A 115343-nucleotide genomic window follows, 5' to 3' on the forward strand; every position below is an offset into this window, starting at 1 on the left:
GCGGCCAACGCCCTGACCTGCCCGCGCTACCAGGTGTCCAGCCGCACAGCCGACGAGAAGCTCGTGCCCTCGATCAATTCCTGGCAGGGCGCAGAGGAGGCGCTGATGTACGGCGATACCTCTGCCCTGTCCAGCCATGTGGCACAACGGTTCCCCAGCGCAGGTAGCGGCGAACGCGCCACGCTCGTCAACGCGATCGTCACACGCGATCAGTTCGCCTACACGGCCACCGCGCTGCAGGTGATCCGCGAGTCCACCACGGTGGAGAAGTTCGCAATCGACAACATCAAGATCGTCGGTGACAGTGCCACCGGGGATATCACGGCGACGTACAGCCTGGGCGGTGCCGCCACCCAGACCCAGACCAAGCCGAACCAGTTCCGGAAGGAGGGCGGCACGTGGGCGTGGTGCCAGCAGCCGCCACCGGGCCTGTTCACCCAGTGGACGACGCCCTCGGCGGCACAGTCGTACGCGTAGCGGTTCACCGGTAGCGTCGACCGACCACGAACCGGGTGGCCTCTAGAGTCGGAGCCATGACCCAAGACGACGGGCAGACCGCCAATCCCTTTGACCCGACTCGCTGGCAGCCGGTGGCGGGATTCGAGGACCTGACCGACATCACCTATCACCGGCACGTCAGCCAGGGAACCGTGCGAATTGCTTTCGACCGGCCCGAGGTACGCAACGCCTTTCGGCCACACACCGTCGACGAGCTCTACCGAACGCTGGATCATGCCCGGATGACCTCCGACGTGGGGGCGGTACTGCTCACCGGGAATGGCCCCAGCCCCAAGGACGGCGGCTGGGCATTCTGCTCCGGCGGCGATCAACGCATCAGGGGCCGCACCGGTTATCAGTACGCGGGAGGCGAGACGGCCGAGACCGTGGACCCGGGCCGCGCGGGCCGTCTGCACATCCTGGAGGTGCAGCGTCTCATCCGCTTCATGCCAAAGGTGGTGATCGCCTTGGTGAATGGGTGGGCTGCCGGCGGTGGACACAGTCTGCACGTGGTGTGCGACCTGACATTGGCCAGCCGCGAACATGCTCGCTTCAAGCAGACCGATGCCGATGTGGGCAGTTTCGATGGCGGCTACGGCAGCGCATACCTGGCCAAGATGGTTGGCCAGAAGTTCGCTCGTGAGATCTTCTTCCTGGGCCGGCCGTACACCGCCGAACAGATGCATCACATGGGCGCCGTGAACGAGGTCGTCGACCACGAACATCTGGAGACGGTCGCGCTGGAGTGGGCCGCCGCCATCAACGAGAAGTCGCCGCAGGCACAACGAATGCTGAAGTACGCCTTCAACCTCGCCGATGATGGACTCGTCGGACAACAGTTGTTCGCCGGGGAGGCAACACGATTGGCTTACATGACCGATGAGGCCGTCGAAGGCCGCGACTCGTTCCTGGAGAAGCGCAAGCCGGACTGGTCGCCCTACCCCTGGCATTACTAAGACCTGGGCCCCGCTCAGCACGGGTTGGGCCTGCAGCGACCACCGACTACTCGTTTTTCTGTGCGGTTACCGCGCCGCGCGCTGCATCCAGAAGTCGAGCTCGAGGTCCTCTTCGGCGCATTGGCGATACTTCGAGAAGTCGGTGACACCGGCCTCGGTGAGCACCTCGTCGTCGACGAAGCTGTTTCCGGTGACCTCCCGGCTGGGCTTGATCAGGATCTCGTACGCGGCGTCGGCCATGATCTCCGCCGAGCGACAGCGGGCAACGAGCTCCGCGCCGAGGATATTGCGGATGGCGGCGGTGTCGATGGTCGTGCGCGGCCACAGCGAGTTCGACGCGATGCCGTACTTGCGTAGTTCGGCGGCCAGCCCGATGGCCACCAGGCTCATGGAGAACTTCGAGATGGTGTACGCGGTAGTGGTCTGATCGAACCACGTGGGTTCCAGCGTGATGGGCGGCGACAGGGTCAGGATGTGCGGATTCTCCGCCTCCTTGAGCGCGCCGATCGCCGACGTCGAGAGCGAGAAGGCGCCCCGCGCGTTGATGTCCTGCATCAGGTCGTAGGCCTTCATCGAAATCGATTCCGAGGGAGCGAGATTCAACGCGCTCGCATTGTTGACCACGACGTCGATCCCGCCGAACCTCTCGACCGTCTGGGCCACGGCCGAGGCCACGCCCTCGTCGTCACGGACATCGCCGAGAATGGGGAGCGCATGACCACCGGCGGCCTCGATCTCCTCGGCGGCGGTGTAGATGGTGCCGGGAAGCTTCGGGTGCGGCTCTGCCGTCTTCGCCATGATCGCGATATTCGCGCCGTCCCGCGCGGCCCGAAGTGCGATCGCCAGCCCGATGCCGCGGCTGCCTCCCGACATGATGATGGTCTTACCTGCCAGCGATCCCATAGCCACGTCCTTGTCGTCATAGGGGTTGAGTGAGGTCAGCGTAGGACACCGCCAGTAAGGCGAACCTTGCGAGACCTAAGTCACCCAGGCCCGACATTTCGCACTCATCGCGGTGGGCATACAGTTCTTACTCGTGAGTAAGAACTCGTTGAGCAAGCGGCTCAACACCGCCTTTGCGCGCGCCCTGATGCAGCCTTTCCCCAGCCCATCGCTCCTTCGCGCGAAACTCGACGCAAACTACGGCGTCTCGGTCAAGGACAAGCGCGTCCTCATCACCGGCGCGTCCTCGGGTATCGGCGAGGAGGCCGCATACCAATTCGGCAAGCTTGGCGCCAAGGTCATCGTGGTGGCACGGCGTGAAGACCTGCTGAACGAGGTCGCCGCACGTATCACCGCCGCCGGCGGCACCGCGGATGCCATCGCATGCGACCTGTCCGACCTCGATGCCATCGACAAGCTGGTGGAGACCGTGAACGAACGCCATGGCGGTCTCGACATCCTGGTCAACAACGCCGGTCGCTCCATCCGACGCAAGACCTACGAGTCTCTGGATCGCTGGCATGACGCCGAGCGGACCATGCAGCTCAACTACTTCTCGCCGTTGCGGCTGATCCGCGGGTTCGCCCCCGGCATGGTCGAACGTCGCAGCGGCCACATCATCAACGTGGCCACCTGGGGAGTGCTCACGGACGTCGTGCCGCAGTTCGCGGTGTACAACGCCTCCAAGGCCGCGTTGTCGACGGTCAGCCGAATCGTGGATGCCGAATACGGCAAGTACAACGTGCACACCACCACCCTGTACTTCCCGTTGGTGCGCACCCCGATGATCGCGCCCACCGAGGCATACACCAACGCGGCGGCGCTGACCTCCGCAGAGGCCGCCGAGTGGATGGTGCTGGCGGCCCGTACCAGGCCGGTGCGCATCGCCCCGAGGATCTCGGTAATGTCAGCCGCCACCAATGCCGTGGCACCCAGCCTGGTGACACGGGTGGCAATGTCGGGGCGCGAAACCCTCTGATGAGGCTCCATCCCCGTGGTAGACACGGGTATGGAGATATTGTCCAGCCGAATACTGTTGCGGCCTAAGGATTATGACGCGACGCTCGCGTTCTATCGCGACACGCTGGGCCTTGCCGTCGCGCGCGACTACGGAGCGGGCATGGTGTTTTTCGCCGGACAGTCCCTCATCGAGATCGCCGGACACGGCAGCGCGGATGGACCCCCGACGGCATTTCCCGGTGCGCTCTGGCTCCAGGTACGCGACGTCTACGCGGCCCAGGCCGACCTCGAAAGCCGCGGCGCTTCGATAAGCCGTGCCGCGCAGCAGGAGCCGTGGGGCCTGCACGAGATGCATGTCGCGGCCCCCGACGGCGTCACGCTGATCTTCGTGCAGATCCCCCCGGACCACCCACTACGCAAAGACACCCGGCGGTAGCTTCCGCCGGGTGTCTGTGGAGTTGGTCGCGGTACTACTTGACGAACGGGAAGAAGTCGATGCCCGTGTGGTGGATGATCGTCGTCCGGGTAATCCACAGCAGCGCGAGGACGACAACCGCTCCGACCAGAGTGAAGAGCGCCAGTCCCAGGAACTTCACGGCCGGGTTCGGTGCGGCGACGGTGCCGTCGTCATTGGCACCGCCAACACCCGACGAGTAGGCGACCAGGCCCGCCGCGAACACCGCCGGCAGACCCGCACCGAGGACCAACCCAACAACGAGCACCTTGCCGATGGCTTCCACGTAGTTCATTGAGGCTTCCTTACTGTTCTTTGGGTCTACTGCGCTGGACTGGGTTAGACCGAGGCCGTGTCGTTGGCGGAGTCCTGCTTCGAGGCATCCTTGCTCTCGGCGGACACTTCGGTCTTGACCTCGCGGGCATCGGCGGGAACCACCGAGTTGGTGGAGTCATCCCAGTCGGCGTTGACGTTGCTGGAGTCGACCTTCTCCTGCTGAGCACGCCACCACATGTAACCGGAGAGTACGACGAGCAGGCCGAAGATGATGAGGTCACCGACCATCGGAGTGGTGAGATCGCCGATGGCCTTGGACAGCCAGTAGGACAGCGCGCCGACGATACCGGCGGCAGGCAAGGTGACCAGCCAGGCCAGCACCATGCGTCCGGCCACGGCCCAGCGCACCTCGGCACCGGGCTTGCCGACGCCACTGCCCAGAATGGAACCGGTGGCCACGTGCGTGGTGGACAGGGCCATACCAGCGGCACTGGAGCTCAGGATGATCGCGGCCGAGGACGCTTCGGCGGCAAGACCCTGCGGGGACTCGATCTCGACGAGGCCCTTACCCAGGGTGCGGATGACTCGCCACCCACCGAGGTAGGTGCCGAGGCCGATCGCGAGCGCGCAGCTGGCGATGATCCAGAACGGCAGGCCGGTCTCCTTGACGTTTCCGGACAGATGGCCGGTGGTGATGAGCGCCAGGGCGATGACACCCATGGTCTTCTGCGCGTCATTGGTTCCGTGGGACAGCGCAACCAGGGACGCGGTGGCGATCTGGCCCCAGCGGAAGCCCTCCTCGCGACGCTTCTTCACCACGTTCCGGGTGAGGCGGTAGACCAGCCAGGTGCCGGCAGCGGCGACCAGGCCCGCGATTAGGGGCGCGGCCAACGCGGGGATGATGACCTTCTGCAGGATGCCGTCCCACTTCACGCCCGACAAACCGATGGCGGCGAGGGCGGCGCCGATAAGGCCACCGAAGAGCGCGTGTGACGAGCTGGACGGAATACCGAAGAGCCACGTCAGCAGGTTCCACAGAATGCCGCCGATGAGGCCCGCGAAGATGATCGTCAGACCCATGGACGGGGTGATGTTGGGCAGCAGGTGGCCGGTCTTGCTGTCCTGCACCTTGATGACCGAGGTGGTCACGGTGACGGCGACCTCGACGGAGAGGAAGGCACCGACGAGGTTCAGGACGCCGGCGAGCAGAACCGCGGTCTTGGGCTTGAGCGCACCCGTTGCGATGGACGTCGCCATGGCGTTACCGGTGTCATGAAACCCGTTGGTGAAGTCGAAGGCCAGTGCCGTTGCAATCAACAGCACCAGAATGATCATGGTTGCGTCCATGGCGCTAATTCTGGGGTAAAGGCCTTGACTTTGACCAGCTGATGGACGAGCAAGTTTGGGCGCTGACCGGCCAGTTTGATATTTCCCGCAAGGAGTTCACATTCCGTTAACCTTCCGGGTGCTGACTGTTCGGACTGGACGCGGGCTTCCTGGCCGATTGCGGCTAGTTTTGCCTGGCGACAACACCCGCCAACAGCACTACGATCCCTAGCAGTCGATACGAAGAGGACGGCCGCCCGTCCGTACAGGAGTTTGAGGCCGTGAACGCATTTCTGAGCAAGATCGTCACCTGGCTTCGGGCGGGGTACCCCGAAGGCGTCCCGCCACCTGACTATGTCCCGCTGCTGGCGCTGCTGGGGCGCAGGTTGAGTAATGACGAAGTCAAAACCGTGGCGCGCGAACTGATGGCCCGGGGCGACTTCGACAACATCGACATCGCCGTGCTCATCACCCAGGTAACCGATGAGCTGCCGACCGGAGAAGACATCGAGCGCGTCCGCGAGCGACTGGCGAAAAAGGGTTGGCCCCTTGATGATCCGCGTGAGCCCGCAGATCATCCTGACGAACCGGGCTCCGGTCAGGCCTCCGACCACCCGGCGTGACCCGGCTACTGCGCGCCTTGCCCGTACCCGGCGGGCAGACCATGCTCGGCCTCCTGCCCCGCCTGGCGGAGCTGCTGGACGGCCGCGGCGACGCGGTCTTGCCCGTGCCTGCCGACGACGCCGGTCAGGCCCATTTCCTCGCCTCTGAACTCGCCGCCGATGAACCGATCGCCGAGGATGTCGCGGTGGTGGTCTCAACGTCAGGCACCACGGGAAAACCCAAGGGCGCCATGCTCAGCCGCGATGCCCTCGTGGCCAGCGGCTCGGCCACGCACGCCCGCCTGGGCGGTAGCGGCCAATGGCTACTGGCACTGCCACCCCATCACATCGCCGGAATGCAGGTGCTGCTGCGCAGCATCCAGGCCGGAACCGAACCCGTCGTCATTGACGTGTCGGCCGGTTTCTCCCTACCCGACTTCGTGCGGGCGGCCACCGAGATGACAGGAAGTCGTCGGTACATCTCCCTGGTGGCAACACAGTTGGTGAAGGTGCTGGATGATCCCGCAGCATCGGAGGCGCTCGCCTCCTTTGACGCCGTGCTCCTGGGTGGTGGTCCGCTCCCCGCCTCCGTCGCTATCAGGGCGGCGCAGGCCCGTATCCCGGTGGTCCGAACCTACGGGATGAGTGAGACCTGCGGCGGGTGCGTGTATGACGGCGTGGCCCTCGCCGGCGTCCAGGTGCGCATCGGGCCGGAGGGGCGGATCGGCCTGGGTGGCGCCACCGTGGCATCGGGGTATCGAAATATGCCGGAAAACAAGGCATTTGCGGAGTCCGGATGGTTCCATACCGATGACTTCGGGGAGCTTGACGAGGGCCGCTTGCGGGTGTTGGGACGATTGGACGAGGCCATCGGCACCGGGGGGCTTACCGTGGTTCCGCAGGTGGTGGAGGCCGTTCTTGCCACTCATCCGCTGGTCGCCGAATGCGCTGTGTTCGGCGTGCCCGACGACCGGCTCGGCCAGCGCGTCGCCGTCGCGGTGGTGCCCTCCCCGGACGGCACCCCGACGCTGGAGGATCTGCGGGCGCATATCACCACGGCACTCGAAGACACCGCCGCCCCGCGTGAACTACACCTTCTCGATGAACTACCCCGGCGCGGGATCGGGAAACTGGACCGCCGCGCCCTCGTCAAACGCTTCTCTTGACCTCAAGCTGACTTGAGGTCATAGCGTTTGACGCCATGACACGTGAAGAGTGTGTGCCGGGTGCCGCGCCTCTGGTTCGAGACGGTGACCGCGAGATGGTCAGCACCGCGGCCGGGAACGAGACCGGATTGGTGATGGACTCCGACGCGACAGGTGGGGCGGTCAGCGTCCTGAGTGTCTACCTGCCCAAGGGCGCGAATGGCGCGGCCCCACATTTCCACACGCGATCCACCGAGCTGTTCTACCTGGTGTCGGGTCGGCTGGAAATCCTGGCGGGAGATCGCATCGAGATTCTGGAACAGGGTGACACACTGTTGGTTCCCCAGCTGATGCCGCACGCGTTCGGCGCCACCGGCGACAGCGATGCCAACATCTTCACGGTGCTCTCCCCCGGCGTTCAGCGCTTCGACTACTTCCGGCTGCTGGACCGAATCGTCCACGGCCACGCCGATATCAGCGAACTGCGGGCCGCGCAGGAAACCTATGACAACCACTTCGTCGAGAGCCCGGTGTGGTCCGCGGGGCGTGGACTGTCGGCGCTCGATGCCCCCTGATCGGCCGGCCTCGGCGACCGAGTCAGGCAGCCTCGGCGACCGCTTTGATCCTGTTGAGGGTCTCACGCATGCCGTTACGGTTGGTGCGTCCGCGTGCCCAGCCCAGTAGCGCCCAGTAGATGCGCAGCGACAACGTCGGTGTCAGCTCGAAGGATTCGGTGACATCGGTACCGTCGCCGGCAGGCTCGAACCGATAACGCCAGGTGTTCACCGTCTTACCGTTGGGCCAGAGCACCGCGAAACCGAAGGACCGACCGCGGTCGCAGTCGACGATTCGGCACACCGTCCAGTAGACGGGCCCCTTCTGATTGCGCTTCACATGACCACGGAAGCGCACACCCACCGCGGGGCCGGTGGCGCCGTCGAGCCATTCGGCCTCGAACGTCTCCGGACTGAACTTCCCGGTGTTGGTGATATCGCTGACCAGTTCCCAGATCTTGTCGGCAGGAGCGGCGATGTGCACGGTGACCGAATCACGCATGGCGTTACGGTACCCGCGATGAATCTCGGTGACGGGCCGGGTCTGTATCACCATGCCCCTTACCTCCCATTTCGATCAGCGATTCAGCGAACCCGGCGCCGCCGCGCCCGCATGGCACGACGTATCGGCGCTGCTGTCCGCCGCCGAGCTGTACTGGATGACCACCGTCCGCGCCGACGGCAGCCCACACACGACTCCGCTGGTCGGGCTGTGGCAGGGAGACTTCTTCGTGTTCTGCACCGGGCCCACCGAACAGAAGGCACGCAATCTCGACGCGAACGCCGCGGTGGCCGTCGCGACCGGCGTCAATACCTGGAATGACGGGCACGACGTCGTCGTCGAAGGAACGGCCGACCGCATGCTCGATCCCTCAGCCCTACAAAACCTGGCGGACGCCTACTTCGAAAAGTACGGCGAGGACTGGAAATTCACGCCGAGCGAAGGCGGCTTCGGCGAGGGCGATCAGTTCGCCGTTGTGTACAAGGTGGTGCCGTCGAAGGTGCTGTCCTTTACCAAGAATCCGCACGGACAGACGCGCTATGTCCTCTAGGGAAGCTCGATCGGCAGTGTGACGCCGTCATGTGCACGGCAGTGTCCACAGGTGTCGACGGATTCGGTCGCGGTCACCGCGGTGCGCACCAGCTCTTTGAATCCGCCGATGTTCCGCTCAAACTCGGCGAACACGTCAACCGCACGGACGCCCTGGCCGTGTTCGATTCCGGCATCCAGATCAGTGACCAAGGCGATTGCGGCATAGCAGATTTCGAGCTCGCGGGCCAGCACCGCCTCGGGGTATCCGGTCATGTTGACCAGAGTGAAACCCTGCGATGCGTACCACCGGCTTTCGGCCCGTGTCGAGAACCGCGGTCCCTGCACCACCACCATGGTGCCGCCGTCGACGGTCTCTGGTTGCAGCGATACCGCGCGCAGCCCGGGGCAGTACGGGTCGGCGAATTCCACGTGGATACCGCCACTGTCGAAAAATGTCTGCTCGCGCCCGCTGGTGCGGTCCACCAACTGATCGGGCACCACGATGGTGCCAGGGCCCAGATCGGGGGTGAGGCTGCCCACGGCACACGGCGCAAAGACCCGGCGCACACCAAGGGCACGTAGCGCCCACATGTTGGCGCGATAGGGCACGGCGTGCGGTGAGAATTCGTGGCGACTGCCATGCCGGGGCAGAAACGCCACCTCGCGCTCCCCCACCAGACCGATCGTGATGGGCGCACTGGGCTGTCCGTACGGCGTCGTCGGGGTGACGGTCCGCACCGGTTTGTCGAAGAACGAGTAGAAACCGCTACCACCGATCACCGCGAGCATGCCGATATTGTTGTTCAACGCTTCGGCTTGCTGCCAGTTGGGGTGTGCGGCCGCACCATACAGATAATTAGTCGCCCACATACAGGCAATAGTTCCCGACAAATTTCGGACGCAATTTTCTCAATTCTACGTGGCAATAGAGATCTCGTTGCCACAGCCGAATAGTGGTACGAACAGAACCGCTCCCGGCGATTGCGCGGGAGGTGCATCAATTGCTGACGGCAATTCACAAGCACCCGTCGACAATGCCGCCACCGCGCCGGTCTTGACGCGCCTGCGGTCAAGGCTACGGTGGAGAAATGAATTCGATTGGGCCTCAACTACATCGAAGACAATTCCTGATAGCCACCGCGGCATCGGCCGGCGCCCTGGCGCTCGCCTCATGTGCCGATCAGCCCGGGCAAGGAACAACCCCCACGAAGGAGACAACCGGCGTGTATGAATTACCGAATCTCGACTGGGATTACTCAGCCTTGGAGCCGCATATTTCCGGCGAGATCAACCAACTGCACCACGACAAGCACCATGCCGCATACGTCAAGGGCGCCAACGATGCCGTGGAGCAGCTCGCCGAAGCTCGGGCGAAGGGCGACAACGCCACGATCGTGCTACTGGAAAAGAACCTCGCGTTCAATCTCGGCGGCCACGTGAACCACTCGATCTGGTGGAAGAATCTCTCCCCACACGGTGGAGACAAACCGCAGGGCGACCTGGCTGCCGCTCTCGACGAGCAGTTCGGGAGCTTCGACAAGTTCCGCGGGCAGTTCTCCGCGGCGGCCAACGGTGTTCAGGGCTCGGGCTGGGCATGGCTCGGGTACGACACCCTCGGCAAGAAGCTGCTGACGTTCCAGATGTACGACCAACAATCCAACGTGCCGTTCGGGACCGTCCCGCTCCTCGGCGTGGATGTCTTCGAGCATGCGTACTACCTGCAGTACAAGAACGTGAAGGCCGACTACGTCAAGGCTTTCTGGAACGTGGTGAATTGGCCCGATGTACAGGCACGTTTTTCCGCGGCACTCTCGAAAACACCTGGCCTGATCTTCCCGTAGCGAATCTTCGGACGTGGCCATGGCAGGATCGGCCACATGGCCAGCATCGCGCAATGGATCGAAGGTTCCCGCCCCCGCACCTGGCCCAACGCCCTCGCCCCGGTCATCGCCGGCACGGGTGCCGCAGCGGCGGCCGGCAGCCCCGTCTGGTGGAAAGCGCTTCTAGCGCTGGCCGTATCGGTGAGCATGATCATCGGCGTCAATTTCGCCAACGATTACTCAGACGGAATCCGCGGGACCGATGACGACCGGGTGGGGCCGCTGCGGCTGGTCGGCTCCCGTCTGGCATCGCCGGCGGCGGTCAAGGCCGTCGCGATCGCGTTCCTGGCCCTGGCCGCGGCAGCAGGATTGGCGCTGGCCATCCACACCGCCTGGTGGCTGGTGGCCGTCGGCGCGGCATGCGTCGCTGGTGCCTGGTTCTACACCGGCGGGTCGAAACCCTACGGATACAGCGGATTTGGCGAAATCGCCGTCTTCATATTCTTCGGCCTGGTGGCGGTGCTGGGCACCGAGTATGTGCAGACCTCGGCGGTCAGTCCCATCGGCCTGGCGCTGGCGGTGGCGATCGGCAGCTTCTCCAGCGCGGTACTGGTCGCCAACAATCTGCGCGATATCCCCACCGATCGAGAATCCGGCAAGATCACGCTCGCCGTGCGGTTGGGCGACGCGCGCACCCGCATCCTGTTCCCGGTACTGTTGACGGTTCCGGCCCTGGTCAGCGTCGGACTGGGTGTCGGGCACCCGTGGCGCCTGCTCGGGCTTGTGATGTTGCCGTTAATGGTCAAGGCTGCCCGACCGGTTGTTACCAAAACGCAAGGGCCAGCATTGATCCCGACGGCTCGGGATACCGGACTCGCCATGCTCGGCTGGGCGATTCTCACCGCCTCAGCGCTCGCCTGGTTGAGCTAAATCCCCTGGGGCCGCGACGCCTTAGGAGAAGTTCTTACAGACAACACCTGTGTTTTGGCACGTAACACCGGTGTGGTCCGGCGCACTCACCCAGCCGCCCCCCTGGTTGTAGCCCGGAGGCAAATCTGTGCGATTGGGGTTACCGGTGGCATCGCAGAATATCCAGCTGTTCTGGCACGCATGTCCCTGGCCCTGCGGAAGCGTTCCCCAGCCGCTGTTGCCGTCCCTGCCGGGCTGCTGATTGGTGAATGACTGCCGCGAACCATCTCCGACGCCCGGTCCGGGTATGGGCGGCTCGATCGGGCCCGCCAGCGATTCCCCGACCGCCGGCTCGCGCAGCACGTCGACGCCCTGCATCCCCAATCCAAACAGGGGAACAGCTAACAACGCCGTACAACAAAGAACGTTTCTTGCCTTCGTGAACGCATACATAGTGACTCCGTTAAGTCCGCATATTCAGGTGCGGCCCCCGGGAAACCACTGACAACGAAAACGTTAGGCGCCGCTTGTATGTCACCTACAGTACACCTGTTGTTCACTTTTGCTCAATCTGAAGTTAAGAGGTCGATAAACCCCTACCCCGGAAGGGGTATGCGGGCCACGATGTGGTTACGACCGTCCACTACCTGGGCAAAAGATGCAGCAACGCGACAACCGCGCGGGACATTCGCCGGCATCGGCAGATTTCGGCACAGACTGCGGCCAACGGCCTATTGACGACGAGACGGCCTAGTGATAGCGCGCCGCTCGAGCATCCCTCAGGTCCACCCTCAGCCGGCGGCCGAAGCCGCTAGGCGGCCCGATCGAGCAAACCAACCACAGCCTGGCGCAGTTCGTCGGCGGGCACCTGCTCGGTGATCACGGCCAGGGCCACGGGATCGCCGCCGCGCAGAATGCCCAGCATCATGTGCTCACACCCGATCCAGTTGTCTTTGTGCGCGATGGCTTCCCGCAGCGCCAGCTCCAGGCACTTCTTGGCCGAGGAATTGAACGGGATCATCCCAAACGGACGCCAACCGCGCACTCTGCCCTGACGACGCCCCGACTTTTCGAAGGCTTTGTCAAAGGCCTGCGGCCCAAAGACTTTCGACACACTCGCACGCACCTGGGACAGATCGATGCCGATGGCCTTGAGCGCCTGCGCGTCCTCATCGTCCAGCGGCGGCTCGTGGACCCCGGTGCGCAGCCGGTCACGCACAGTGTCGGCGGTCAGCCCGTACCCCGCCAGCAGCTCCGAAAGTGGTCCGCCCGCACTGTCGAGCACACCCACCAGAACATGCTCGGCACCGATACGCGATTCGTCCATCTCGCGCGCTTCTTCCTGCGACAGCACCACGGCGACCTTGGCCGACTTCTGAAACTTCTCGAACATGGCTGCTCACTTCCTCGCGCGGTTGTATTTCTGATGCACTGCCTGACGGCTGACTTCGAGCGCCTCGGCGATGGCCTGCCAGCTCCAGCCCTGGCCGCGGGCGTTGGCGACATGGATCGCTTCCAGCCGTTCACACAGACGCCGCAGCGCCTGCACGGCCCGCAACCCCACCGCCGGATCGGTACTACTGACGGCGTCATCCAGGTCGGCCGTCGGGAGATCGCTCATGGATGTCAATCTATGTTGACATCCATGAGCTGTCAATAAAAGTTGACAGTCGGGTCTACCAGCCGACGGGCAACTCGAGCAGGCCGCCGGTGAGCAGGTCCGTCCGCATCGTCAGTTCCGAGACCTCCTTGCGCAGGTAAAGCCCGGGTAGCCGCTCGACGAGCTGTCCAAGCACCTCGGTGAGCTGCAACCGGGCCAGCGGTGCACCCACGCAATAACGCGCGCCGTACCCGAACGTGACGTGAGCCGCCGTATGCCGGGTGACATCCAGCCGGTCAGGCCCTCCGAATACCGCCTGATCGTGATTGGCCGCACCGACGTCCAGCAAGAGGAGGTCTCCGGCGGCGATACGCACCCCGTCGAGCTCGAGATCTTCGCGCGCGTATCGGGGGATCTCACCGCCACCCGTGCGCGAGGCACGCAACGTCTCTTCCACCGCGTTGGATATCAGATCTGGTTGTGCCACAAGCAAAGCCCACTGTTCGGGATTCGCCAGGAGCAGCAGGGCGGCCAGACCGAGCTGGACGACGGTGGTCTCGTGGCCCGCCAAGAAGCAATGCCATCGATTGCGAGGCGATCTCGTGGTCGGCAACACCCTCCACCGCACAGAGCCGGGAGATCACGTCATCGCCCGGATCCGCGCGCTTACGACCGACCAGTTGCATGCCGTAGACGAAAAGCTGCCCCATCCCCCACTCAGACAAGCTCCGATCGCGGGTATTCGATGCAGCCGTGGTCCATTCGCGAAACTCGGCCCTGTCCGCATACGGCACGCCGAGCAATTCGCACAACACCATCATCGGCAGCGGCTGGGCGATCGCGGTATACAAATCCGCGGGCGGCCCATGATCAATCATCGCGTCCAGCAGTTCGGAGGACAGCTCGTGCACACGGCTTTCCAACGCCCGCATCTGCTTTGGCGTGAAATGCGGTTGCATGAGACGCCGCCCCCGCGCGTGGTCGTCACGCTCGGTCTCATAGTTGCCGATCGGTCCGCCGAAAAATGCGGACTTACCGGACCGGGCAGCGGTATCGGGCGCGGGATGCGACCGGCCCACGCGATCGTCGTCGAACAACTGCCGGACTGCCGCGTGTCCGGTGACTAGCCAGGCGGGGTCCCCGACGGCAGTGATCACACGGTGCACGGTCCCGGCACGCTGCAGCTCCCGCTGCAGGGGAGCTGGCGTGAACAATCCCTCACGAGCGAAGGGCAACTGCGGCGGTTGCATGAAATTACTGACCCCCAGGATCAAAAAATAGAACCTCTAGTCAATTACACCAGGCATCATAGGCGACCCGCCGCGATCAAACCGTCGAAATTCGGAAAACCTTCGACATTTGCGTGTGGCCAGCCATTATCCTATTTTCCCAGTTAATAGCCTAGTAGATACATATTTGTATGTTGCTTACCTGCGATTGGAGCCAACCGATTCGGTCTCACCTACAGCCCGGGTATATCAGGGTTATCGATTGGCAGGACAGAAACTAGGACACGTTCTAGTGTGTGACCTTGTTCGAGAAACAGGCTTTCGATCGTTCGTCCGGTCAAGCGCCATAGGGGTGGAAATTGACACAAGCGGCCAGCGTTCCGTGCGCCCAGTCGGCCACGACCTATGTCAGCCCTCCCGGCATGCGAGTGGCCCGGGCGTTGTCCAGGCTGCCCCGGTTGGGCGACACCGTGGGGTTGATGTTGGATCCCACCTTCTACCTGTTTGACAAGTATCTGCGGCATGGCCCGGTGTTCACGGTCAAGACGCCCTATCAGACGTACACGGTGCTGGCCGGAGCCGACGCGGCCACCTTCATGAGCAGCAAAGAAGGGCGTGAGTGCCTGACGGTCGGCAGCTCATGGCGTTTCGTCGAGGAGCAGTTCGGCGGCAGAGACTCGCTGGTTGCCGTGGACGGGCCCCAGCACAAGCAGTGGCGCACGCTGCTGCAGCGAGGGTACTCGCGCGAGGCCATCGCCGGCCGTTACACGGAAGCCGTCGAGGTGATCGACGATGCCGTCGACAAGCATTGGCTGCCGGGACAGTCGGTACCGGTCCTCCCGGCCATGCAGAAGCTGTCCATCGCACAGGTCGGCACCTTCGTCGGCGGCGTCCGCCCGACAGACAGCGACATCGACGATATCGCGCTCGTAACCCGCGATATCCTGAAGATCGCTCCGGTACAACACATTCCGAAGTTCATGCTGCGGCTACCGCGCTACGTCAACGCACGGTCACGCATGGTCAGCGTGGCACAGTCGGCCGTCGCCCTGGCGCGGCGCGCACAAGCGGGCGACGGGCCCCGGCAGTCAGCGTTACTGGACGACATCCTCGAATCCTGCCGCGATGATCCCGAGGCGAACAACCAGCGCAACATGTTGTTCCATTCGGTCTTGCCCTACTTCGCAGGAGTCGAAACTACCTCGGCGACAGCAACATACGCGCTCTACCTGATCCTCAAACACCCAACGGTCTTGACGAGGATTCAGCACGAGGTGGATGCCATGTTCGCCGCGGGCGGGATTACCCACGACGGCTTGTTTCACTCAACCCCCGTACTACATGGCGCCGTGATGGAGGCGATGCGGCTACACCCCATCGCCTCCTTCATCATTCGCGTGGCAGCCCAGGATTTCGAATTCCACGGGCATCACGTTCGGCGCGGCGAAGGGGTGTTTGTCGGTACCACTGTCCCCCACTTCCTCAGTGAGTTCTACCCCGACCCCATGAAATTCGACGTCGACCGGTATGGCGACTCGGTAGGGCCCAACCGGACGCCGGGTGCGTACTCCCCTTTCGGGCGCGGGCCGCACATGTGTGTCGGCAAGGGGCTGGCCGAGTCGTTGATGCAGCTCATGCTCGCGCGCATCATCCATCGTCGCGCCCTGGAACCCAGTTCCCCGTCTTACCGGCTCTCCAACCGGGTATCGTCGAGCTCTCCGTCCCCGAAGTTCGCTGTCCGCGTTGTTAGTTCGCGATGACGATGGAGTCGCTCAACTTGAACACACGGGGTTGGCGTTGCGCCTTGCGTTCCACATCGGCGTGGTATGGGGATAGCTGCAAGATACGAGCCCAGATAACCTCGCGGTCGACCCCTCGCAGGAGCTCGGCCATGCAGACTCTCTCGCTGCCACCGATGTTCACACGGCACGCGGGCCGTTTGATCAACCATGACGACCAGAGTGGATGGTTCGGCCGCGACCAGTTGGTACCAACCACATATACCACGCCGTCGATCATCAAGTACTGCAAGGGCACAACGACTTCCTCCCCGCGGCCATTGGTGACCAACAAGGTCAACGACGGAATCCGCGAGACGGCCGTGATGGTCCACCGCCCACCCGCGAGCCGATACAGCACGCGGTCCGCGATGACGGAAGACCGCCGGATCGGCGCAGCCAGATTGTGGTGCCCCACCGACAGCACGGCCCTGCGGATCACCCCCACGAGCCCGCCCCGCTCCTGCCATGCCTCCGCCGACGTGTCGATGTCAACCTCCCCAATACAGATACCCGAACAATGCCATGACGATAGCGCTCGCCGATGGCGCGCCGAGCCGAATCTCGTCGATCAGCCCTGATGTGAAACCAGTGATCACAATCCCGAGAACCTTGTGACCGAAGCGAATTCCACTCCCCACTAAGAGGAAGAACTGAGCATGGAACAGCTGACCGGATACGACGCGAGCTTCCTCTACCTGGAGACACCCACGCACTATCACCAGGGCTACGGTGTCGTCATCCTCGACACATCCACGATGCCGGGCGGTTACAGCTTTGGAGCGGTCAGGGACTGGCTGGCCTCACGAATCGCCGAGATCCCCACCTATACCGAGAGAGCCTACGACCCCTGGTACAACCTCGGGCATCCGTTCTGGGTTGCCGACAGCTCGTTCGACCTGGATCGCCATGTGCACCGTGTCGTGCTCCCGTCGCCCGGCACCGACGCGCAGCTCGCCCAGTGCTGCTCCGAGATCGCCTCGCTCCCCCTTGATCAGCGTTATCCACTGTGGGGAATCTGGGTGTTGGAGGGTATGAGCAATGGGAACGTGGCGATTCTGATCAAGCGCCACAACGCGAGTCTCGATGGCGTTCGGGGTAATTCGCAGCTGGGTCAGTTGTGCGGCAACGAAGCCACCGAGTTGGCGGTGGTCCGCGACGCCGGGCCGATCGAGCCACTCGCCCTGGCGCTAGGGGGCTTACGCACCCTGGCTGGTAAGCCGGTCAAGATGGCCAAGATGCTGGCCGAGAACATCAGGTCACGTCGCCACGGGGAGACCCCCGAGCTTCCGCCCGGCGTCCCCGAACCTATGTCGGCGCCACGCACATCGTTCAACACCACGCTGACCTCCCACCGCAACCTGGCATGGGTGAGTCTGCCGATCGCCGATGTGCTGCAGGTGAAAAGACGGCTGGACGTGAAGCTGAACGACGTCATGCTGGCGCTGACCGCGACCGTGATGCGCAAATACCTCACCGAACGCGATGAACTCCCAGACCAACCGCTGCGCGCCTTCGTCCCGGTCTCGGTTCACGACAAACCCGGGCAGCACGGCCGCAACCGCACCACCGGTCTGCTGACCAGTCTGCAGACCCGCACCGACGACCCCGTGCAGCGAGCACGGGAGATCGCATCCATCACCGACGCCGCCAAGGTACACGCCGAGGCACTGGGCCCCGGGCGGATCCACGACTGGTTCGACTTCAGCGCACGGTACTGGGGTCTGTTGTTCCGTGCGTACTCGCGTCTGCGCATGGCCGATCGGCACAAGGTGATGCAGAACCTCGTGTTATCGAATATCGGTGGGCGCCATACAGACCTGCACTTCGCCGGAGCACGGGTAATCGGTTTCTATCCCTTCGGTGCACCATTCGACGGCGGTGCGCTGTTCGTCACGGTTGCCTCTCACGACGACCGGCTCAACGTGGGCCTGATCGCGTGCCCCGAGATCATCCCTGCGCTCGCCGATATCGCCGCAGGCTATAAAGAGGCGCTCGCCGAATTGTCGGCGGCGCTGGATACCGCCGAGGCAATGTCCACATGAGCGGCCAGGGAGGGGCGGGAGCCGCCCTGAACGCCGATAGGTACCGCGCCGCAACCCGGGACACGATCAGCACACTGATCGAGCTCAACAGGTCCAAACGGCCCAACATTCTCGTCGCGGGACTGGCGATCACGGCCGAGAGCGCACAGGTGGGATACCTGATCAACGAATTGCTCTCTACTGGTGGCGATTACGTAACCTACTTCGGCAACTCCCTGGAAGAGGCTTTGTCGGGGGCCATCCGATTGATCCGCCATACCAGCAAGGTTAAGGACGATCGAGACTCCGAGAGCTGGATTCTGGTTGCGGACCGCGACGAAAGACTGCGGCGGTATTTCGACCCGCTCGGTGAGGGCGATCGTGCTGGGATGACGCGCCACGTGAGATTCGTGTCGTCCCCCGCGGAGGCGCTGGCGGAGCTTCCGACACTGCCCTGGTCTGGGCTGGTGGTCCTCGATCCCAGCGACGACACGACCGATCTACTGTCGACGGCGCAGCAGCACGACATGATCCGAGTGATCGCGGAGAGCCGTCCCTTGAGTGTCGTCGATAGCAGCAGCTGGCCCGATGGTGACGTGCTCGTTTTCGGCGAGAACCTCACCGATTTCCAGGCTCCGTTCGGCTCCTATTCGATGTCACAACGCGCATATCGCGTCTGGAACAACCCGCTGGATGCCATGGCACAGACATCGACCTTCGCCGCGAACGCCACAGCCTTGAGGCTGGTTGTCGAAACCCTGCGCCGCCATGGTCATGTCAACGCGGTCCAGGAAAGCGTGCTCGCTGATATCCACAGCTCGCGCCGGGCGCGCAACGACCACTTCCACCGTTTCTCGAATCCGTCGGCGGCCAACCTGCTGGAGGCCTTCGGCCTCGATTTCGACCTCTCGCAGGCCGACGGGGCACGGATCCTGTTGCGAGACGGCACAACACTGCTCGACTGCGCGCTCGGTAACGGCGCTAACCTACGCGGCCACAATCCGCCGGACGTCGCGGCGCTACTCGCTGATCACGACGAGGAGGAGGACTACACCGCACGGCTGTCTGAGTTACTGTGTGAAATAAGTGGTTTCGACGAGGTACTGCCAGCGGTCAGCGGGGCCACCTGCGTGGAGGCCGCGCTGTCGCTGGCACGGCTGGCACGCCCCGACAAACCGCGGATCGTCACATTCCGAGGCAATTTCTCGGGTAAGACCATCGCCACCCTCAATGTCAGTCGCTACGGACCGCAGCGTTCGGCCAGCATCGATGGCGCATTCGAGCCGTACTACCCGGACGTGGTGTTCATCGACCCTTTCGGCGCCCAGGCGGCCCAGGAACTCACCCGGGCCCTGGAGCACCCGGATGTGGGGCTGGTGTGGTGTGAACTGATCCAAGGGATGTCATGCCGTGCGATACCTCCTGAACTACTGCGCATCGTTGCCGATGCCAAGCAACGTCGTGGATTCCTCATCGGCATCGACGAGGTGCTCACCGGCGTATGGCGCAGCGCCGAGACGTTCCTCCTGCAACAAACGTGGATGCCCGGCGCCGTGGACATCGTCACCATCGCCAAACCCTTGTCGGACATGATGTTTCCCATGGCGGCCGCGCTGGCGACCTCGACGGTGGTCGACGCTGCGCGCGGAACAAATGCCCATGCTGTGGCCGACCTGCAGAGCCGATACCGAAACAACCTCGGCGCGCACATTGCCTGGCACGCTCTGCGCAGCGTCGACACCCCGGAGTTACACGCCCGGCGCCGAGCCGAACGTGCCATCCTCATCGACGGCCTACGCCGTCTTGCGGCGCGGTCACCGCTGTACCAGTCGGTGGAAGGCTACGGCACACACATACGCCTCATCGTCAGTTCGCGGTACTTCCCATTCCAGGAGAACGGCCTGATGGGGGAATTACTGGGCCAGGCCATGGAAGACCTGATCCTGCGGCGCTGCCAGGTGATTCTGGGCCGCGGCCGATTCTTTCCCCCGTTGTTCCCCCCCACCGGGACGATGGCCGAGGCGGTCGACCGGCTGGAACGGGGATTCGACGGTGTCACCCCGATCACGGTGTACGCCACGCTGGTGCGCTGTCTCGCAGGTCTGACGACCTTCATGGTGAGAAGACAGATCCAGCGGCTCATGCCCGGCTCGATCCTGCCCCGGGGCACCACGAAGGAGCGGGCGACATGAGCGGTTCAGTCGGACTGCCGCGGGCTGGCCCCACACCACCACGATGCCGCCACATTGGCAGTGATATCGGCGATTTCGTTGGCCTCCTGAAACAGCACCCGCGCGTCGTCGACCGAACTCGCGGTGGGCCACGGCAGATAGCGATCAATCTTCGCGTAGGCGAGACCGGGCGGGGTGTCACCGCACGTGAGGAAGCCGTGCAACCAGTCGGCCGACCGTTCCGCCGTGCTGAAGCCCTCCGAATTCTCGAACTTGGCGAGTACCGCACGGAACAGCCAGCGGGACACACCATTCATATTCCTGGTGATGCCGGTGGCCGGCATGATCCCCGGGTCGTACGAGAGCACCGCGTAGTCGTCCGGGGCTCGTTCGGAGTAGGCGCGACAGAGCTCCACCGTGCCCCTCTTACTGGTCACATATGCTTGCGGCCCGTCCAGCGCACCAGGCAGGCATGCCTGTGCCAGTGGAAGACTGGAGGGCTGCGGGAGCCCGGTCCACCAGCGCTGACGATCGTGGGCTCCGGAACCCACAAACACAACACGCACCTCGGCGCCCAGAGACGGCGACAGCAGTGCCAGGAGCAGATGTGGCGCTATCAGATTGGTGACCATCGTGCTGTCGAGGCCCCCGTACGCGGATCCCGGACGACGCCCGGGATGAACCGCGGCGTTGAGCACCACCGAGCCAATCGGCCCGAGGTCGCCGACACGCACAGCGTCATTGAGCTCGGCAGCGGCCTCCCGAACACTCGCCAGGACCGCAAGATCGCACACCACGTAGCGCGCGGCATCTGGCCCGATACGACTGATCAACTCGTCTCGTCGTCTTTCATTGCGACACAACATGATCAGTCGATACTGGCCAGAGTCGGCAAGGAGCTGGGCCAGTGCTGACCCAAGCCCGGACGTGGCACCCGTCAGGACCAGCGATCGATTGCCGGTTCGGCGCATAGCTCAGGAATATACGGCCATAATCATCTCGAATCAGGCAGGGAGACCCAGGTGAGCTTCGAACACGACCAAGCTGTCGACGTCCTCGTCGTGGGTGCCGGTATCGCCGGAATCAGCGCGGCGTGGCATTTCGCGAACCACTGCCCGTCCTTGAACATCGCAGTGCTGGAAAACCGTTCGGAGATAGGTGGCACATGGAGCCTCTTCCGCTACCCGGGCGTGCGCTGCGACTCGGACATGTACACGCTCGGCTTCTCCTTCGCACCGTGGACCGGGCGAGAGGCGATCGTGGACGGTGGCACCATCCTGCGGTATCTGAAAGACGTGGTCGCCAAGGAAAATCTCGAGCGGCTCATCCGATTCAACCACGGGGTACGCGAGGCGCGGTGGTCGTCGGAGACCGCCACGTGGACGGTGCTGGTGGACACCCCAGACGGCCCCCGGACCATGACGTCGTCGTTTCTCATGGTGTGCACGGGGTACTACCGCTACGACGGTGGATATCTGCCGGAGTTCCCCGGGATCGAAAGCTTCCCCGGCCCCGTGGTGCATCCGCAGGAATGGCCCGAGCAGCTCGTCCTGAAAGATAAACGGGTCGCCCTCATCGGCAGCGGAGCGACCGCCATGACCCTCGCACCGCGACTGGCCGAGGAAGCCCGGCATGTCAGTGTGGTGCAACGTTCGCCAAGCTATGTTGTGAGCCGCCCGCAGCGCGATCGCTTCGCTAACCTGCTCTTGCGCTGGCTCCCCGACAGCCTGGCGCTGCAGATCATCCGCGCCAAAAACATCTCCCTCATGACACTTTCCCTCTACCTTGCCCGACGGGTTCCAGAGCGCATGGGCGAGGCCATCATCGACCGCGCGAAGCGCGAACTCCCGGCGGGCTATGACAGCGAGACTCATTTCCGGCCGCGGTACAAGATCTGGGACAACCGGTTGTGTCTGATCCTCGACGGCAACCTGTTCGAATCGATCGGACGCGGAGACCTCAGCATGGTGACCGGGGAGATCGAGAGGTTCACCGAGACCGGCCTCGTTCTCACCTCCGGCGAGCACGTGCCTGCCGACATCGTGGTGGCGGCCACCGGATTCCACATGCGACTATTCGGCGGCATCGAGTTCTACCGCGACGACGAGCCCATCGACTTCAGCAGCACCGTCTGCTACAAGGGCATGATGCTCGACGGCGTACCGAATTTCGCCTTCACCGTCGGATATCAGGCCGCGAGCTACACGCTCAAGGCAGACATCGTGTCCCGGTATGTCAGCAGGCTGCTCGGTTACCTCGACTCCCATCGAATTTCCTCTGTGACACCACACCTCGATGACGATTCGGTGGCCCTGGAGCCGTTCACGGGATACCGACCGGGCTATGTGGAACGCGTGCTGGCCGACCTGCCACGCCAGGGATCACGACCGCCCTGGCGACTGAGCATGAACTACTACCGCGACATGTGGATGGCGCGCGCGCAACCGGTCCAGGATGACAACCTTCGATTCTCACAAAGCGCTGCGCGATAGGACAATTAGGCCAGGTAATGATGACACCGGCATTCCGAGTCACCCGTCCGTGGCCGATCCGCATGCTCAATCACGCCGGACGACCGCTTGCCAGGATCGGCGCGGCCCCACGACTCGACCCGCAGGCCCTACGGGCCGCCGCAAGCCGCGCCGCCGGGTTGCCATGGATTCCCGACGGCTACCTCGACGCCGCGCTGGACGTTCTCGTGGCTTCGTTGCGCGACGAAGCAGAACTCAGTTTCCTGGGCCGAAAGATGGTGCAAGTACGCCTCGTCGGGATGTTGAGCACGCGTCTGCGTTTGCGGGAACTGATCAGAAAACATCCCGAGATCACGGAGCTGCAGGTGGAGCCGCCGATCGTCATCGTCGGCCTTCAGCGCACCGGAACCACCCTGCTGCATCGGCTCCTCGCCGCTGACCCGGCGGCAGGTTCGATGCGATCGTGGGAAGGCGCGCAGCCCCTGCCCCATCCACACGAATCCGCCGGCGCGGCCGATCTACGAATAGCCAAGGCCGCCAAGGATGAGACCTCGTTGCGATATCTGGCACCGCAGTTCTTCGCCATCCACTCGGTGGAAGCGGAAGCGCCCGAGGAAGATGTGCTGCTGCTGGATTTCGCGCTGCACAGTCAGATGCCTGAGGTGATGTTCCACGTCCCAACCTATGCGCGTTGGCTTGCCGCACAAGATATCCAGCCCGCATACGAGCTGCATCGACTGCTTCTTCAGGTGCTTCAGTGGCAGCGGCCGCGTGGGTGCTGGGTACTCAAAACACCTGCGCATCTTGAACATCTGGATGTGTTACTGCGGGTCTATCCGGGCGCGGTAGTGGTCTGGACACACCGGGATCCGGTACAGACCACGGCTTCGTCGTCAAGCATGCTGGCGCACTATCAGGCATTGTTCAGCGACCGCGTGGACCATCATCGGCTCTCCCGATACTGGCTTGGCAAGAACGCGGAAATCATCGACCGCGCGATCGCGGTTCGCGGCAACCATCCCGAGTCGTTCATCGACATCAATTACCCTGAGCTGCTGAATGATCCGATGGGAGCGGTGCGCAGTATCCACGAGGCCGCCGGGCGCCCACTCTCTGATGAGGCGGTCGCGGCCATGCAGACATCGTTGCGCAGGAACAGACAACACAAGCATGGCGAGCACCGATACAGTCTCGAACAATTCGGACTGACGACAGCAGAGGTGGACGACGCATACCGACGATACGTCGACTACTTCTCGATCGAACGCGAAAGTGGTGGCGTGCGTGAGCGTCAATGACCTCGACGGCGTGGTGACACGACCTTTCACCGACGCGATCGCCGAAGCCGAGCAACTCGTCACCACCGCGCCTCATATCGAATCGGAATCGGACCTCCTCGAGGGCCTCGAGTACCTCGCCGGAAGTATCGCCGCTTCTCTACATTTGGTCTTCAACTTCAGCGCAGATCATCCTGTGTTACTCAGCGGCACAGGACCGTTCACCAAGATGGGGCTGGACAACCCGGATTTTCTGTACTTCGCCACGCAGATCGACGGACGCCATGACTACGTGCTCAGCGGTACTCGCGGCAGCACCGTCGACCTCAACTTCCAGCTGCTCGACAGCGACTACACCGATACCGGAGTGCCGGGGAGCGTCACCGCCTTCGACGATCGTGACCTGATGATCGCCGCGGACGGCGGCTACCGGGTGAGCATCGGTGCGACGCCCATCGCGGACTGCCACAAACACATCCCCATCGCGGCCCGGCCCGCGCAGCTGATCGTCCGGGAGGCGTACAACGACTGGTCCGAAAAACGCGGAACGGTGGTGATTAGCCGTGTCGACACCATAGGCTCGGGGGCGTCGCCCATCACCAAAGACTTCATTGCCGGGCGATATGTTGGCGCCGGGATGCATTTGGTCAATCGGGTGAAGACGTGGCTGCAGTTCCCCCAGTGGTTTTATATGAACAATCCCGCCAACGTCTTCGAGCCACCACGCATCACTCCCGGCGGGCTCGCCACCCAATTCTCGTCGGTGGGCCACTTCGAGCTCGAACCTCACCAGGCTCTCGTCGTGACCGTGCCGAAATCCGATGCCCCGTACCAAGGTTTCCAGGTAGGCAGCATGTGGTACGTGTCGCTGGACTACGCCAACCATCAGACGTCATTGAACGCGCAGCAGTCGCATGTGGACCCCGACGGCATGATCCGGCTAGTGATCAGTAATCAGAACCCCGGCATTGCCAACTGGATCGAGACCGTGGGACATCGTCGCGGGTTCCTGAAGTTCCGTTGGCAGCGCACGGACCGCCCCGTACTCGACGAAGACGGCCCCCGCGCCGAGGTGGTGGATTTCGACCGTCTCCCCAGTACCTTGCCGTTCTACGCCGATAGCGCCATATCAGCGCAGCAGTGGCATACCCGCATCGCCGCACGGCAGAGCGCGGTGGCAGCGCGGATGTTGGGATAACGCGCCGCAGTGCATGCTGCGGCGTCGCGAGGAGGAGTCGGTGTCGGCGGACCTAGTCTTGTGGCTTTTCGCCGCGCAACCGGGCCTGTAGATCCGCACGCTCGGCCCGGCGCCGCTCGTCGACGACGGCGATGCTCGCGGTCACCCGACGGCGCAGCGGTGCGAACACCGCCATGCCCAGCGGCAGCGCGATGATCAACGCGAACAGAACCGCGACCGCTAAGGGGAAGTCCTCGTACCCGATGAGCCGCGCCACCCAGAAGATGGCGAGCGTCAGGACGACCGCCAGACCCAAGCGCGCCAGCGTGTACAACGCGATATCGATAGCGAGCCGGCTCCCCGGCGACCGTTCAGCCACGTCACCACCCTATCGCTGCGCCGAACACCAGCCTTGGCCGCGCGTATATTTGGAGTTAGTTGTTCAGGAGGCTCTTGTGTACTACGTGCTCATCGCGGTCGTGCTCGGCGCGCTGGTCTACGCCGGATGGCGAATCAGTCAGTCGGTCCCGTCCCGTCCGCAGACCCGCGTGACCGGCCCCGACGACGACCCCGAATTCCTCTGGCGCATCAGTAGGGACGATCCGTCCGAACACTGAAGGTTGCGCGGCCCGCGGCCGCACAACCACGCCTAGCCCTGGAACGTCTGCTGCTGTTGCTGGCGCTGTGTGCCGGTGAACCCCTGCGCAACGACGGCAGCCAGCTCGATGAGCGAGCGACGCGTCGCGGGACGGAGCCGGTCCAGGCTGATCTCCGCGCCCTCTTCCAGGTGCGGATCGAACGGCACCAAGCGCACCGCACGGCACCGACGCGAAAAGTGATCGACGACCTTCTGCATGTCGACCTTGCCCGAACGCGGACGCACCGCGTTGATGACCGCAACCGAGCGGCGCACCAGCTCGCGATGTCCGTGTGCATCGAGCCAGTCCAGGGTGGCGGAGGCACTGCGCGCACCGTCCACCGAGCCAGAGCTGATCACCACGAGTGTGTCGGCCTGCTCCAGCACCGAGGACATCGCCGAGTGCATGAGTCCGGTACCGCAGTCCGTGAGCACGACACTGTAGAAGCGCTCAAGAAGCTCCAGCGTGCGCGAGTAGTCCTCGGCGCTGAACGCCTCGGACACCGCGGGATCGCTTTCCGACGCGAGCACCTCCAGCCGGCTCGGCCCTTGTGAGGTGTAGCTCCGCACATCGCTATAGCGCTGGATCGAGTTGGCGTCCCGCAGCAGGTGACGCACCGTTGCCGGCGTCTCCAGGGGCACCTTCTGACTCAGTGTGCCGCGGTCCGGGTTTGCGTCGACGGCGATGACCCGGTCACCGCGGATGGACGCGAAGGTCGCACCGAGGGTTGCGGTGACGGTGGTCTTGCCGACGCCTCCCTTGAGGCTCAACAGGGCGATCTTGTAGCAGCCCTGCAACGGCTGATTCACCTGGGCGACGAGGTCGTTTTCCTCAGTCTTCTTGGTGCCCTCGCCGAGGTTGATCGTCCCGAACGACGCACGGTAGACGGTCTTGCGCCAACCCGCCGATGGTGCTGGCTTGTGCGGGCGCAATAACGCCGACGTGGACAGGTCGCGCGAGGAGGGCGGCAGCTCGGGCCGAATCTGGGATCCAATGCCGGTTTGCTGGCCGCCGACCGGGGTGTAGTACCGGGAGCCGCCGACGGGAGGCTGCTGCGCCTGTTGGGGAATGCCCGACGCGGGGGTGTCGTTGCCCCAGCGATCCGCCGTGAAGGGCGTCAACTGTGCGGGCCGTTCGGCCGAGTCGCTGAATCGGTTGTCAGCCCTAAAGCCTCCGGGGCCGCCCTGTCCGCCGGATGACCCGGCCGCACCGATGGCTGTCGGATCGGTGTTCTCCTGTCCACCGGACGGCGTGAAATCGAGCGGCGCGAACGAGCCGCCAAGCGTGTTGAGCGACGGCACCGAGGGATCGTGCCCACCCAGGCCCGCGATGTCCTGCTGTGGCGCGAACGGATCCTGGAACGGGACCGCTTGGAACTGTTGGGTCATCTCGTGGGGCTGTTGGGGCGCGCTCTGCCCATACATCACCGGCTGCGCGGGCTCCTGTGCTGCCCACGGCGGGGCCGTTGGTCCACCCTGCGCCTCGTCGGCGTACGGCGACGGTCCATCCGGCGCGCGGTGCGCGGGATAGTCAGACATCGATCCCCCAATGCATTGGTTGGATGTGCAGTTCGGACACACGGAGTCCGGAACGACTGTTCAGAAGGACTCAGCATCGCACCCTATCGCAGGTGTGATGAACCGATCTGGCGGAACAGTTCCCCCAGACCTCCCGCCTAGCTCACCCCAGCGTACGAGTGAAGTCCGACCGTCACCAGGTTGACGAAGAACAGGTTGAACACCATGGCCACGAATCCGGCCACGTTGATCCACGCCGCCTTCTTATCCCGCCACCCGGCGGTGGACCGTGCGTGCAGGTAGGCGGCATACACGACCCAGGCAACGAAGGACACCGTCTCCTTGGGATCCCATGCCCAGAACCGCCCCCACGCCTCCTCGGCCCAGATGGCACCGAAGATCACGCCGAACCCGAAGATGGGGAAACCGAAGATGGTGGTCCGATACGCCAACCTGTCCAACGACTGGGCATCGGGCAGACGCTGCACCAGGGAGTTGTCCGGGAAGTACATCTTGACCAGGAACAGGATGCTCGCCACTCCGGCCACCAGGAACACACCCGACCCGAGACTCACCACCGACACGTGGATAGGCAGCCAATAGGACTGCAACGCGGGCATCACCGGGGCGGCATAGGTGTAGAGGTAGCGGCCCGACACCGTCAGCAGGATCAGTACCGGAATCAGCACGAAGACCCAGAGCGCCCGGCGCCCCTGTGCGCTGTCGGCGCGCGGGCGCAGCACCACGGCCGCAGTGACCAGACCACACGCACACGTCAGGTTGATGAACTCGTACATGTTGCCCCAGGGCACCCGGGTGGTGGCCACACCGCGCAACACGATGCACGCCAACAGCAGCCCAATGCCCAGGTACACCAGCGCCAACCCGGCGCCACCGACCCGCTCACCGAGCGGGCGCTTGCCCTGCGGCATCACCCGTCCCGGCTGATTCTCGGCGGCGGACACCACGTCACCGCCGGAGCTGACGAGCTCTCGCTGGGCAGTCTTGGTGCTCTGCCGGTAGGCCAGCTCGATGGCCAACAGCACCAGCGCACCGACCATCACCACAATTGCCGAGGTGAAGGCATAGTCCGAGAACCTGGCCAGATTCACATCGATATTGGTCGAATTCATTCGGCATCCTCATCTTTGTGGCCGTCGTCGGCCCTTACGACGGGCAGATTCTCAAGGCAGCGGTCGCACAACCGCTCGAATTCATCGCCCCAGCCGGAGCTGTCGGTGCGCGCCAGTCCTCCCAGCTCGACGTTTACCGTACCTGCGGCCACTCCCGGTGTCAGCCGCGCCCAGACTCGACGGCGCTTGATGACGAGCGACACCACCAGGCCCGCCATCATGGTCAACGCGAAGATGAGCACCCACATCTGGGCCGGGTCACGTGACACCTGCAGATTGACGAAGTTGACGGCGCTGTCGAACCTGACGATGGTGCCGTCATTGAGCTTGACCGACTGCCCGGGTAGCAGGTTGGCGCGTGCCACCTGATTGAGCCGTTTCTGCTCGATCATGCGGGGGTCGAGCTCGAAGATCGACTGGGCGCGACCCGAGTCCAGCCCGGTGTCGCCACGATAGATGTTGATGGCCACCGCGGGCTTGCGCATCTCCGGGAAGCTCGATGAGAGCAGGGTGCCGTGCAGTTGTTCGGTGGGCGCGAACAGACCCTGGATGGCGATCTGGTTCTTACGACGCACGTTGGGATCCGGATAGCTGCCGGCCGGAGGATCGATACGCACGGCCCCCGAAGACAGCAGGGTGGTGGGGTCGTCCGGTCGCCACTGAATGGTCTCGCTGCGTTGACGCCCATCCGGGAAGGTCACCGTGAAGGTCGGGGCATACCCGTAGCCGAGCAGATATACGCGGTTGCCGTTGACACGCAGCGGATGGTTCATGGCCAGCCGCTCCGGCCTCCAGACGTTGTTCTGAAGGTCGTCGCCGGCCTGGTATTCAATGTTCGATTCGAACGAATGAGCCTGTCCCGAGGCAAGGTAGGTGGCCTTGAAGTCTTTGACCTTGACGCAGATCGGATCCAGGTTGGTGCCGTCGACGGTGTTGCCGGCCCGGAACGAGTCGAAGGCTGCGGGCGACGACGAGCAAAATCCCGGGCCGTTGTTGGCGATGACGATGACATTGCCCTCGTATCCGAAGAGCTTGCCCACCGCGAACGCGACCAACAGGCCGACGAGGGAAAGGTGGAAGACCAGGTTCCCGAACTCTCGCAGATAGCCCTTCTCCGCGGAAATCTCGGTGATCCCGGCCGTTTCGCGAGTGGTTCTGCGCCAGCCCTTCAGCTGACTCTCGATGGTCGACGCGATATCGGACTGGTCGGCCCGCACCACCTTTTCCTGGTGCCTGGGCAGTCGCCCCAGGTTCCGGGGCACCGGAACCGGCTGCGCGCGAAGGGCCTTGGCGTGCTCGATGGTCCGGGGAATGATGCATCCCACCAGCGAGACGAAGAGCAGAACGTAGATCGCCGTGAACCAGAAGCTGGAGAACACCTCAAAGGCCTGCACCCGATCCAGCCAGGGCCCGATGGTGGAGTGTTCTGCCAAATACTCGTCGACCTTGGCCTGGTTGAGTGCACGCTGCGGCAGCATCGCGCCCGGTATCGCGCCGAGCGCGAGGAGCACCAACAGTGCCAGCGCGGTGCCCATCGACGTCAGGCCGCGCCAGGTGTTGCGCGAGTAAGCAAGGAGACGCTTGGCGATCATCACTAGATGGGCAACCTCGCGTCCGAAACGAATGAATCGCGAACCCAGGCGACAAAATCGGCCCACACCCCGGTAACCAGCGCGACCCCGACCGCCAGTAATGCGATACCACCGACGATCTGGATGGTCCGGCCGTGTCGTCGCAGCCAGTCCATACCCCGTACCGCGCGCGCCGAACCGAAGGCCAGCAGCAGGAACGGGATTCCCAGCCCCAGGCAGTAGGCGATCACCAGCGTGATCCCACGCGCCACATCGGCACCCTCGGTGGCCGATGCCACCGCGACCACACCGGTGAGGGTCGGACCCAGGCAAGGCGTCCACCCGAGCGCGAACACCGCACCGAGCAGTGGCGCTCCGGCCACCGTCGAAATGCGGCGCGGCGTAAACCGGAAGTCGCGCTGCAGGGCCGGCACCAGACCGATGAACACCAGCCCCATCGCGATCGTGATCACTCCCCCGATACGTTGCAGCAGCACCTGATTGGTGATCAGTGTGGTCGTCATGCCCATCACGGCCACGGTGCCCAGCAGGAACACCGCGGTAAACCCGGCCACGAACAGCAACGCCGATCCGGTGACCCGTAGCCGCGCCGTGCGGGCACCGGCATCGTCGTGGTCATCGGCACCCACCACGGCGGCGAGGTAGGACAGATAGCCGGGCACCAGCGGGATCACGCACGGCGAGGCGAATGACACCAGCCCGGCCAGCGCACAGGCACCCAGGGCCAGCAACAGTGGTCCACTGGTTGCCGCGTCCTGGAACGCGGAGCCGGCATCGGCGAGGATCACTTGGTCACTCCCGCGGGATCTTTCGCCGATTCTTGCGCAATGCGCTGAACCACCGGCTGCAGATCTTGAGTCAACAGCTCGCGCAGGAACACCGCCGCCACCCGATGCCGGCGGTCCAGCACCAAAGTCGCGGGAATGGCCCCTGTCGGGAACTTCCTGCCGAACGCGATGAGCGAACGCATCGACGGGTCATAGATGGATGGGTATGGCACCTTGCGGTCGGTCACAAAGTCCTGCGCCTTGGTGATCTCGTTGTCCCGCACGTTGATGCCGAGAAATTCGACGCCTTGCGCATGAGTGGCCTTATAGACGTCTTCCAGTGCCGAGAACTCCGAGCGGCAGGGCCCGCACCATTGCCCCCACACGTTGATGACGACGACCTTCTCGGTGAAATCGTTGACTGAGAGCGTCTTTGTGGGGACAAGCAGGTTTGGCCCCTCGATCGGACCAGGCGTCTGACGGACCTCGGGCGGATCGTAGAAGATGTCGGTCTTACCGCCGGGTGAAACGAATTGAAACTGCCCGCCGCGCGCAACTGCGTCATCGCCGGTCGAGCACCCGGCGATGAGCAGAACCAGCGCGGACATCGCCGCGACCACACGTCGCACTAGCTATCCTGCCGGTTCCGAGTACACGACGTCGACAAACTCGTCCCCGTCGAACACCAGCGAGGTGAGTGAGGCGACGTTGCACTGGCGTTTACGTGGGTCGTGCCACAGTTTCTTACCGAGCAGATACTGGCGCGCGGTCCACACCGGCAGCTGATGGCTCACGCACACCACCTCGGAACCCTCGGCGCGACCGCGCGCACGGTCGATCGCCGCCGTCATCCGGGACGCGATGTCGCGGTACGGCTCTCCCCAGGACGGGGTGAACGGGTCGCGCAGCTTCCACCAGTTACGGGGGTCACGCAACGCACCGTCACCCACCGACACCCTCATGCCCTCGAAGGAGTTGCCGGCCTCGATGAGGTCATCATCGGAGATGATGGTGAGCCCATGGGCATCGGCGATGGGCGTGGCAGTCTGCTGGGCGCGCAGCAGCGGCGAGGCCACCACCGCGGTAATCTCGTTGCCCCGCAGCGACTCTGCCACCTTCGCGGCCTGCGCCTGCCCCTTGTCCGACAACCGGAAGTTCGGCAGCCGGCCGTACAGAACGCCCTCGGGGTTGTGTACCTCGCCATGGCGCATCAAATGAACGACCGTGCGGGGCCGGGATGCGCCGCTCGCGCGAAGACCGTCAGTCATGAAATTCCCTACTTCTCCTCGACAGAGGCCGCGGCACGAGCAGCGGCGGGCAAAGCGTCGGCAATACGGTCGAACGCCTCGTCATCGAGGGCGGTGGAAACAAACCAAGTCTCGAACGCACTCGGCGGCGGATACACGCCGCGGCTCAGCAGTGCATGGAAAAATGCGGGGTAACGCCATGTTTCGGTCGCCTTGGCGCCCTGGAAGTCCTGCACGGGCTCGGCACCGAAGAAGAGGCTGAACATGTTGCCGGCCCGACCAATCTGGTGCGCCACCCCCTCCGCATCCAGGGAAGCGGTGACCAGGGCGATGATCGCGTCGGCGTTACGATCAAGCGTTTCATAGACTTTCGCATCTGCCGCACGCAACGACGCCAGCCCCGCCGCAACCGCGACCGGGTTACCGGACAGCGTTCCCGCCTGGTACACCGGGCCAAGCGGCGCGAGGCGCTCCATGATGTCGGCGCGACCGCCGAACGCCGCGGCGGGCATGCCACCGCTCATCACCTTGCCGAAGGTGACGAGATCACCGGCCACCTGATCGATCCCGAACCAGCCCGAACGGCTGACCCGGAAACCCGTCATGACTTCGTCCATGATGAGCAGCGCGCCATGGTTTTCGGTGATACGCCGCAGTCCGGCGTTGAAATCCGGGGCGGGTGCGACCGTGCCCATGTTGCCGGCGGCCGCCTCGGTGATGACAGCGGCGATCTGATCGCCTTGCTCGGCGAACGTTCGGGCCACTGCGCCGATGTCGTTGTACGGCAACACGATGGTGTCGGCGGCGGAGGCGCCGGTGACACCGGGCGAGGAAGGCAGGCCAAATGTGGCCACGCCCGATCCGGCGTCGGCGAGCAGAGCGTCCACATGCCCGTGGTAACAACCGGCGAACTTCACGATCTTGGGTCGACCGGTGAATCCGCGAGCCAGTCGCACCGCACTCATGGTGGCCTCGGTGCCGGAGCTGACCAGACGCACCTTTTCTACCGGCCGTACGCGATCGACGAGCTCGCGCGCGAGCTCGATCTCACCCTCAATGGGCGCGCCGTAAGACAGCCCATCCTTGGCGGCCCGCTGCACGGCCTCCACCACGGTGGGGTGCGCGTGGCCGAGGATCAACGGACCCCAGGAGCAGACCAGATCCACGTACCGGTTGTCGTCCACATCGGTGAGCCAGCATCCGGCGCCAGACTTGATGAACCGCGGGACGCCGCCGACCGCGGCGAAGGCACGCACCGGCGAGTTGACTCCACCTGGGATGACGGCCGAGGCGTCGGCGAACAGACGTGCGGAGTTGGGCGTCGCGTCGGGCAGCGATGAGCCGCTCGCGCGAAGAGCATCAGACACGGCATCCAGTGTCTCAGCTGGCGCCAAATCGTCCACTACAGGGTGTAGTGGATCAGTCGAGTCTCAGCGCAAAGGTGGGGTGATCGGCGTCGTCGGGCAGCTGAGCGAAGTAGCCGTCGACCACCTTTCCAGCCTTGGGCTTGTAGGCAGCGATGATGGGCGCACGATCGGCTACCGGGACCTCGGTGGCCGTGTACGTCGTGCTGGCGCCCTTGACCGTCAGCGTCACCTGCGGGTTGGCCCTGATGTTCTTGACCCATTGGCTCTCGCCGCGGGTGGACACCAGGTACTTGATGCCATCGACGTCCACGGTGGCCACCGGAATCTGCTGCGGCTCACCGCTGACCCGCTTGGTGATGGTGAGTGTCTCGCCAATGTTGGCAGCCATGGCCACCCGGTTGAAGACCTTGCGAACAAACCATGGGGGCTTGAGGTATGCCATGGATCACAGTTTGATGGTGGTATGCAGATACCGCAATCGGTCGCGCGCTTCAACAAGTACGTCACCAACCCCGTCCAGCGGCTGTGGGCGGGCTGGGCCCCGAGCTTCGCCATCATCGAGCACAAGGGCCGCAAGTCGGGCAAGGAGTTCCGGACGCCCGTCACCGCGTTCAAGACGCCCGACGGCGTGGCCATCCTGCTGACGTACGGCCCGGACCGGGACTGGCTGAAGAACCTACAGGCGGCCGGTGGCGGGAGGATCGTGCGCAGAGGGAAGACCCACGACGTCGTCAATCCGCGTGTGGTCGGCCGGGACGAGGCGGCCGCACTGGTGAAGGGCCGCACGTTCGGGAAGCTCCCGTTCGAGCAGGCCGTGCTGCTGACCTACGCCTGAGCGGTCGGCACCGGCGCCGGTTGCGACACCTCACGGCGTGCCGTGCTGACGGCGAGGCTGGTCCGTGTCACCGCATCCGCAAGGATCTGCCGCTGACGGTCTTCGAACCTGGTGCGCAGGCGTGGGCTCACGATGCGGGCCATTCGCGAGGTCAGGTTGTACGCGGCAATGATCGGAGTGATCAACAGCAGCGGGCTGGGCGCGGGCAGGCCGAACTTCTTCCGTTGCGCCCCGTAGGCAATGCCGGCGATCTCTGCATGGAATCGGCGCACCGCCCGTTGCACGACCGCGGCGATGGGCCCACCGGTGGGCAACCCGTATACGCCGGTGACGGCATCCAGGGTGGCCTGGGTGAGCGCACGGGTGTGCTCATCGCTGCCCGCATCGGTGAGCATGATCAGGTAGGCGAGCCGTCCGAGCCCGGTCAAGGTGTCCATCTGCAATTCCGGCGCCAGTCCCATCAGATGGCTCTGGTAACGCCAGAGGTGCAGGACCGCCTTGAGGTCCGCCGGGCTGCCGATCGCGCCGAACGCCACGAGGCTGATCGAGCCGGCGAAGATCGGTACCCACCCGGCGGCCGTCTGCGCCTGCCCGGCGGGAACATCGAACTTGTCCTCGTCCCAGCCGCCCATTGTGCGCGCACCCGCCCGGGCATAGCCATGGATGAGCCGCACCCGCACCGTGGCCTTAAAACCATTGCCGTAGCGGTCCATACCGCCGGGCTCTCCACACGAGAACATCCACTTCGCTGCCTCGATCAACCGCCCGGCGGAGGCGTTCTCGATACCGCCGGCCCGGGCCAGAAGTTCGTTACCACCACGCTCGTTGAGAAAACTCGCGGGCAGGGTGACCGCCAGCGCACCGAGGAAGGACAGCCGCACCGGGGTATTCCGCAGCGCCTGTTGGGCACGCTGGATCTTGCGGAAATCCACCCAATACGGGGTGCTCTCCGCGTCCTCGATAAAGGCCACCAGTTCGGGCAGCGGATCCTCAACACTGGCCAAGCCGTGTTCCAAGGCATCTTCGAATTGCTTGCGGCCCACTCCCTTGGGGAGACGCGACATGGCTTCCACCAGATCATCGGCCAGTGGATCGCCCCTCAGCGTGTATCTACGGAACGTCGACAGCTGGGCTTCAGTCGGCCGCGCACCAACCGCGTCCAACAGCGCCATGAGCGGTTCGGAAGGCATCTGCCGCCGATTTCCGACGGGTGTTTCCAATGCAGTGGTGTGCGACATGACCTGTCCTCTCGGGCTCAATCCCATAAAAACAGATCAGACGATCTGTTTTACTGAACATATGCTCTACCCGACGGTCCATCCACGCAAGACCCGGAGGTGAAGTCGCAGATGACAGCGGGTGACGCGACCCATATGTCGCAGGCCGAGAGGCGACGGAGCACCACCGCGAAGCTGCTGGAAGCCACCATCGACTCGGTCCTCGATATCGGCTACACCGCCACCACCGTGCGCGGCGTAGCCGAGCGCGCCGGCGTATCGCTGGGCGCGCGTAGCCACTTCTTTCCGCGGCGGATCGACATGGTGATGGCCGCCCTCGACTACCTCTGCGCCGATCGGCTAGCGGCAGCACGCGCCAGCGTCGACCAGATGCCCACGGGCGCCGACGGCAGGCTCCGGCACCTACTGAACCTCATGTGGCATGACTACACGAGCCGGAGTTTCATTGCAGGAATGAAGCTTTGGGTTGCGGCGGCCGATGATCCCGAGCTACGCACGCACCTGGCCGCCAGCACTCAGGCGTTGAACGCAGCGCTACAAGAGCTCTACGCGCACGCCATCGACGAAGACTTGGCCAAAACCCCCAACCTGTTACCGCGGATCGTGATGGTTCATCACCTGCTCAGTGGATACGCGTTCAACCACGCCTTCGCGCCCGATGGTCAAGAGCCAGGAAGTCTCGACTGGCCGCAGCTACGCGACGAACTCGAGCGACTGATTCGCGGGTAGGCGTACCTACCAGATCTTCACAAACTTGTCCGGCGAGTTCACCATGGGATCGCCTGCCACGCAACCAAATTCGGCAGCGAACGGCGCAACATTGGGCACCACGCCGTTGACGCGCAGCGCCGGAGGCGAATGCGGATCGCTGGCAAGCTGGGTAATCGCAGCCTCGGGGCGCTGTTTGTCTCGCCAGATCCGCGCGTAGTTCAGAAAGAACCGCTGCGTGTCGTTGAACCCGACGATGCCGCTGATCTTGTCGCCATCCTTCTTCTTGGCCAGCTCGGCGACCAGCGCGTCATAGGCGGTGTTGACACCCCCGAGATCCGCGATGTTCTCACCCAACGTGAGCTTGCCGTCGACATGTAGCTCCGGGTGGCCCGGAATCGGCGCGTAGGCATTGAACTGCTCCACCAGCCGGTTGGCGCGCTTCTCGAACTCTTCGCGATCGTTCGGAGTCCACCAATTGACCCGGTTGCCCTCACCGTCGAATTGGCTGCCCTCGTCGTCGAACGCATGGGTGAATTCGTGACCGATCACCGCACCGATACCGCCGTAGTTGAACGCCGGATCGCCCTTGGGGTCATAGAACGGTGCTTGCAGGATCGCGGCCGGAATGGTGATGCTGTTCTCGGTGGGGTCGTACTGAGCGTTGACCGTCTGCGGCGTCATTCCCCACAGCGATCGGTCGGTGGGATGCCCGATCTTGGCCATGTCGAAGTCGTGATTGAACTTCAACGCCGCAGCCCGGTCGACGTAGAAGTTATCGCCGGTCAGCTTCAGCTTGGAGAAATCCCGATTCTTGTCGGGGAAGCCCACCTTGAGGATCAGCTTGTCCCACTTACCCTTTGCGGCAAGTTTGGTCTGCGGGCTCATCCAGTCGACGGCCTCGATGCGTTTCCGTAGGGCCTCCTTGACATTGCCCACTACCTCGGTGGCCGCGCGCTTGGCGCGATCACTGAACATGCGGTCGACGTACAGCTGTCCCAGCGCCGGGCCCACCAGCGTGTTCACGATCCCAAGGCCCTGCTCCCAGCGCTGCTTCTGCGCCGTGGTTCCGGTAAGCACCGACTCGTAGGTAAAAGCGTTGTCGCGGAATGCCTTGGATAACGCGTCGACCGATCTGTGCACCGCATGGAAGGTCAGATACGACTTCCACGTGTCCAGATCGGTAGTGGCGAGCAACCGATCGAACGTCGTGAAGAACTCGGTCTCGGCAAGGGAGAACGACCTGGCAACCGGGGCCCCGTGCGCCTTAAGGTAGGCACCCCATTCAAAATGCGGTGTCACTGCATTTGCCTGCGCGACGGTGACCAGCTTGTACTGGTTGGCCGGATCACGTTGCTGCACAGGGCTCAACGTCGCAGCGGCCAGTGCCGATTCGAGCGCGGCCACCTGTTCGGCACGGGCCTTGCCAACCTCCTGGTCCGCTCCGATCAATTCGAACGTCGATGCGATGTAGGTGCGATAGGCATGGAAGACCGACGCGTACTTGGGATCGGTGTAGTAGTCCTTGGCGGGCATGCCCAGCGCATCGGCCCTGGCGTAGCCGATCTGCTCGGTGGCATTGGCATAGTCGGCGCCGGCCTCGAAGCCGAACACCAGGTGCTGCCCCGTGGCGGCGTCGGTGGCCAGAAAGGCCGCGAGCGCCTCGGGTGAATTGATCTGATCGATCGCGGCGAGCGTCGGACGAACGGGGTCATATCCGGCCGCGTCGAGCTTCGCATCGTCGGTGGCGGCACGGTAGAGGAGACCGACCTGATAGTTGACCGACTCATGATCGGCAGTTCCGAGTCCGGCGACCGCACCCTCGACGATCTCGTGCTGAACCTCACGGGACTGGTCGGCCAGCATGTCGAAGCTGCCATAACTGGACTTGTCCGCAGGGATGGTGGCCTGCTCGACCCATTTGGCGTTCACAAACCCGTTGAGATCGGCGCACGCGGCGAAACGCATGCTCAGCTGCGCGTTGTCGAACGTCGGAATGGGCACATTCGATGCCACCGGGGCGGTGGGCTGGTCCCGGGTACACCCGGAAATGGACATGGCCAGCACTAGCGCCGCCATACCGGCGGATCGACTCAGACGCATGCCCACCATTTTGCCCATCTGAAACGCTACGTCGAGCCTCACGCTGTGGCGGGTTTCACGGAGAGGAGGAATTGGTTCGACTCGCTAACGGTCGTACGCTGACACGAGTGCCGGTGCAGGAGATGTTTTTCATCGCGCTTGCCGCGTTCGGGGCAGGCGCGATCAACGTGGTCGCCGGGTCCGGCACCCTTATCACCTTCCCCACCCTTATCGCCTTTGGTTATCCACCCGTGGTCGCGACGATGTCGAATGCCGTCGGGTTGACGGTCGGGAGCATGACGGGCGTATGGGGGTACCGCCGCGAACTGTCCGGTCAATGGTCCCGCCTTAAGTGGCAGATACCCGCGGTGCTGGTCGGCGCGCTCATTGGATCGTTCCTGTTGCTGCACCTGCCCGAGAAGACGTTCGTGACCATCGTGCCGGTGCTGCTCATCCTCGCGCTGGTTCTCGTGGTAGTCGGCCCGAAGATCCAAGCCTGGGCGCGTCGGCGTTCCGAAGCACAGGGCCTGGATGCCGATCATGTCCCTCCGGGCCGCATGGCAGCACTCACCGGAGGCAACTTCCTTGTCGGGATCTACGGCGGGTATTTCACTGCAGCCCAAGGGATCATGCAGATCGCGGTGATGGGCGCACTGCTACCCGAGTCCATGCAACGGATGAACGCGGCCAAGAATGTACTGGCCATGATCACCAATATCGTTGCCGCCCTTGCATACACGATCGTCGCCTTCGACCGGGTGAGCTGGACGGCGGCCGGAATCATCGCGGCGGGCTCGTTCGTGGGTGGGCTGGCCGGCGCACGGTGGGGACGCAGGCTCTCGCCCGGTGCCCTGCGTGTGGTCATCGTGACGGTGGGCCTGATCGGCCTGTGGCGCCTGCTCTTCTGAGCGTCGACACGCCGCGTTTCGATCTGTTTCGCGAGTAGCTCGCGCACAACACGGCGTGCCGACGGTAAGTGACCTAGGCGGTCTCGATGAAGGCGCCCGCCGTCGTATAGCGGACATTCTTACTGGCACGCGGACTTCCCACGACCACCTGAATCTTGGGCTCTGGCTCATTGGCAAAGAACTTCTCGATGGTCAGCACGCTCACCTTGCCGTCCGGCACACCGGAATCCTGCACCGCCGAACTCAGCACGCTCGACAGCACGGCCGGAGTAACGATGTCACTCTTGAAGGAACTCTCTTCGACGACGCCCGGCTCATTGCGGCTGACGTCAACGGGCCTGACCGTGACACCCGCACCGTCGTATCGGTACTCGTCGACGTTCTTCGGCTTCTTCGGATCGATGGCCTGCACGGCCACCGAGGTGTACCCGCTGATGGTGAACATCAGATAGTCGGCCGAGCTCACGCCGATCTTGTCGTTGATGGCGGTCAGGGCCTTGGTCAGCTCGTCGGCATTCCACCGTTCGACGGTGTCCTGGCTCGGCGCCCCGGCGGCCTGCGATGCCACCGATTCCAGCTTCTCCGTCGCCTGTTGACGAATGTCGGAACACCCGACCGTTGTCAGACTCAAGGCCACACCGAGCGCGATCACACGCGTAAACACCTACGACTCCTCCTCGGGATCCTCACAGCATTCGGTAAGGAACCTAGCGGAAGGTTCGCAGCCGCAGGCTGTTCAGTACCACGAAGACCGATGACATCGCCATCGCTGCGCCAGCGATCATCGGATTGAGCAAACCCAGGGCGGCGAGCGGAATGGCAGCGGTGTTGTAGGCGAATGCCCAGAACAGGTTGGCCTTGATGGTGCCAAGCGTCTTGCGCGACAACCGCAGTGCCGTCGGCACGGTAGTCAGGTCACCGCGCACCAGGGTCAGGTCGCTCGCCTCGATCGCGGCGTCGGTACCGGTGCCCATGGCCATCCCGATATCGGCCGTGGCCAGCGCGGCGGAGTCGTTGACACCGTCGCCCACCATCGCGACCTTCTTCCCTTCGGCCTGCAGGCGTGTGACGACGTCGGCCTTCTCGGTGGGTTTGACACCGGCGATGACATTGCTCGCCGCGATGCCGACTTCTTCGGCCACGCGGGCGGCCACCTCGGCGTTGTCGCCCGTCAGTAGCACCGGGGTGATGCCCATGGCCTTGAGCTCGTCGATGGCCTGCCGACTCGACGGCTTCACCGTGTCCGCCACCTCGATCTCGCCGCGGCGCAGTCCACCCCAGCTGACCGCCGCGGTGGTGTTCTTACCCGCGATGGCTTCAATCGAAACCTCTTGGCCGTCAACAACACCGGTAACACCGATACCGGGCTCGTTACGGAAACCCACCACCGGCGACAACGTCAGCCCACGCGTCCGCGCCGACTCCACGATGGCCTTGGCGACCGGATGCTCGGAGGCCGACTCCACCGATGCGGCGATGCGCAGGATCTCGTCGGCGTCGGAGACACCGGACCCGATGCTGCGCCGCACGGCCACGACGCTCATCGCACCGGTGGTCACGGTGCCCGTCTTGTCGAGCACGACGGTGTCGATGTTCTTGACGTTCTCCAGCACCTCGGGGCCCTTGATCAGCACGCCGAGCTGCGCACCCCGCCCGGTGCCCACGAGAATCGCTGTGGGCGTAGCTAATCCCAGTGCGCACGGGCACGCGATGATCAACACAGCGACGGCCGCGGTGAACGCCGACGAGAGCGGATAGCCCTGCGCCACCCAGCCCACGAACGTCAGGGCCGCGATACCGAGCACAACGGGTACGAACACCGACGACACCCGGTCGGCAAGTCGCTGCACCTGCGCCTTGCCGGTCTGCGCATCCGACACCAGCCGTGCCATCCGGGCCAGCTGCGTATCGGCACCTACCTTGTGGGCGCGCACGACGATCCGTCCGTGCGTGTTGACGTAACCGCCCACCACCGGATCTCCCGCGCCCACCTCGACGGGTACAGACTCGCCGGTCATGGTGGAGGTATCCAACGCCGAATGGCCATCGACCACCACACCGTCGGTGGCGATGCGCTCCCCCGGCCGCACGACGAATTGGTCACCCACAGCCAATTGGTCGACGGGGATGCGAGTCTCGTGTCCGCCGCGCAGCACCGCGACATCCTTGGCGCCCAGCGACAGCAGTGCGCGCAGCGCCGAGCCCGCCGACCGCTTGGCGCGTGACTCCGCGAAGCGGCCCGCGAGCAGGAATACGGTGACCGCCGCGACCACCTCAAAGTAGACGTGGATGTCGCCGTGGGTATGCCCGGCGCCAGCGAACAGCACCCACAGCGACCACACGTACGCGGCGATGGTGCCCAGCGACACCAGGGTGTCCATCGTCGAGGCGCCATGGCGTGCGTTGACGAACGCCGCACGGTGGAACGGGTAGCCGCCCCACACCAGGATCGGGGTGGTCAGTGCCGCGACCACAATCTCCCAGCCGGTGAAATGCCAGGGCATCACCATCGAGATGGCCACCACCGGGATGGCCAGGATGAGCGAGCCGATGAGCCGGGCCCTGAGCTGACCATCGGGCACATCGTGGTTCATGTGGTCCCGCGGATCGAGACCGTCATGCTCGTGGCCGGCCTGATGAGCACCGGCCTGAGAGCCGCCGACTACCTGGGCCTTGTAGCCGACCGACTCGACGGCCTTGACCAAGTCATCATCGGAGATCGAACCGTCGTGCTCGACACGAGCGCTTTCCAGCGCCAGGTTTACGCGCGCCGTCACGCCCTCGAGTTTGTTGAGCCCTTTTTCCACGCGGGACGCGCACGAGGCACATGTCATGCCATGAAGGCGCAGATCAGTGGTCTCCATGCCCGTGTCAACAAACTCCATGTCTAAATGGTACCCCTAGGGGGTACTAATCGATAGGGTGATCTGCACTACTGGCGCCGGCGGGCTGCCACGATCTGCAGCGGCATCGGCAGCTGAACCCTGGCCCGAAGCTCGACAACGATCGACGGGTCCGCATGCGCAGCCAGGGTACGCAACGCCTTCGGACCGTAGGCGCGCAACTGGCTGATCGCACCATCATGAGCAACCGGACGCACCCAACCCACGGCCGCCGCGACGAGGAATGCCGGAGCCAACAGCGGAGCCGGCAAGCGCAGCAAGTCGATAATCAAGAGCGTGCGCCCCACCCTGGTGCCCTCGGAGAACACCTTCGCCGCACGTGACGGCGCGAGATGGTGAAACGACAGCGCGAACACCACCTGATCGAATGACCCGTCCCCTGCGTCGATAGCTGTGGCATCCATGGCCCGAACAGTGACCCGGGAATCCGAACCCAGATCGGACGCCGCGATACCCGCGACAGAGGTGGGCTCGATATCCGTCACCGTGATCGAAGCATCAGGACGTAGCTTCAGCAGTTCACGAGACAGACCGCCGTGGGCGGCACCGAGCTCAAGCACCCGGGGGTTGTCGATGCCGACAAGAAACCCGGCCGCCTGCTCCGCATTCCATCTGTGCAGGCCCTTCTTCTCACCCATGAGATCGAGGGACGCAACGACGGCCCGCTTCTTCGCAGGAACATCGTCGCGGTCCAGATACTCGAGTCGGCCCGTCTGCAATGCGCGGTCAAGCACGCAGGCACCGTATCCAGCGCGCGGCATCACGTCGATATCAGCGGTGTTCGTCATGACCCCACCGTATTCCTATGTCAGCCATATTGACATAGGAATTAGCTGTGAATTGAAAGTCTCGCATCGCGATGATCGCGAACACCCCGCGATATCGCCATGACCAGGAATATCCCGGCGAGAGCGGTGAGCGCGAGCGCCCGAGCCACGCATGCGCCATCCAATGCGGTGAAGTACAACGTCGGCTCACCCTTGGCCACGGGTGCGACCTCGGTGGGTACGCGGGCGGCCACCGCCGCCCAGCCGGCGAGTGCCATCGCCACCGCTGCGATGGCCAGATCCACCGCTACCCGCTTGCCAAACTTCACCACTGCTCACTCTCGGTATCGAGCTCCGGGTCATCGCCCAGATCCATGCCTGCCGGCGGCGCGGGCACCAACGTGGTGAGCGCCGTCCGCAGCTCCTCATGTTTCTTGGCCCACGCCTGCGCGCGACGCCCCCCTGTCAGGCGCAGACCGACGGGTTTGCGTCCCTTGGGCACCCCGGTCAGCTCTCCCAGCGGACGGGATTCCTCCCAGATGTAGCGGTCGGCGTCGGGATACAGCCACTTTATCTGGCTGATCGCCAGCGTCTCACCCCCCTGGCGGAGCTCGGTGGGCGTCAGTTCCACGGTGGCGTGCACCCGCGCGGCATAGATCTGCAGCGCGAGGAAGAAGGCGACGATGGCCGCCGTGATCGCCGGCATCACGGGGCTCATGCCCGCATTGCCCCACAGCTGAAGTCCGAACATGATGAGCCCGGCGAGTGGGCCGAGCAGGAGCCATCGCCACCGGCCACCGGGTTCATAAAACAGACGCGGTTCGGCCTCTGACACGTCAGCCATGTTCACCCCCGTCAAACCAGTTCTGCGCGGTCGGCCTGATGATCAGCACATTGGCCACGACCAGGGACAGCGCGGCGACGAGCAGCAGCGGACCCACCGAACCGGTACTGGCCATCGCGATGGCCCCAAGCACCGAGACCAGCGAGAGGGCGATCAACGCCCGGCGGTAGCGCTTATCCCCCTGCCGCGTGCGCCCGGCGAGAAATGCGATACCGGCCGCCAGCAGGATGCACAACACGCCCCACGCCCGGAAGTAGGTGACGAGATTTCGTATCTCCGCGTCGGTCAGTTCGGGCTTCGCGGCGGCCCGCACCGCGTCGAAGCGCTGGGTCACCCCGGCCAGACCGTTGAGGAACAAGGCGGCCGATGAGACCACCCAGAACCAGAACGCCACATCGACGATGCGCGGGCGCGGTTGTTCGGGTGTCATTCGGGCCCCTTCATCATTTCGCGCATAATTCCGGCAGCGTATCGGGGTGCTAGCGCTGCCTCGTCAGGTACGCGGTGGAGTCCTCGCGATGCAACAGGAATAGCCCGCCGCAGATCAAGACGGACGCGGTGATCCCCGAGAGCGCCTGCACAATCGCCGGCACACCCTCCAGGTCGACCAACCGCGTCGCGGTGAACACCACCGAACCCACCGCGCCACCGGTCAGGAAGGTGCGGGCCAGGCGGTATCCCGCGCGCATCAGGAAGATTCCGGTGACGACGAGAGCTCCCACCACCACGACGATGAACCCGTTGAAGGCGTAGACCGTCCACAGCGGGGCGGCCTTGCGCACCTCGGGGTCCTGCTGCCATTGACCGACGTTCGCGGCCATGTAACTCACGATCATCAGCGGGAGCGAGGCCAGCCACAGCCAACAACCGGTGTCGATATCGTCGGGTCGCGGCTTGGCCGGACCTGCCGAGGGTTGTCCAGCCAATCCGCTCTGATTGTGCGGATCGGGATGCATCACGCGACCACGGTAGTGGAAGGGGACAAACCGTCTACTCCAGCCAGCCCGCGACGTCCGCGGCCCAATACGTCAGCACGATATCGGCCCCCGCACGCCGGATGGAGGTCAGCGTCTCCAGCACCATGGCCTGCAAATCGATCCAATTGTTCTGCGCCGCAGCACAGATCATCGAATACTCACCCGACACCTGATACGCCGCGACCGGCACCGGAGATACATCGGCCACCTGCCGAAGCACATCCAGATAGGCCATTGCCGGTTTCACCATCAGGATGTCGGCACCCTCCTCGACGTCGAGCTCGGCCTCACGTAAGGCTTCCCGACCGTTCGCCACGTCCTGCTGGTAGGTGCGCCGGTCTCCGCGCAGCGACGACCCCACCGCCTCGCGGAACGGCCCGTAGAACGCCGAGGCGTACTTGGCCGCATACGCCAGGATGATCACGTCGGTGTGCCCGGCAACGTCCAGGCCCTCGCGAATGGCCGCCACCTGGCCGTCCATCATGCCGCTGGGTCCCACCACACGAGCACCCGAATTTGCCTGCGCCACCGCCAGGTCCACGTACTGCGTCAGCGTCGCATCGTTATCCACCCGGCCCGAGGCGTCCAGCACCCCACAGTGGCCGTGATCGGTGAATTCGTCGAGGCAGGTGTCGGCCATCAGCACCGTGGAATCACCGAGGTCCGCCGACAGGATCGACAGCGCACGGTTCAGGATGCCTTCCGGAGCCAGCCCGGCACTCCCGGTGGCGTCCTTGTCCTTCTCCTCGGGAACCCCGAACAGCATGAGCCCACCGACGCCGGCCTTGACCGCGTCCTCGGCGGCCCTGCGCAGGGATTCGATGCTGTGCTGCACCACGCCCGGCATAGACGCGATCGGGCGCGACTCGGTAACACCGTCGGCCACGAACATCGGCAACACCAACTGCCGCGGCGCGAGGGTCGTCTCGGCAACCAGCCGGCGGATCGCCGGGGTGGCTCTCAGCCGACGGGGACGCTGGTAAGGGAACGGCACAGTAAAGACCTCCGCTACTTCTCCCGCTATCTATCCGCTGCTAGCGCCGTCGGCTCTTCTTACGCGGTGGCGGCAGTGCGCCCTCGGTACGCAGCCGAGCGGCGTGCTCGGCAAGAGCCTCGACCAGCGGACCAACAGCGGCCGTCTCCGGTTGCACGTCCACCCGCAGCCCAAACTCGATGGCGGTCTCAGCGGTTTTCGGTCCGATGCAGGCCACGATGGTGCGCGCGTGTGGCTTCCCGGCGATGCCCACCAGGTTGCGGACCGTCGAGCTCGACGTGAAGCACACGGCGTCGAATCCGCCGGTCTTGATCATCTCGCGGGTCTGCGCTGCCGGCGGCGCCGCACGTACGGTGCGGTAGGCGGTCACGTCGTCGATTTCCCAGCCGCGCTCCCGCATGCCCTCGGCGAGGGTCTCGGTGGCGATGTCGGCGCGGGGCAGCAGCACCCGGTTCACCGGATCGAAAACGTCGTCGTAGGGCGGGAACTCGTCGAGCAGTCCGAGCGAGGACTGCTCACCGGCGGGCACCAGCTCGGGGTTGATACCGAAGGCGCGCACCTTGTCGGCGGTGGCCTGACCCACGCACGCGATCTTCACACCGGAGAAAGCGCGGGCGTCCAGGCCGAATTCTGCGAACTTCTCCCACACCGCGCGGACCGCGTTGGTGGAGGTAAAGACCACCCACTGGTACCGGCCGTCGACCAAACCCTTGACAGCCCTTTCCATCTGGGCGGGGCTACGCGGGGGCTCGACGGCGATGGTGGGCACCTCGACCGGCAGGGCTCCGTATCCGACAAGCTTCTCGCTCATCTCGCCGGCCTGATCCTTGGTGCGCGGTACCAGCACGGTCCAGCCGTAGAGCGCGCGGCTCTCCCACCAGTTCAGCTTGGAGCGGCTACTAACCACACGGCCGATCGTCAGCACCAGGGCGCCGGTCATCGGCCCGTGCGGATCATTGGCGTCCACGGGGACACCGTCGATCAGCGAGGCCAGTGTGGTCTCCACGGTCCGCTGCGCGCAGGTGGTGCCCTGCGCGGTGACCGCGACCAGGGTCTGATCGGACAAACCGTGCTCGATGAGCGCCTTAGCGGCGTCGGGTACATGCGTCGGGGTGGCGTGCAGGATCAGCGGACCCGGGGCGGCGGCCAGCGCCGCCCAGTCCACATCGCCGCGCACATCGGCGACGGTGTGCGCGGATCCCGGCGGCAGGCCGGCGTAGGCGGGCACCGCCGTGCTCGACGACAGGCCGGGCAGAATCTCGAAGGCCACCTGGGTACGGGTGACCGCCATGACCTCGGCGAGCACCGAATCGATCGAGAGCGGATCGCCAGCGACGAGCCGCACGACGTCCACGCCGTTCTTGGCCTCGGCGACCAGCGTCTTGGCGACATCGGCGGGATCACCCAGCGCTGGGCGGATGTCGATGGTGAGCGGTGGCTCGGCACCGGCCTCAGTATCAACCGAAGCGGGCGCGTCATCGCTACCTGTCGCGGGTTTGACCGGCGCGGGTTCAGGAAGCTCGACCGCGGATCCGACAAGATCGAGCACTGCCTGCGGCACGTCGGGGTCGGTAAACACGACCGTGGCGCCGGTGAGTACCGCACGCGCCCGGACGGTCAACAGACCCGGGTCTCCCGGCCCGGAACCAACGAACAGGATGCGCCCTGGCTTCTTGCGCCCTCGGGTCACTACTGCCTCCCATATCGGCGGTTTGCGCCGCCTATTCAGCTGTCATCAGTGCTCGCGCACCGAGATCGAGCAGTTCCCTCGCGACCGCGAGCCCAAGCTCGGCGGCCCGATCGGGGGTGCCAATCCCGGAGGCCCGAATCACGTCAGATCCGTCCAGCGCCGCCGCACATCCGCGCAACGACAGTTCGTCGAAGACGCGACCATCCTCATCAATCGACTCGACCACCTCGGCGATCGCGCCAACCGGTGCGGTACAGCCCGCCTCCAGCTCGGCAAGCAGAGCCCTTTCGGCAGTCACCGCGGCGCGCGTGTCGGCGTGATCGAGTTCCGCCAGTACAGCCACCAGATCGGTGACCTCACTGCGGCACTCCACCGCCAGCGCTCCCTGAGCCGGTGCGGGCAATACCTGCACCGGTTCCAGTGTCTCGGTGATGCGGTCCAAACGTCCGATACGGGCTAAACCCGCTCGGGCGACTACCACAGCATCAAGATCACCATTGGAGACCCTGCTCAACCTGGTATCCAGGTTGCCTCTTAGGGGGCGAATTTCCAAACCGAGACCCAGTGCTCTAAGCTGCGCGGCCCGACGCGGGGACGAGGTACCAATCACGGAGCCCGTGGGCAACTCCCCCAGCACCAGTCCATCCCGGGCCACGAGGGCGTCCCGATAGTCTTCACGCGGGGGAATAGCGGCTATGACGAATCGCGGGTCGGCCGCCGTTGGCAAATCTTTGTAGGAGTGCACGGCAACATCGACGACGTTATCGGCGATGGCTTCGCGCAGAGCGGCCGTGAAGACCCCTACACCGATTTGCTCGACGGGTGCGGACGACTGGTCCCCTGCCGTGGTCACGATTACCAGCTCTGCCTCGTGCCCTTTGGCGCGCAAAGCATCCCTGATTCCCCCGGCCTGAGTCGTCGCCAACAGACTGCCGCGGGTACCAATTCGGATCATGGATGAGCCTCTCGGGCGAAGACAGTCAAGGGTGGATGAGCCTCTCGGGCGAGGACCGTCAACCACGGCTCTCTTCGTGTAATTCCGTTGTCGCAAGCGGCAATTCGCCCGCCGTGGCCACCGCCTCGACGGTTTGCGGATCGAGCTCGAACAGCTCACGCAACGCCTCGGCGTAACTGTCCCCGCCGGGCGCGGACGCCAGCTGCTTCACCCGCACCGTGGGGGCGTGCAACAGCTTGTCGACGACTCGGCGAACGGTCTTGGCGACCTCGTCCCGCTCGGCCCCCGCCAGACTCGGCAGTCGGCCGTCCAGTCGCAGCAGCTCGGCCTCCACCACCTCGGCGGCCCGCTGGCGCAGCGCGGTGACCGTCGGGGTGACCTCCGCCATCCGCTCGCCGGTCAGGTACCGGGCGACCTCGTCGTTGACGATCTGACGAGCCGCGCCCGCGTCGTTGGCTGCCGCACGCGCAGTGGGCTCACGCTGGATGCGCTCCATGTCCACCACGACGACGCCGGGCAGACCGGCCACCGTCGGGTCCACATCACGCGGCATGCCCAGGTCGCAGAACACGAGTTGGCGGCCGCCACCCAGGGCACGGTGCACATCGGCCAGCGAGATCACCGGCCGGACCGCACCCGTGCAGGACACCACCACATCGGACTGAGCCAGCGCCTGGTCCAGGTTGTCGAGGGTGATCGCCTGCGCGTTCACACCTGCCTCTCGCGCGGTCGCGGCGAGCCGTTGCGCACGCGCCGCGCTGCGGTTGACCACCCAGAGGTTGTCGATACCGGCGCGGATCAGCTGTGCGGTCGCCAAGGAGCCCATCGAGCCCGCGCCGACAACGGCAGCGGTGCGTCCGGGAAGACCATTGAGCTTGCCGTCGGCCAGATCCAGGGCCACTGACACCACCGAGGCCCCGGCGGCGTCAATGCCGGTCTCCGAATGCACTCGTTTGCCCACACGCAGAGCACTCTGGGACAGCTCGTGCAGCACCCGGCCCACCGCCTGATGCGTTTCGGCGGTGGCGTAGGCGTTGCGCACCTGCCCCAAAACCTGCTGCTCGCCGACCACCATGGAATCCAGGCCGCTGGCGACCGCGAACAGGTGCTCGACGGCGGCCTCGCTGTATCGGACGTAGGCATATTTGGTGAGCTCGTTCATGCCGATACCCGCATGCCGGGCGATGGCCTCACCGATGACAGTCAGGCCGCCGTGAAAGGCCTCAACCACGGCATACACCTCGACCCGGTTGCAGGTCGAGAGCACCATGACCTCGCTGACCAGGGGTGATTGCAGAATCTGTTCGATGATTTTGGGCTGATCGGCCTCGCCAATCGCCAGCTTCTCCAACACCGGCACAGGCGCGCTACGGTGCGAGGCTCCGAACAGCAGGACACTCACCGCAGGTCACTCCGCTGACATCTCACTGTCCAGCTCCCTTGCTTTTGGTGAGGCTCGAACTTCATGCACGGTAGCCCGAAAATGGCCACTGGGCAAAATCCAAACAGCCTGTTATCGGTCACGTTTCAGGTCCGCCCGCAGCCGGGGCTCGTCCACTTCCCAATAGCTGTGCTCCTGACCGTCGAGCAGCACCACCGGAAGCCGGTCGCCAAACTCCGCGCGCAACGACGAATCTGTGATCGCGGCCTCATCCACATCGGTGACGGTGAGCGGGATCCCGAACTCGTCGGCAACGGCCGCCAATTCACGCTGCGCCCGTTCGCAGGCGGAGCACCCTGGGCGCGTCAGCAGCGTTAGAGACGTCATATACCAATTCTGCCACCGGGTCCCCCGAGCTCCCGCCACCCTCAGTAGGGTTAAACGGCATTCGGAAACGGCGGACAGGAAGGGCGGTTAGGCCGGCTATGACCAGCCCCCAGATCAACGGCGAGCCCCCTGCCGAAGGCGCCGCTGAGCAGCAGCAGCTGCTCGCCGAGGCGTTCGCCGAAGATGTCGCACGCGCCGCATCCTTCGCCGAGGCGGACGCCGCCGTCGACGACGTGCCCCCGGGCCCCCCGCCCGCCGATCTGACCGCCGCTGCGTTTTTCGATGTCGACAACACGCTGGTGCATGGCTCCTCGCTGGTTCATTTCGGCCGAGGCCTGGCGCAGCGCGACTACTTCCAGTACTCGGACATGCTTCAGTTCGTCTGGGCGCAGGCGAAGTTCCGGCTGACCGGCCGCGAGAACTCCGATGACGTCGCCGCGGGCCGACAGAAGGCGCTCTCGTTCATCGAGGGGCGCAGCGTCGATGAACTCGTCAACCTCAGTGAGGACATTTACGACGAGACGATCGCCGACAAGATCTGGCCCGGCACCCGAGCGCTGACCCAGATGCACCTGGACGCCGGCCAGCAGGTATGGCTCGTCACGGCGACACCCAAGGAACTGGCGGAGACCATTGCCCGACGGCTGGGCCTCACCGGAGCCCTGGGCACCGTTGCCGAGTCGGTGGACGGGGTCTTCACCGGACGCCTGGTCGGCGACATCCTGCACGGACCGGGCAAGGCGCGTGCCGTGCGCAACCTCGCCATCCGGAACGGGCTGAATCTCAAGCGCTGCACCGCCTATAGCGACAGCGTCAACGACGTGCCGATGCTGTCGCTGGTGGGCACCGCCGTGGCCATCAATCCCGACGCGGAGCTGCGCGACGTGGCGCGACGCCGCGGCTGGGAAGTCCGCGACTTCCGCACCGCCCGCAAGGCCGCCCGTATCGGGGTGCCGTCGGCGGTGCTGCTCGGTGCCGCGGGCGGTGCGTTGGCGGCCGCCCTGGCCCGACGCGAGAAGTAACAATCACCACTACCGCTGCTGATAGGCTCAGCGCCGCTCGAACTGTCTAGATTCGTACCTGACCTGCAGCGAAATGGGTTAATGCATGGCCATCCGCCAAGACATCATCGGAACGCACTACCGCTACCCCGATTACTTCGAGGTCGGCCGCGAGAAGATGCGTGAATTCGCGGCGGCCATCCAGGACGGCTGTGAGGAAAACTCCGGCGTTGTCGCGCCCATCACGTTCCTCGCCGTCGCGGGCCGGCGCGTGCAGCACAAAATCTTCACCGAGATGGATCTGCCCATCAACGTGGCACGGGTGCTGCACCGCGACCAGAAGCTGAAGTTCCACCGCCCCGTCAAGGCAGGCGACCGGCTGTACTTCGACAGCTACCTGGACAGCGTGCTGGAGTCGCACGGCATGGTGACCGCCGAGGTGCGCGCCGAGGTCACCGATGCCGACGGGCAACCCGTGGCCACGAGCATCGTCACCATGATCGGCGAGGCTGAAGGACACGAAACCGACGCGAACTCCATGGCCGCCAACATCGCCTCGCATCGCAAGGGCTAGCGGCCTCTGCGGCTCGTTCGGTAAGCACTCGGGGTGGTGCCGAACCAGCGCTTACAACTTCGGGTGAACACGCTCTGTTCGGCGTAGCCGAGTTGCCTGCTGACATGGTCCAGGTTCAGCTCGGTATCGGAAAGCAATCGCTCGGCGGTTTCACGACGGATGTGGTCGACGAGTTCGGCGAAGGTCGTACCCTCGGCGCCGAGGCGCCGTTGCAGCGCTTTGGGGTGCACTCCGAGGTGTAATGCGATGTCCCCCAGACCGATCGCCCCCGTGGGAAGCAGCTGACGGATGAGGATCCGGGCCAGCCGACTCGAATCCGGCCGACGGTCAGCGAGGGTCCCCGTCAAGTAATCGACCGCAGTCTGATGCGCGAGGCGGTCTTTGGGCAGCGACTTCTGCATATCAGTGGCGCGCAGTGTGAACCCCGCAACGGGTTCGCAGAACAACGGCGGACAGCCGAAGTAACGCCGATACTCCGACGGTGCCGTCAAGGCCGAGTGGGGCAGGTGCACCGCCACTGGGCGATAACCGCGACCCAGGAAGTGGTGCAGCACCCGCAATGTCACACCCAACGACAGCTCGAGCGCCTGCGCCTGTGGGGGCGCCGGGGCGAGAAGAAACTCGAACTCGAACCGGCAGCGCACCGGATCGGGAAGATCGATCACCCGCACGCTGATCGCGGGACAGTATGCGGCCATGAACTTTTCAAGGATGTCGAAAGCGTCGGCAACGGTTGCCGCGCTACGCGCGGCCAGGCCCACGGGTCCCAGTATCTCGATGCCCTGGCGTCGCGCTAGCCGAAGGCCGAAATCGGGTGCGCTGACCGCAATCGCGCTCTCCTCCAGTACGGCCATCCCATTCGGCAGCGAGATGAACCGGTCGTAGACCCCGGCATCGTCCGGTGAAATCCGCGCTGCGGCAAGCAGCTTGTCGCCATCGCCGCCGAGCTCTGATACCAGGGGCTGATAGTTCGTCAACGCCGAGCCGCGGATCACCGACATGTCCCGAACTGTCAAATATCTGTCCGCCAAAGTCAAGACAACCCTGTGAAAATGCTGCACGATCGACGGTGATCGACCAAGATCATTACAACTGGAAAGGGTGTCGCCCGTGAGCGGTAGGCGTTGGCAGTGGGGCAGATGGCTGGCCGTGACGAGCGTCATCCTGTTGGCGTCCGGGATGAACGGCTGCTCGAAAAACTCTGAACCCCAAAAGCTTTCCGCCGACGAGGCGAAGGCGATTGCGCTGGATGCCTACGTGTACGGCTACCCGCTGGTGACCATGGAGATGACGCGGCGGGTGATGACCAATGTCGACAAGGTGACGGCCCCGCGCGCCCCCATGGGGCAGCTGATGCGGATGCGCGAGTATCCCAACGCGTCGTTCCGGGATGTGACCGCTCCCAACGCAGACACCCTGTACACCAACGCCTTTGTGGACGTGAGCAAAGAGCCCTATGTGCTGAGCCTGCCCGAGGCCAACGATCGCTACTACCTGTTCCCGATGCTCGACGGGTACACCAACGTTTTCGAGGTACCCGGCAAACGCACCACGGGCACCGGCCCGCAGACCTACGCCATCACCGGCCCTGGCTGGAAAGGCACCCTGCCCGAGGGGGTCAAGGAGTACAAGTCCCCGACATCCATCGTGTGGCTTCTGGGGCGCATTTACTGCACGGGAACACCCGAAGACTATGCCGCCGTCCACACGATGCAGGACGCGATCTCGCTGGTGCCGCTGAGCTCCTACGGCAAACCGTATACGCCGCCCGCGAACACGGTAGATCCGAGCATCGACATGAAAACGCCTGTCCGCGATCAGGTCAACAACCTGAGCACCACGGCGTACTTCGATCTACTCGCCACCCTGATGAAGGACAATCCGCCCGCCGAGGCCGATAAGCCGATGGTCGACAAGATGGCCAAGATCGGCATCGAGGCCGGCAAGCCCTTCGACATCGACAAGCTCGGCGCCGATACGGTCGGTGCGCTGCAGTCGGTACCGAAGGAGGGATTCGGCAAGATCGCGGCCCGTTTCAAGGACCTCAAAGACATCAACGGGTGGCAATTCAGCACCGAAACCGGCCAATATGGCACCGAGTACCTGCAGCGCGCCACGATCACCGCATTCGGGTTGGGCGCCAATCTGCCTCAGGACGCCGTCTACCCCACCTCCGAGGTCGACTCCTCCGGCAAGTCCTACGACGGCGCCCACAACTACACACTGCACTTCGCCAAGGACCAGCTGCCGCCCGCCGAGGGGTTCTGGTCGCTGACGATGTACGACGGGGGGTTCTACTTTGTCGACAACCCACTCAACCGATACACCCTGAGCCAGCGCAACAACGTCACCGCCAACCCCGACGGATCGGTGGACTTGTATCTACAACATGAGAACCCCGGCCCGGAAAAGGAGGCAAACTGGCTCCCCGCCCCCTCCGGAAAGTTCATCCTGATGCTGCGCCTGTACTGGCCCACGCAGACACCGCCGTCGATCATCGACGGCACCTGGAAGCCGCCCGCCGTGCACCACGCCCCGTGATTCGAAGGAGATCGCCATGAAACTCGTTACCACAAGCCTGTTTACCGCTCTCGGCGCCGCGGCGCTCATCACCGCGGCGGCCGCGAACGCCGAGCCGGAGCGCCCGCCCAACTGCACGGCGGGCGACCTGGCCGGAGTATCGGCGGGCGTCGCCGCATCAACATCGAGCTACCTGTTCACCCATCCGGAGGTCAACGACTTCTTCACCGGTCTACAGGGGCGTCCGCACCCCGAGGTGCAGAGCGCGGTCAAGAGCTACATGGACGCCAACCCGGACACGGCAGCAGATCTGCGCGGAATCCGGCAGCCGCTCGTCGAACTGCGAGACCGCTGCCAACTGCCCGCCGCACCGCAGGTACAGCCGTGAGGCGCATGGTCGCAGCGGCCGCCGCGACCGTGGCACTGGCGGGCCTGCTGACGATTGCGCCACCGTCAGGTGTCGCCAACGCCGACGTGTGCGCGAGTGCCGGACGGCGGGTTTCGGTGGGCGGCTGCGCCAACATCGCGGACGCGGTGGCGCCCTACGTGCCTCCGCCCGCGTACTACGCCCCGATGCCGGAAGATCCCCCTCCGCCACCTCCGGGATCGAATGTCAGTGCATGCGTGCACTACAACGGCCGCTGGGTGAGCGCCGGAGGCTGCAACCCCTAGCGGGTGATGTACTCGACGAGGGCCGGGTGTAGTCGGTGCCTGCCGAAACCGGCGGCCGGGTCGGGCCGCCAGAAGATCGGTAGGTCCTTCTCTTCGGCTGCGCGATGACACTCGATCAGCAGCTCATCATTCAGGGGCTCAGTGGCCCGCCGCCTCAGTGTGGATTTAAGCGCGTCGGGCAGTGCCTTCCAGATTGCTTCCGGGTTCAGATCCGTGGTCACACAGCGCCTCTCACTCTTGCCCTGGGCACTGACCAGCACCCAGGAGCCGCCTTTCCCGACCAGACTCTGGGTTGATCACTGCGCGGCGCCGCCGTCGCCCACTTCAGCCAAACTCATCTGAGTGCCGGGGGCCGTCACTGAGTCGCGCAGGATGATCGCCGAAGGCTCAGCCCCGGCGGGGATATCGAACGCTATGGACGCAACAATGCTGTCGCCGGGACCGAGGTCTGCGCCGAGCACGGGCTGCGAGGCCGCCTGGTCCGCACCGAAGGTTTGATCGCCCGCAACGAGTTGCTGAATCGCAGGCTCGAACCTGTGAGGGACGTCGCCGTCATTGATCACGCGCACACCGACCAGAACATGGCCACCCTCGTCGTTCTGAGCCAGTCCGGGATCGCCCGCCGCCGGGGATGCCGTGACCTCCGTCACGGCCAGGGCTAACTGACCGGCTCGCGCCTCGCGACCAGGGCCGCCACCTTCAGGTGCCACTGAAGCAACTTCGTGAACCAGCGGCGATCCAGAGGCGCTAAAGTTCCTGCCGTCTTCGATCCCCACCAACGTGGCAACGACAATGAAGGTCGCGATAACGACTCCGAACAGCATGGGCGCCACAGGAAAATTGCCGCTAACCAGGTACAACCCGGCGGCGCCATTCTCACCTTCCAGCGAAGGCCGAGTCACAATAACGATCCTCAATTCAGGGTAGCGGTGTAACACATGAGCGCCCCCCTCAATGAGTAAGAGGCTAACATCAATAGGTCCTATCGGCACGGCTGCGTATTCGTTACAGGCGGCCACCAGCTGTTTGCGAGAAACTACCGATAGCCCCTGATGTCACGCCCGTCCGCCTTTGCTGATCCGGAAGTCAGGCCGACCCGTACTGCCGAGACCAGCGACGATGACAACAGCCGATCGGTACGGTCCCCCGGCGGGCGGCCTGTTTGCCTCTGGACATCCCTAGGCACTCGGGGCAGCGCACGGCCACGACGAGGTCGGCACCCCGTTCTAGGCAGACATCGCGGTCAGCCGTACTGGGCGGCGAGCTTGCCGATCACGGCGGTGAACTCGTCCATGGTGGTGTCGAGGATGTCTTTCACCGACTCGACCGCACCGATGCGCCCGGCGACCTGACCGCCGAGCGGTACGAAAGTGTCCATGTTGCCTCCGAAGTAGAGGTCCAACGGGTTCCCGGTTTCCAGCAGTGACACCAGATCTCGCCGTTCCATCTCTTCGGTGCGCGCGCTACGCAGCGCACGCAGGCCCGGCTTGGTCAGCCGGTTGAGCAGTACGGTGTCGGTCTCGCGGGCAGCGACGACGGCCGCCTTCCAATTTCCATGGATGGGCGATTCCGCGGCCGACATCATCCGGGTGCCCATCTGCACCCCCTCGGCACCGAGCGCGAAGGCGGCGGCCATCGATGCGCCGTCGCAGATGCCACCGGCGGCGATGATGGGTACGTCCACGTGCGAGCGCACTAGCGGCAGGAGCACCATGGTGGATGCGCCCTTCGGGTCCTTGAAACCACCGCCCTCGACGCCTTCCACCACCAATCCGTCCACTCCCGCGTCGACGGCCTTGAGGGCCGCCGCGAGTGTGGGGACGACATGAAAGACGGTGAGCCCGTTGTCCTTCAGGACCCGGGTGTACTTGTTGGGGTCTCCCGCACTGGTAGTCACGAACGTCACGCCCTGATCCACCACGAACTGCGCGATGGACGGGTCCCGCACAAATGCCTGCGCGATGTTCACCCCGAAGGGTTTATCGGTGAGCTCACGCATGACGCGGATCTCGCCCTTGATGGCATCGAGCTCGCCGGAGCTGGTTTCGATGATGCCGAGCCCGCCGGCATTGCACACCGCGCTGGCCAGCTGTGATCGTGCGATCCACCCCATCGGGGCCTGCACGATCGGCCGCTCCACGCCCAGCATCTCGGTAACCCGGTTTGTGACCACCCGTCGAACCTACGCCGATTACCCGGGTGCGATTACAGCAGATCCTCGAGCGCGCCGGGCAGATTGGGATACTGAAACTGAAAGTTAGCTGCTTCCAGCACCTTTGAGGTCGCGTACCGACCGGTGAGACCGAGTTCGGGATCGGTGCGCAGCGCAATGGCGCCGATGCGCAACATGAAGGCGGGGGTTGGCAGCCCGGGACGGTGTAGCTGCGCACGCAGCGCCGCCATCAGGTCGGCATTGCGCACGGGATGCTCACTGGCGGCGACCACGCAGCCAGCGGGAAGCTCGATGCCCGGGGTCAGCCCCAGCCCCGCCCGCACGATGGCCAGCCAATCGGTGAGGTGGATCCACGAGAACCATTGCCGCCCCGAAGCCACCCTGCCGCCGAGGCCGAGTTTGGTCAGGGCTACCAGCCTCCGCAGCGCCGGGGATTGCGGATCGAGCACGATCGACGTGCGCAGGATGATTCCGTGCTCGGTGTTGGCACCGTTGAATGCCTCTTCCCAGGGGCGTGCGACCCCGGTCATCTGCGGCAATCCCACGACGGGCAGCGGTGTGCCCTCCGTGCATCGGGTCTCACCGGCATCCGACCAGATAGCGGTGGTGCTGGCCTGAATCCAATGCGCGACAGGCGTATTGAGGTGAGTACTGGCGTCCACCAGCGCACGGGTGGCCAGCACCCGACCGCGGGTCAGCTCAGCGATGTTGCGCCGGGTGGGCCGACAATCCACCAGCTTGCCGGCCAGGTTGATCACCGCGGTGGCCGGGCCCTCCAGCTCCGCGGCCCAGTCACCCACGGTCTGGCCATCCCAACGCACCTGGCGAACATTCAGATGCGGATTTGGCTGACGGGTGAGCACCACAACCTCATGGCCGCGTGGAACAAGGTCATCGGTGATGCGGCGGCCCAGCGATCCACTGCCACCGGCGAGAACGATCTTCATTGATCGAGCCCCCTTTCTACGGCGAGTATCCGCCGGGCGGGGACGAGCGGTCAGCACATGGAGATGTAGCTCACCGGTGGTGCTGATCACGGCACCGCGGCAGCGCGACTACGGTTTTCGAGGCATCGGCCGGGTAGCACACGCGGAACGCGGCGTGTCAGTGCGGAAGGAAAACCGCTCAGCCGAAGAACATGTTGCGCCGGGCGGCAAGCAGCCGGTACAGCGTCTGCTGAATCGTCTCGCGCACCTGGTCGGTGACGTCGAAGGTGACCATCGGGTCGTCGGCGGCCGCGTCGTCATACCCGTCCGTGGGGATGGGCGTGCCGAACTCGATGTGCCACTTGGAGGGCAGCGGCACCAAGCCAACGGGTCCGGCCGCCGGGAACAGCGGGGTTACCGGGAAGTACGGCAGCCCGAACAGTCGGGCGATCACCTTCAGGTCGGCAATCATCGGATAGATCTCCTCGGACCCGACGATCGAGCACGGGATGATCGGCGCTCCGGTCCGAATGGCTGCCGCGACAAATCCCCCGCGACCGAACCGCTGCAGCTTGTAACGATCCTTGAACGGCTTGCCCAGGCCCTTGTACCCCTCGGGGAACACGGCGGTCAGCTCGCCCGCGGACAGTAGCCGGTGCGCATCGGCGGTGCAGGCCAGCGTATGACCGGCTTTTCGCGCCAGCTGCCCCAGGAACGGCGCATCGAACACCATGTCCGCGGCCAGGTTGCGCAGGGTCCGGTTGCCGGGGCAGCGGTCGTGTACCGCCACCGACAGCATCAGACCGTCGAGCGGCAGCACACCCGCATGGTTAGCCACAACCAGGGCTCCACCGGTCGCCGGAATGTTCTCCACGCCGGTCACGTCCACTCTGAACCATCGGTTGAACAATGGCCTCAGCAAAGGAAGTAAGAGTGATTCGTTGAGATGCTCGTCGAACCCGAAATCATCGACGCTGTAGTCGCCGCCCACCCTGCGGCGAATGAACTCAGCGACGGCGGCGATGTTGGCCGCGAGCGCGGTCAGCGACTCTTCATCGCCCACGTGTGCGTTGCCCTGGGCCGCACGGATCTCGTTGAGGTCATGGATCACCGCGGCGGTGTCCGCGGAATTTTCTGCCGGCGCATCGCTTGCCAACGATGACGGGTGCCGTCTTCCGGCATCGGCACGAGCCTCGGCCCGGCGAGCGCGTGCAGCATGGCGTTCCGAATTAGCCTGCAGTTGAATGACTTTGGCCTTTGTTTCACCAGCCATGCTTTTCACCTCCACCCTATTTCTACGAACTGATCTTCTGCGCGAGAGCCACCGCGCGATCTCCCAATGAGCGTACCCACTCCGGCTCGATAACTGGAGTGATCCCGCGGCCCCGAACGTAATCTCCGAAGGCCCCCATGGTGGTCCACTTGGGCTGATACCCGAGCTCGGTCTTCATCCGGGTGTTGTCCATGGCACGCCCATATGCCAGCCAGTCACGCTGTTCAGAACTCAGTTCGGTGTACCGGGTGCCCTTGGTGAAGGACGCGATCGCCGCTACCGCAAACGACGGGACAGGGATCCCGAGTTGCCCGGAACGGCGGACCGCCTGCGACATCATCATCATGCCGTCGGCCGCGATATTGAACGTCCCCGCCTTACCGGCCATGGTGGCGCGCTCGAGCGCGCCCAGCGCGTCCTGCTCATGCAGCAGCTGCAGGCGGGCGTCGCGTCCGAGCATGGTCGGGACCACGGGGCCCGCCAGATAGCGAGCCAACGCGGTATCCATACCGGGACCGATCAGGTTGGCCAGCCGCAGAATCGTCACCGCAACATCGGGCCGGCGACGGCCCAGACCCCGGGCATAGCTCTCGATATCGATGCTGTCCCGCGCGAATCCGTCGGACGGCGGACGGCGGGCACCCATCTCTTCGGTGAACATCACCGGATCGCGACCGCTGGACCCATACACCTGTGCGGTGGATTTGACGACGACGCGCTGCACGGTGGGCGCCTTCTGGCAGGCCGCGAACAGCTGCATCGCACCCATCACGTTCAGTTCCTTGAGCGCAGCACGCCCACCCGAACGCGGCGAGAACGAAGCAGAGGCGGTGTGCACCACCGTATCGACCTCACCGTTGCGGATGACCTTCGCGATGAACGGGTTGCGAATATCGGCCCGCACGAACTCGGCCCGACCCATCCTGCGCAGCAGGTCCTTACTGGGAGCGACGGCGTCCACCGCGATGACGCGGTTGATCATCGGGTTCTGCACCAGGCGCGCGGCCAGGTAACCCCCGAGGAATCGGCTGGCTCCGGTGACCAGCACCACCCGTGGGTAATGCAGAGTGGTCTCACCGGTGCTCACGGACGAAGCCTATCCATCACTGCACCAATGGGCATCCTGAGTGGATACCCACTAACGCAAGGTTTACTTACCGAGTTTTCTGCGCTGAACCCGGGTACGGCGAAGCAGCTTGCGGTGCTTCTTCTTGGACATACGCTTACGCCGCTTCTTGATAACTGAACCCATGAACTCCTGCTAACTACTTTGAAATCGTCTTTTCCGTGGGCGGTGCACAGCGGCTTATGCCAGCCGTACACGAGCGCCCTAACCCCTCAAGGCTTAAAACCAGGGTGCCGCACGACTCTACCCGTTACGGTCCCCCGTCAGGAAACCGGCCGAATCGCGAGGGGCGCTCCCCTCGGTTCCTACTCGCCGACCGGGGTACGCCCCCACGGGTGGGAGATACCCCCACCCGCGTGCGGGGGCCTATCCGGCGTCGAAGTAGGACGCCTGCAGCAGATCGTTGACGGCCTTGGCGTGCACACGGAACGATCGACCGACCCGCACCGCGGGCAGCTCTCCGTTGTGCACCAGCCGGTAAACGGTCATCTTGCTGACGCGCATCAGCGCGGCGACCTCGGCGACCGTCAGGAACTGAGCCTTTCCAGATTGGCCAGTAGCCGCCGCATCCCGGCCCGGCTTGGCGCCGGCCCCGTCGCGCGCGGATGGCCCGTTCATTGAAGTCATCGCATACCCATTTCCCTTGGCACATGTCGTGCCGCCGATCTTCCCCATCGGCGGTACGGACACGCACGTGCTAGAAGGAGAATAGCGGGACCAGTGGGGTTACTGATACCCGTGTGGGCTAATTGATCAAGATTTGGTTAAATTACTCTGATGTGATTCCGAGCTGCTCGGAGCGGGTTTTTGCGGCCTCGACAGCCGCGTAGACGCTTGCCCGCAAACCTCCACGTTCCAATTCACGCAGCGCAGCGGCGGTGGTACCACCCGGCGAGGTAATCGTCGCACGAAGCTCGGCAGCGGTCGTGTCGACCTCTGTGCGCGTCTGTAGCCCCGGGGCACGATTCTCGTCGGTTTCGGCCCGTTCGAGGAGCATCGCGGCGGATCCGGCCATGGTTTGGATGACGAGGTCGGTCGCGACGGGCCGAGTCAGACCCGAAGCGACCCCCGCATCGACGAGCGCCTCCACAAGCAGGAAGAAGTAGGCCGGGCCCGATCCGGACAGCGCGGTGACGGTATCCATCTGAGATTCGGCCACCTTGATGACGCTGCCCACCGACTCCAGCAGCTCGGCCACGGCGCTCAGCTGCTCGTCGGTCGCGAACCGGCCCTTGGCGATGGCGCTCACCCCGGCGCCCACGAGCATCGGGGCGTTGGGCATCACACGCACCACCGGCGCCCCGGCGGCCAGTTTGGACTCGAAGAAACCCGCGGACACTCCCGCGGCCACCGAGACCAACACCTGTTCGGTCTCCCGCTCATTACTCTCTGCGTCCAGTTTCGCCAGCGCGGCGGCGATCTCGCTGGTCGCGCTTTCGACATCGGACGGTTTGACCGCCACCACAATGAAGTCGGCGCCCTCGACGGCGTCGGCCACCTCGCTGACCCGGATCGAGTACGCCTCGGCCAGAGCCTTCGCCCGCGCGGGGACCTTCTCGGAAACGACGATGTCCTTGGCTTGGCGTCCGGCCCGCAGCAGCCCGGAGATAAGTGCTTCGCCAATATTGCCGCCACCGATAATTGCGATTCTGGACATGGCGACCAGCATGGCAGACCAGCTAGCGCGCCCGGAAACGGCTTTCTGGCCGTGTGTCGGGCGTCCCGCGCGCTATGTGCACGCGGATATGCACATTCGCCTCGGTTTGTGACTATTCGCAGACCTCGCGCCAAGTGGTGGCGCACAGCGGGGTATCCGGACTACAAGTTACCTATGTCACAACCGCAGCGTCGCGTGGAGACGGACCCAGTTTCGGCACCTGAATCGGTCGGCATCGGCCTTCCCGACGGGGTACATGGGTGGGCACAGCCCGAGTTCGACCGGGTGGTCCGGAGGTTTGCGTCCATGTATGTCGGCCACCCCGGTGGCGGCGCGCTCTGTGTCTACGTCGACGGCGAACCGGTTCTCGATATCTGGGCCGGTGAAGCGCGGCCGGGCCTGCCATGGACCCACGACACCGCCCCGATCGTCTATTCGGCGTCGAAGGGGGTTACCGCCACGGTGATCCATCGCCTGGCGGACCGCGGACTACTGAGCTACGACGCTCCGGTCGCCCGCTACTGGCCGGAGTTCGCCGCCAACGGCAAGGAAGCGGTCACCGTGCGCGATGTCCTGGCGCACAAGTCCGGCTTGGCGGCGCTGGCCGCGATCGCCTCCACGCCCGAGGAGCTTCTCGACCACGAACTCATGGAGCAGCGGCTCGCCGCCACACCCGTCGGGCGCTACTACGGCAAGGCCGCCTATCACGCGATGAGTTACGGCTGGCTACTGGCCGGGCTCGCGCGCGCGATCACCGGCAACGACATGCGCACGCTGTATCGCACCGAGATCGCGGACGTCCTCGGGGTCGACGGCATTCACCTGGGCCGCCCGCCCGCCGATTCGCCGACGGTTCCCGCGGGCATCTACGCGCAACTCGACAAGGCCGTGAAGCTGCCCTTCCTTTCGCGCGGCCTGTCCATCGGGGCACGCGTCGTCGACTTCATACCGGGCGCGCGGGGGGCCACCGGAGCGATCCACCTGCCGGGGGCCGAGCGCATCGTCGCCGACGACGGGCACGCCAGCGCACCGCTCTACGACACCCAGATGGGTGCGGGCAACGCCATCTGCACCGCCCCGGCGCTGGCCAAGCTCTACGGCGCGCTGAGTAATCGGGGAAGCGTGGACGGCCGGCAGCTGTTGTCGGCCGAGAAAACCGCTGAACTTGCTCACGGCCGCGGGGGCAGACCCAACCTTCCCCTGACCCGCGATCTTTGGGAGCTGGGCTATCACTGCATCCCCGCGCCGGGTTTGGTGGGCGGTTTCGGACATATGGGCGCGGGCGGTTCCACCGGATGGGCAGACCCGAAGCGCCACATTGCCGTGGGGCTGGCACACAACCATCTGATCCTGCCCAACCCGCTGCACAACGTGGCCTTCCCGCGGCTGTGGGCGGCGACCGCGCGGAGTGTGCGCTAGGCCATGGCCGCGAGCGCCTGCCTATCCTCGGCAGCGAACGTGTCTTCAAGCTGGAGCGGCGAGTAGTCGAGGTCGATCTCACCGAGCGGGCGCCCACGCGCGCTGCTGATGGTGCCGAACCGGCGCATTCCCTTGTCGGCGGAGTACTGCATGAACTCAGCCAGCACGAGCCCAAACGGGGTGTCGTCGCCGTACAGCCCGAAGCCTTCCTCGGTGAGACGCAACGCGATCGGGATGAGTTCGTTCATACGGGCCTCGAACACCGGCCAGTTAGCATCATCGGCGGCCACATGCCGCCGACAGGTAAAGGTGCCCCAGGCCATGTGGCGCCGCTCGTCGTCGCCGATCCGGCGGATCAGTTCCTGCATGCCGGGCAGAATCCCGCGGTCCACACAAATCTTGTGCCACGCAAAGTATCCCGTCAGCGCCAGCATGCCCTCGACGACGTGGTTGTAGGTCACCGAGGCCCGAATCTGAGCAGCCGGTGACGGATCTGTGGACAGCGTCGCCAAGGCATCGGGAAGCTCATCGAAGAAGATCTCGCGGTATGCCGGCAGGTCGTCGAGATATCCGTGCAGATCGTCGCTGATCCCCACGGCGTCGAGCCACAGCCTGAACACCTGAGTGTGTTTTGCCTCCTCAAAGGCGAACTGCGTCAAGTACATTTCGTCACCGAGCCGCCCCTCGGCACGCATCGCCGCCATGAACGGCTGAATGTCCTGCGTGACCGATTCCTCGCCGGCGATGAACTGCGCGCACAGCCTGGTCGCGTAGTCGCGCTCCCGATCGCTGAGCGATTCCCAGTCCGCCCGATCGCGTGAGAAGTCGATATCGGCCGGATCCCAGAACTTCGCATTGCCGCCCGCGAACAGCTTGAGCGGCAAAGAATCCCAGTTCAGCCCTCCCTTGCGCAGCGATCCGTAGTGTGTCCGCGTCATGAGGGCCTCCTAGTGTCGACATTGACCTAGTAGCCATCCTGAATGTGCGTCAGCTCACAATCAAGAGCTCATCCCACCCGCATCTGATCGAGGATCACGCGGGTGGCCAGCTCGGCGCTCTGCGCCGCACCGCCGATCGTCGACGGGAAGTCTGTCGCGGTCCAGTCACCCGCGAGCGCCAGCCCACGTACCGCCGTCCGCTGCGGCGGACGCATGCCCGCCGTCCCCGGACGCTCGCTGTAGGTGGCACGCGGCATCCGCACCACCTTGGCGTGCACCAGTTCGGCATTCCGAGCGGCCGGATAGTAGTTGCGCAGGAACCGCATACACGTGTCGACGATCTCACTACTCGACTGCAACGCGTTCAGAGCATATGCGGCGCTGACTGTGATCTCGTAGGAGTACAGACCGCGCTCACTGCCGTCGTATCCCACCATCTTCTGCCGGTCGAAGACCTGCTCAACCACGCCCTCGCCACCCACGAGCGCGTCGAGGATTGTCGTCAGCCCCAGCGATTTGTTCAGATACAGGTACACGCTCACCAGCGGGGCGGGGACGAGCTTGGCTGCCGCACTGTACAACCGCTCATGGCCGGGGACGGCATCGAGCAAACCCTCCACCGCCCACGGCGGGACCGCACAGATCACCGCGTCGGCGGAGATGAACTCACCATCGGTCAGCGATACGCCGGAAACGGCATTGTCGTGCAGCACTATTGATTTGACCCCGGCGCGGCCACGAACCTCGCAACCGTGATTGGCGAGCACCTTCTCGGCGCCCGTGACGAACAGCGAGCTGAAGTCGACCGTGGAGTACAGCAGCGTCCCGTTGCGAGCGGCACCGCGTCCCCGCCGGGCCATGGTGACCAATAGATTGCGGAAAGCACTGGCGGAGATCAGATCCGGCTTCTCGTTGTGCGCGCCGATGATCAAGAAATCAATCCAGGTATCGCGGGCGATCTTGGGCATACCGATGCGATCGAGCCACTCTCGCGCGGTGATGGCATCCAGGTCGCGTGGTGGACGCACACAATCCCTGACCATCCGCAGGTAGGCCCGCCACACCCGGAGCCGGTCTGCGATGCTCGCGGCGGGCAGCCACGCGAATGTCCGGAACAGCGAGGTGTCGTCTACCTCTCCCCCGGGCAGCAGCCGTCGCGCATACGTTCCCGACTGGGCCGCCAAAAGATCTCGCGCCCCGATGGTTTCGAGATAGCGCAACAGCTCCTCCATCGAGCCGGACATCACGTGCACACCGTTGTCCGCGACGTCGTCGACCTGAGGGATCTCGATCGAATGGGTGCGCCCGCCCAGCGTGGCCCGACGCTCCAGCAGGGTCACCCGGAACCCGGCCTCAGCCATCCACACCGCCGACGCGAGCCCGGCCACCCCGGCCCCGATCACCACGCAGTGCCGCGAGGAATCACTCACGGGCGGCACCCAATCCGTGAGTGATGTAGTCAGCGAAGTAGCGGCGCACCGCCGCCGGATCCGACAGGTCGATCACGATCGGCGGGAGCACTTCGATGCTCATCAGGGTTCGGATGATCCATTCGGCAGCCTCCTCCGGTACGATGCGGCCGGGAATCTCCTTGCGCTCCTGCGCTTCCCGTATGCGTGGAGCCCAGAACGCGACGGAGCGCTGCATCAGGTCCTCACCACGCTCGTCCAGGATCAGATCCAGCAGATCGGTGGTGTGCAAGGCCAGGTGATCCGTCCATCGGCGGTGCTCGCAGATACCCGCGGCCGCAGCCGAGACCTGGTCGACCAGCGTGGTCTCCGCGCCCACCGCTGCGGCGAAGAAGTCGATGAATGCGTCTGCGAGATAACCGAATGCGGCATCGATGGCGGCCTGCTTGCCGCCGAACCAGTTGTACAGGGTGCTCCGGGATACCCCGGCCTGCTCGGCCGCGGCGGACAGGTTGAACCGCTGCATGCCCGAGCGCACCAGCGTCATGGCGACTGCGGCCACGATGGGCTCGGGAATGCCGTCACGGGGATTTTCGGATGCCGCGATCTTCATGTTGGACACAATATGAAAAAGTGTCCAACCCGTCAATCACGCGTTGTCGCGGGCAGGCCCGCAGCGGTTACGCAGGTACGCAGACGATGACCGGGATCTCCCGGTCGGTGTTCTTCTGGTATCCCGCATACCCGGGATTGGCCTTGACGATCGCCGGCCACAGCGCGGCCTTCTCCTCGGCAGAGGCGGTGTGCGCCGTGAAGGGACGCGCTACGTCGTCCACGGCGATCTCGACGGCCGGGTTCTTGACGAGGTTCTTGTACCAGGCGGGGTTCTCGGTGCCCCCTCCGTAGGAGGCCACCAGCACCACCTTGCCGGGCTCGTAGATCGGCGCGGTCAACAGGGTGCCGCGGCGCTGCCCCGTCTTGCTACCGATGGTGTAGAGCTCCACCGGCTGCATGCCCAGCACCTTCTTGGGATACCGGCCGCCGGTGAGCGCAAGCACCGCTCGGTGTCCGTTCTCCAAGAACCAGGCACCGATCCGGATGGCCCAATCAGGTTGTGTGCTCACAGAAATCTCCTTAAACCGGTTCACAGATGACGACCGGGATGTCCCGGGTGGTGCTGCGCTGATATCCCGCGTAGGGATTGCCGAATCCCCGGGTGATCTCCGGCCAGAGCTCGGCCTTCTCCTCGTCCGAGGCGGTGCGCGCCGTGTACGGCTTGGTCTGACCGCGCACCGTGATCTCGACATTCGGATTGGCCACCAGATTCAGATACCAGGCCGGGTTATGTGAGGCCCCTCCAAGCGAAGCGATCACGACAATCCGCTCCGGCGTGAAGATGGGCGAGCTCAACAAGGAGGACCGACGTTCACCGGATTTGCGCCCGATGGTGTGCAGCTCGAGCGTTGGCATGAACCCGAGCTTGTGCGGCCAGCGGCCGCCGGTCAGCTTCAACAAGGCGCGATGCCCGTTCTCGAGCACCCATGCGCCTCCCTCGGCAGCCCAGTCAGGCGTCTTCTGCTTGTCACCCATGGTCGACACCCTCCAGTTGAGTAGCCCGATCAGTTTACCGGCACCATGGCGAGCTGGCGAGACTGCACCACCAGAGCGCCCTCGGAGTCGATCACCGTGTGTTCGGAATCAAACCAGTGTTGGCCGATCTGGTTGGTGCTGCACAACACTCGCAACCAGCCGTCCGCAGGCAGCGTGCGCAGATACGTGGTCAGCTGCACGGTGGGCGCCCAGCCGAAGCGCCCCAGCGGGAAGGTCACCGGTACCGAGATATCGCCGCACACCAACGCGAACAGCCCGTCGGGCGCCATATCGCGCGGGCGAGCCCACAGCACGATCTCGGGCTTACCCCGCTCGCTCAGGTCGCTCATCGACCGCAGCGAGGGACGCACATCGATCCCGCCGTACAGATGGAAGATGTCCCCCATCGGGTGGCCCTCGGCGATCGGGGCCACCCCGGGCGGCGGCTCAGTGGGCAGCTGGGTGAGCGCGGGCGGCAGGGCCGTCAGCAGGGGGCCCACATGCAGCTCGGGTGTGCCCAGCGTGACGACGGCGTGTACCGCGGTGCGGTCGCCCTGGACGAGCTCCGCATCCACGAGTGAGATCTGCCTGCCCCGCTTACGGACGGACGTACGTACCTGCATGTCACCGGGTGAAGGGGCGAACAGGTAGCTCGCGCTGACGGCAATGGGCTCACTCTCGCCGAGCGTCTCTCGCGCTGCCCCGGCGAGCAGCGCGAGCATGACGCCACCATGCAGCTTGGGTCCGATGGTCCAGATGTCGTTTAAATGCGCGTCAAACAGCCCATCGCCCGTGGGCGTAAGAGACATTGCTTGCGCGAAAGAAGCATTAACCACGCCACCTATCGCACCAGATGGGTTCTGGCGAACTCCAGGGACTCCCTCAGAATCGCCTCGCGCTGGTCTTCGGTGCGCGCCGTCGAGGTGTGCACCTCCAGCACCACCTGTCCGGTGAAGTCGCCTATCGCCAGCTCCCGGCATACCTGCGCGACGGGCTGAGTCCCCTTGCCCGGCACCAGATGTTCATCGACGGATGCACCCGTGCCGTCGGTGAGATGCAGGTGCGTCAGCCCCGATCCCATCCGGCGCATCATCTCCACCGCGTCGGTCCCGGCGGTGGCGGTATGCGACAGGTCGAGGGTGTAGTGCGCATGGTTGGCGTCGGTGGGATCGAACGACGGTGCGAACGCGGAGACTCCGATTCCGGGCCTGCCGCCGCGACGCTTCATGCGTTCCACCGATGACTGCCCGGCACCGAACAGACGGTCGGCCCGCAGTGGAAACATGTTCTCCACCGCGACGTAGACGCCACTCGAATCCTCCAGCGAGGCAACCTGTTCGGCGAACCCTTCGGCGTACCGGCGCTGCCAGCGAAAGGGTGGGTGCACGACAACGGTCTGCGCACCCAACTTCTCGGCCGCCCGGACGCTGCGTTCCAGCTTCGGGATCGGGTTGGCCCCCCAGACGCGCTGCGACACCAGGAGGCACGGGGCATGCACGGACAACACCGGCATGTCGTACTTACGGGAGAGCTTCGCGACGGCGCCGACGTCCTGACTCACCGCCTCGGCCCACACCATGAGCTCGACACCGTCGTACCCGAGTCGAGCCGCATACTCGAAGGCCGCTTCGGTTTTAAGTGGATACACCGAGGCCGTGGACAGACCAACCTTGATCGCAGGGCGCACGATTGGATAACGCTACCTAATCAACCGACTGCAGCATGAGCACAAGCGGGCCGAACGCGATCAGCGCTCCCACCACGATGGCGATCAGAATGCTGACCAGGTCGACTGTCTTGCGAATCACCCACAGCGAGGCGACCAAAATTGCGATGAACAACACACCCAAGACCAACGCGATGCCCTGATTCCAGCTCCACAATTCCCGGAAGCCGAAGAACAGACCCGCACCCGCGGCGGCGGCCAGCAGATACTGCGCAGCGATCCAGCTGCCCTGCAGGTAGGTCTTGATCTTCTCCCGGCGGTCGGCCTTGGCCTCGGCGTCGGGCTTGTCGGTGTCGGCCCCGACGTCGGCGAGCTGATTGGCCTCAGGTTCGGCCGGGCCCCCGTGCGCGCCCATGAGCTCCTGAAGCTCGTGCTCCAGCTGATAGTGGCTTTCCTCGCCCTCGAACTCGTCGTCCTCGACGTCCTGCTCGGCATCGTGGGAGGTCCATTCGACGCCGGGGGCGTGGCCGTACTGCTCGTACTCGTCGCCTTCTTCGTACTCCGTGTAGTTCCCGTGGCCCGACGACTGCACGGCCTCCAGGGCCTCCACGGGCTCGTCTTCGCGAGTTTCCGGCTGCGCAATCGCCTCCGGCTGTGCGACCGACTCTGGCTCGGGTTCCGGCTCGGGTTCCGGTGCGACGGGCTCGGGGAGAGACACCGGCGCGACCGGAACCGCGGGGGCTGCCGGTGCTGCCGGTGGGGTGGGAGCGACCACGGCGGGCCTCGGCGCCGGCGTCGGCTCCGAGGCGGGCGGCTCTTTGGTGATCGGCGAGATGACACCGGTCGCGTCGTTGAAATCGATCGACTTGCGCGGTTCCCCCGGCCGGGCGACGGGCGTGGGGGTTGGCGGGAAGATGCTGCGAAGCGGTGACGCCATCGAGGACGGCTGAGCGTGCGTCGACGACGTGCTGGGACCGCGACGCGCGGCCTCGTCGGCCATGCTGTCGCCGCCGAACAACGCATCCTCGTTGGAACGCAGGTAGGAGCGCGCTCCCGTTTCGGGTGCCTTGGGTGTCTCGGGCGCCGTCGACGTGTCCGCAGTGGGCGTGGGCGCGGGGTTCGGGCGCGCCCGTCCGCCCTTCTTGTCACGGATGACGGGGATTTCACCGGTCAGCTCGGCCACCGGGATCGCGTCGGCATTGCCGCGCATCCTGCGGCGGTGGCCGCTGATCTTGCCGTCGGCGGCACCATTGCGTGCCAGCAGCTCGGCAACCGATACCGGCCGCTGCGTGTCGTCTGAGTCGGTCATGTCCTCTCCTACCATCCGAGGCTTAAGGTCGCCGGCGTCGCGGCTCCGAGGCCGTGTCGGACGGGTTCAGTCAACGAGTGCGGTGCCATCGGCTTCGCTATCCAGCTTGCGCAGAATTAGCCCTTCGCGCAGAGCCCAGGGACAGATGTCGACCGCCTCTAACGACAGAGCACGCATGCTTGCCTCCGCAACGAGTGCTCCGGCGACGATCTGAGGCGCCCTATCGACACTGACTCCCTCCAACTCCGCACGGTCTGCGGTCGTCATTCGCGAGATGAACGCGATCAACTGACGCAGTCCGCTTGCTGTAAGTGTCCTCTTAACTCGTGGTCCTGCGCCGGAAGGCGCCGCACCGGTGAGTCGCGCAAGCGACCGGAACGTTTTCGAGGACGCTACGGCCAGGTCGGGCACTCCTGCCGCCGCCACCTGCTTGGCAGCGTCCACGAGTTCCGATTCCAGCCAGTCACGCAGCATAGCGACGCGGCGACGTCCCGGCGGATCTTCGGCCAACCACTCCCGGGTCAATCGTCCCGCGCCCAGGGGCAGGGACAACGCGATGTCGGGTTCTTCATCGACACCGCAGGACAGCTCCAGCGAGCCGCCGCCAATGTCGAGGTTGATGATGCGTCCCGCGCTCCAGCCGTACCAACGCCGCACCGCCAGGAAAGTCAGTCGTGACTCGTTGACGCCGGAAAGAACGGCGAGATCCACGCCGGTTTCCTTCTTGACGCGTGTCAGCACCTCATCGGAGTTGGTGGCATCCCGAACCGCCGAGGTGGCGAACGCCATGATCTCCGCGCAGCCGGAGCTGCGGGCAATCTTGGAGAACTCCTGGATGGTGTGCACCAGGCTGTCAGAGCCCTTGCGAGTGAGCTTGCCGGACTCATCGATCGCCTCTGCCAGACGCAGTGCCGCCTTGGTGGAACTCATGGGTGTGGGGTGTCCACCCCGTCGGGCATCGACCACCAACAGGTGCACCGTGTTGCTGCCGACATCCAGCACGCCTAATCGCACGCAGCACACGTTAGTGGGTCTACCGTTTACATCTGTGACGACGCTGCCAAAACAGCCCTTTGGACGTGACGCCTCCCTCGACGGCCAGGAGGTGGAGCTCGACTTCGCCCGCGAGTGGGTGGAGTTCTACGACCCGGAGAATCCGGAGCACCTGATCAAGGCCGACATGACCTGGCTGCTATCGCATTGGACCTGCGTGTTCGGCACGCCCGCGTGCCAGGGCACGGTTGCTGGACGACCCGACGACGGTTGCTGCTCCCATGGTGCCTTTTTGTCCGATGCCGACGATCGCGCCAAGCTGGACGACTCGGCGAAACAGCTCACCGATGAGGACTGGCAATTCCGGGAGAAGGGGCTGGGCCGCAAGGGCTACCTGGAGAAGGACGAGCTCGACGGGGAAAAACAGTGGCGCACACGCAAGTACAAGGGTGCGTGCATCTTTCTGAACCGTCCCGGCTTCGCGGGCGGCATCGGCTGCGCCCTGCATTCCAAGGCCATCAAGCTGGGCGTGGAGCCGCTGACGATGAAACCCGAGGTCTGCTGGCAACTGCCGATTCGGCGGACGCAGGCCTGGGTGGACCGCCCGGACGGTTCGCAGATCCTCAAGACGACGATCACCGAGTACGACCGTCGCGGCTGGGGTGAGGGCGGCGCCGACCTGCACTGGTACTGCACCGGAGACCCGGCCGCACATGTCGGCAAGAAGCAGGTCTGGCAGTCGTACGGCCCCGAGTTGACGGAGCTGCTGGGCGAGAAGGCCTACTCCGAGCTGGCCGCGATGTGCAAGCGCCGCCGGGGGCTGGGACTGATCGCGGTGCATCCGGCGACGGTCGCGGCGGCACCTCACTAGCTGGTTAGAGACCCGCGAAGAGGTCGGTCTCTGGCTCAGTGGTTGCCACGCGGGTGTGCGCGAGTTCGAACTTCTCCGTCGGCCATAGCTGCTGTCGCCAGGTCCACGGCACAAGAAAGAACGGTCCGTTGGGATCCACTTGCGATGCGTGCGCCCGCAAGGCCTTGTCTCGTACGGGGAAGTAGTCGGCACAGGAGACCTCGGTGGTCACCCGAGGCCCTCGCAGCCGCCGGGTCAGCGGACTCACCCGTCGCACCCAACCGGGGACCGCGACATCGCCCGCTCGGGAATCCGCCGGTCCTGCGCGAGTTCTCCGGCGTGGGATACGGCTGATGATCCGCTCCACCCGTCCCGCGAGCTTCACCATTCCCGGTGTCACCCGGACGATTTCGTGGAAGTAGTAGAGCTTGCCCACCTCTTCGCATGCCTCATACGCGGCGACGGCCAGCTGATGGCAACGAACGTGATCGGGGTGTGGGTAGCCGCCACATTCGTTATAGGTGATCATCACGTGCGGCCGGAACTGCCCGATCACCTCGACGAGGCGAGCCAGGGATTCGACGAGCGGCACGCGGGCGAACCCATCCTCGGGCAACAGACTGGGGTCGAGTTGCAGGCCGGAGTCCATGAACCCCAGCCAGTGATGTTCAACGCCAAGGGTTTTCGCTGCCATCGCCATCTCCGCACGGCGCACGTTCGACAGGTTCTCGTGGGTACCCGGCAGATTCATCGCCGGGTTGAGAATGTCACCACGCTCGCCGCCGGTGGCCGTGACGACGAGAACCTCATGCCCCTCGGCCGCGTACTTGGCCAGGGTCGCCGCACCGCGGCTCGACTCGTCGTCGGGGTGGGCGTGCACCGCCATCAACCGCATGGTGTCAGTGGAACACAACGCGCCCGCCGCGCACTTCCCGGCCGGGGTCAGCCGGTGCGGTGCGGGCCGCGGGCCGGCAGCTCGCGTGCGAGACCGCCCAGACCGAACCAGAAGACGGGCTTGAGAATGGCGGCGACCGGGCTGATCACATACTGCGATCCCGGAATGTTTGTCAGGTACCGCGGCGCGCAGGCCAGCGTCCAGTCCACCGTGGCCTTGCCGGGATCGGCCTCCGGCACGACCCGGTACTCCTCGCACCACGACCCGAACACCGGCAGAGTGGCATCCAGCGCCGTGTACCGCATGACGCGGGGGGCATCGAAGTGAATGATCTGCTCGTGCTGGGCGAACACCATCCAGGAGTGGATGTACATCTGGAAGTCCCGCACGGTGCCGGCGGTTGGCGTGATGTCCTGCGGATACCGGCAGCCCCATACCGAGGGCAGCCACGACCACATTCGATCGCCGGACACCACCTGCCACACCTCCTCGGGCGGCGCATCGAAAGTACGCCGGACTCGAGTCACGAACGGCGCGGTGGCGAAGAAGTCCTCGACCCCGTCGAGCGCGATGGGGACTGCGTCAAATCGCATGTTCGATCTCCTTCACCGGGCTGTTAACGGACCTGAAATCGTAGGCACCCGAAGGGAATGTGACACTGCGCCGATACGACTGCAACACCGTCCAGGGCCGCACATAGGGCGTGTCGCCCTGCGAGTTGATGAAGTAACTGTTCGACCCGGCGCAGTTCACCGTGAAGTACCGATTCAGGTTGGCACCGCTGCGGGCGATATTCGTCTGAAAGTCGTCCAGCGCCTCCTGCGTGACCTCGACCCAGGTGGCTCGTTTGGCACGGGCCAGCTTGATGACGGCCTCGATGTGACGCATCGAGTTCTCCAGGATGTAGTGGAAGCTGGTGCCGGTCCACGAGTACGGACCGACGAGCATGAACCTGTTGGGAAGGCCCGGGACCGAAGTACTTTGGTACGCCTGCAGCCCGTTGTCGCGGTAAAACTCCGCCAGGTCGAATCCCTTGGTGCCCAGCACAGTTCCCAGCCGATAGGTTTCCGGGTCGGAGAACATCTCGTACCCGGTGGCCAGCACCAGAACATCGACGGGGCGTTCGGCACCCGTCGTGTCCACGATGCCCGTCGGGGTGATCCGCTCGATGCCGTTCGACACCAGCGTCACGTTCGGCCGGTTAAAGGTCGGCAGGTAGTCCGCACCCAGCGTGCCGCGCGTGCAGCCCGCCCCGAACCGCGGCCGCAGCTGCTCTCGCACCTGCGGGTCATCCACCTTGTGCCGGAGCCAGCCCAGATACGCCCACAGTGCCACCCTGTCGAAGACCGCCGCGCCCACCCGGAACAATGGCTTGGGGGTATAAATCAGGACGCGCAAGCCAAGTTCAATGCCCGCCAAGGCAATACCGTTGACCGCATTGGCGAACCTGCGCCTTGCCAGTAACCGCTGCAGCGGCCGAGGCATCCGGAAGTCCGGCTTCGGGAAGTACCACTGCGGTGTCCGCTGATACACATCGAGATGTTCCACCTCCGCGGCAATGGCCGGAGCGATCTGCACGGTGGAACTTCCCACACCGATGATTCCGACACGCTTGCCGCGCATGTCCACGTCGTGTTGCCACCGGGACGGCACCTGGATCGGGCCGGTAAAGGTGTCCAGCCCCGGGATGTCCGGGGCCGTTCGCGGGTTGATGTACGCGCCGATGGCGCTGATCAGGAAGCGTGACGAGATGATCCCACCATCGGCGGTGTGCACCTGCCACAGATGATTGCCTTCATCGAACACCTCACGCTCAACACGCGTTCCGAATCTCGCGTACGCGCGCAGTCCGTGCTCGGCAACCAAATCCAACGCGTACTGCTGTATTTCGGCGCCGGTGGCGAAGAATCGTTGCCAGTCACCCTTCGGAGCGAAGGTGAACTGGTAGGCGACGGTCGGGATGTCGGCACCGACCCCGGGGTAAGTGTTGCGCAACCACGTGCCGCCGAAGTCCTCATCCCGATCGATGATGACGAAGTTCTCGATGCCGATCTCAAGCAACTTGATGGCCGCGCAGATGCCACCCAGCCCGGCACCGATGATCGCGACCTCGTAATCGGGTTCGTCATACAGACCCATGGTGGGTTCCATGGTTCGTTTCACGGCATGTTCCTTCCCTTTGCCTGCAGCATGTCCGGCCGAGCGGTCGCGATGGGATACGCCGCCGCACACGAGACGCCCCACCCACCCGACTCAGATATTTAATAGACTGACATGCCATTCGCTAAATAACAAGCGGGGCCCACGCCCCCATACTGCGTAAACTCACACATTGCGGGTCTATGCGTGACATTAGGTATCCAGTACTATCCGTTTCACTAATCTGGAATCAACCGATGTGCACTGGAGGGACCGTGGGCAACCTGCCGGATCCGAAGCTCGCCGATACGTTCGTCGATCCCACCCGGATCGCGCACCCGCCCGAGCGCAAACACGGCTATCTCGATGTCCTCGGCCCCGAAAGCGACGAGCCGGTTTCCCTGGCCAACCGGTTCATGCAGAGCCCCCTGTTGGCGGCGATCTACGAGCGCGCCTGGCGGCCGATGTTCACCCGGGGGTTCAGCTATGGCGGTCGAAGCACCCTCAAGGCCCACACCGCTTTGATGGGCGAGATCGCCGGTCGCGGGGATCTCAAGATCCTTGACGTCGCATGCGGTCCCGGCCTCTATACCCGTGAACTCGCCGCGCAGCTCGGGCACGACGGCGCGTGTATCGGCCTGGACCTATCCGGCCCCATGCTGCGGCGGGCAGTGCGCGACAACTCGGCCGAACATGTGGATTACATACGCGGCAGCGCGCACGCACTGCCCTTCGCCGACGCAGCATTCGACACGGTGGTGTGCCTCGCTGCGCTGTACCTCATCCCCAATCCGGAACAGGCCGTGCGGGAACTGTGCCGAGTGGCGGGGCCGAGCGGACAGATCGTGATCTTCACGTCGCTGCGGACCCCGGCGGCCTCGTTCCCGGGTGTCACCGGGGCAATGCGTATCGGCGGCTTCCGCGCCTTCGGGCGCGAGGAAGTCACCGGCTGGCTGCGTGCCCAGGGATGGACCAACATCGACCAAACACTCACCGGGCAAGGGCAATTCATCCGTGCCCGCCGCGAGGCCGCCCTCCGGATCGCGACCTAGCGGCGGACCGGCCCCCTACTTCTTGCTGGGCACCAGCTTGATGAGATCGGTCATACCCGCCTTGGATGCGAAGTAGCGCGTGAGTCCCGGCGCCAAACGGTTGTTGAGGTACTGCAGCCGCGCCTCGGGTGTCACGGGTACGACCTGCTTGTTCTTGCGTACCGCGGTGACGATCTGGCGCGCCACCTTGTCGGGGCCGTAGCGACGCATGGCATAGGCTTTGTCGCCGGCCTGTTGCATCCGCGCCTCTTCCGCGGCATCCACACCCGAAATCTTGGTATTGGCCACAATATTGGTGTGCACCACGCCAGGGCAGATGGTGGTGACACCGATGTTGTGCGCCGCAAGGTCGGCGCGCAGGCAATCGGAGAACATGAACACCGCGGACTTGCTGGTCGAGTACGCGGTGAAAGCCTTCTGCGGGCTGTATGCAGCCATGCTGGAGAGGTTGACAATATGACCGCCAAGCCCGCGCTCGGCCATCTTCGCGCCAAATGCCCTGCTGCCGTTGACCACTCCGAACAGGTTAATCTCGATGACGCGGCGGAATTCTTCGGAAGGTGTGTCCAGGAATCCACCCGCGGCACCGACTCCGGCGTTGTTCACCAGCACGTCAGGCACGCCATGGAGCGTGACAACTTCCTCGGCATGCGCGTTGACGGCATCCTCGTCCGCGACATTGAGCCGGTATGCGTGCGCCACACCGCCTGCCTGCTCGATAAGCGCGACAGTCTCATTGGCACCGTCGAGATTCACATCCGAGAGCACCACCTCGGCGCCCTGCCGGGCGAACTCGAGGGCGGTCTCCCTGCCGATACCGCTACCCCCTCCGGTGATGACGACCAGCTGATCCTCAAACGGCTTGCGGTTCTTGCCCATTTCTGCCCTCCGCAGTGCACGGTCAGGCTCCTTGCCCGATACCGCGTCGATGAGTTCGGTAGCTGCTGCAGCGAGCACGTGTGGGTGGGAGAAGGGCAACCAGTGGCCACCATCGAGCACCCGCCGCCATGTCTGCTGGTTCCATTTGAGCTCGTCGTCGTAGTTCGATTGGCGCACCGCAGGATCGCGGGTACCGACGATGACCTGCACGGGCACGCCGGTGTGCCGGTCCTGTGGATGCAGCATCGCCGGCAACGCGTTGGCGCGGTACACCCGCAATGTCTTGGTGATGTCGCTCATGAATGTCGGCCCGAGGTGAATCTGCTCGACGGGAGCGCCTTCTGCAAGGGACAGTCCAGCACGCCAACGGTTTTCATTCATCGCGAGCTTGAGCAGAATGTTGGGGACGACGGGAGTCATGGATCCGAACATGTACAGCAAGGAGCCGATCTGCCCAAGCGCGAGCGCCACGTTCTTCGGCGTTGGATTACCGAGCCGTGACCGCACCCACCGGCTCATGTGATGCGCCGAGGGCCCGGACACCGACGTGAAGGAGGAAAATCGGTGTTCCAGGCCGGGATCGCAGATCGCCTCCCACATCGCGACACTGCCCCAGTCGTGACCGAGGACGTGTACGGGCTTGTCCGGACTCACCGCGTCGGCCACGGCGACGTAGTCGCTCGCCATCTCGCTGAGCCGGAAGCCGCGGAAGCTCTTGGGGTTGGAGCTCTTTCCCGCGCCACGATTGTCAATCGCGACCAACCGGAAGCGGTCTCTGAGCAACGGCGCGACGCCGTCCCAGAGATGATGCGAATCCGGCCACCCGTGCACCAGCAGAATGGTTTCCCCGTCGGGGTTGCCCTGAACGAAGTACGCGACGTCGATATCGCCGTTGCGCACCACATGCTCGGTGACACCGTCGTTCGTCACTCCGTCTTCACGCTCTGTCGTGAGAGTCATCTCATATCTCCATTCTCAGATGTCCAGTACCAAGCGCCCGCCGTCGGCACGAGATACGCATAGGAGCATCTGGCCGTCGGCGCGCTGTGATTCGGTCAAGAGGGTGTCGCGGTGATCGGGGTTACCCGAGAGCACCGTGACTTTGCAGGTGCCACAGAAGCCCTGGCGGCACGAGTGCTGCGTACCAGGTCTGGCCGCGAGAACCGCGTCCAGCGCACTGTTCTCGGGCCCCACATCCAGCACCGGGCCGCCCGTGCCCAGCTGCACCTGGAAAGGCACCCCATTCTCGATCGGCGGTGCCGAGAACCGCTCGAAATGCAGCTCGATGCCAGGGTATTCGGCGACGGCGTCGCGAATCACCCTCAACATCGGCCCCGGTCCACAGCAGTACACCGCCAGATCAGGGTGCAACGACGGCAGTAGATCGGCCGACGTAGGCAACCCGTCCTCATCGTCGGTACGGATGGTGATCCGATCGCCATAGCGGGCCAGCTCATCGCGGAAGGGAATGGACTCCTTACTGCGCCCTGTGTACGTCATCGTCCATGGCAGCCCCAGGTCGGTAGCGACCGCCAGCATGGGCAGGATCGGCGTGATACCTATGCCCCCGGCTACGAAATGGAACTGGCGGGTGCCGGCGTTCAGATGTCCGGTGGTTGCCAGCGGGAAGGCGTTCCGCGGACCCTTGACCCCAAGCGTGTCACCGATACGCACGCCGTCGTGCAGTTCGATCGATCCCCCATTGCCACCGGGTATGCGTCGCACCGCGATCCGGTATCGATACCGGTCACGCGGGTCACCACACAGCGAGTACTGGCGCACCGCCCCCGAAGGCAATGTGACATCCAGATGTGCACCCGGCCGCCACCTCGGCAGCTCGCCTCCGCCCACCGCACCGAGTGTGAAGGCCACGACATCCTGGTCGGCAGCGACCACAGAACGCTCTCGCACAACCAGATTCAGCGACCGGTCCACCCATCTGGGTTGGCGGACCGGACCCAGCAGCGGGCTCAGTCGCAGCACGGCGGGCAATGTCCTGCCCAAGGCCGCGACGGCCGTCGGACCCACGACGTCAAGTACCTTCATGCCCCAGCCGAGAGGGTGGCGGCCCGTCGGGGCCGCCACCGGAACTGCCCGCGTCATGCCGCGGCCGCGGCTTTGGCGGCCGGAGACTTGGCCAGATAGGCAATCGCCTGCGCGGTGTCCCCGATGGATTCCGGACTGAATCCGGGCCGCAGGAAGCTCCTGAACCCCTCCCCCAGAACGCTCCATCTCAGGGTGGCGCCGCGCTTCATCGCCCTGTTGGTCTCGCGGAGCCATTGCGCCAGGCTCACCTTCGGCAGGTCCGGGTCGGCGCGTGCGAGCAGCCAGCTGAGGAAGACCAGACCCACAGGGATTGTCGCGCAGGAGCCGATGAAGTACGCCATCATGCGGGGGCGCCCGACCCCGAGGTGCCGAGCAAGATCCCAAGCGACGCTGCGGTGTTCGACTTCCTCCGCACCGTGCCAGCGGAACATGTCGGTGATCACGGGGTCAGCACCGTACTTCTCGAAGTCGTGGTTGAGCAGCCAGTCTCCCGCGGTGGCAGTCAGGTGCTCGATACCCGCGATGATGGCGATGCCTTCGACCATCACCCGATACCGCACCTTGGGCGGGAGCCGGTCCGTCTGCTGCTTGAAGGTCGCAAGCGCACGGTCGGTCAGGTCGTGCAGCGGCTGTGCATCGATGCCATGCTGGCCGAAGTACTCCAGCAGCGCTTTGTCATGTGTATCAGAATGCAACTGCTCCTGGCCGATAAAGCCGATGACCGCCTCGCGCAGCTTCTCATCCTTGATGTGCGGCAGCGCCCGGCCGAACACGTCGACGAAGAATAACTCGCCAGCGGGCAGCATGAAGTTCAGCGCCGATAGCGCGTGCGAGGCCACCGGCTCATCCGGTATCCATTGCAATGGCGAGTCCGAGAAGTCGAACGTGACGTTACGTGCATGCAGCGCTACGTCCCCGATGTCTGCCGTGTCATTCATCTGTCTACCTCCGTGCTGCCGTGGGCTTTCGAGCCGCCTCGACGCCGCCCTGGCGTGGAAGCAGATTCAGATCATCCAATTTGCCGAGGGCCCAGGCACCCCACCGCTCGGCCCGCTCGATCGAGAACGCCTGTGTGGTACGCCGGTTGATTCCCGGAGCGACTCGGCCCAATACATATCCAAGCCATGCCTCGGCGCGCACCGGCACCACCGCAAGGTCGTACTTCACCGCGCGCATCACAGCGCGCGCCACCAAGTCCGGGCTCATCGGGGAGAAGGGCAGACCGGCCGCGAGCTCCTGCATCCTGAGCATGATCTCCTTACCCCGATCGACCATGTCCTGATCCACGCCCACGGTTATTCCGTTAAGCCCAATGTTGGTGTTGATGAAGCCAGGGCAAATGGCACTGACTCCAACACCTTTCGGCCCCAACTCCAGCCGCAGACATTCGGTCAGCATCTTCACACCCGCCTTGGACACCGAGTAGGGCGCCATCACCGGAGTCGGTGTGAAGGCTGCGGCCGAGGCGATGTTGACGATATGCCCGCTGCCCCGTTCAACCATCTGCTCACCGAAGACCCGGCACCCATGCACCACCCCCATGAGGTTCACCGAGAGCAACTTGTCCCAGTCGGCCGGACTGAGCTTCAGAAACGCCCCGCCCAAGGCGATTCCCGCGTTGTTGACCAACACATCGGCCACGCCGTGATCGGCGAGCACGTCCCGCGCGAAGGTTTCCCACTGGTCCGGATCGGTGACATCCAGCTGCACCGCCGATGCCGTGTTGCCGTCGGCGCGGATCATTGCCGTCGTGGCCCGCGCGGAGTCAAGATCCATATCGGAAACGACCACGTGAGCACCGTGTTTGGCGAATCGAATGGCGGTGGCCCGGCCGATGCCGCTGCCGGCACCGGTCACCACCACCAGCTGGGGCTCGAGTTTGTTGAGTTTCATTGTGGTCTCCCTACCGCACGCTATCGACAAGAACCGGAGCCTGATGCTCGCTGCGTTTGGCCGCCGCCCGCTCGCCCAAACGCTCGAATTTGTCGACGCTGAACGGAGCCATGAGTCGCCTGTTCACGGCCGGAAATGCCCGCGACAGGACATAGCCCAGCCATGACTCGAGCTTCACCGGAACCACCACAAGATCCAGACGAACCGCGCGGGTGACTGCCCGTGCGACCAGATTGGGGCTCATCGGCGCCCAGGGCAGCTTCTCCGTGATCTCACGTACCCGCTGCATGCTCCGCCGGCTTGCATCGACGATTTCCTGGTCGATACCCACCATGGTGCCGTGGATACCGATGTTGGTATTGATGAATCCGGGGCATATCGCACTTACCCCAACGCCCTTGGGCCCCAATTCAAGCCGCAGACACTCGGTCAACATCTTCACACCGGCCTTGGATACCGAGTACGGCGCCATCACCGCGGTCGGCGTATACGCGGCTGCCGAGGCAATGTTGACGATATGCCCGCCGCCGCGTGCGACCATCTGTTCACCGAACACCCGGCACCCGTGCACCACACCCATCAGATTCACCGACAGCTGTTTGTCCCAGTCCGCGGCGCTCAGCTTGAAGAATGGACCGCTGACCACAATCCCGGCGTTGTTCACCAACACATCCGGAACTCCGTATTCGATGGACACGTAGCGGGCGACGTCTGCCCAATGGTCGGGATCGGTGACATCAAGCTGCACCGCCGACGCATTGCGCCCCTCCGCGTGGATTAGGTCCACCGTTTCATTGGCGGTGTCCAGATCCAGGTCGGTAACCACCACGTAGGCACCGCGTTTGGCGAATCGGATCGCGGTCGCCCGGCCAATGCCGCTGCCCGCACCGGTCACCACGACCAGTCGAGGCTCCAGCGCGTTGTTTCTCACGCACTCTCCCCGGAGATCGATGCCACGGTCTCGGGAACTACCGAACCCGTTGAGTAGCGGTATACATCAAGGTTGTAATGACGGTTTTGCCAATACATCTCGCCGTGTGTCGTCGGCCGGAACGGCGAGTCACCGTTCTGATCCAGGTAGTACGTGTTTGACCCGGCACACACATCGGTGAACAGGAAGTTCTTCTCCTGCCGCTTCAAGCACTTCTGGAAGTACTCATCGTGGACCTCCTGCCGTATTTCACAGACGGTGGCCCTACGACGTTTGGTCTCGGCGATGGCTCGCGCCAGGTGCGCCGATGTCGCCTCGATCATCCAGAGATAGGACCCCAGCACGAATCCGTACGGCCCGGTGATGGAGAACATGTTGGGATAACCGGGCACCGAAACCCCTTGGTAGGACTGGAAACGGTGCTTGTCCCAGAACTCGCCGAGGTCCTGCCCGCCGCGACCGAGTACAGGAAACGGTGGCACCGAACCCTTGTCCCACAGCTTGAATCCCGTCGCACAGATCAGCACATCAACCTCGTGCTCGACGCCGTCAACGGTGCGTACTCCGTGGGGTGTCACGCATTCGATCGATTCGGTGACCAGGCTGACGTCGTCCCGGTTGAACGTCTTGAGATACTCGTTCGACATCGATGGACGCTTGCAGCCCAATCCGTACTGGGGGATCAGCTTCTCCCGAATCACCGGATCATCGACCTGTTTACGCATCCACCGGCGCATCGGTGCCTCGCCGGCGCGGCGCGCCGCGTTGATCAGCCACGCCGGACCTGCCACCTGTCCGCTCATGGCAAGCTCGATCCCGACCGTCGCGACCGATCGGATGGCGGAGCGAATCTGCCTATTTCCCAGAATTACCCGGCCTAGTGGGCCGATTTCGAGGTCCAATTTCGGACCAACCCAGATGGGCGTGCGCTGGAACACCGTGAGATGGCGCGTGTCGTCGACGATGGCGGGAACCAGCTGCAGTGAAGTCGCCCCGGTTCCAATCACCGCGACGCGCCTACCCGCAAGCGCCACATCGTGATCCCACAGCGCGGTATGCAGAAGCGTCCCACCGAAATCGTCGACTCCCGGAATATCGGGCATCTTCGGACGTTCCAGGCCGCCGACCGCCATCACGCAGTATCTGGCGGTAATCTCCCTGCCTCCATCGGTGATTAACCGCCACAGACTGTTTCGTTCGTCGAATTCCGCACGAACAACGCTGGTCCCCAACCGCAGCTTCTCACGCAGCCCGTACTTGTCCACCATGAAATCGGCGTAATGCTGCAACTCATCGCCCGGTGCGAACAGACGCGACCAATCGCCGCGCTGCTCGTAGGAGAAGCTGTACACCACCGACGGGATGTCGACCGCCACCCCCGGGTAAGTATTCGCGTGCCAGGTGCCACCCACCTGGTCCCATTTGTCGATGATGATGAAATCGTGGATACCTTTGCGTTGCAAAGAAATACCTGTTCCGATTCCACCGAAGCCGGCCCCGATCACCGCCACCTCGTGGTCGGGTTGCTCCAGCTCAGCCGTCGTTGAATGCCATGCGGCAGTGCTCACGGTTCGCGTCTCCTTTGACGTGTCGCGGGCTATTTGAGGTGATCGACCAGAATTCCCTTGCTACCGAAAAGCTCTTGCTGCCAACGATCCAGCAGCCCCTCGGTATCGATGTCATCCGGGTGGAAGCCGGGCCGCAGGTACTTGCGGACATCACCCACGATCCCCTTGAACAACGGTCCGCCGAAGAGCCCCCGCGCTTCGCGCAGCAGCCGAAGTGGCTGGCGGCGCGCGACCGGGTCGGACAGCAGCGAGCCGGCGAGAACGCCGAGCGTCAGCGGAGGGACGATGGTCATCGCGACGAGCATCAGACCGATCCGCATGGTCTCGGTACCGCCGACGGCGCGATACACGTCGAATGCCACCGACTTGTGCTCGAGCTCCTCCAGGGCGTGCCAGTTGAGCAGATGCCACACTTCCGGATCACCCGGAATGGCCTGCACTTCCTCGCTACCCAGAGTCCGCTCGGCAAGGATCGCGGTCATGTGCTCGGCCATCGCCGTGAAGGCCAGGTGTGCACGGGCGGGGAGCATGTTCTCGAACCGGATCAACCGGTCGACCTGCTTCGGCGCATCCCACCACGCGATGGGGTAACCCAGATCGATCAGCTTCTCGTTGACCCGGCGATGCTCTTGTCCGTGCACCGACTCCTGCCCGATGAATCCTGCGACGCGTTTTTTGAGCACGGGATCGGTGATCTGGTCGGAGAACCTACGCACCGAACGGATGAACCCCTCTTCGCCGGGTGGGAAGCCGCCGGACAGTCCGGCGACGAAATGGCTGTAGACGATGTCGTTTTCCACGAAGTACTTGTGGGCGTTGCCGTCGTCGCCGAAACGGAATCGGATCCGCCGGGTCTTGGGGTACGCCGCAGCTGGACTTGCCATTTCACCACTCCCTTGTGACGCAAAGTTACTGGTACTTGCAGTACTACCTTCAGTACACCATAGGACGACGGCACCGCGGGGCGCAATACACCGCCGCGGGTGACATGGATTCAAGTGATTACGGGTCGCCGACGAGCGACCTAGGGCGACAACGACAGAAGGCGCCCCGCCGGGCAGGGCCAGAAGCTAGTCGACAGGCAGGACGATGGGGTCGTCCGGATGCAGCTCGACACCACGAGCCTTGGCAGACGCCGCCAGCCCGCCCCAGACATAGACCACCAGCTCATCGACGAGCGTTTCCTTGCTGATGACCGGCTCGTCGAACCAGCGCAGGACGGCGATACCAGTGGAGGCCAGCATCGCATCGATCACATACTCGATGTGATCGGCGTTACCACCGCGAGAACTGAATATCGAGCCCACCAGCTGGGCAATGGCGTCGGACAGCGGCCGCCCGCTCTCGATGAGCGACGTCGCGTTCGCGTACTGGACACTCAGCAGAAAGCGCACCAGGTTGGGCTGCTCATCGACCATGTCGACGTAACCGGCCATTCCCGAGCGGAAAAGCTCAAGCAGGCTCAGGGACAGGTCGATGTTCGACACCACCCGTTCGACAACCAGCTCCTGAACACGCATCGCCACCGCGGTAAAGAGAGCTTCCTTGTCGGCGAAGAAGCGGTACAGCTTGGGCCGGGAGATACCTGCGGACTTGAGGACATCGTCGATCGAGAGATCCGGACCGAGCTCGTCTATCGCATGCAGAGTGGCTTCGACCAGTTCCGCGCGCACTTTCGCACGATGCTCACGCCACCGGTCGACGCGCGCATCACCGGTCAGCTCAGGAAGGCCGCGATCGGGATACACCTGCGTTGACACGCCCACATCGTAGACCGACTACCTGGGCCTCCGGTGCGCATAGCTCGACGTAGAAGAACCGAGAATCAACCAGGGCACCCACGATGAGCACCCCCCACGAGACGTACAGCAAACAATGCCGTCACGCCGACGATATCGGCCACTCTAGAGACAGGTATCGACCACCACCGCCCCACCACGGCATATTTCTCCGGCCCGCAGTTCAGCTAATGAAATGGTTGTGACTGCGCCCGAATGATGCGACGGCAAGTTAGTGCATTTACCAACATATTTGCCAGGAGTGGTTACTGTGTTCGCGTGGCCAGCACCAACGGAGGCCGGCGAGGGCCGGGCCGCCCGCCGAATCCGACGCGCGCACGCGAGCGGCAGCGCACCCTGACCGAGGCGGCTGCCCTGGAATTCGCCGAGAAGGGCTACCACAAGGCGAGCATCACCGACATCACCCAGCGCGCGGGCGTGGGGCGAGGCACGTTCTATCTGTACTTTGACACCAAACGGGACGCACTGGACGCGGTGATCGACAGTTACTTCCAGAGAACGCTCGCGGCAGTGAACGACACCAGCGACCTGTTGGGCAATGAGGGTGACTTCGACCAACATCTGCGCACGGTATTCACCCGACTGTTCGACATGCTGGACAACAGTCCGGAGATCATGCAGGTCATTCTGCGTGAGGGCCTGCTCGACTCGGCAATGACCAAGCGGATGTTCGGCATCCTGAACCTCATCGAGTCCATCAACGTCACCATCATCGAGCAGGCCCGCGCCGACGGCGCCATCACCTCGGCCGTCGACACCGAATTCCTGGCACACGCCATCACCGGGTTGTCGATGGCCGCCACCCTGAAGGCCATCCGAGGCGAGCTCGCCGGCGATGCACGCGAGGCATACATCGGCGCATTCATCGAGCTGGTGCGGTCGGTGACGACCGCTCCTCCCACGCTCGCAAATTCTTGACAATTCCCGTCCCAAGATCGTGAACCTCCGCTAGCCTCTGCCCTAGCCAATAAACTGAACACTGAACCAGTGAATTGCTAGAAGGCCGGGTCGGGGGACCTCCGACAGCCTCGCCATGACAGCGTCCCGACCAGGACGCGTCACATATCTACCTGCGTAGGCACATGCTGCAACCTGATCAACGTGGTAACCCCGCGCTTGACAGGGACCATGACCTACACCACACTAAGCCACCAACTGTGATGTCGGGTACTAGATACCCACTGTTACACAGCTGTCCATTAGACGGTCTGTCCATCGAGGTCAGCTCTGAAATGCAAAGCCAAAGGAGCCGTTGTTGAACTCAGCCATGAGTCAAATAGCGGCCGAGGCGCACCCAGAGTCCGTCGCGGACGACTGGGGCCAATCCCCCGATATTGAATACGGCAGCAAATCCACTGTCGACAGCCCGGCCTCCTCGGGATCGGGCGGCGGCTTTCAGCTACTCGATCGGGCCCCTCGACTTATCCGGCGCCCCGTCGAATATGTGGTCTCCCAAACCGATTCGATGCTGAAAACGTTGGGCCGCTATGTCGATCTGGTGGCGCAGTCCTTTGCGTTTCTGGTGAGCGACATCGTCCGCCTACGGCACCCGTGGCAAGACACCGTCATTCAGTCCTGGTTCATCCTGACGGTCACGGTCGTTCCCGCGATCCTGGTGTCGATCCCCTTCGGTGTGATCGTCGCTGTGCAGGCGGGCAGCATCATCTCGCAGGTCGGAGCATCGTCCATCTCCGGTGCTGCCGGTGGTCTGGGCGTCATCCAGCAGGGCGCGCCCATTGTCGCGGCCCTACTCCTCGGCGGCGCGGCGGGTTCAGCGGTCGCCACCGACCTTGGCGCCCGCAGCATCCGCGAGGAAGTGGATGCCATGCGCGTGATGGGCGTCAATCCCATCCAGCGGCTGGTAACGCCCCGACTGGCAGCGATCCTGTTCGTCTCACCGCTGTTGTGCATCTTCATCATCTTCGTCGGAATCTTCGCCGGTTACCTGGTCAACGTCGGTTTTCAGGGCGGTACCCCCGGCAGCTACCTATCCTCGTTCGCCGCGTTCGCGAACGTCAATGACGTCACCGTCGCGGTTCTCAAGACCTGGCTGTTCGGCGTGGTGGTCATCCTCGTGGCCTGTCAGCGCGGCTTGGAGGCCAAGGGTGGCGCACGGGGAGTCGCCGATGCGGTGAACGCCACCGTAGTGATCGGTGTGGTCACGGTCATGGTGCTCAATACCGTGATCACCCAAATCGTCGCGATGTTCATGCCGTCGAAGGTGGGCTGACAGTGTCCACCTCCCGTCCATCCCGGTACTTCCCCGACGAACTGCCACCCGTCGCGCGCTCCATCTGGAACTTCACCAAGGGCGCGGGTGGCTCCGCCGAATATCTCGGCCACCAGATCACCTTCGTCGGCCTGGTGCTGGCCGCCATACCGCAGACCATCAAGCGTTACCGACGCCAAACCGGCATCTTGCTTGTCGACATGACCTGGGGCAACGGCTCGATCATCGTCGGCGGTGGGGTAATCGGCGTCCTGGTCTTCATGGGGATCGCGGTCGGCGCGTCGGTCGGCATCGTGGGCTTCTCGACCCTGGACATGGTGGGAATGGGGTCGCTCACCGGGTTCATCTCCGCCTATGTGAACACCCGGGAAATGGCCCCGATGATCGCCGCGATCGGGTTCGCCGCACAGGCAGGATGCCGCATGACGGCCGAGATCGGGGCCATGCGTATCTCCGAGGAGATCGACGCACTCGAGGCCCAGGGCATCCGATCCATCCCGTTCGTGGTCACCACCCGCGTGATCGCCGGAATCGTCATCATCGTTCCGCTGTACGTACTGACGCTGCTGCTGGCCTATGGTTCCTGCGCGTTCATGGTCTTCTTCGTCCACAACCAATCGCAGGGTGTCTACAAGCACTACTTCGACTCATTCGTGCACCCGATCGACGTGCTCTATTCGGTGATCAAGGCCGTGGTATTCGTCGTCATCATCATCGCGATCCAGTGCTATCAGGGCTACTACGCGGGCGGTGGCCCCGAGGGCGTGGGTATGGCCTCGGGCCGCGCCATCCGGGCCTCGCTGGTCGCGATCGTTCTCTTCGACATGCTTCTCACGTTGCTCTTCTGGGGCAACAATCCTGGAATTCAGATATCGGGGTAATGGGTGGCCATCTATAAAGATCCGAGCGGGCGGTCCGCAGGTCCCGTCGCTCTCAAGGTGCGCGGGCTGGCCCTGGCACTGGTGATCGCCGCCGGCGGCTATTCGCTCTACCAGTCCGGCATCGGCAGCTATGGCGAGCCCTTCGAACTCACCCTGGTCACCAACACCATTGGTGAGGGCATGGGCCCCGGTGGCGAGGTGAAATACCGCGGCTACAACATCGGCAAGGTCAAATCCCTGCAGACCACCGGGTACAACAAGCAGCGCATGACGGTGACCCTCGATGGCCGGCAAGCCAAGGCACTCGCGGCCGATACCACGGCGCGATTCACCTCGTCGAACATCTTCGGCACCGCCGCCGTTGAGCTCGTCAGTAACGGCGTCGGCGAACCGCTGAAACCCGGCGGGGTGCTGGAGATCAGCAGCGACGTCCAGGCCGCATCCATCACCGGATTCCTCCGAATGGGTCAGCGGCTGGGCTCGATCCTGGACAGCCGCGAATTCAACGCGATCATCGCAACGTTCGAGCGGCACGCCGACCTGACCGGCCCGGTCGTGAAATCCTTCTGGGACTTGTTCGCGATGATCGCCGATTCTCAGACAGTGCCCTTCTCAAAAACGCTCGGGGTCATGGCCTCATTGATCGAGGGCACCAACGAATTTGTCCCCGTCATCGGGTCCACCAACAAGCTGCTCGACAGCCTTACCTTCATGGTTGCTCCGAGTGACACCGAGCGTGCTACCGCCGCGATCGATTCGTTGACGACCCTACTCAAGGGAGTTGGCGACGGCCTTCACAACAACAACGATTGGATCGTTCCCCTGGTTCGGTCGCTCTTGGATCTGGCCATCCCATCCACCTACTTCCTGGGCAGCCTCGCCCCGGCGTACGACAGGCTCAATGGCCTGCTCGACCGAACAACCGCCGCATTCCCCGTCGACGACGGCAAGGTGCGCCTCAACGTCCAACTGATCATGGACACCGCGCCAGGGCTCGCCGCGGCATTGCCGACGGCGCCCGATGGCCGGGCCGCTTCCGCGGCTGCCGGACCCATGCCCGGACCAACCTCTGGAGGACCGCGATGAAGCGGATCGCACTTCTGATTGCCGGCCTCACCGCGACAGTCGCGGTGGCAGTAGTGCTGACCCTGATCATCGTGAACGCCCTGCGCACACCCGTCAACGGTCCGGTTCGACGCTTCGACGCGCTGTTCACCGATGCCTCGGGGCTGATCATCGGCAACGACGTACGCATCTCGGGAGTGCAGGTCGGCAAGGTCGAACGAATTCATCTGGACGGCAAGAACGCCCGGGTGACGTTCAATGTGCTGACGGATCATCCGCTGTACCAGAACACCACCGTCGCCATCCGGTATCAGTCGCTGGTCGGTCAGCGGTACGTCGAGATCGCCCAGGCACCAGCACCCAGTGCGCCCCTGGCGGCCGGCTCGACGATACCGCTCGGGCAGACCATCCCGTCATTCGATATCGCCAAGTTGTTCAACGGTTTCCGGCCCATATTCCAAACATTGGACCCCGCCCAGTTCAACAGGTTGACCGAGAACATTCTGCAGCTCATCCAGGGTGACGAGCGCGGAATAGGGCCGATCCTGCGCGATATCGACGCCGTCCTCAAACTCACGGTGGACCGCCAGGCTGCCCTCCAGGCCATCATCACCAATCTCGGTGATATCTCAAGGGATCTCGGTGGCACCTCCGACCAATTGTTCTATCTGGTCAACGATCTCAACGATGTACTGGCCCCGTTCGAGAAACAGGCCGATGAATTCAACCGGGCCGGCAAGGATGCACTGCCCATATTGCGCAGAGCCATCAGCATGCTGCGGTACATCGAGAACACCGTCGACGGCGCCCAACTGCCCCTGTATGACGTGGCGAGCCGCACCACCCCGGGGACGCCGACCATCATGGCGGGTCTGTCGTTGATCCCCGACCTGGTGCAGGGCATGCGCGACGCACTGATCGAGGAGAAGACGGCACCCCCCACCGCCTTCGAGTGCAAGAACGGTGTGGTGAAGATGCCCGGAATCGGCGAGGTGTCCTTCGCCAATCAGGATCTGGTGGTGTGTAAGTGAACGCCCTCACGCGAATCTTCGCGAGAAATAGTCCTATCCTCGACGAGCAGGCGGCCGCTAAACGCAATCGCCGCAACGGACTCATCGGAGTCCTTGTCATCGTCGCGATCCTGGCAGCCACCGGAGTGGCATTCGTCAATACGAGTGGTATGAAAACCTACGCGCTGCACCTTCGGGCCTCGGGTGGGCTGCGCGCCGGCGACGACGTCCGGATCGCCGGCATCTCGGTCGGCAAGGTGTCGAGCGTACGCATCGATAGATCGTTGGTAGAAGCCACCTTTACGGTGGATCAGTCGGTGCCGGTCGGATCCGATTCGCGGGTCGATATCCGGATGCTCACCCCGCTGGGTGGGCACTATGTGGCCCTCTACCCCGAAGGCTCGACCCCCCTGGGAAAGACCCCCATTCCGCCCGAGCGCACCAGCATCCCTTTCGAGATCAATGAGCTGTTCCAGAAGTTCACGCCCGTGGTCAAGAAGGTGGACGCCAAGGTCATCCACGACAGCCTGATGGAAGTTGCAAACGCCGTTGACAAGTATCCCAACGGTTTACGTGACTTCTTCAACTCGTCTCAATCGCTCATCAGCGCACTTGAGCCGACCACCGAGGACTTCCACGCCACCCTGAACTACGCGAACGAGTACCTCCGAGCCTTCAAGACGGGCAAGGAACAGCTCGCCAAGATCGTCACCATGATGTCCAAACTCGGCGCCAAATACAGCAGCAGCACGACCGATCTGATCGAGGTCTTCGTCCTGTTGCGTGAGCTCTTCCGGCTTGTCAACCGATTCACCACCGCGTACGCACGTGATTACGAGCCCATGCTCAATGGACTGGACGACATCGTCGACACCCTCACCAAATATCCCGAGAAGCTCGGTAAGGCCGCCGAACAGTGGGGCCAACTCGTCGGGGTTGTGCTGCCCATGCTCAGCGGCAACGGCATCACTGTCAACGAGAACGACCGGGTAATCCCCGGACAAGACGTCTGTCTACCCCACTTCTTCAGGTTCTGTTGAGGCCCTTGATGACACAGCCAGCATTTATCCAGAACATCCTGACTCGCCTCGCCGGCATGCGCCCTGGTGCGCGGGCGGGCCTGGTGACCGCCATCGGTGTGGTGCTTGTTGCGGCGGTGGCAGTTGCCGGAATCTTCGGCGCTCGCACCGTCTTTCCCGCGGTCAAGAATATGGTGATGCCGTACCTGGGAAATGCCCATATCCCGTTGTTGGACAACACCAAATCGCTCTGCGCGGACTTCCGCGACGGATCCGGGCTGTACAAGGGCAACAAGGTCCTGCTCCTCGGTGTCGAGATCGGGACGGTAACGGCGGTCACCAACACGCCCGACCACGTAGAGGTCGACTTCGAAATCCCCGACGACATGGACCTGCCTGCCGACGTGGGCGCGGCAAGCTATTCACAATCGGTGATCACCAATCGCAGTATCGAACTCACCCGGTCGTGGAGCGAGGGACCCAAATTTGTTGGAAATCAATGCATCTCACTGGAAAACACCAGAACACCGGTGACCGTCACCGAATCGTTCTCCGCTATAGGCGAACTTGCCGACACCCTGATGCAGGCAGCGCCCGGCCAAGATCCGGCGAATTCGCCGGGCGTGCAGGCGCTCAACAAGACCCTCAAGGGAGCCGCCCGATCACTCGACGGCGTAGGCCCCGGATTCAAAGAAATGCTCAACAACCTCACCACCATGGTGGGAGATCCGTATAAGGCCGACGCCGACTACCGTCAGCTTTTCGAGAACAGCGCCATCGTCACCTCGAACTGGCTGCAGTACTGGAACGAGTTCGCGGGCGTGGTCAAGGTGCTCCCCGATGTCGCCCGGTTGATCGCGGGCATATCGGACAACTTCGCCGTCGGCCTTGACTACCTCACCACCGTTCTTCCCACGGTGAACGGCATGGTGCAGCGTGCCGCCGGCCGGATATACAAGAACCTCTTCGACAAGATCGTGCCCTGGGTGCGCGACATCCTCAACGCCTACACCCCGCATATCCTCACGTTCTTCAGCACCTTGCCGCCAGTGATCAATTGGCTGGCCGATGACATCTACCTGCCCAACACGAAGACCCACAACGTCACCTATGTTCCTCCGCGCGTTGCCATCTCGCCGGATCAGGCCAGCGCCATCTGCCAAAATCTGCGGGACCGGAACACCCCCGGATCCCAGGCGGCGTGTGCACCCGGGACCGCGTCGGACCCGGTGACCCTCGGTTTGACGAACCTGATCATGGGAGCGGCACTGTCATGATTCGACGCCTACTGATCATCCTTTTCGCCACGGCATTCACCGTGGTCCCGGCGTGTTCAACCGAGGCTCTGGACCCCACCAAGATGCCCATGCCCGGTGCCTACATCCCCAAGGACACCTACCGCCTCAAGATCGAGTTCTCCAGCGTGCTGAACCTGCCCGGAAGGGCAAAGGTCGACTCCGGCGGCGTACAAGTGGGCCTGCTGGACCGAGTGGAACTCAGGGGCACCACTCCGGTCGCGTATGTCGATGTCGATGGCAGCGCCACATTCCCGCAGAACGTCAAGGCCGAGCTCCGACAGGCCACCGTGCTCGGCGATATCTACATCGCCATGATCTCGCCCACCGATCCCGCCCCCGCCCACCTCAAGGACGGCGACACCATCGCGCTGGCCAATACGGTGCCGGCCGCGAATGTGGAGGACCTCATGAGGTCCATGTCGAACCTGGTCGGCGGAGGCAGCCTCAACACCATGCAGACCACAGTGGCCAATATGAACAGCTCCTTTCCCCCACCGGAGGAGCTCGACCGCATCCATCGTTCGCTGGCCGGAATGGTCAATGATCTGTCCAACAACCAGGACACCCTCAACAAGATCCTGACCAACATGCAGACCATCAGCGAGTCGTTCCGGGCCAACAAGGGAACATATCGGCGGCTGCTTGCCGAGGGCCCCACCAAGCTGCCCTCACTGGCCAAAGTGGTACTGAGTCTTAGCGATCTGATCATCAACGGTGCACAACTGGGGCGGGAGGTCGGAGAGATCCTGGACTACCCCAACCTCATGCAGATCCTCTCGTACCTCACCCCGTTCATCCACACCACCTCGACCACCGACACCACCGTCCCGGTGCTGGGCGACAAGATGGTCCGCACCATCCGCGACAGAATCATCCCCTTCTTCAAGGATGGTGGCCCCAAGTACACCGTCACCGATATTCAAACCCCCGATGGCACATTGGGTGTCAGCCCCGGGGAACGTGCCGATTCGGTCATTCGCAACATGCAGACGATGGGGCTGGTGCGATGAGGCTCAACGTGCTGGTCACGCTCGCGGTGCTCTCGATCATCTCGCTTGTCGGCGCCGTCTACATGGCGTTTGGGGTACTCGACATCGCCTCCACCAACAAGACCCATCGCATGACGCTCATGCTGGACAGTTCGGGTGGATTGATGTCCACCTCTCAGGTCACCCTGCGGGGAATCAAGGTGGGTCGGGTCACCGATATTCAAGCCACCCCCACAGGTTTGGCAGTCTCGATGGCCCTCGACAGCGGCTATCCCATCCCCGTCGACAGCCAGGTGAGCGTCCAGAACCTCTCGGCCGCGGGCGAACAGTACGTGGAGTTCAAACCCGTTCGTATCGAACCCCCGTACTACAGCGACGGCGCCGTGATCCCCGCCTCGAAGGCAGCGCCCGTATACACCGTGAGCGATCTCCTGCAGAAGGGCAACGCGCTCATCCAGGCCATGAACGCCGACGACCTGGAGATCACGCTCAACAACGTGGCGGCGGGAATCATGGACAACACCAAGACCATCGACCAGTTGGCCACCACCGCAGGTCTATTCGCGCAGATGGTGAAGGATGACAAGCACTACCTGGCACAGCTGATCGGCAATACGTCGACCCTGACTAACGGTCTCGGGGATATCCGTGCCGGCGAGATCCTGAAGCAATCCGCCAAAACCGTCCCGGCCAGCATGGACGGCCTGGTGGCCCTGGTGAAGGTGATCGAGAAGCTCGAACCGCTCGTCGAAGCCGGCATGGGCGACGGGAAGCCGCTGACCGACCTCGTGGACAAGCTCTTCGACTACGTCAATGCCCTGTCCGAACCGCTCTCGGAATTCGTGACGGTCCTCGAGCCGATCGTCGCTCCGCTACGCGATATCAAGTTGGACGCCGGGCACTGGCTGGACTTTTGGGATTCGACATTCAACAACCAGGGCGGAGTGCGAGTCCACCTCGGCGTACCCGAGTGGCCACAGCCCGAATCACCCCCGGCAGCAGCCAAACCCGCCCCACCAGGATCACAGCCAGCCGCACCCAAGACAACCGCGGCGCCACAAACAGCGACAGCAGGAAGGCCCGGATCATGACCGACATCGACGAGCGCAAGCTCACCCTGGATGACGCAGATCCCGAGGAACTCTCGGAGACCACCGACTCGGCAACCGAGGGCCCCGCGAAGGCCAAAGAGAAACCCACAAAGCGTTCGAAAGTCGTTGAAGACGAACCCGATACGGACACGCCGGACAGCGGCGCCAATATCTGGAAGTGGTTTGCCATCGGCCTGCTCGCCGTGGGAATCCTCGGAGCTGTTCTCGGGGTCTGGCAATACCAGAAGTTGTCCGACACTCTCGCCGCTACCCGCGCGGGCGATACCGAACGCACCGCGGCCACCGATGCGGCATCCGCATACGCGATGAAGTCGCTCACCTACAGCTACGAAGATCCTGAGAAGTTCTTCAAGAACGTCAAAGAAGGTGCCGCCGAGCCACTTCAGAGCAAGTACAGCGATGCCGAGAAGCTCCTCAAGGCCATCATGCTGCAGGCGCAGGTGACGTCCAAGGGCGAGATCATCGCCTCGGATGCGGTGGCGCAGCAGAACGGCATCTACCAGGTTGTGGTCACCACCCGGCAGACCACCCGAAACGTGCAGAATCCGGAACCACGGGCCACCACGCTGGTCTTGCAGATCACCGTCAAAAAAGACGGCGACGGATGGCAGGTGACCGATATCGGCCCCAAGAATGCCAGCTCCACCGGCACCATCATGCATCCCGGCGACCAGAAGCTGCTTCCCGAGGAGCTGGCCCCGGCGCCCGGTAAGGTGCCCGCCCCTAGCCTTCCGCCGCTGCCGACGCTTCCCGGTCAGAAGTAGGCAATGCCCCGGCGTATGCACGGTCTGGGCGCTGGCATCGCCGTGGCGGCCCTGCTCGCTTCGGCGCAGGCGATCCACCCGGTTGCCGTGGCACGGGCGGCATTGCCGCCCTGCCCCAGCCGAACCACGATGATCGTCCCGGAACGCTCTATGGCACACACGGATTGCCGCCTGTTGGCTGCCGACGGCACGGGAATCACTTTTGATGTGGAGTACTGGCGGCCGCTCCCCGATAACAACGACGCCCCCGACTATCCGCCGCTGTCGGTCAAGGTCACCATCAAGGACGCCTCCGGCAAAAAGTTGCAAGAGGCCAACGAGCTGCTGGAGCCGTCCAGCCCCGCGCCGGTTGGCTTGCAGGACATCGACGGGGACGGCCGCGACGAAATGATCATTCCGATCGCTACCCGTGTCATGAACGGCGCTGTGAACAGCCGGTTTTCGGTGTGGCGCGCCGAGAAGCAGACAACCCACTTCGAGCGGGTCCAGATGTTCGGACAAGCCATCTACCCCAGCGGCGACGGCTATGTCGTGGTCAACAGCGGTGCGTTCTCCAGCCGCGACCTCGACTTCTACCTACCGACCGCGGCCGGGTACACCCACATCATCACCCTGACGATGACCACCGAGGAAGTTGACCCGGACGGCCGCAAGGTGCTCACCGCAAGCTGCATGGTGCACAAGCAGGCCGGACTGGGGGCCATAGACATGGACTGGGAGGATTCCCCCGTCTTCTGCGATTCGCCTGCGGCCAAGTCGATTTGGCCGGACGCCACGCGGGTCGAGACCAACCGGCGCGTACAAGGTCGCTAGGTCAGACACCGCGCTCTAGGACGAGCCCGGACTGTCCAGGAGCGCAACGAGCGACCGCATACCCGGCCGAAAGCCCCACGCGAACACCACCCGCAGGAGCGGCTGGAGCCAGCGTAGGGGCAACCCGGATACGAATCGCGGGGTTATCGCGACGGTCCAGTGAACGGTACAGCCACCGGGAGCAGAGGTGAGCACATAGTCCTCAGCCCACAACTTCAGCAGTGGCCACGTGCCCGCCACCGCGGAGTAGGTGATGCGATGCGGTGGCTCGTACCGCCAGAATCTCTCACGCTGGATCCACAGAAACCGCCAGGGCACCGACACCGTGCCCATCTCTCGCTCCATGCCGACCGCGCGGCGCGGTTCGTCATACCGCACGCCACACCCAAACGGCAGCCAAGACCAGGCGCGGTCGCTGTCCAACGCCGTCCACACCTGGCCAACGGGCACGTTGAAGGTGTGAGCGGTGCGCAGCACGATGGCCGCCGACTCGAACGCGGAATCATCCGACATCGGGATTCGGCACTTGGGGGCGAGTATCGGCCACCCCATCGTCAGACCACTACCTGCGAATCATTTAGGACCGCAGTCGCATCGATGGACCGAGCCTGTTGTGCATATTGATAATCGCCGGCCGGGAAGTGCCTCGCTGCGCGACGCGCCTGCAGAGTCGTGGTGGGCCGCAGCAGCGGCACATCATCGTCGGCGTTCTTCCAGTACGACCGCACTCCCCGATTGAGTTCGGTGAAGTAGTACTTCAGGTTGCGGCCGTTGCGCAACATGCTCTGGTGGAACTTGTCCAGCGCCTCCTGCCGCACTTCCATGCGGGTAGCGCCACGTTCACCCGCCAACGAGATGGCCCGGACAATGTGGGTGACCGCTGTGTCGGCGAGCCCATGCCATCCGCCATTGCCGGTCCAGGAGTACGGCCCGACGATGATCCAGCGGTTGGGGAATCCGGTGATCGAGACGCTTTCGTACGCCTGCATCCCGCGGGTATTGAAGAAATCGCCGAGGTCACGCCCACCAGCTCCGGTCACTCGGCCCCGTTTATAGGAGGCCGGCTCCGAGAACAGGTCGAATCCCGTTGCCGTGATGAGGAAATCTGCCTCGTGCACAGTTCCGTCCGTGGTCCTGACGCCCTCGGGAACCACCTCGGCGATCGGCGTGGTGACCAGCGAGCAATGCGGCTTGTTGAAGACCCGAGGGAAGGCGGAATTGAGGGTTGGCCTGTTCCCCAGCGGCCCGAAAAACGGCAGAAGATCTCGCGCGACCTGCGGATCCTTCACCACCGCACGTAGATACGCCCCGTACAGTGCCCGTCCGGAGGCATCGAACCATCGCATCAACGGTCGCATGACGGCGCCCGGCGTGTTGATCAGGAACCACAGACCCAGGCTTCCCCCTAACAGGGCCCCCCACTCGATCACCGAGAACAGCCCCGGGATGCGAAGTGCCCATTGCGCAACGACGGGGATCCGGAAGTCGGGTTTCGGAATGCAATAGACAGGCGTCCGCTGAAACACCACGAGCGATTCGGTCTCGTCCGCTATGGCGCCGCACAACTGGACGCCGGTCGCCCCGGTGCCGATCACGGCCACGCGCTTACCCCGCACATCATGTTCCGGCAGCCACTGCACCGGGGTTACTCGGGTGCCGGTAAAGCTCTCGAGCCCCTTGATGCCGGACTGCTTGGGATCGAAGAAGGGTCCGATCGCCGAGATCACGAATCGCGCGGTGATCACCGAGCCATTGGCAAGATTCACACGCCAGCAGTGGTTCTCCTCGTCCCACTCTTCGTTGCGTACATCGACTCCGAAACGGAAGTGCGGCCGCAGGTTGAATCTTTCGGCGACCTGCTGGTGGTAGGCCTGCACCTCAGCTCCGGGTGCGAAAACGCGAGACCACTGCGGATTACGGAAGAACGGGAACTGGTAGATCACCGATGGGATATCGACGGCGATTCCCGGATACACGTTGTCGCGCCACGTCCCACCCAGGTCCGCGGCCCGGTCCAGGATCACAAAGTCCTCCACACCCGCTTGCTGCAAACGCACGCCGGCACACAGGCCCCCGATGCCCGCACCGATGACGACGACGTGATGATCGGGAATTGATGTGGTCATGGGGACTCCTCACTCGATGTCCGGGATGGACAGCTCATTGATACTTTCGTTGTTGATAGCGACAGGCCTTGTGTCATAACGTCTTTCCTGCCCAGAGGGGCTCCCATGGAGCATGGCCCGGGTCGGACTGGGCTCATCGCGCCAGTCCGGCCCGGACCCCCTCCGACGCCGCCGTGGCACGACGCTGGTATCCCCTCAACGGATCGCCGCACCGAGCACCGCGGCGACCCCGATCATGAGCGGCATAGACACGTGTCTCCTGGCTAGTTCGCCGGTACGGCGGCGGCTTTCGCCATCGCGGTGCGATCGCCCGGAACCGTCAGCTTCTCAAATCGGAAGTCGTCGAGCGGGAAGCGTTTACTGGCACGCGTCGACTGGTACGCCGTGGTGGGGCGTAAGAATGAGAAGTCGCCATGACGGTCGATGTAATAGGAGTTGGCGTTGACACACGCACGCCCATGCATGAGCGTCGACTCCGCTTTGGGTGCAATGAAATCAAAGAACCGATCGTTGGCTTCTTCGGTCACCGCGAAGGCCGTCGCGCCGCGCTTGCGTGCCTCGGTGATCACCCGCACGGCGATACGCGTGGCGTTCTCCACCATCACGTGCCACGAGCTGCCGCTCCACGCGAACGGCCCGAAAACCATGAAGGTGTTGGGCAGCTGGGGCATCGTCACACCTTCGTATGCCCTGGCACGATTGTTCTCGTAGTAGTCGGCCAGATCAAAGCCATCACGCCCCTTGACAGGGCGTGCGCGGTAGACCTCGGGGCTTTGGGACATCTCGAACCCGGTGGCGAGCACCAGGACATCGATATCGCGATGCACACCATCCTTGGTGACGACCCCGGTCGGGGTGATCTTGGCGATCGGATCGGTCACCAGATCCACGTGGGGCTGGGTGAAGGTGCGGTAGTAAATATTCGAGACGCTCGGGCGTTTGCACCCGAATCCGTACTCGGGAGTGAGCTTCTTGCGCAGCTCTTTGTCGCGAACCTGGCTGAAAAGGAACGCGCGGCAAGCCCATTTCGGGATCAACGTGATAGGCGCGATCTGCTTGCCGTACACCGTGATCGCCACCAGGCCGACCTCTACCGCGGCCGCGGCGATCCCCCGGATCAGCGACTGCAGGCCGGGGACGTACTTCAGGGCCAGCCGGGCGATACGCGGTATCGGAAAGTCCGGTTTTGCAAACACCCAGATGGCCCGGCGCTGATACACATCCACATGCGAAGCCACCCGGGCCATCTGTGGAATCAGCTGAACCGAGGTGGCCCCGGTGCCGATCACCGCTACCCGCTTGCCCTTGAGGTCGAAATCATGGTCCCAGTTCTGGGTCTGGATCACCTTGCCGCCGAATGAATCCAGGCCCGGGATAGCCGGCACCTTCGGCTCGACGAAGGCACCGACCGCGGTGATGACGTATCTCGACGTCATCACCCGGTCGTCGGCGAGAGTGAGGCGCCATAGGTGGTTGTCCTCGTCCCACTCCCGCTTCATGACCTCGTGCCCCAACCGGAGGTGGTCGTTCAGGCGGTACTGGTCGACCAGGCTCGCGATGTACTGCTGCACCTCTCGCCCCTTGGGAAAGGTGCGGGACCAGTCGGGATTTTTCGCGAAGGAGAACTGGTACACGATCCCCGGGACATCCACCGCCACATCAGGATAGTGGTTGTTGTACCAGGTGCCACCTATCCCGGCTGACCTCTCCAGGATCACGAAATCGGTCAGTCCTGCGCGCTTCAGCCCGATGGCGGCACCGAGCCCACCTATCCCGGCACCGATGACGACGGTCTCATGCTCAGGGGTACTCATAAGGTCGCCTCGACCTGCTGTTCGATACGGCCGTCATATTCACTGCGTGCTCGCCGGTCCACGGGCCCCACAGTCCTGTCGGCATTCACGACTCGCCTACCCAACAGCCACAACCACTCCGGAATCAGATGCTGAAGACGCAGCGCGAGCACTGTGCCCCTCGGGGAACCGACCACCGCGGGCCTGTTGCGCACGGTCCTCACCGCATCGCGTGCCACCCACTCGGGAGGAATGATCCCCAGTTTCTCCCACCATTTGAACGGAATTCCGTCCACAAGCTGCGTGCGGACGGCCGCCGGCATGACCGTCGAGATCGTCACGCCGGTACCGACCAGCTCCTCGCGGGCACTGCGTGCGAATCCGGTGGCAGCATGCTTCGATGCGACATAGCTGGCAAGGCCCGGTGAGTGAATGGCGCCGGCCGCCGATGTCACGTTGATGAAATGTCCTCTCCCCCGGGCGATCATCCGCGGAGCGAGCACCTGGTAGGAGATGTAGTGACTCCAGAAGTTGACGCGCATCGTCGCCTCGGCCACCCCGCGCAGCTCTCCCAGCAGCGGGCCCACGGGCATGATCCCCGCGTTGTTCACCACGATGTCAATGGGTCCGATGGTCTCTTCGACCTCGGTCACCACACGTAGATACTCGTCAAATTCGGCCACATCTAGCGCAAATCCTTGTGCACCCGAGCCGATTTCGCGTGCCGCTCGGGCCGCGGCCTCGCCGTCGAGATCGGCGATGACCACTCGTACACCCTCGCGCGCCAACCGTTGCGCGATGGACAGCCCGATACCGCGGGCGCCACCCGTGACCAACGCGATGGCGCTTTCCATCTGAATCTCTGTGAACTTCATGCGGCCGGCCGGCCCACGTGAGCCCTGACGAACGCCGAGATCTCGCCCACGGCGGCCCTCGCATCGCCAAGCACATCCGCGGCTATCTGGAAGTCGTGCACCTGATTTCTCCATATCTGCAGTTCGACCGGCACCCCGGCCTCGGCTAGCCGAGCAGCCGCGAATTCGGCATCGGGGCGCAGGATTTCGTCACTACCCACCTGAATAAGCGTCGGCGGCAGGCAGGCCAGCACGGCGGGGCCACCCTCGACAAAACTGTCCAGGGCCGCAAGTCCCGCCGTGGACCTTTCCGCGGACAGCATGAGGCGCTCCATGGCGATCAGCGCCGCCGGCGGGAACAACGAGTCGTTGGATTGGCTGGCCAACACCAGCTTGCCCGCGGGGTCGCGCTGCACCAGGGGGGACATGCACACCAGAGCACCCGGCGCGCCGAGACCGCGACGCTGCGTGATCAGGCTGGTGACCAAACCCAGAAAGCCACCCGCGGAATCCCCCGCGATGACGATCTCCTCGGACCGATAGCCGAGGTCGATGAGGTACCGGTATCCGTCGAGCGCGTCCTCGACCGCTGCCGACACAGCGTGCCCCGGCAGCTTGCGGTAATTGACGGCAAGGGACGTGACACCCGCGCCCACGACGATGCGCGAGACCAGCCTGCGGTGCGTGTTCAGCCCGCCGACGACGAACGCCCCGCCGTGCAGATAAAGCACCGCGCCACTGGGCGACTCGCCCGTGGGCGCCATCAGCTCGGCGTCACAGTGTGCGAGCCGCACACGCGAACGACGCACACCTCGCACGGGCCGCAGCACCACGGCCGCCAGGTCTACGACCCGGTACGGCCATGGCAAAAGCGGGAATCGTGCCCACAGCGCAATCACCGGATACGCGAACAGCCGGATGCCCAGCCGCCCCAATCGCAGCAGAAACGTCAGCGAGCCTCGCTCAACGCGTGTGAACTGCACACGCTCCGCATGCAGCGGCACCACATCGGCCGTCATCGGCACTCCCTCGGTGATCTTCGTACACAGGCAACTGTTTAACAGACTGACATGCCATTCATAAAAATACAAGAGCGAGTTCCCGCACTCGCTAGATTGGCCGTCAGCGCTGGTGAGACCAGCTTTCTATGGCTTCACCCAGCGGGGTGGCGATACCGGCAAGGCCGAGATACTCGCGGGCGATCGCCGACCAGGGCGCCTCGGCGCCGAGCTTGCCGAGTAATGCCGCCACACACATCTCGGTACGCCGCGCCATCGTGTGCGTCTCCACCAAACGCTGGTTGCGGATGCCGTCGTAGAACTTGGAGGAGGGCAGCACGGCATCGGCGACCGAGCGCCGACCGATATCCGGCGTCATCCGCAGGCTCCCGTCGCCCAGATGCCAGCTACTGACCGCACGGATGTACTCGGTAGCCGCACTTCGCTCCATGGCCTGCGGGTCTGCCAGGAATCCCGCCGCCACGGCGATATCGAACGCCTCGTCGTCATTCCCGGTGAGCAACGCCCGGAACACCTTGCGCTGCACTTCGGCGTCCTCGGGCTCCATGTCCATGCACAGCCCGAAGTCCAGAAAGCCGACCCGACCATCGGGAAGCAGCATGATGTTGCCCGGATGAGGGTCGGCGCAGAAGAATCCGGTGCGGTACATCTCGCCGCAGTAGAAGCGATAGATCGCCTCCCCCACTCGGTCCCGAACCGGCTGATCCTCACCGATGAGGCCGTCGAAGGGCACGCCGTCGAGGTACTCGGTCACCAGGACGTGTTCGGTACACAGTTCCGTAATCGGCTCGGGGATACGCCACCCGGGATGTTCGCGGAAGGCGTCGAAGATCCGCCGGTGATGAGCCAGCTCGGTGCGGTAGTCGACTTCCTTGATCATCTGTCGCTGCACCTCCGCAACGATGGCCTGGCTATTGCTCGCCGGCATCTTCTTGGACGCCAGCTTCGCCACCAGCTGCAGGTTCTTCAGGTCCGCTCGGACCTTGGACGCGATATCCGGGTACTGGATCTTGACCGCGACCATTCGCCCGTCGTCGAGGCGGGCGCGGTACACCTGCCCGATGGAGGCTGAAGCGATGGCCCCGGCCTCGATGCTCACGATCCGGCCACGCAGCCCGCCCAGCTCGCGGTCCAGCGCCCGGTGCATCGTCTCGTCGGGAACCCTTGGCGCATTGTCGAACAGGGGCGCAAGCCGAGCGGTGAACTCGTCTCTGACCGAGCTAGAGGTGATACCCACATCCACGACGGACAGCAGCTGACCAAGCTTCTGCGCCGCCCCCTTCATCGAGCCCGCGACAGCCACGAGATCGTCGGCGAACCGCAGAATATCGGCGTCCCGACGGGCGGCAACGTCCGCGGCGACCGGCTTTATCGCCGTCGTGATCGCCGACCGCACGGCGTGACCGGCAACAACCTTTCCCAGCGCCGCGGCCCTCTTCGCACGCAGCGGCACGCCGGCCCGAGTTGCGTTGACCTCGTTGTCAACTGGTTCGCCGATGGGAGTGCTCCTTCGTTTCCCACGCCGGTCTACGGCGCTGGGTTCAGACCATAGAGCAAAAACTGCGTGATGGCTCGCGCGTACTCGTCAATATGGTCCGTCCGCCCGTCGTCGTCAACGATCAGGGTCACGGCACCAATCAGCAACGACACAAAGGCCTGGCCGAGGAACTCGGTGTCGATCGACGGGTTGATCCGGTCGGCGCCGATCATCGAGTACACGGACTGCTCGCTACGCACCGACGCAAAGCGGAAGAACTGAATAATGGACTGAAGCGCCTCCGGATCCACTCCGGCAGCCTCCGTGCACACGAAGATCAGCGCGGGTAACCGACCAGCCACCGCCTCGAGCGCGTTGCTAAATCCTTGTGCCAGAGCACGTTCAATGTCCTGACGCGCATCGAGACGGCCAACCGGTCGCGACAGGACAGGTTCCATCGCCGAAAACTCACGGACCATCAGCGCATCGAGCAAGTCGCGTTTGTTCTGGTAGTAGTTGTAGAACGTGCCGTGGCTGACCCCGAGCCGCTCGACGATCTCGTTCACTCCGACGCCGTGGTAACCGTCGGACAGGAAGCAACCAAGCGCGGCATCGAGGAGTTCATTCCGGCGATCAGCGGCAACAGGCACCGGAATATGCACGGAATCAACGGTTTCCGCAGCCGTATGCCCGGCGCCGGGCTCTAGAACCGCACCGTCACGCAAAATGCCCGTCTCCGCGATCTGCGAAGCGGTAGTCACAAATCGCTCTCGGGTACTGGGGTTATCGTGCCGGCTTTGGGCGAGGAGAAACCCGGGGAGAACCAGTGCCGGCAACAGGCGCGCAAGCACGGCGTGGTTGTGGTCATCCTCCGGAACCCACCCAGCGCGGCGGCCGCTATCCAAACCCCGCTGGACGTACGAATCGAGCATCCCCTGAATACCCAGCACGCGCTGTTTGAGTTCCTTATCGGCGGCGGCCGACTGGACGGTCAGGAGTTTGAGCAGAGCCGGCTCCTGGTCCACCAGTGCATAGAGGCGGCGGCCGCCTTCCATGATGATGTCGTTTCGTTCTTCGATACCGGCCGTTCCGCCGACCACGTCGAGAAAGTCATCGAGCGCCAGGGTGTCGACAAGGCGCTCCACGCCATAGTCGAAGACCAGGTCCAGAACCTCGCGCTTGCTATCGACATACCGGTAGACGGTGCCCTGCCCCATGCCGGCCCGGGTGGCGATATCGGACATGCTGGTCTGCTCGTAGCCGTTTTCGGTGAATGCCGCGAAGGCCGCGTCCACGATCTGTTGACGACGCCTGTCGGCAAGTCCGGACACCGGGGGCCGTCCTCGGCGAGGCGGATCCTGCGCCACTAGCTGCTCCATCGACGTGTCTGACCGATCCGGGGCGCGCGCGGATACGCACGCTTCATTGCCGTCAGAGTCTAAACACGTACGCGCCGGACCATGCGCGGTGAGAGGTCAACCCTCCAGCTTGTAGCCCAGACCACGCACCGTCACCAGGTGCACCGGATTGGCGGGATCCGACTCGATCTTGGAACGCAGCCGCTTGACGTGCACGTCCAGGGTCTTGGTGTCACCCACGTAGTCGGCGCCCCACACCCGGTCGATCAGCTGTCCGCGGGTGAGCACCCGGCCGCTGTTGCGGATCAGATACTCGAGGAGGTCGAACTCCTTGAGCGGCAAGGTGATCGCTTCCCCGTTCACCGACACCGTGTGCCGATCGACGTCCATGCGAACCGGGCCCGCCTCCAACACGCCGTCACCCGCCGCGGTCTCTTCGGAATCCGACCCGCGGCGCAGCACCGCCCGAATGCGGGCGATGAGTTCGCGCGCCGAGTAGGGCTTGGTCACGTAATCGTCGGCACCCAGTTCCAGTCCGACAACCTTGTCGATCTCGCTGTCGCGTGCGGTCACCATGATGACCGGCACACTGGACTTGGCGCGCAGCTGCTTGCACACGTCGGTGCCGCTCATTCCGGGCAGCATGAGGTCCAGCAGCACGATATCGGCACCGGCGCGCTCGAATTCGGCGAGCGCCGAGGGACCGTCGTTGACGATGGTCGCCTCGAAGCCCTCCTTACGCAGCAGGAAGGCCAGTGGATCGGCCAGCGAGTCCTCGTCCTCAACAATCAAGACACTGGTCATCGACGTACATGTTCCTCTCGTGTAGTCGCTTGGCGATCCTCGCGTAAGCGGCTGGTTGATGCGTGCGGCGGGGCGTGGTTGATCGCTTCTTTGCGAGGCATGGATTGGTCTGATTGCGGGTGATCTGCGGTTTCCTCGACCGCGTCGTCCTCGTCTTCGTAGACCGGGAGGGACAGGGTGAAGGTCGACCCGGTGCCCGGCTGGCTCCACAGCTTGATGGCGCCATTGTGGTTGGCGGCCACGTGCTTGACGATTGCCAGCCCCAGGCCGGTGCCCCCGGTGTCACGCGAACGCGCTTTGTCCACCCGAAAGAAGCGTTCGAAGACGCGCTCCTGATGTTCCTTGGCGATCCCGATGCCACGGTCGGTGACGGCGATCTCGATCTTGTCGCCACGGCGCCGACGGCTGATCGATACCGGCGATCCATGCGACGAGTAGGCAATGGCGTTCGCCACCAGATTGCTGAGGGCCGTGATGAGCAGCGTGGGGTCACCGCGCACCTCGAAACCGCTGGGTGCGTCTGTGGTGACCGCGATATCGGCGTTCTCGGCGGCCACCTTGGACCGGCTCAGTGCCTCGGAAACCACGAAGTCGACGTCGACGACCTCCAGGTCGGGCAGCTTTTCGGCCCCCTGGAGCCGGGAGAGCGCGATGAGTTCGGTGACCATGTTGCCCAGGCGGCGGGACTCCGCGAGCACCTGCTCGCCGAAATGCTGCACGGTCTCGGGTTCGTCGGAGGATTCCAGCAGAGCCTCGGCAAGCACACCCATGGCACCGACAGGCGTCTTGAGCTCGTGGCTGACGTTGGCCACGAAATCGCGGCGAGTGGCCTCCATGCGGACATGCTCGGAGTCGTCGTCGACGTAGATAACCGCCCAGCGCGGATCGGCATCGGACAGCCTGCGCACATGCCCGCGCAGGGAGAACCCCACGCGACCCGGCGCCTTCGGTTTGGTGGTCAGATCCACTTCGACGGCCTCACCGGTGGCCAACGTCCGTTGGGCGGCGTTCCATGCCTGCTCGTCGAGCTGGCGGTCGCGTACCAAGCCCAGCTCCCGGGCGCGGGCATTGACCAAGACCACGTCCTGATGCTTGTCGACGACGACAATTCCGGTCGGCGAGATGGCGACAATGCGCTCGAGCATCTGCGAGACGGTCAGCCCGGTCTGGGCAATGTCGGAGGTCTTGCGGTGCGTCGAGGAGCGACGCGAATACCACGCGCCCAGCGCCGCACCGGCAGCAAGCGCCGCGAGGGCTGCGATCGTCACGATCACAACCAGAGAGCCCGATGCGGCGGTCACGCGAAAAGCGTACGCATTCGGTGAACGTCACCCCAGCAGCGTGCGGCTAAATGCCGAGCAAGTCACACATTCCAGCACAGGTGTTAGGCGTGAGTTCACCGAATATTCGCCGATTGGCGAACTTCTGGTGGGTCCGGACTTGCGGTGAGGTTATTTGGCGCCCTGGTTGGCTACCGCCGCGGCTCCGGCGGCCGCGGCCTCCGGGTCCAGGTAGACGCCACCTGGGGTGACCGGTTTGAGGTTCTCGTCGAGGTCGTACCGCAACGGAATACCGGTCGGGATGTTGAGCCCGACGATCTCCTCGTCGGAGATCCCGTCGAGGTACTTCACCAAGGCCCGCAGCGAATTACCGTGGGCGGCAATCAGAACCGTCTTGCCCGCACGAAGCTCCGGCACGATGGCCTCTTCGTAATACGGCACGAACCGCGCCACCACGTCGGCCAGGCATTCGGTGAGCGGTCCACCGCCGATATCGGCGTAGCGAGGATCCTGGTCCTGGCTGTAGTGGCTGCCCCGCTCGATGGGCGGCGGCGGGGTGTCGTAGCTGCGGCGCCAGGCCATGAACTGATCCTCGCCGTACTTGGCCTTGGTTTCGGCCTTGTCCAGACCCTGCAGGGCGCCGTAGTGGCGCTCGTTGAGGCGCCAGTCCCGCACCACCGGAATCCACAGCCGGTCGGCCGTATCGAGGGCCAGGTGCGCAGTGTTGATCGCGCGGCGCAGCAGCGAGGTGAACAGAATGTCGGGCAGCAGCCCCTGCTGAGCGAGCAGCTCACCACCGCGCTGGGCCTCTGACCGGCCCTTTTCGGTCAGATCGACGTCGACCCAGCCGGTGAACAGGTTCTTCGCGTTCCACTGGCTCTCGCCGTGGCGCAGCAGGATCAGGGTGGCTCCGTTTGCCTGACTGGAGGTCTCGCCGCTCATGAGCGCCAGTCTCTCATGTGGCTGCACGGCTGCTCCAGACGTATCAGCGCAGTTCCCTGTTCAGCTCGGCGCTGCGCATATCCCGGACGACGATGGACGCATTCGTCACAAGTTCGGTGACGGAGTACCGGCATGCGACCGGGTCGCGCACCACGCCCACGTTGATGCGGAGCACGTTGAGCGCATTGGCGATATGCAGCGCCACCACCGCGCCCGACCATCGGGTTGTCGGCGGCGCCGGGACCTTCATCACCGCAGACAACATGTTCACCGTCCGTGCGTCGGGGTCGTCAACAAGCCCGGGCTGCCCCCCGCCGACCACCGATAGCTCCTGGACAACCATGTCCAGGAGGACCCCTTCGGCAATCGCCGCCTCAAAGACCTGGACGTGCTGGATGTAGACGGGGTCGCCGCCGGCCGCGACGGCACCGGACGCGAAGAACACGGCGGTGACCGCGCGGGGCGACAGACCCGCCGACGCCGCGAAGCCAACTGCCGCCGCCGCGGCATCGAAAACTCCGGTGTCGTCGGTGAATCCGATCTGTTCTCGGCCCCAGCCAGATGAGTCAAAAAGCGACTTCACTTCGGCACCTCCTGCGATCATAGCGACCATCGGCCACTGGATGCTTACTGCCGATTCATTCGAAAACCATTGCAGGAATTAACTTCTCGATCTCGGTGTGCAGTATCTGCTCAACCCGCCTGGCGTCGTTCTTTCTGGTGTCCAGTGTGGTGAAGTCGATACTCAGGCGTCCGTTATAGCTGGTGACGAAGTAGATCCGACCCTCCACCATCGCGACACCCCGTGTCGCGATGGCAGCGCTCAGGGGATGAAGTTCGACGCCACAACGAAAATCATGGATATCCACGCCGTCCGGCGTTGCGAACGCCGACACCCGCCCCCAGTTGGTGATCTGGATGGCAGTGAAGGTGGGCACCAAACCTGCCATCGGTACGAGAAGGAAATACTGTCTCACCAGCGACAGCGCCCTCCGGAAGTCACCGCGGACGAACGCGCTCTGGTGGATGCGGGTAGTCCGCAACCCATCGCGAATGTCCGCGACAACGCGGCGGGCGAGGTCGAGCGCTGCACTGCCTCGATTCACGTCAAGGATCATCTCGGCTATGCCCAGCACGTTGGTGCCCTCGGTCGGAGCGACCGGCGGATCGATCCGGGAGCGCAAGTTCACAAATGAGGAAATCGCCACGGATAGTTCACTTTTCCCGGAGAGCTCGCGCTCGGCGAGCACCAGCGCCGCACTGACGAGCCCATTGAGCGTGACGCCATGTGCACGCCCCGCCTCCACGAGCCGATCGGTCTGCTCCACCGACAGCTGAATGCGTGCGCGTTCCGCGCGACGTGGTCGCAGGGCGGTCCAGATCGATTCGGGGCCGCGGTATGCCGGACGGAGGTCCATCATCTGCCGGGACGCCGGTTCGATATACCCACGCGCACGCAACAGCGTCTCGGCGCTGGCCGGAATGGGATGCGGCGCTGGTGTACTGATCAGCCCCACGACGCCGTTCACCCGTCGTGTTCGCTCCGCGTAGAGCTGCCACACGTCATGCAGATATGCCATGGCGGCGTCGGCATCGGCGATCGCGTGGTGCAGAAGCAGCGTCACACGAAACTTCGCGCCGGACCGGCACACCCGCAGCGCACACACCTGCCCAAAGGGCAAGGCCGCCTTCCCGGCCACGACATAGTCCCCGACATCGGCATCACCGACATCCTGGAACACGACCTCCGGGCGCTCGCGAGGGTCGAATCGCAGTTCAAACCCTCTGCGCGACACATGGATCCGACCGCCCAACAGCGGGTACAGGTCCACCATGCCGGCGAGGGCATCCTTCAGCGCAGCATCGTCCAGCGGTCCCGTGCCATAGCAATGTTGCGCCACCGTGGCACCCGAGATGACGAACACAGACTCCGAAGGCGACAGAACGCGCGGCGGCAGCTCAGGCATGAAGCTCCTTAGACAAGCCAGGTATTCGATACACAGAGTTATCGATACTGAAAGTACCCGATACTTGTCATATTGCCACGCATTACGCCATCGGCGCAGGCAGCGGGCTTAGCCGATACGCAGCGGCGAACCTGATCACGTCACCACACAGCGGGTAGTGCGGTGACTCCTATTCGGCGACCGCCGCCACCGCGACCGGCCGGACCGGCTGTTCGCAACCTTCGAAGGCGTAGTCATGGAGTGGGAAGGTGCGCGACGAGCGGCGCGCCGCCTGCGTCGACAGCGGCCGGATATACGCGGACTCGCCGTTGTGGTCGAAGTAGTAGCTGTTGGCCGTGACACAGTTGCCGGTCTGAAACAGCGAGTAGGTGTAGCGCGACCGCGCGTCCTGGGTCCAGGCATCGGCCGCGTCGACCCGCACCTCGACGTCGGTGGCCCCGAGTCGTTGCGCCTCGCCGATGACCCGCCCAATGTGAATTGCCGCGGTATCAACCACACTGTGGTAGGTGCCACCGGTCCACCCGTATTGGCCAAAGACGTTGAAGGTGTTGGGCAGTCCCGGTGTCGAGAAACCGTGATAGCTCTGGGGCACGTGACTCTGATAGAAGTCGGCCAGATCGAAGCCGTCCCGGCCGGTCACCGGCCGGTCCCGGTACACCTGTGGATCGAAGAACAACCGGAAACCGGTGGCCAGGATCAAGATGTCGATCTCTCGTTCCACACCCGCCGCGGTTCGGACGCCCTTCTCGGTGATGGTCTCGATCGGGTCGGTCACCAGCTCCACATTGGACCGGTTGAAGGTCCGCAGGTAGGTGTTGGACGTGGCAGGGCGCTTGCACCCGAAGTCGTAATCGGGGGTGAGCCGGGCCCGCAGCTCCTTATCGGGTACTTGCAACCGATACGAGACATTGCCGAGCAGCCAACGCAGTGCCCCCGGGGTATTGCCGAGACGCCCGGCGTAGAGCACCCCGTAGACGAGAGCGCCACCCACGATGAACTCCAGGCCCTCTTGAAGTAGCCGTTGCGTTGTGGGCACCCGGCGGAACAACGCCCGCAATGGTCCCGGCATGCTCGGGTCGATCTTGGGGAAGACCCAGATCGGGGTGCGTTGGTAGACGTCGAGATGGCCCACTTCACCTGCGATTTCGGGAATGATCTGCACGGCGCTGGCCCCGGTACCGACGACGGCGACGCGCTTACCCTGCAGATCGACGCTGTGGTCCCAGGCGGCCGAACGCAGGACGGTGCCGCGGAAGTCCTCCAGCCCCTTCAGTTCAGCCGGTTTGGGTTCGGGGAATGGTCCGGCCGCGACGACGACGAACCTCGCCGTCACCTCCTGCCCATTGACCTGAAGCCGCCACAACTTCGCGTCCTCGTCCCAGGTGCGAGCACCGACATCGCTGCCGAATCTGACGAAACGCTGTACATCGTTTTCTCGGTACAGCCGCTCGATATAGCTGAGCACCTCCCCGCCCTTGGCGTAAAACCTGGTCCACTCCGGGTTCAGGGCATGACGAAACTGGTAGGCCTGCGCCGGAATGTCCACACCAATACCGGGATAGACGTTCTGCCGCCAGGTACCACCAACGCCGTCCATGCGCTCGTAGATGACGAAGTCTTCGATACCTCGGCGGCGCAGCTCCAATCCGATACCGAATCCGGCCAGCCCGGCACCGATGACGGCGACATAGTGATCAGGTTGGCCGGTCATGCAATGGCCTCATAGGTGAGTTCCTTGGACCAGCTCGGCTGTTCGGCAAGCCAGCGCTTCGGGTAGTAGTCGGACAGCTTGACCATGGTGTTGGCCACCGCGTGATACGGGCCGTGAAGTGGGTTCTGCGCGTTGGTGATCATCGCCGCGCCGAGCCGCAGTACCTGGTACACCAGCAATCGAGTGCCCTTGCCGCGGCTGCCGACATTGACGAACCGTTCCATGGCGTCATACAAACGCTGTTCGCTCAGGCCCATGCCGATCAGATTGCCCTTGATTCTGTTGATGAGGGGGATCCCAGTGCCGAGCCCTAACAACAACCCCATCAGCAACGAGGGGCTGAGCACAGTGGCGACATTCTCGATGACGACACGGCGTAGATTGCCCTGCCCCATCATGTCCAGTACGTGGAAATCCACTGCCAGATGGCGTGATTCGTCGGAGTTGATATGCCGGAAGGCCTGGTGACAGATGGGGTCATTGACCTCCTCCAGCAGGAACTTCAGCAGCGCACCGTCCAGGGCCACTTCCAGCAACGGGATGATGGTGCCCAACACGGTGAGCGACAGCCCGTCCGAATACCTGTCCAGCCATTCAATAGCCAAGCGCACATTCACATTCGGAACAGGAACTTCATCCTTCTCGAGCATGCCCCAGCGCCGCATCAGTGCCAGCTCGGCATTGGCGTGCTTCTGTTCCTCGGCGTGGAAGTACCGATAGATCTCCGCGAGCGTCTCATTGGGGGCCTTTTTGGCCAACGCCGAAAACCCACGCGCGCCGATATTTTCGATCCACACCAGATCGGCCATGAAGGCCTTCAGCTTGGGCCGCTGCTCATCGGTGATCTGCTCGGCGCCAGGAGCATCCCAGTCCACATCAGCCAGGGCCCACTGCTTGTCCTTGATGGTCTGCAGCATGTCTTCCAGAACAATGGCCATCTCTTCGCCTTCCTATGCGGTCCGGGCCGTACGCAGGGGCTGTTGGGCCAGCACCCCGGTGATGAATCTGGCGGCCTCGCCCAGCGCCGCGTTGGCCTCCGGAATCAACCGGGGCAGGGCCTGGAACACGTGGATCTGCTCGGGCCAAATCTGCAGGTCGCATTGCCCACCGGCGCTTTCGATCATTCGTGCCAGCTCCTGCGCGTCGGCGGCCAGGAACTCGGCCCCGCCAGCCTGAATCAGAGTGGGCGGCAGGGAGATTCCGGCGGGGAAGCTCAGACGCAGGCGCGGCGAGTCGGCAGGCTCAAAGCGGGTGTACTTGTCCACCAGATGTTTGGCGGCGGCCGCGGTGATGGCGGGGTCAGGCCGCACCTTCTCACGTTCGGCGGCCAAACCGAGCGTCATGTCCAGCAATGGCGAGAACAACGCCACCGCACCGGGCTGCGGCACGCTCAGCCGATGGTTCTCGATGAGCAGGTCAACCGCGAGATGCCCGCCCGCAGAATCACCGGCAACCACAATGTTCTGGGCGGCATGACCACGCTCCAGCAGCCAGTCGTAGGCGGCCCGGACGTCGTCGGCGGCCGCTGGAAAGACATGTTCGGGTGCCAACCGGTAGTCGACGGTGAAGGCTGGCAGTCCGGTCGCCTCCGACAGACGGGCGACCATCGAACGGTGGGTTTTTGCCGAGCAGATGACGTAGCCGCTGCCGTGGATGTACAGAATGGCAGGGCCCGGGTCGTCGGCGCTGAGCGCTGCCCCCGCCCGAACCCATTCTCCCCGTATCGGATCCCTTAATCGCACCACCTCGGCGCCGCGGGGCATCGATCCACCGACCGCCATGATGGTCGCGACAATACGTCGCGCCAGCAGCACACCTGGCTTGCCCGTCTTGTCCAGACGAGCTCGAGACAGCACGGGCCGCAACCCCATGGCGGTGAGCGCTGTGGTGGCCTTGGTGCGCATCGAGGCATCAGAGACCGCTGCTGCGGCCATGTCCGCGGTGCGCAATGCCAACGACACTCCACCGACTACGGCGTTAATTCGCGCCTGCGTCTTGCGAGCACTGTCGCGACTCGGTTCGGTAGCCGGCAGATCGGCGAGGAACAAGTTCGGGAAGCCCGCCACTGTGGCCGAAACGCGGCCTGTCGGCTTCAACTGACGACGCTGGGCCCCCACCACCGGCACCACTGCGATGCTCGATCCCGCATCCGGGCTGGACGCGAAGACCACGACATCGCACTGGTGGTCGATACCTTCGGCGGTGCGGATGCCTCCACTGCTGAATCGGGCAATGGGCCAGGTAACCAGCTTGCAGTTGGGAGCCTGCAGTGCGGTAAGGAACTCATCGGTCACCACGACGTTGGGGCGACCGGTGAGCCTCAGCGGCGTCAGTTGACGCCGAATCCAGGGGTCCGGCACACGCCGGCGCAGGTTGCGCTGAGCCACCACTTCAAGCAACCCGCGTGTTTTGGGACTCCTACCCGAGAACCAGGCCTGGCGTGTCTCACGGCGCAGCGTGCGATCGACCAGCTGCCCCAGGCGGCCACTTGTCCGCGGCAGTACCCAATCGGGTGAACTTTGGAAAAGCTTGACACTGGCGGCATTTCGCACCACTACGGGTAGCACTGATGCGGCAGCGGCACTGTTGCCGACAACGGCGACGCGCAGCCCGGCAAGCTCTGTACCGTCACCGATCCGGGCGGCGTCGAGGATCTTTCCTGCGTACCCCTCGATGCCCCGGATGTCGGGACTACCGTCCACCGATCCAGTCGCCAGCACCACCGCGCGGGCGGTAAAGCGCTGTCCGGCTTCCGTGTCCACGATCCACACGTCATCGTCGAGCGCGACCCGGGTGACATCATTGCCAAACTTCACGTACGGATCGAGCGTGAACAGGGCAATGGTGTCGTCACGCCAGCTTCCCGGTGCCGGGCGGGCGCGGTCGAGCACGGTGAAGTCGGTGATCCCGGCCTCTTGCAAACCCACCGCGATGCCCAATCCGGTGTATCCGGCGCCGACGACGACGACCGGCAGCGCAGAGCCCGTCATCAGCGCACCACCGTGACCGGGGATTGCTGTTCGTAGGCGGAATCCCACAACTTATGCGGATCGGTGTCCTCGGGCAGCAGCCTGCCCAACCGCGAGATGATTCCGGTGCCCCACGAATAAGGCACGGGCGCATGGCGTTTCATCGCCCAGATGAGTTTGGCGTCGGGCTGCGGAACCACATACAGCCGCCCCCGATCGTGCGCGTTGAGAGTCGTCTTCGCGATCCACTCCGGCGACACGCCAACCCATTTGAACGCGGTGCTCGCGAGGTTGGTGAGTGGCCCGGGGATGCGCGCGCCGTCGAGGATGTTGGTCTTGACGGCCGTGGGACACAGCACCGTTACCCGCACCCCGCTGCCCGCCAGCTCCGCACGCAACGTCTCCGACAGCGCGAGCACGGCCGCCTTGCTG

At 64.1% G+C, this 115343-nt stretch carries 118 protein-coding genes and 2 pseudogenes (2 of these 120 only partly in view); 39 read left to right on the forward strand and 81 right to left on the reverse strand.

What is annotated here, in order from left to right; translation table 11 throughout:
• Together DSM43276_RS18785 and DSM43276_RS18790 are read left to right on the forward strand one after the other, a co-directional pair.
• Nucleotides 1-477 carry the 3' portion of a hypothetical protein gene (locus tag DSM43276_RS18785; protein WP_078327865.1) on the forward strand. The gene continues 222 nt to the left of window position 1, outside the view, so the window shows 477 of its 699 coding nt (coding positions 223-699); the start codon falls outside the window, past its left edge; its stop codon occupies nt 475-477.
• A 56-nt stretch (nt 478-533) separates the two neighbouring features.
• The gene (locus DSM43276_RS18790; protein WP_078323390.1) at nt 534-1454 is read left to right on the forward strand and encodes a 1,4-dihydroxy-2-naphthoyl-CoA synthase; all 921 of its coding nucleotides are present in this window, start codon (nt 534-536) and stop codon (nt 1452-1454) included.
• A 66-nt stretch (nt 1455-1520) separates the two neighbouring features.
• Here DSM43276_RS18790 and DSM43276_RS18795 read toward each other — a convergent pair whose 3' ends face one another.
• Nucleotides 1521-2357: an SDR family oxidoreductase gene (locus tag DSM43276_RS18795; RefSeq protein WP_078327866.1), complete on the reverse strand. Its 837-nt coding sequence runs from the start codon at nt 2355-2357 to the stop codon at nt 1521-1523.
• A gap of 133 nt (nt 2358-2490) precedes the next feature.
• On the opposite strand from DSM43276_RS18795, the gene DSM43276_RS18800 reads away from it, so the two are divergent.
• Nucleotides 2491-3375, forward strand: coding sequence for an SDR family oxidoreductase (locus tag DSM43276_RS18800; RefSeq protein WP_078323388.1), 885 nt, complete (start codon nt 2491-2493; stop codon nt 3373-3375).
• Nucleotides 3376-3405: 30 nt separating this feature from the next.
• The gene (locus DSM43276_RS18805) at nt 3406-3792 is read left to right on the forward strand and encodes a VOC family protein (protein WP_078327867.1); all 387 of its coding nucleotides are present in this window, start codon (nt 3406-3408) and stop codon (nt 3790-3792) included.
• Nucleotides 3793-3826: 34 nt separating this feature from the next.
• Here the strand turns inward: DSM43276_RS18805 and DSM43276_RS18810 are convergent, their stop codons facing one another.
• The 3 genes and pseudogenes from DSM43276_RS18810 to DSM43276_RS18820 all read right to left on the reverse strand — a co-directional run bounded on the left by DSM43276_RS18810 (nt 3827) and on the right by DSM43276_RS18820 (nt 5632).
• Entirely contained in the window at nt 3827-4105 is a 279-nt protein-coding gene (locus DSM43276_RS18810) for a hypothetical protein (protein WP_078327868.1), read from the reverse strand.
• Nucleotides 4106-4149: 44 nt separating this feature from the next.
• Nucleotides 4150-5433, reverse strand: a complete 1284-nt coding sequence (locus tag DSM43276_RS18815) for an inorganic phosphate transporter (protein ID WP_078327869.1) — start codon at nt 5431-5433, stop codon at nt 4150-4152.
• Nucleotides 5418-5632, reverse strand: a pseudogene (locus DSM43276_RS18820) (hypothetical protein). The gene DSM43276_RS18815 and the pseudogene DSM43276_RS18820 overlap by 16 nt, the downstream one beginning before the upstream one ends.
• 61 nt (nt 5633-5693) lie before the next feature.
• Here DSM43276_RS18820 and DSM43276_RS18825 point away from each other — a divergent pair.
• Genes DSM43276_RS18825 through DSM43276_RS18835 form a run of 3 tightly spaced genes read left to right on the forward strand, consistent with a single transcriptional unit; the run spans nt 5694 to nt 7734 of the window.
• Nucleotides 5694-6035: a DUF3349 domain-containing protein gene (locus DSM43276_RS18825; protein WP_078323384.1), complete on the forward strand. Its 342-nt coding sequence runs from the start codon at nt 5694-5696 to the stop codon at nt 6033-6035.
• The gene (gene menE / locus DSM43276_RS18830) at nt 6032-7180 is read left to right on the forward strand and encodes an o-succinylbenzoate--CoA ligase (protein ID WP_078327870.1); all 1149 of its coding nucleotides are present in this window, start codon (nt 6032-6034) and stop codon (nt 7178-7180) included. Before DSM43276_RS18825 ends, menE begins: the two co-directional genes overlap by 4 nt.
• A gap of 35 nt (nt 7181-7215) precedes the next feature.
• Nucleotides 7216-7734 (forward strand): cupin domain-containing protein, encoded by a 519-nt coding sequence (locus DSM43276_RS18835; RefSeq protein WP_078327871.1) that lies wholly within the window; start codon nt 7216-7218, stop codon nt 7732-7734.
• Between the two features lie 22 nt (nt 7735-7756).
• On the opposite strand, the gene DSM43276_RS18840 is transcribed toward DSM43276_RS18835, so the two are convergent.
• Nucleotides 7757-8215, reverse strand: coding sequence for an SRPBCC family protein (locus tag DSM43276_RS18840; protein ID WP_078328011.1), 459 nt, complete (start codon nt 8213-8215; stop codon nt 7757-7759).
• Nucleotides 8216-8267: 52 nt separating this feature from the next.
• On the opposite strand from DSM43276_RS18840, the gene DSM43276_RS18845 reads away from it, so the two are divergent.
• Nucleotides 8268-8765, forward strand: a complete 498-nt coding sequence (locus tag DSM43276_RS18845) for a pyridoxamine 5'-phosphate oxidase family protein (RefSeq protein ID WP_078327872.1) — start codon at nt 8268-8270, stop codon at nt 8763-8765.
• Here DSM43276_RS18845 and DSM43276_RS18850 read toward each other — a convergent pair.
• Nucleotides 8762-9535, reverse strand: coding sequence for an S-methyl-5'-thioadenosine phosphorylase (locus DSM43276_RS18850; protein ID WP_078328012.1), 774 nt, complete (start codon nt 9533-9535; stop codon nt 8762-8764). The genes DSM43276_RS18845 and DSM43276_RS18850 overlap by 4 nt on opposite strands.
• 434 nt (nt 9536-9969) lie before the next feature.
• Here DSM43276_RS18850 and DSM43276_RS18855 point away from each other — a divergent pair, with 434 nt between their 5' ends.
• Both DSM43276_RS18855 and DSM43276_RS18860 read left to right on the forward strand, forming a co-directional pair.
• Complete coding sequence (locus tag DSM43276_RS18855; protein WP_078328013.1) at nt 9970-10587, forward strand: superoxide dismutase; 618 nt, start codon at nt 9970-9972, stop codon at nt 10585-10587.
• Between the two features lie 36 nt (nt 10588-10623).
• On the forward strand, nt 10624-11496 hold the full coding sequence (locus tag DSM43276_RS18860) for a 1,4-dihydroxy-2-naphthoate polyprenyltransferase (RefSeq protein WP_136629122.1): 873 nt from the start codon (nt 10624-10626) through the stop codon (nt 11494-11496).
• A gap of 21 nt (nt 11497-11517) precedes the next feature.
• Here DSM43276_RS18860 and DSM43276_RS18865 read toward each other — a convergent pair whose 3' ends face one another.
• From DSM43276_RS18865 to DSM43276_RS18880, 4 genes and pseudogenes are all read right to left on the reverse strand, one after another.
• Entirely contained in the window at nt 11518-11853 is a 336-nt protein-coding gene (locus tag DSM43276_RS18865; protein ID WP_078327874.1) for a hypothetical protein, read from the reverse strand.
• A gap of 433 nt (nt 11854-12286) precedes the next feature.
• A complete protein-coding gene (locus DSM43276_RS18870) occupies nt 12287-12868 on the reverse strand; it encodes a Clp protease N-terminal domain-containing protein (RefSeq protein ID WP_169053068.1) in 582 nt (193 codons plus the stop codon).
• A gap of 6 nt (nt 12869-12874) precedes the next feature.
• Nucleotides 12875-13096: a sigma-70 RNA polymerase sigma factor region 4 domain-containing protein gene (locus DSM43276_RS18875; RefSeq protein ID WP_078308277.1), complete on the reverse strand. Its 222-nt coding sequence runs from the start codon at nt 13094-13096 to the stop codon at nt 12875-12877.
• Between the two features lie 55 nt (nt 13097-13151).
• A pseudogene (locus DSM43276_RS18880) lies at nt 13152-14325 on the reverse strand (cytochrome P450).
• Nucleotides 14326-14726: 401 nt separating this feature from the next.
• Here DSM43276_RS18880 and DSM43276_RS18885 point away from each other — a divergent pair.
• Nucleotides 14727-16064 carry a cytochrome P450 gene (locus DSM43276_RS18885; protein ID WP_109555855.1) on the forward strand — a complete coding sequence of 446 codons (1338 nt, stop codon included), beginning with the start codon at nt 14727-14729 and terminating at the stop codon, nt 16062-16064.
• Here DSM43276_RS18885 and DSM43276_RS18890 read toward each other — a convergent pair.
• On the reverse strand, nt 16051-16524 hold the full coding sequence (locus DSM43276_RS18890) for a nitroreductase/quinone reductase family protein (RefSeq protein ID WP_078328015.1): 474 nt from the start codon (nt 16522-16524) through the stop codon (nt 16051-16053). The genes DSM43276_RS18885 and DSM43276_RS18890 overlap by 14 nt on opposite strands.
• A 217-nt stretch (nt 16525-16741) precedes the next feature.
• Here DSM43276_RS18890 and DSM43276_RS18895 point away from each other — a divergent pair, with 217 nt between their 5' ends.
• Both DSM43276_RS18895 and DSM43276_RS18900 read left to right on the forward strand, forming a co-directional pair.
• Complete coding sequence (locus DSM43276_RS18895) at nt 16742-18127, forward strand: wax ester/triacylglycerol synthase family O-acyltransferase (protein ID WP_078327877.1); 1386 nt, start codon at nt 16742-16744, stop codon at nt 18125-18127.
• Complete coding sequence (locus tag DSM43276_RS18900) at nt 18124-20298, forward strand: aminotransferase class III-fold pyridoxal phosphate-dependent enzyme (protein ID WP_078327878.1); 2175 nt, start codon at nt 18124-18126, stop codon at nt 20296-20298. Before DSM43276_RS18895 ends, DSM43276_RS18900 begins: the two co-directional genes overlap by 4 nt.
• A gap of 5 nt (nt 20299-20303) precedes the next feature.
• On the opposite strand, the gene DSM43276_RS18905 is transcribed toward DSM43276_RS18900, so the two are convergent.
• Nucleotides 20304-21248, reverse strand: coding sequence for an SDR family NAD(P)-dependent oxidoreductase (locus DSM43276_RS18905; protein WP_078327879.1), 945 nt, complete (start codon nt 21246-21248; stop codon nt 20304-20306).
• A 51-nt stretch (nt 21249-21299) separates the two neighbouring features.
• On the opposite strand from DSM43276_RS18905, the gene DSM43276_RS18910 reads away from it, so the two are divergent.
• Genes DSM43276_RS18910 through DSM43276_RS18920 form a run of 3 tightly spaced genes read left to right on the forward strand, consistent with a single transcriptional unit; the run spans nt 21300 to nt 25223 of the window.
• Nucleotides 21300-22769 (forward strand): flavin-containing monooxygenase, encoded by a 1470-nt coding sequence (locus DSM43276_RS18910; RefSeq protein WP_078327880.1) that lies wholly within the window; start codon nt 21300-21302, stop codon nt 22767-22769.
• A 20-nt stretch (nt 22770-22789) separates the two neighbouring features.
• The gene (locus DSM43276_RS18915; RefSeq protein ID WP_078328016.1) at nt 22790-24046 is read left to right on the forward strand and encodes a sulfotransferase family protein; all 1257 of its coding nucleotides are present in this window, start codon (nt 22790-22792) and stop codon (nt 24044-24046) included.
• A gap of 10 nt (nt 24047-24056) precedes the next feature.
• On the forward strand, nt 24057-25223 hold the full coding sequence (locus DSM43276_RS18920) for a hypothetical protein (RefSeq protein WP_412458624.1): 1167 nt from the start codon (nt 24057-24059) through the stop codon (nt 25221-25223).
• A 52-nt stretch (nt 25224-25275) separates the two neighbouring features.
• On the opposite strand, the gene DSM43276_RS18925 is transcribed toward DSM43276_RS18920, so the two are convergent.
• A complete protein-coding gene (locus tag DSM43276_RS18925) occupies nt 25276-25581 on the reverse strand; it encodes a DUF4229 domain-containing protein (RefSeq protein WP_078323371.1) in 306 nt (101 codons plus the stop codon).
• Nucleotides 25582-25657: 76 nt separating this feature from the next.
• On the opposite strand from DSM43276_RS18925, the gene DSM43276_RS18930 reads away from it, so the two are divergent.
• Nucleotides 25658-25819 carry a hypothetical protein gene (locus DSM43276_RS18930; RefSeq protein WP_109555857.1) on the forward strand — a complete coding sequence of 54 codons (162 nt, stop codon included), beginning with the start codon at nt 25658-25660 and terminating at the stop codon, nt 25817-25819.
• A gap of 32 nt (nt 25820-25851) precedes the next feature.
• Here the strand turns inward: DSM43276_RS18930 and DSM43276_RS18935 are convergent, their stop codons facing one another.
• The 8 genes from DSM43276_RS18935 to DSM43276_RS18970 all read right to left on the reverse strand — a co-directional run bounded on the left by DSM43276_RS18935 (nt 25852) and on the right by DSM43276_RS18970 (nt 33905).
• On the reverse strand, nt 25852-27264 hold the full coding sequence (locus DSM43276_RS18935) for a MinD/ParA family ATP-binding protein (protein ID WP_078328018.1): 1413 nt from the start codon (nt 27262-27264) through the stop codon (nt 25852-25854).
• 251 nt (nt 27265-27515) lie between these two features.
• Nucleotides 27516-28490 carry a c-type cytochrome biogenesis protein CcsB gene (gene ccsB, locus DSM43276_RS18940; protein WP_078327881.1) on the reverse strand — a complete coding sequence of 325 codons (975 nt, stop codon included), beginning with the start codon at nt 28488-28490 and terminating at the stop codon, nt 27516-27518.
• Nucleotides 28487-30082 (reverse strand): cytochrome c biogenesis protein ResB, encoded by a 1596-nt coding sequence (gene resB / locus DSM43276_RS18945; protein ID WP_169053070.1) that lies wholly within the window; start codon nt 30080-30082, stop codon nt 28487-28489. The genes ccsB and resB overlap by 4 nt, the downstream gene beginning before the upstream one ends.
• 2 nt (nt 30083-30084) lie before the next feature.
• Nucleotides 30085-30870 (reverse strand): cytochrome c biogenesis CcdA family protein, encoded by a 786-nt coding sequence (locus DSM43276_RS18950; protein WP_078327882.1) that lies wholly within the window; start codon nt 30868-30870, stop codon nt 30085-30087.
• Nucleotides 30867-31478 carry a TlpA disulfide reductase family protein gene (locus tag DSM43276_RS18955; protein ID WP_078327883.1) on the reverse strand — a complete coding sequence of 204 codons (612 nt, stop codon included), beginning with the start codon at nt 31476-31478 and terminating at the stop codon, nt 30867-30869. Before DSM43276_RS18955 ends, DSM43276_RS18950 begins: the two co-directional genes overlap by 4 nt.
• Before the next feature lie 3 nt (nt 31479-31481).
• Nucleotides 31482-32117 (reverse strand): histidine phosphatase family protein, encoded by a 636-nt coding sequence (locus DSM43276_RS18960; protein WP_078327884.1) that lies wholly within the window; start codon nt 32115-32117, stop codon nt 31482-31484.
• 8 nt (nt 32118-32125) lie between these two features.
• Nucleotides 32126-33430 carry a glutamate-1-semialdehyde 2,1-aminomutase gene (gene hemL, locus DSM43276_RS18965; RefSeq protein WP_078328020.1) on the reverse strand — a complete coding sequence of 435 codons (1305 nt, stop codon included), beginning with the start codon at nt 33428-33430 and terminating at the stop codon, nt 32126-32128.
• Nucleotides 33431-33515: 85 nt separating this feature from the next.
• Entirely contained in the window at nt 33516-33905 is a 390-nt protein-coding gene (locus DSM43276_RS18970; RefSeq protein ID WP_078327885.1) for a nitroreductase family deazaflavin-dependent oxidoreductase, read from the reverse strand.
• A gap of 21 nt (nt 33906-33926) precedes the next feature.
• Between DSM43276_RS18970 and DSM43276_RS18975 the strand changes: the two genes are divergently transcribed.
• Complete coding sequence (locus tag DSM43276_RS18975; RefSeq protein ID WP_078327886.1) at nt 33927-34298, forward strand: nitroreductase family deazaflavin-dependent oxidoreductase; 372 nt, start codon at nt 33927-33929, stop codon at nt 34296-34298.
• On the opposite strand, the gene DSM43276_RS18980 is transcribed toward DSM43276_RS18975, so the two are convergent.
• On the reverse strand, nt 34289-35536 hold the full coding sequence (locus DSM43276_RS18980) for an oxygenase MpaB family protein (RefSeq protein ID WP_157896006.1): 1248 nt from the start codon (nt 35534-35536) through the stop codon (nt 34289-34291). The two genes, DSM43276_RS18975 and DSM43276_RS18980, sit on opposite strands and share 10 nt — an antisense overlap.
• Before the next feature lie 111 nt (nt 35537-35647).
• Between DSM43276_RS18980 and DSM43276_RS18985 the strand changes: the two genes are divergently transcribed.
• Complete coding sequence (locus tag DSM43276_RS18985) at nt 35648-36265, forward strand: TetR/AcrR family transcriptional regulator (RefSeq protein WP_136629123.1); 618 nt, start codon at nt 35648-35650, stop codon at nt 36263-36265.
• A gap of 6 nt (nt 36266-36271) precedes the next feature.
• Here the strand turns inward: DSM43276_RS18985 and DSM43276_RS18990 are convergent, their stop codons facing one another.
• Nucleotides 36272-38356 (reverse strand): M13 family metallopeptidase, encoded by a 2085-nt coding sequence (locus tag DSM43276_RS18990; protein WP_078328021.1) that lies wholly within the window; start codon nt 38354-38356, stop codon nt 36272-36274.
• Between the two features lie 98 nt (nt 38357-38454).
• Here DSM43276_RS18990 and DSM43276_RS18995 point away from each other — a divergent pair, with 98 nt between their 5' ends.
• A complete protein-coding gene (locus DSM43276_RS18995) occupies nt 38455-39234 on the forward strand; it encodes a sulfite exporter TauE/SafE family protein (protein WP_109555861.1) in 780 nt (259 codons plus the stop codon).
• Nucleotides 39235-39307: 73 nt separating this feature from the next.
• On the opposite strand, the gene DSM43276_RS19000 is transcribed toward DSM43276_RS18995, so the two are convergent.
• The 12 genes from DSM43276_RS19000 to DSM43276_RS19055 all read right to left on the reverse strand — a co-directional run bounded on the left by DSM43276_RS19000 (nt 39308) and on the right by DSM43276_RS19055 (nt 50132).
• Nucleotides 39308-39898 (reverse strand): hypothetical protein, encoded by a 591-nt coding sequence (locus DSM43276_RS19000; protein WP_078327889.1) that lies wholly within the window; start codon nt 39896-39898, stop codon nt 39308-39310.
• A 43-nt stretch (nt 39899-39941) separates the two neighbouring features.
• Nucleotides 39942-42119, reverse strand: coding sequence for a heavy metal translocating P-type ATPase (locus DSM43276_RS19005; protein ID WP_078327890.1), 2178 nt, complete (start codon nt 42117-42119; stop codon nt 39942-39944).
• A 47-nt stretch (nt 42120-42166) separates the two neighbouring features.
• Nucleotides 42167-42925, reverse strand: a complete 759-nt coding sequence (locus DSM43276_RS19010) for a class I SAM-dependent methyltransferase (RefSeq protein ID WP_078327891.1) — start codon at nt 42923-42925, stop codon at nt 42167-42169.
• Nucleotides 42926-42966: 41 nt separating this feature from the next.
• Nucleotides 42967-43209: a hypothetical protein gene (locus DSM43276_RS19015; protein ID WP_078328023.1), complete on the reverse strand. Its 243-nt coding sequence runs from the start codon at nt 43207-43209 to the stop codon at nt 42967-42969.
• A gap of 20 nt (nt 43210-43229) precedes the next feature.
• Nucleotides 43230-43748 carry a hypothetical protein gene (locus DSM43276_RS19020; protein ID WP_078327892.1) on the reverse strand — a complete coding sequence of 173 codons (519 nt, stop codon included), beginning with the start codon at nt 43746-43748 and terminating at the stop codon, nt 43230-43232.
• Complete coding sequence (locus tag DSM43276_RS19025) at nt 43741-44178, reverse strand: hypothetical protein (RefSeq protein WP_078323356.1); 438 nt, start codon at nt 44176-44178, stop codon at nt 43741-43743. Before DSM43276_RS19025 ends, DSM43276_RS19020 begins: the two co-directional genes overlap by 8 nt.
• 49 nt (nt 44179-44227) lie before the next feature.
• Complete coding sequence (locus DSM43276_RS19030; protein ID WP_078327893.1) at nt 44228-44704, reverse strand: hypothetical protein; 477 nt, start codon at nt 44702-44704, stop codon at nt 44228-44230.
• Nucleotides 44705-44738: 34 nt separating this feature from the next.
• On the reverse strand, nt 44739-45719 hold the full coding sequence (gene hemB, locus DSM43276_RS19035) for a porphobilinogen synthase (protein WP_078327894.1): 981 nt from the start codon (nt 45717-45719) through the stop codon (nt 44739-44741).
• 40 nt (nt 45720-45759) lie between these two features.
• The gene (locus tag DSM43276_RS19040; protein WP_078327895.1) at nt 45760-47409 is read right to left on the reverse strand and encodes a bifunctional uroporphyrinogen-III C-methyltransferase/uroporphyrinogen-III synthase; all 1650 of its coding nucleotides are present in this window, start codon (nt 47407-47409) and stop codon (nt 45760-45762) included.
• 31 nt (nt 47410-47440) lie between these two features.
• Nucleotides 47441-48364: a hydroxymethylbilane synthase gene (gene hemC / locus DSM43276_RS19045; RefSeq protein ID WP_078293829.1), complete on the reverse strand. Its 924-nt coding sequence runs from the start codon at nt 48362-48364 to the stop codon at nt 47441-47443.
• Between the two features lie 58 nt (nt 48365-48422).
• Complete coding sequence (locus DSM43276_RS19050) at nt 48423-49766, reverse strand: glutamyl-tRNA reductase (protein WP_078327896.1); 1344 nt, start codon at nt 49764-49766, stop codon at nt 48423-48425.
• Nucleotides 49767-49877: 111 nt separating this feature from the next.
• Entirely contained in the window at nt 49878-50132 is a 255-nt protein-coding gene (locus DSM43276_RS19055; protein WP_078327897.1) for a glutaredoxin family protein, read from the reverse strand.
• 98 nt (nt 50133-50230) lie between these two features.
• Between DSM43276_RS19055 and DSM43276_RS19060 the strand changes: the two genes are divergently transcribed.
• Both DSM43276_RS19060 and DSM43276_RS19065 read left to right on the forward strand, forming a co-directional pair.
• A complete protein-coding gene (locus tag DSM43276_RS19060) occupies nt 50231-51154 on the forward strand; it encodes an HAD family hydrolase (protein ID WP_078327898.1) in 924 nt (307 codons plus the stop codon).
• 85 nt (nt 51155-51239) lie between these two features.
• Nucleotides 51240-51707: an FAS1-like dehydratase domain-containing protein gene (locus DSM43276_RS19065; protein WP_078327899.1), complete on the forward strand. Its 468-nt coding sequence runs from the start codon at nt 51240-51242 to the stop codon at nt 51705-51707.
• Here DSM43276_RS19065 and DSM43276_RS19070 read toward each other — a convergent pair.
• Entirely contained in the window at nt 51704-52708 is a 1005-nt protein-coding gene (locus tag DSM43276_RS19070) for an AraC family transcriptional regulator (RefSeq protein ID WP_078327900.1), read from the reverse strand. The genes DSM43276_RS19065 and DSM43276_RS19070 overlap by 4 nt on opposite strands.
• A gap of 109 nt (nt 52709-52817) precedes the next feature.
• Here DSM43276_RS19070 and DSM43276_RS19075 point away from each other — a divergent pair, with 109 nt between their 5' ends.
• The 3 genes from DSM43276_RS19075 to DSM43276_RS19085 are packed head-to-tail and all read left to right on the forward strand — an operon-like array spanning nt 52818 to nt 54899.
• Nucleotides 52818-54248 carry a DUF1254 domain-containing protein gene (locus tag DSM43276_RS19075; RefSeq protein WP_234802932.1) on the forward strand — a complete coding sequence of 477 codons (1431 nt, stop codon included), beginning with the start codon at nt 52818-52820 and terminating at the stop codon, nt 54246-54248.
• A 16-nt stretch (nt 54249-54264) separates the two neighbouring features.
• Nucleotides 54265-54615, forward strand: coding sequence for a heme-binding protein (locus tag DSM43276_RS19080; RefSeq protein ID WP_078327901.1), 351 nt, complete (start codon nt 54265-54267; stop codon nt 54613-54615).
• Nucleotides 54612-54899: a hypothetical protein gene (locus DSM43276_RS19085; RefSeq protein WP_078293844.1), complete on the forward strand. Its 288-nt coding sequence runs from the start codon at nt 54612-54614 to the stop codon at nt 54897-54899. The genes DSM43276_RS19080 and DSM43276_RS19085 overlap by 4 nt, the downstream gene beginning before the upstream one ends.
• Here DSM43276_RS19085 and DSM43276_RS19090 read toward each other — a convergent pair.
• From DSM43276_RS19090 to proC, 9 genes are all read right to left on the reverse strand, one after another.
• Nucleotides 54896-55120 (reverse strand): hypothetical protein, encoded by a 225-nt coding sequence (locus DSM43276_RS19090; RefSeq protein WP_234802933.1) that lies wholly within the window; start codon nt 55118-55120, stop codon nt 54896-54898. The genes DSM43276_RS19085 and DSM43276_RS19090 overlap by 4 nt on opposite strands.
• 75 nt (nt 55121-55195) lie before the next feature.
• A complete protein-coding gene (locus DSM43276_RS19095; protein ID WP_078327903.1) occupies nt 55196-55801 on the reverse strand; it encodes a DUF4352 domain-containing protein in 606 nt (201 codons plus the stop codon).
• Between the two features lie 341 nt (nt 55802-56142).
• A complete protein-coding gene (locus DSM43276_RS19100) occupies nt 56143-57072 on the reverse strand; it encodes an NAD(P)H-dependent flavin oxidoreductase (protein ID WP_078327904.1) in 930 nt (309 codons plus the stop codon).
• A gap of 32 nt (nt 57073-57104) precedes the next feature.
• Complete coding sequence (locus DSM43276_RS19105) at nt 57105-58019, reverse strand: epimerase (RefSeq protein WP_078327905.1); 915 nt, start codon at nt 58017-58019, stop codon at nt 57105-57107.
• Between the two features lie 178 nt (nt 58020-58197).
• Nucleotides 58198-59271, reverse strand: a complete 1074-nt coding sequence (locus DSM43276_RS19110; RefSeq protein WP_078327906.1) for a lysophospholipid acyltransferase family protein — start codon at nt 59269-59271, stop codon at nt 58198-58200.
• 22 nt (nt 59272-59293) lie between these two features.
• Nucleotides 59294-60358, reverse strand: a complete 1065-nt coding sequence (locus DSM43276_RS19115) for an SDR family oxidoreductase (protein ID WP_078327907.1) — start codon at nt 60356-60358, stop codon at nt 59294-59296.
• 63 nt (nt 60359-60421) lie between these two features.
• Complete coding sequence (locus DSM43276_RS19120; protein ID WP_003402602.1) at nt 60422-60523, reverse strand: 30S ribosomal protein bS22; 102 nt, start codon at nt 60521-60523, stop codon at nt 60422-60424.
• Between the two features lie 240 nt (nt 60524-60763).
• Nucleotides 60764-61024, reverse strand: a complete 261-nt coding sequence (locus DSM43276_RS19125) for a helix-turn-helix domain-containing protein (protein ID WP_078294123.1) — start codon at nt 61022-61024, stop codon at nt 60764-60766.
• 142 nt (nt 61025-61166) lie between these two features.
• Entirely contained in the window at nt 61167-62054 is an 888-nt protein-coding gene (proC, locus tag DSM43276_RS19130) for a pyrroline-5-carboxylate reductase (protein ID WP_191986167.1), read from the reverse strand.
• 174 nt (nt 62055-62228) lie between these two features.
• On the opposite strand from proC, the gene DSM43276_RS19135 reads away from it, so the two are divergent.
• Nucleotides 62229-63473: a serine hydrolase domain-containing protein gene (locus tag DSM43276_RS19135; RefSeq protein ID WP_078327908.1), complete on the forward strand. Its 1245-nt coding sequence runs from the start codon at nt 62229-62231 to the stop codon at nt 63471-63473.
• Here the strand turns inward: DSM43276_RS19135 and DSM43276_RS19140 are convergent.
• The 9 genes from DSM43276_RS19140 to DSM43276_RS19180 all read right to left on the reverse strand — a co-directional run bounded on the left by DSM43276_RS19140 (nt 63470) and on the right by DSM43276_RS19180 (nt 71399).
• Nucleotides 63470-64411, reverse strand: coding sequence for a R2-like ligand-binding oxidase (locus DSM43276_RS19140; RefSeq protein WP_078327909.1), 942 nt, complete (start codon nt 64409-64411; stop codon nt 63470-63472). The two genes, DSM43276_RS19135 and DSM43276_RS19140, sit on opposite strands and share 4 nt — an antisense overlap.
• Nucleotides 64412-64479: 68 nt before the next feature.
• On the reverse strand, nt 64480-65841 hold the full coding sequence (locus DSM43276_RS19145) for a hydroxysqualene dehydroxylase (RefSeq protein ID WP_234802934.1): 1362 nt from the start codon (nt 65839-65841) through the stop codon (nt 64480-64482).
• On the reverse strand, nt 65834-66433 hold the full coding sequence (locus DSM43276_RS19150; protein WP_078327911.1) for a TetR/AcrR family transcriptional regulator: 600 nt from the start codon (nt 66431-66433) through the stop codon (nt 65834-65836). The genes DSM43276_RS19145 and DSM43276_RS19150 overlap by 8 nt, the downstream gene beginning before the upstream one ends.
• Nucleotides 66434-66500: 67 nt before the next feature.
• Entirely contained in the window at nt 66501-66944 is a 444-nt protein-coding gene (locus DSM43276_RS19155) for a nitroreductase/quinone reductase family protein (RefSeq protein WP_078327912.1), read from the reverse strand.
• Nucleotides 66945-66954: 10 nt separating this feature from the next.
• Nucleotides 66955-67410: a nitroreductase/quinone reductase family protein gene (locus DSM43276_RS19160; protein WP_078327913.1), complete on the reverse strand. Its 456-nt coding sequence runs from the start codon at nt 67408-67410 to the stop codon at nt 66955-66957.
• 29 nt (nt 67411-67439) lie between these two features.
• A complete protein-coding gene (locus DSM43276_RS19165) occupies nt 67440-68246 on the reverse strand; it encodes a thioesterase family protein (RefSeq protein WP_078327914.1) in 807 nt (268 codons plus the stop codon).
• Between the two features lie 5 nt (nt 68247-68251).
• A complete protein-coding gene (locus DSM43276_RS19170) occupies nt 68252-69097 on the reverse strand; it encodes a sugar phosphate isomerase/epimerase family protein (protein WP_078327915.1) in 846 nt (281 codons plus the stop codon).
• 16 nt (nt 69098-69113) lie between these two features.
• Nucleotides 69114-70385, reverse strand: a complete 1272-nt coding sequence (locus DSM43276_RS19175; protein WP_078327916.1) for a hypothetical protein — start codon at nt 70383-70385, stop codon at nt 69114-69116.
• 66 nt (nt 70386-70451) lie between these two features.
• The gene (locus DSM43276_RS19180) at nt 70452-71399 is read right to left on the reverse strand and encodes a Ppx/GppA family phosphatase (RefSeq protein WP_044105077.1); all 948 of its coding nucleotides are present in this window, start codon (nt 71397-71399) and stop codon (nt 70452-70454) included.
• A gap of 34 nt (nt 71400-71433) precedes the next feature.
• Between DSM43276_RS19180 and DSM43276_RS19185 the strand changes: the two genes are divergently transcribed.
• A complete protein-coding gene (locus DSM43276_RS19185) occupies nt 71434-72249 on the forward strand; it encodes a DUF3109 family protein (RefSeq protein ID WP_078294144.1) in 816 nt (271 codons plus the stop codon).
• 4 nt (nt 72250-72253) lie between these two features.
• On the opposite strand, the gene mca is transcribed toward DSM43276_RS19185, so the two are convergent.
• Genes mca through DSM43276_RS19200 form a run of 3 tightly spaced genes read right to left on the reverse strand, consistent with a single transcriptional unit; the run spans nt 72254 to nt 75274 of the window.
• Nucleotides 72254-73123 (reverse strand): mycothiol conjugate amidase Mca, encoded by an 870-nt coding sequence (gene mca, locus DSM43276_RS19190; RefSeq protein WP_078327917.1) that lies wholly within the window; start codon nt 73121-73123, stop codon nt 72254-72256.
• A gap of 47 nt (nt 73124-73170) precedes the next feature.
• The gene (locus DSM43276_RS19195) at nt 73171-73716 is read right to left on the reverse strand and encodes an SRPBCC family protein (protein ID WP_078327918.1); all 546 of its coding nucleotides are present in this window, start codon (nt 73714-73716) and stop codon (nt 73171-73173) included.
• Entirely contained in the window at nt 73706-75274 is a 1569-nt protein-coding gene (locus tag DSM43276_RS19200; protein WP_211196781.1) for a flavin-containing monooxygenase, read from the reverse strand. Before DSM43276_RS19200 ends, DSM43276_RS19195 begins: the two co-directional genes overlap by 11 nt.
• Before the next feature lie 245 nt (nt 75275-75519).
• Between DSM43276_RS19200 and DSM43276_RS19205 the strand changes: the two genes are divergently transcribed.
• Nucleotides 75520-76314, forward strand: a complete 795-nt coding sequence (locus DSM43276_RS19205) for a class I SAM-dependent methyltransferase (protein ID WP_078327919.1) — start codon at nt 75520-75522, stop codon at nt 76312-76314.
• A 15-nt stretch (nt 76315-76329) separates the two neighbouring features.
• On the opposite strand, the gene DSM43276_RS19210 is transcribed toward DSM43276_RS19205, so the two are convergent.
• The 8 genes from DSM43276_RS19210 to DSM43276_RS19245 form a co-directional block, all read right to left on the reverse strand.
• On the reverse strand, nt 76330-78153 hold the full coding sequence (locus DSM43276_RS19210) for an SDR family oxidoreductase (protein ID WP_078327920.1): 1824 nt from the start codon (nt 78151-78153) through the stop codon (nt 76330-76332).
• Between the two features lie 15 nt (nt 78154-78168).
• Nucleotides 78169-79239 (reverse strand): PDR/VanB family oxidoreductase, encoded by a 1071-nt coding sequence (locus DSM43276_RS19215; RefSeq protein ID WP_078327921.1) that lies wholly within the window; start codon nt 79237-79239, stop codon nt 78169-78171.
• A 53-nt stretch (nt 79240-79292) separates the two neighbouring features.
• On the reverse strand, nt 79293-80177 hold the full coding sequence (locus tag DSM43276_RS19220; protein ID WP_078327922.1) for a metal-dependent hydrolase: 885 nt from the start codon (nt 80175-80177) through the stop codon (nt 79293-79295).
• A gap of 4 nt (nt 80178-80181) precedes the next feature.
• Nucleotides 80182-81132 (reverse strand): SDR family NAD(P)-dependent oxidoreductase, encoded by a 951-nt coding sequence (locus DSM43276_RS19225; protein WP_078327923.1) that lies wholly within the window; start codon nt 81130-81132, stop codon nt 80182-80184.
• A gap of 10 nt (nt 81133-81142) precedes the next feature.
• Nucleotides 81143-82063, reverse strand: coding sequence for an SDR family NAD(P)-dependent oxidoreductase (locus tag DSM43276_RS19230; protein ID WP_078327924.1), 921 nt, complete (start codon nt 82061-82063; stop codon nt 81143-81145).
• Entirely contained in the window at nt 82060-83631 is a 1572-nt protein-coding gene (locus tag DSM43276_RS19235; RefSeq protein ID WP_078327925.1) for a flavin-containing monooxygenase, read from the reverse strand. Before DSM43276_RS19235 ends, DSM43276_RS19230 begins: the two co-directional genes overlap by 4 nt.
• A gap of 29 nt (nt 83632-83660) precedes the next feature.
• Nucleotides 83661-84515, reverse strand: coding sequence for a metal-dependent hydrolase (locus DSM43276_RS19240; RefSeq protein ID WP_078327926.1), 855 nt, complete (start codon nt 84513-84515; stop codon nt 83661-83663).
• Nucleotides 84516-84701: 186 nt separating this feature from the next.
• Nucleotides 84702-85397 (reverse strand): TetR/AcrR family transcriptional regulator, encoded by a 696-nt coding sequence (locus DSM43276_RS19245; protein WP_078327927.1) that lies wholly within the window; start codon nt 85395-85397, stop codon nt 84702-84704.
• A 291-nt stretch (nt 85398-85688) separates the two neighbouring features.
• On the opposite strand from DSM43276_RS19245, the gene DSM43276_RS19250 reads away from it, so the two are divergent.
• The 11 genes from DSM43276_RS19250 (at nt 85689) to DSM43276_RS19300 (ending at nt 96611) form a co-directional block, all read left to right on the forward strand.
• Nucleotides 85689-86348 (forward strand): TetR/AcrR family transcriptional regulator, encoded by a 660-nt coding sequence (locus DSM43276_RS19250; RefSeq protein WP_078327928.1) that lies wholly within the window; start codon nt 85689-85691, stop codon nt 86346-86348.
• A 349-nt stretch (nt 86349-86697) separates the two neighbouring features.
• The gene (locus DSM43276_RS19255) at nt 86698-87660 is read left to right on the forward strand and encodes an MlaE family ABC transporter permease (protein ID WP_078327929.1); all 963 of its coding nucleotides are present in this window, start codon (nt 86698-86700) and stop codon (nt 87658-87660) included.
• Nucleotides 87661-87662: 2 nt separating this feature from the next.
• Entirely contained in the window at nt 87663-88541 is an 879-nt protein-coding gene (locus DSM43276_RS19260) for an ABC transporter permease (protein WP_078327930.1), read from the forward strand.
• 3 nt (nt 88542-88544) lie between these two features.
• The gene (locus DSM43276_RS19265) at nt 88545-89627 is read left to right on the forward strand and encodes an MlaD family protein (RefSeq protein ID WP_078327931.1); all 1083 of its coding nucleotides are present in this window, start codon (nt 88545-88547) and stop codon (nt 89625-89627) included.
• A complete protein-coding gene (locus DSM43276_RS19270; protein WP_078327932.1) occupies nt 89624-90637 on the forward strand; it encodes an MlaD family protein in 1014 nt (337 codons plus the stop codon). Before DSM43276_RS19265 ends, DSM43276_RS19270 begins: the two co-directional genes overlap by 4 nt.
• A 14-nt stretch (nt 90638-90651) precedes the next feature.
• Nucleotides 90652-91656: an MlaD family protein gene (locus DSM43276_RS19275; RefSeq protein WP_078328027.1), complete on the forward strand. Its 1005-nt coding sequence runs from the start codon at nt 90652-90654 to the stop codon at nt 91654-91656.
• Between the two features lie 8 nt (nt 91657-91664).
• The gene (locus DSM43276_RS19280; RefSeq protein WP_078327933.1) at nt 91665-92912 is read left to right on the forward strand and encodes an MlaD family protein; all 1248 of its coding nucleotides are present in this window, start codon (nt 91665-91667) and stop codon (nt 92910-92912) included.
• A complete protein-coding gene (locus DSM43276_RS19285; RefSeq protein WP_078327934.1) occupies nt 92909-93943 on the forward strand; it encodes an MlaD family protein in 1035 nt (344 codons plus the stop codon). The genes DSM43276_RS19280 and DSM43276_RS19285 overlap by 4 nt, the downstream gene beginning before the upstream one ends.
• On the forward strand, nt 93940-95013 hold the full coding sequence (locus tag DSM43276_RS19290) for an MlaD family protein (protein ID WP_078327935.1): 1074 nt from the start codon (nt 93940-93942) through the stop codon (nt 95011-95013). The genes DSM43276_RS19285 and DSM43276_RS19290 overlap by 4 nt, the downstream gene beginning before the upstream one ends.
• A complete protein-coding gene (locus DSM43276_RS19295) occupies nt 95010-95798 on the forward strand; it encodes a hypothetical protein (protein WP_078327936.1) in 789 nt (262 codons plus the stop codon). The genes DSM43276_RS19290 and DSM43276_RS19295 overlap by 4 nt, the downstream gene beginning before the upstream one ends.
• 3 nt (nt 95799-95801) lie before the next feature.
• Nucleotides 95802-96611 carry a hypothetical protein gene (locus DSM43276_RS19300; RefSeq protein WP_078327937.1) on the forward strand — a complete coding sequence of 270 codons (810 nt, stop codon included), beginning with the start codon at nt 95802-95804 and terminating at the stop codon, nt 96609-96611.
• A gap of 15 nt (nt 96612-96626) precedes the next feature.
• Here the strand turns inward: DSM43276_RS19300 and DSM43276_RS19305 are convergent, their stop codons facing one another.
• The 16 genes from DSM43276_RS19305 to DSM43276_RS19380 all read right to left on the reverse strand — a co-directional run.
• Nucleotides 96627-97163 carry an SRPBCC family protein gene (locus tag DSM43276_RS19305; protein ID WP_169053071.1) on the reverse strand — a complete coding sequence of 179 codons (537 nt, stop codon included), beginning with the start codon at nt 97161-97163 and terminating at the stop codon, nt 96627-96629.
• Nucleotides 97164-97165: 2 nt separating this feature from the next.
• On the reverse strand, nt 97166-98737 hold the full coding sequence (locus DSM43276_RS19310; RefSeq protein WP_078327938.1) for a flavin-containing monooxygenase: 1572 nt from the start codon (nt 98735-98737) through the stop codon (nt 97166-97168).
• A gap of 263 nt (nt 98738-99000) precedes the next feature.
• Entirely contained in the window at nt 99001-100551 is a 1551-nt protein-coding gene (locus DSM43276_RS19315) for a flavin-containing monooxygenase (RefSeq protein ID WP_078327939.1), read from the reverse strand.
• A complete protein-coding gene (locus tag DSM43276_RS19320) occupies nt 100548-101405 on the reverse strand; it encodes an SDR family NAD(P)-dependent oxidoreductase (RefSeq protein ID WP_078327940.1) in 858 nt (285 codons plus the stop codon). The genes DSM43276_RS19315 and DSM43276_RS19320 overlap by 4 nt, the downstream gene beginning before the upstream one ends.
• The gene (locus DSM43276_RS19325; RefSeq protein ID WP_078327941.1) at nt 101402-102403 is read right to left on the reverse strand and encodes an alpha/beta hydrolase fold domain-containing protein; all 1002 of its coding nucleotides are present in this window, start codon (nt 102401-102403) and stop codon (nt 101402-101404) included. The genes DSM43276_RS19320 and DSM43276_RS19325 overlap by 4 nt, the downstream gene beginning before the upstream one ends.
• A gap of 103 nt (nt 102404-102506) precedes the next feature.
• A complete protein-coding gene (locus tag DSM43276_RS19330; RefSeq protein ID WP_078327942.1) occupies nt 102507-103856 on the reverse strand; it encodes an ABC1 kinase family protein in 1350 nt (449 codons plus the stop codon).
• A gap of 74 nt (nt 103857-103930) precedes the next feature.
• Entirely contained in the window at nt 103931-105211 is a 1281-nt protein-coding gene (locus tag DSM43276_RS19335) for a TetR/AcrR family transcriptional regulator (RefSeq protein WP_078328028.1), read from the reverse strand.
• Between the two features lie 144 nt (nt 105212-105355).
• The gene (locus tag DSM43276_RS19340) at nt 105356-106042 is read right to left on the reverse strand and encodes a response regulator transcription factor (RefSeq protein ID WP_070909207.1); all 687 of its coding nucleotides are present in this window, start codon (nt 106040-106042) and stop codon (nt 105356-105358) included.
• Nucleotides 106039-107343 (reverse strand): sensor histidine kinase, encoded by a 1305-nt coding sequence (locus tag DSM43276_RS19345; RefSeq protein ID WP_078327943.1) that lies wholly within the window; start codon nt 107341-107343, stop codon nt 106039-106041. The genes DSM43276_RS19340 and DSM43276_RS19345 overlap by 4 nt, the downstream gene beginning before the upstream one ends.
• 150 nt (nt 107344-107493) lie before the next feature.
• The gene (locus DSM43276_RS19350; protein WP_078327944.1) at nt 107494-108264 is read right to left on the reverse strand and encodes a phosphoglyceromutase; all 771 of its coding nucleotides are present in this window, start codon (nt 108262-108264) and stop codon (nt 107494-107496) included.
• A 43-nt stretch (nt 108265-108307) separates the two neighbouring features.
• Nucleotides 108308-108847: a hypothetical protein gene (locus DSM43276_RS19355; RefSeq protein WP_136629124.1), complete on the reverse strand. Its 540-nt coding sequence runs from the start codon at nt 108845-108847 to the stop codon at nt 108308-108310.
• 55 nt (nt 108848-108902) lie between these two features.
• Nucleotides 108903-110231 (reverse strand): phthiocerol/phthiodiolone dimycocerosyl transferase family protein, encoded by a 1329-nt coding sequence (locus tag DSM43276_RS19360; protein WP_078327946.1) that lies wholly within the window; start codon nt 110229-110231, stop codon nt 108903-108905.
• Between the two features lie 169 nt (nt 110232-110400).
• Entirely contained in the window at nt 110401-111942 is a 1542-nt protein-coding gene (locus DSM43276_RS19365) for a flavin-containing monooxygenase (protein WP_078327947.1), read from the reverse strand.
• A complete protein-coding gene (locus tag DSM43276_RS19370; protein WP_078327948.1) occupies nt 111939-112880 on the reverse strand; it encodes a reductase in 942 nt (313 codons plus the stop codon). The genes DSM43276_RS19365 and DSM43276_RS19370 overlap by 4 nt, the downstream gene beginning before the upstream one ends.
• Nucleotides 112881-112892: 12 nt before the next feature.
• On the reverse strand, nt 112893-114932 hold the full coding sequence (locus DSM43276_RS19375) for an alpha/beta hydrolase fold domain-containing protein (protein WP_078327949.1): 2040 nt from the start codon (nt 114930-114932) through the stop codon (nt 112893-112895).
• On the reverse strand, nt 114932-115343 hold the final stretch of the coding sequence (locus DSM43276_RS19380) for an SDR family NAD(P)-dependent oxidoreductase (RefSeq protein ID WP_078327950.1). 509 nt of this gene lie beyond the right edge of the window; the window shows 412 of its 921 coding nt (coding positions 510-921); its start codon lies beyond the right edge, outside the window; the stop codon is at nt 114932-114934. The genes DSM43276_RS19375 and DSM43276_RS19380 overlap by 1 nt, the downstream gene beginning before the upstream one ends.

Source organism: Mycobacteroides salmoniphilum, from assembly GCF_004924335.1.
Lineage (GTDB): Bacteria > Actinomycetota > Actinomycetes > Mycobacteriales > Mycobacteriaceae > Mycobacterium > Mycobacterium salmoniphilum.

Excerpts from the sequence above, each read along its gene's own strand:
- DSM43276_RS18905 (WP_078327879.1), bottom strand. The coding sequence starts at position 21,248 with ATGCGCCGAACCGGCAATCGATCGCTGGTCCTGACGGGTGCCACGTCC.
- DSM43276_RS19215 (WP_078327921.1), bottom strand. The coding sequence starts at position 79,239 with ATGAAGGTACTTGACGTCGTGGGTCCGACGGCCGTCGCGGCCTTGGGC.
- ccsB (WP_078327881.1), bottom strand. The coding sequence starts at position 28,490 with ATGAATTCGACCAATATCGATGTGAATCTGGCCAGGTTCTCGGACTAT.
- DSM43276_RS19080 (WP_078327901.1), top strand. The coding sequence starts at position 54,265 with ATGAAACTCGTTACCACAAGCCTGTTTACCGCTCTCGGCGCCGCGGCG.
- DSM43276_RS18805 (WP_078327867.1), top strand. The coding sequence starts at position 3,406 with ATGGAGATATTGTCCAGCCGAATACTGTTGCGGCCTAAGGATTATGAC.
- DSM43276_RS19205 (WP_078327919.1), top strand. The coding sequence starts at position 75,520 with ATGTGCACTGGAGGGACCGTGGGCAACCTGCCGGATCCGAAGCTCGCC.
- DSM43276_RS19160 (WP_078327913.1), bottom strand. The coding sequence starts at position 67,410 with ATGGGTGACAAGCAGAAGACGCCTGACTGGGCTGCCGAGGGAGGCGCA.
- DSM43276_RS19320 (WP_078327940.1), bottom strand. The coding sequence starts at position 101,405 with ATGAAGTTCACAGAGATTCAGATGGAAAGCGCCATCGCGTTGGTCACG.
- DSM43276_RS18795 (WP_078327866.1), bottom strand. The coding sequence starts at position 2,357 with ATGGGATCGCTGGCAGGTAAGACCATCATCATGTCGGGAGGCAGCCGC.
- DSM43276_RS19280 (WP_078327933.1), top strand. The coding sequence starts at position 91,665 with ATGACACAGCCAGCATTTATCCAGAACATCCTGACTCGCCTCGCCGGC.
- DSM43276_RS19200 (WP_211196781.1), bottom strand. The coding sequence starts at position 75,274 with ATGGAACCCACCATGGGTCTGTATGACGAACCCGATTACGAGGTCGCG.
- DSM43276_RS18895 (WP_078327877.1), top strand. The coding sequence starts at position 16,742 with ATGGAACAGCTGACCGGATACGACGCGAGCTTCCTCTACCTGGAGACA.
- hemC (WP_078293829.1), bottom strand. The coding sequence starts at position 48,364 with ATGATCCGAATTGGTACCCGCGGCAGTCTGTTGGCGACGACTCAGGCC.
- DSM43276_RS19110 (WP_078327906.1), bottom strand. The coding sequence starts at position 59,271 with ATGGCTGGTGAAACAAAGGCCAAAGTCATTCAACTGCAGGCTAATTCG.
- DSM43276_RS19240 (WP_078327926.1), bottom strand. The coding sequence starts at position 84,515 with ATGGCAAGTCCAGCTGCGGCGTACCCCAAGACCCGGCGGATCCGATTC.
- DSM43276_RS19005 (WP_078327890.1), bottom strand. The coding sequence starts at position 42,119 with ATGGAGTTTGTTGACACGGGCATGGAGACCACTGATCTGCGCCTTCAT.
- DSM43276_RS18845 (WP_078327872.1), top strand. The coding sequence starts at position 8,268 with ATGCCCCTTACCTCCCATTTCGATCAGCGATTCAGCGAACCCGGCGCC.
- DSM43276_RS18970 (WP_078327885.1), bottom strand. The coding sequence starts at position 33,905 with ATGGCATACCTCAAGCCCCCATGGTTTGTTCGCAAGGTCTTCAACCGG.
- DSM43276_RS18865 (WP_078327874.1), bottom strand. The coding sequence starts at position 11,853 with ATGCAGGGCGTCGACGTGCTGCGCGAGCCGGCGGTCGGGGAATCGCTG.
- DSM43276_RS19220 (WP_078327922.1), bottom strand. The coding sequence starts at position 80,177 with ATGAATGACACGGCAGACATCGGGGACGTAGCGCTGCATGCACGTAAC.
- DSM43276_RS19060 (WP_078327898.1), top strand. The coding sequence starts at position 50,231 with ATGACCAGCCCCCAGATCAACGGCGAGCCCCCTGCCGAAGGCGCCGCT.
- DSM43276_RS19300 (WP_078327937.1), top strand. The coding sequence starts at position 95,802 with ATGCCCCGGCGTATGCACGGTCTGGGCGCTGGCATCGCCGTGGCGGCC.
- DSM43276_RS18975 (WP_078327886.1), top strand. The coding sequence starts at position 33,927 with ATGCAGATACCGCAATCGGTCGCGCGCTTCAACAAGTACGTCACCAAC.
- resB (WP_169053070.1), bottom strand. The coding sequence starts at position 30,082 with ATGATCGCCAAGCGTCTCCTTGCTTACTCGCGCAACACCTGGCGCGGC.
- DSM43276_RS18835 (WP_078327871.1), top strand. The coding sequence starts at position 7,216 with ATGACACGTGAAGAGTGTGTGCCGGGTGCCGCGCCTCTGGTTCGAGAC.
- DSM43276_RS18815 (WP_078327869.1), bottom strand. The coding sequence starts at position 5,433 with ATGGACGCAACCATGATCATTCTGGTGCTGTTGATTGCAACGGCACTG.
- DSM43276_RS18810 (WP_078327868.1), bottom strand. The coding sequence starts at position 4,105 with ATGAACTACGTGGAAGCCATCGGCAAGGTGCTCGTTGTTGGGTTGGTC.
- DSM43276_RS19140 (WP_078327909.1), bottom strand. The coding sequence starts at position 64,411 with ATGACGCGGACACACTACGGATCGCTGCGCAAGGGAGGGCTGAACTGG.
- DSM43276_RS19225 (WP_078327923.1), bottom strand. The coding sequence starts at position 81,132 with ATGAAACTCAACAAACTCGAGCCCCAGCTGGTGGTGGTGACCGGTGCC.
- DSM43276_RS19070 (WP_078327900.1), bottom strand. The coding sequence starts at position 52,708 with ATGTCGGTGATCCGCGGCTCGGCGTTGACGAACTATCAGCCCCTGGTA.
- DSM43276_RS19010 (WP_078327891.1), bottom strand. The coding sequence starts at position 42,925 with ATGACGAACACCGCTGATATCGACGTGATGCCGCGCGCTGGATACGGT.
- DSM43276_RS19175 (WP_078327916.1), bottom strand. The coding sequence starts at position 70,385 with ATGACCGACTCAGACGACACGCAGCGGCCGGTATCGGTTGCCGAGCTG.
- DSM43276_RS19020 (WP_078327892.1), bottom strand. The coding sequence starts at position 43,748 with ATGGCTGACGTGTCAGAGGCCGAACCGCGTCTGTTTTATGAACCCGGT.
- DSM43276_RS19125 (WP_078294123.1), bottom strand. The coding sequence starts at position 61,024 with ATGACTTCAATGAACGGGCCATCCGCGCGCGACGGGGCCGGCGCCAAG.
- DSM43276_RS19310 (WP_078327938.1), bottom strand. The coding sequence starts at position 98,737 with ATGACCACATCAATTCCCGATCATCACGTCGTCGTCATCGGTGCGGGC.
- DSM43276_RS19340 (WP_070909207.1), bottom strand. The coding sequence starts at position 106,042 with ATGACCAGTGTCTTGATTGTTGAGGACGAGGACTCGCTGGCCGATCCA.
- DSM43276_RS19270 (WP_078327932.1), top strand. The coding sequence starts at position 89,624 with ATGAAGCGGATCGCACTTCTGATTGCCGGCCTCACCGCGACAGTCGCG.
- DSM43276_RS18850 (WP_078328012.1), bottom strand. The coding sequence starts at position 9,535 with ATGCTCGCGGTGATCGGTGGTAGCGGTTTCTACTCGTTCTTCGACAAA.
- DSM43276_RS18875 (WP_078308277.1), bottom strand. The coding sequence starts at position 13,096 with ATGAGCGATCTCCCGACGGCCGACCTGGATGACGCCGTCAGTAGTACC.
- DSM43276_RS18840 (WP_078328011.1), bottom strand. The coding sequence starts at position 8,215 with ATGCGTGATTCGGTCACCGTGCACATCGCCGCTCCTGCCGACAAGATC.
- DSM43276_RS18990 (WP_078328021.1), bottom strand. The coding sequence starts at position 38,356 with ATGGTGGGCATGCGTCTGAGTCGATCCGCCGGTATGGCGGCGCTAGTG.
- DSM43276_RS18860 (WP_136629122.1), top strand. The coding sequence starts at position 10,624 with ATGGCCAGCATCGCGCAATGGATCGAAGGTTCCCGCCCCCGCACCTGG.
- DSM43276_RS18980 (WP_157896006.1), bottom strand. The coding sequence starts at position 35,536 with ATGTCGCACACCACTGCATTGGAAACACCCGTCGGAAATCGGCGGCAG.
- mca (WP_078327917.1), bottom strand. The coding sequence starts at position 73,123 with ATGCGGTTGATGGCGGTGCACGCCCACCCCGACGACGAGTCGAGCCGC.
- DSM43276_RS19350 (WP_078327944.1), bottom strand. The coding sequence starts at position 108,264 with ATGAGCGGCGAGACCTCCAGTCAGGCAAACGGAGCCACCCTGATCCTG.
- DSM43276_RS19285 (WP_078327934.1), top strand. The coding sequence starts at position 92,909 with ATGATTCGACGCCTACTGATCATCCTTTTCGCCACGGCATTCACCGTG.
- DSM43276_RS18915 (WP_078328016.1), top strand. The coding sequence starts at position 22,790 with ATGACACCGGCATTCCGAGTCACCCGTCCGTGGCCGATCCGCATGCTC.
- DSM43276_RS19195 (WP_078327918.1), bottom strand. The coding sequence starts at position 73,716 with ATGCGATTTGACGCAGTCCCCATCGCGCTCGACGGGGTCGAGGACTTC.
- DSM43276_RS19290 (WP_078327935.1), top strand. The coding sequence starts at position 93,940 with ATGAGGCTCAACGTGCTGGTCACGCTCGCGGTGCTCTCGATCATCTCG.
- DSM43276_RS19120 (WP_003402602.1), bottom strand. The coding sequence starts at position 60,523 with ATGGGTTCAGTTATCAAGAAGCGGCGTAAGCGTATGTCCAAGAAGAAG.
- DSM43276_RS18900 (WP_078327878.1), top strand. The coding sequence starts at position 18,124 with ATGAGCGGCCAGGGAGGGGCGGGAGCCGCCCTGAACGCCGATAGGTAC.
- DSM43276_RS19065 (WP_078327899.1), top strand. The coding sequence starts at position 51,240 with ATGGCCATCCGCCAAGACATCATCGGAACGCACTACCGCTACCCCGAT.
- proC (WP_191986167.1), bottom strand. The coding sequence starts at position 62,054 with ATGTCCAGAATCGCAATTATCGGTGGCGGCAATATTGGCGAAGCACTT.
- DSM43276_RS18935 (WP_078328018.1), bottom strand. The coding sequence starts at position 27,264 with ATGTATGGGCAGAGCGCGCCCCAACAGCCCCACGAGATGACCCAACAG.
- DSM43276_RS19255 (WP_078327929.1), top strand. The coding sequence starts at position 86,698 with ATGAGTCAAATAGCGGCCGAGGCGCACCCAGAGTCCGTCGCGGACGAC.
- DSM43276_RS19365 (WP_078327947.1), bottom strand. The coding sequence starts at position 111,942 with ATGACCGGCCAACCTGATCACTATGTCGCCGTCATCGGTGCCGGGCTG.
- DSM43276_RS18870 (WP_169053068.1), bottom strand. The coding sequence starts at position 12,868 with ATGTTCGAGAAGTTTCAGAAGTCGGCCAAGGTCGCCGTGGTGCTGTCG.
- DSM43276_RS18960 (WP_078327884.1), bottom strand. The coding sequence starts at position 32,117 with ATGACTGACGGTCTTCGCGCGAGCGGCGCATCCCGGCCCCGCACGGTC.
- DSM43276_RS19375 (WP_078327949.1), bottom strand. The coding sequence starts at position 114,932 with ATGACGGGCTCTGCGCTGCCGGTCGTCGTCGTCGGCGCCGGATACACC.
- DSM43276_RS19295 (WP_078327936.1), top strand. The coding sequence starts at position 95,010 with ATGACCGACATCGACGAGCGCAAGCTCACCCTGGATGACGCAGATCCC.
- DSM43276_RS19105 (WP_078327905.1), bottom strand. The coding sequence starts at position 58,019 with ATGAAGATCGTTCTCGCCGGTGGCAGTGGATCGCTGGGCCGCCGCATC.
- DSM43276_RS19305 (WP_169053071.1), bottom strand. The coding sequence starts at position 97,163 with ATGGGGTGGCCGATACTCGCCCCCAAGTGCCGAATCCCGATGTCGGAT.
- DSM43276_RS19055 (WP_078327897.1), bottom strand. The coding sequence starts at position 50,132 with ATGACGTCTCTAACGCTGCTGACGCGCCCAGGGTGCTCCGCCTGCGAA.
- DSM43276_RS19370 (WP_078327948.1), bottom strand. The coding sequence starts at position 112,880 with ATGGCCATTGTTCTGGAAGACATGCTGCAGACCATCAAGGACAAGCAG.
- DSM43276_RS19325 (WP_078327941.1), bottom strand. The coding sequence starts at position 102,403 with ATGACGGCCGATGTGGTGCCGCTGCATGCGGAGCGTGTGCAGTTCACA.
- DSM43276_RS19030 (WP_078327893.1), bottom strand. The coding sequence starts at position 44,704 with ATGCATCCCGATCCGCACAATCAGAGCGGATTGGCTGGACAACCCTCG.
- DSM43276_RS18985 (WP_136629123.1), top strand. The coding sequence starts at position 35,648 with ATGACAGCGGGTGACGCGACCCATATGTCGCAGGCCGAGAGGCGACGG.
- DSM43276_RS18790 (WP_078323390.1), top strand. The coding sequence starts at position 534 with ATGACCCAAGACGACGGGCAGACCGCCAATCCCTTTGACCCGACTCGC.
- DSM43276_RS19360 (WP_078327946.1), bottom strand. The coding sequence starts at position 110,231 with ATGCCTGAGCTGCCGCCGCGCGTTCTGTCGCCTTCGGAGTCTGTGTTC.
- DSM43276_RS19150 (WP_078327911.1), bottom strand. The coding sequence starts at position 66,433 with ATGAAGATCGCGGCATCCGAAAATCCCCGTGACGGCATTCCCGAGCCC.
- DSM43276_RS19135 (WP_078327908.1), top strand. The coding sequence starts at position 62,229 with ATGTCACAACCGCAGCGTCGCGTGGAGACGGACCCAGTTTCGGCACCT.
- DSM43276_RS19210 (WP_078327920.1), bottom strand. The coding sequence starts at position 78,153 with ATGACTCTCACGACAGAGCGTGAAGACGGAGTGACGAACGACGGTGTC.
- DSM43276_RS19315 (WP_078327939.1), bottom strand. The coding sequence starts at position 100,551 with ATGAGTACCCCTGAGCATGAGACCGTCGTCATCGGTGCCGGGATAGGT.
- DSM43276_RS19025 (WP_078323356.1), bottom strand. The coding sequence starts at position 44,178 with ATGACACCCGAACAACCGCGCCCGCGCATCGTCGATGTGGCGTTCTGG.
- DSM43276_RS18885 (WP_109555855.1), top strand. The coding sequence starts at position 14,727 with ATGCGAGTGGCCCGGGCGTTGTCCAGGCTGCCCCGGTTGGGCGACACC.